Here is a 115343-nt window from a genome sequence, read left to right as displayed (position 1 = left end):
GCCGCCATCGAGGAGGGCTGGCTCGCGCTCAGCCTGGATGGGGGCGACACCTGGACGAACCTCACCGACGGCCCGGCGTTCGACTCGCACTCCGTCCTCTTCGCGCCGGGCCAGCCCCACGTCCTGCTCTCGACGAGCGGATACGGCTTCTTCCGGAGTGAGGATGGGGGCGCGCACTTCTCCGCCTCGAACGCGGGGTTCGACCGGAGCTATCTGTCGCCCCTCGTCCTGCATCCGGCCCGCCCCCGGACGCTCTATGTCTTCGGGGCCCGGAATGCCCCGCCGTCCTGGTTCCATCGGGGCGCCGGTGCGGACGGCGCCTTCTTCCGCAGCGATGACCTGGGCCAGCGCTGGCGCCGCGTAGGAGACACTCCCGTCATCCCCGGGGGCAGTTGGACGGCGTGTGGCGATCCGCAGAATCCGGAAACGTTTTGCGTTGGATTGACGGACGGCTCCGTCTGGCTGACACAGGATGGCGGCGAACACTTCGAGTGTGTGCTCAATGGGCTTGGGCTCGTCAGCGTGGTGTCAATCTGAGACATCCCAGGGGAGAGAGCCACGCCGCCCCGGCTCACGACATCTGAGCCTTGCGCCGCTGTCCTCCCCCCTTCCGGATTCAGGTCGCCCCCATGTCCTCCCGTCCTGAGAACCTCCTGCGCAGCACGTTTCTCGACAGTCTCCCGGGCCCCGAGTGTGAGCACATCTTCGCCCTCACCCAGGAGCTGTCCGCGCCGCTGGCCGCATGGTGCGCGAAGTACCCTTCCCTCCTTCGGTCCTTCCGCGTGCCTCAGGTCGGCTTGACCCTGGCCGCCTCCGCCCCCTTCCTGAGCGCCCGCGAGCTGCTGCCCACTGGGAGGCTGTTCCTGTGGCTCTTCGCCGTGGATGACCTCTGCGACGAGCGTCCCCACGCGGAAGAGGCCGCCTCCCCCCTCACGCTCTGCGCCCGGTTCGAACAGGCCATGTCCGTGCTCGAAACCCCGGGGGCCCCCTGTGCCAGCGAGGATCCGCTGCACCAGGCCATGCGGGACATCCGGGAAGGGCTGACCTCGCTTCCCCTCTTCTCCGCCCTGCGCACGTCCCTGCTCAATGCGCTCCGGGACTTTCTGCGGGGCATGCAGCTCGAGGTGGCGTGGAGCCACCTCTACCGCCAATCACCGCCAGGCCCCGCCCCCTCGCTCCAGGAGTATCTGGAGAAGGCGGCCTGCTTCACCACCGGCACGCTGCCCATCTACCTGGGCGTGTTGATGGCCACCCGCGATGAGGCAATCCTTCCGCGCCTGCCCCACTTCATGGGGCTGGGGCATGAGGCGGCCGTCAGCATCCGCCTGGCCAATGATCTCCGCACCTACGAGAAGGAGCTGGCCGAGGGCAAGCTCAACGCCCTCATCCTCCTCCAGCGCGAGAGGATGGAGCAGCACGGCCAGGTGTCCGCCGACGCCCTGGATCGGGGCCGCGCGGAGGTGAAGGCTCACCTCCTGGGCGCCCTGGAGCGGTGCAGCCAGCTCGGTGGCGAGGAGGCCACCGCCGGCTGCCAGGCCACCCAAACCATCGTGAATGCCGTGGCCTTCGCCTGTGGCTTCTACGCCCACCACGACTTCCACCATGCCCTCGTGCGCCAGGACGGCCATCGCCTGGGCGAAGCGAGGCCGCCCCGCGCGGCCGTCACTCCATCACTGTCCACTTGAGCTTGCTGGCCGCCGACTCCACCGTCTTCTCGATGAAGCGCACCCCGCGCACGCCGTCCGCGAGCCGGGGGTAGTCGGCGGCGAGCGGATCCGCCGCCCCCCCGGCGAGCCGGGCACGGATGTCCGCCGCGACGCCCAGGTACACGTTGGCGAACGCCTCGATGAACGCCTCGGGGTGGCCCGAGGGCACCCGGCACGCCCGGCGCGAGGCCTCGCTCAGCCAGGGCGAGCCCCGCGTGAGGATGCGCTTGGGCCCATCGAGCGGCGCATGCACCAGTTCGTTCGGGTTCTCCTGCCGCCAGTCGAGCGAGCCCGCCGAGCCGAACACGCGCAGCCGCAAGTCATTCTCCACCCCGGCGGCGATCTGCGAGGCCGTCAGCACGCCTCGCACCCCGCCCCGCCAGCGCAGGAGCAGGCTGGCGTCGTCATCGAGCCGCCGCCCCGGCACCAGGGCCCCGAGGTCCGCGCAGATCGCCTCCAGCTCCAGGCCCGTGACGGTGACGGCCAGGTTCTCCGCGTGCGAGCCGATGTCGCCGATGGCCCCGGCCGCCCCGCTCCGCTCCGGATCCGTGCGCCAGCCGGCCTGCTTGTTGCCCTGGCCCTCCACGTGCGTGGCGAGCCAGCCCTGGTTGTATTCGACGACCACCTTGCGCAGCTCGCCGAGCACGCCGCGCTTCACCAGCTCGCGCGCCTCGCGCACCATCGGATAGCCGGTGTAGTTGTAGGTGACGCCGAACACGACGCCGGACTGCTCCACCGTGCGCACCAGCTCGTCCGCCTGCGCGCGCGTGTGCACGAGCGGCTTGTCACACACCACGTGGATTCCCGCCGCGGCGAAGGCCTTCGCCACCGGGAAGTGCACGTGGTTGGGCGTGACGATGGAGACGAAGTCGATGCGCTCCTCCGCCGGGCGCGTCAGCTCGTCGGCCAGCAGGTCCTCCCACCGGCCGTGGTTGCGCTCCGGGGCCAGGCCCAAGTCCTTGCCCGAGGCCCGCGCCTTGTCCGGATTGGACGAGAGCGCGCCGGCCACCAGCTCCATCTGCCCGTCCAGGGCCATGGCCCGGCGGTGCACCGAGCCGATGAACGCGTCGCGCCCACCGCCCACCATCGCGTACCGCAGCTTGCGTTCGGGCTTCGCGCTCATCCGCCCGCCCGCGCTTGCTTGTCCTTGTCGAACACGGCGTCGAACGCGCCCGCCGCGGCGGGGAAGTCGAGCCGCTTGCAGAAGGCCGCGCTCTCGGTGGCCCCGTGCACCCGGTCCATCCGGCTGTCCTCCCACTCCACGCTCAGGGGCCCCGCGTACTGGATGTCATTGAGCGCGACGATGACGGACTCGAAGTCGATCATCCCCCGGCCCAGGCTGCGGAAGTCCCAGTTGCGGCGCGGATCTCCAAAGCTCGTGTGGCCGCCGAACACGCCCACCGTGCCATCGCCCCGGCCCCACCACACGTCCTTCATGTGGACGTTGAACACGCGGTCCGCGAACGTGCGGATGAACTTCACGTAGTCCACGCCCTGGTAGCCCAGGTGGCTCGGGTCGAAGTTGAAGCCGAAGCAGCGGTGCCCCTTCACCGCCTCGATGGCGCGCTGGGCCGAGGCGATGTCGAAGGCGATCTCCGTCGGGTGGACCTCCAGCGCGAAGCGCACGCCCTGCGCCTCGAACGTGTCCAGAATCGGCGTCCAGCGGCGGCCAAAGTCGGCGAAGCCCTTGTCCCAGAACGCCTGCGGGGTGGGCGGGAAGGCATAGGTGGCGTGCCACACCGACGAGCCGGTGAAGCCGGTGACGGTCTTCACCCCGAAGGCGGCGGCGGCCCGGGCCGTGTCCTTCATCTCCTGGGCCGCGCGCTGGCGCACGCCCTCTGGGTCTCCATCTCCCCACACGTGCGCGGGGACGATGGACTGGTGCCGCTCGTCGATGAGGTCGCACACGGCCTGCCCCACCAGGTGGTTGCCGATGGCGAAGCACTTCAGGCCGTGGGACTCCAGCAGGGCGTGCTTGTCCTTCGCGTACGTCTTGGAGGCGAGCGCCTCCTGGACGTTGAAGTGGTCGCCCCAGCAGGCCAGCTCCAGGCCGTCGTAGCCCATGCGCCGGGCCAGCGGTGCGAGTTCGGAGAGGGGCAGGTCGGCCCATTGGCCGGTGAACAGCGTGACAGGTCTCGTCATGGGGATGTCCTGAAGGGGCGACTGGGGCGGCTTAGAAGGGCGAGTCCGGGAAGTAGAAGTCCTTCGCGTTCTCCTTGGTGATGAGCACCGAGGGCACGATGGTGGTGGCCGGCAGCTTCCCGCCCTTGAGGCGCGCCTCGGCGGTCATCTTGATGGCGTCGTAGATGAACTTGGGCGAGTAGGAGACGTCCGCCTGGATGAGCGGGTTGCTGCCGTCGATGATGGTCTTCACCATGCCCTTGGCGCCCGCGCCGCCGAACACTTCCTTGATGTCGGTGCGCTTGGCCTGGGAGATGGCCTTGAGCACGCCCACCGCCATGTCGTCATCCGCGGCCCACACGGCGTCGATCTGCTTGAAGCGCGTCAGGTAGTCCTGCATCACCTTGAAGGCATCGTCCCGGTTCCAGTTGCCGTACTTCGCATCCAGGACCTTGATGTCCGGGTGGTTCTTCAGCACCGCGTTGAACGCGTCCATCCGCTCGTTGTCGATGGTGGTGGGGATGCCGCGCAGCACCACGATGCTGCCCTTGCCGTTGAGGCGCTTGGCCAGGTACTCCGCCGGCAGCTTGCCGAAGGCGGTGTTGTCGCCGGCCACGTAGGCATCCTGCGCGCTGGTGTCCGTCAGGCCGCGGTCCACCACGGTGACGTACACGCCCTTGCCCTTCACCTGCGCGACGGGCTTGGTGAGCGCCGCCGACTCGAACGGGAAGATGACCAGCGTGTCGATCTTGTTGACGGTCAGCAGGTCCTGAAGCTGGTTGGCCTGCTCGGGCGCGTTGGCCGCCGTGCGCACGGTGACCTTCAGGCCCGGGTTGGCCTTCTCCAGCTCCTTCTTGGCCTGGTTGGCCCACCACACGATGCCGCCGGTGAAGCCGTGCGTGGCGGCGGGGATGGCCACGCCGACGTGAACCTTCTTGTCCTGCGCGGCGGCGCCAGAGGACATGAGCAGCGCGGCCACGGCGGATGCACCCACTGCGAGTCTACGGAGGACGGATTTCATGCGTGCTGTCTCCTGCGGGTGAGGGAAAAGGGAAACGCTACTTGCGGCGGCGCTGCAGGAACGCCACGCCGATGATGACGAAGCCCTGCACCGCCGCGTTCAGGTACACACTGATGATGCTGGTGAGGTTGAGGATGTTGCTGATGACCGACAGCAGCACCGCGCCCACCACCGTGCCGGTGATGGTGCCTGAGCCGCCCTTGAGCGCGGTGCCGCCGACGATGACCGCCGCGATGGCCTCCAGCTCCCACAGGATGCCGGTGGTCGGCGAGGCCGAGCCCAGGCGCGGCACGTACAACACGGTGGCGATGCCCACGCACAGGCCCAGCAGCATGTACGTGAGCACCTTGATGCGGTCCACGTTCACCGCCGCATAGCGCGCCACCTGCTCGTTGGAGCCCAGCGCCTGCACATAGCGGCCATAGGCGGTACGGTTGAGCACCAGCCCGCCCACGAGCGCCACGGCGAGGAAAATCCAGACGGGAATCGGAATGCCCAGGAGGCTGGCGTAGTAGACGGGGCTGTAGGCGTCGGACAGGTCCGAGTCCAACGTGAGCGCCCCGCCGTCCGCGAAGTAGGTGAGGTACGCGCGGAAGATGCCCAGCGTGCCGAGCGTCACGATGAAGGGCTCGATGCCGCCCTTGGCGATGAGCAGCCCGTGCGCCAGGCCGAACAGCGCGCCGAGCAGCAGCGCGAAGCCGATGCCCACGGCAATCACCGTCACGGGCGAGCCCAGCTCGGGCCCCAGCCGGTTCATCACGAGAATCATCGCGCCGGCGATGAGCGCCGCCATCGAGCCCACGGAGAGGTCGATGCCCCCCGAGATGATGACGAAGCACATGCCCACCGCGATGATGCCGATGAAGGCCGTGCGTGTGAGCACGTTCATCACGTTGTCGATCGCGGCGAATTCGCTGTTGAGCGCCGTGCCGATGATGCACAGCAGGACGAGCCCGAGGATGGGCCCGAAGCTGTGCAGCAGCGAGCGCGCGCGGTGGCTGGCGCGGGTGCTGGTCTCCGGGCGCACGGCGGCGCCTCCGGGGGCCGGGGCGCCTGCCTCCGGCTTCAGGGCCTCAATGGGTTCCGGTGGCATGGGCGATGAGCTCCCCTTCGGTCAGTTGGTCCGCCTCGAGCGTGGCCTGCAGGTGGCCGCCGCGCATCACCGCCACGCGGTGGCACAGGCCAATCAGCTCCATCAGCTCGGAGGAAATCACGATGACGGCGCGCCCCTCGCGGGCCAGCGCCTCGATGAGAAAGTAGATGTCCCGCTTGGCGCCCACGTCCACGCCGCGCGTGGGCTCGTCCAGCACCACCACCCGGGGGTCCGGGTGCAGCACCCGGGCGAGCGCGAGCTTCTGCTGGTTGCCGCCGGACAGGGATGACGCCGGGGCGTCCAGCGTCCCGGTGCGGATGCCGAAGCGCTTCACGGCCTCTTCGAGCGCGCGCTGCTCCGCCTCGGGCTTCAGCCAGGGCTTCGCGTAGCGCGACAGCGTCATCAGCGTCAGGTTCTCGCGCAGGCCGAAGTTCACGTGCAGCCCTTTGCCCTTGCGGTCCTCGCTCAGGTACGTGAGCCCCTGGTCGGCGGCATCGCGCGGGTTGCGCCAGCGCACCGGGCGGCCCTCCAGCTCCACGCGCTCCACCGTGCGCGGCCTCAGGCCCAGCAGCCCCTCGAACAGCTCGGTGCGGCCCGCGCCCACCAGCCCCGCGAACCCCAGGATTTCGCCGGGGCGCACCTCGAAGCTCACCCCCTGCGCCCAGCCCGGCACGGTGAGCCCCTGCACCCGCAGCAGCGGCGGCACACCGGCCGGCACGGGCGTCTTGGGCGGATACAGGTCCGCGGTCTCCCGGCCCACCATGAGGTTGGCCATCTGGTGGCGCGTCACCGCGCGCGTCTCCGAGCGGGTGACGAAGCGGCCATCGCGCATCACCACCACCTCGTCGGTGATGCGCTCCACCTCATCCAGCTTGTGCGAGATGTAGAGCATCGTGACGCCATCGGCCTTGAGCTGGGCGATGAGCGCGAACAGGCGCTCGGTTTCTCCCGGCGTCAGCGTGGCCGTGGGCTCGTCCATGATGAGCAGCCGCGCCTTGCGCGCCAGCGCCTTGGCGATCTCCACGAGCTGCTTCTCGGCCACGATGAGCTGGCGCACCGGCGTCTCCGGGCCCGCCCGCAGCCCCACCTGCTGGAGCACCTGGGCCGCCTCCGCGTTCATCGCCGCGTCGTCCAGCAAGAAGCCCCGCTTCTTCTCGTGTCCCAGGAAGATGTTCTGGGCGATCGTCAGGTCCTCGGCGAGGTTGAACTCCTGGTGGATGAGGACGATGCCCTCCCGCTCCGCCTCCCGCGAGCCCTTGAAGCGCACCGCGCGGCCGTTGACGAACACCTCGCCGCCCGTGGCCTGCTCGTAGCCGGAGAGGATCTTCATCAGCGTGGACTTGCCCGCGCCGTTCTCCCCCAGCAGCCCTGTCACCTGGCCGGGTTGCAGCGCGAAGCTCACCCCGTGCAGCACCCGCACCGGGCCGAACGCCTTCACCACGTCCCGGAACTCGATGGCCACGCTCATCGTGCCGCTCCGTTCATGCGCAGGGTCTCCTGCATGGCCAGCACCGAGGCGCCGATGAGCCCGGCCTGCTCCCCGAGCGGCGTTACCTGGATCTCCAGCTGGCGCGTGGAGAGCGCCAGCGAGCGCTGGTAGATGCTCTGCCGCAGCGAGGCGAGGAACAGCGGGCCGATGCGCATCATCGAGCCGCCGAAGAACACGTGCGACGGGTTGAAGAAGTTCACCACCGAGGCGAGCATCTGCCCAATCAAGCTGCCCGCGCGCTGCACGATGGCGTTGGCCGCCGTGTCGCCCGCGCGCACCGCCCGCGCCACGTCCTCGGGGAGGATGGTGCCCGTGGCGGCCAGCGTCTCCGCGAGCAGCACGCTCTGGCCTGCCTCCACCGCCTCGCGGGCCATGCGGGCAATTGCGGGGCCCGCCGCCATCACCTCCACGCAGCCCAGGTTGCCGCAGTGGCAGCGCGGCCCCGCCGGGTCCACGCAGATGTGGCCCACGTCCCCCGCCGAGCCCGTGGCGCCCCGGTACACCTGCCCCTGGCAGACGATGCCGCAGCCAATGCCCGTGCCGACCTTGATGACCAGGAAGTTCTGCAGCGTGCGCTGCATCCGCCACAGCTCGCCGAGCGCCATGATGTTGACGTCGTTGTCCACGAACACGGGCGCCTCGAAGTCCGCCTTCATGTCCTCGCGGATGGAGTAGCTGTCCCACTCGGGCATCAGCGGCGGGTTGACGAGCTGGCCGCTCTCGAAGTTGACCGGGCCCGGCACGCCCATGCCGATGCCGATGACGTCCCGGGGCGTGAGGCCCGCCTCCGTCAGCAACTGGCGCATCAGGGCGCGCACGCGCGACAGGACGGACTCGGGCCCCTTGCGCACGTCCGCGGACTCCACGTGCCGCGCCAGCACCTGCAGGTCCGGCGTCAGCACGCCCACGCGCAGGCCGGTGGCGCCCAGGTCCGCCCCCAGCAGCACGCCCAGCCCCCGGTGCAGCCGCAGCGTCCCCGCCCTCCGGCCGCCCGAGGAGGCCTGGAGCCCCGCCTCTTCCAGCAGCTCCCGCTCCAGCAGTCCCGCCACGGCCGCGTTCGCGCGCGTCTTGGAGAAAGCCGACCGCTGGGCGAGCGCATCCCGCGACAGCCCCGTCGACCAGAACACCGTGTCCAGCAGCGCGAACTCTCCCGAGGAGAGGTCCTTCCAGCGGCTCAAAGTCGATCTCCGCCACCGCTCCAACGGCGGCCAGGGAAGCTTGAAGCCGAAACTAATCAGGCGGACTTTCGACCGGAAAGCACAATCTTTGGACTATTTTAGACCAAAGTGACCACTGTTCTCCAGGAAACACGAACGGGCCAGGAGGGGGCACCTGTCCCCGCTCCTGGCCCGCGCGCTTTCTCTGCCCAGAGGGCACTCACCGCCTCGCCGCGGACGAGCTCCCGTCTCGGCGTTCTCCTGGCGTGGGGGGACCCGTCGAGCCCCCCTGCACTGGACTTCGGGTGAGGCATTTAGCACCCGCCGTGCCAGCTTCCCGGAGGGCCCCGATGTGGCCGGAATCAGCGGGTTAGGCGCCCGCCCGGGGCGGGCACTGACAATTCTCGCGCGGGGAGGTGACCAAACGCGCTGCGATCCTCCCCGGAGGGCCGTGCTAAATCCCTCCCATGGCCTCCAGCGACGCCCTGAGCGAAGCCGATCTCCAACGCCTGGCCCGGGCGGAAGCGCCCGACCTGGCCGGATCCGTCCTCGCCTTCCTCGCACAGCCCGAGCCGGTCCCCTCCACGCCCCCGCCCCAGGGTGCGCTCGACTTCCAGGGCCTGAAGCACCTGCTGGCCCAGGCCCAGGCCCACCCCAGCGCCGAGGCCCGCAGCACCGGCGCACGCGAGGCCTGGCAGCGCTTCCTCGCCCAGCAGGATGTGCCCCTGCCCCCGCGCTTCGCCCTGGCGGAGCTGCTCGTGGGCCTCTACACGCGTAACTCGGACGCCAGCCGCGCGGTGCTCCTGGAGCTGGCCCGCACGGCGGACCTGCGCTTCGGCCTGTGGGGCGGCCTCAAGCGCATCTACAAGCTCGCCGAGCAGCGCCACGACGCGGAGCTGTTCGGCGTGCTCGCCTGGCGCTTCGACGTGGAGCGCCACGCCTCGCGCTCGCGCGAAGTCTCCCTGGGCACCCTCACCTACCTGCGCCGCCGCGCCTGGCGCTACCTGCGGCAGCTGGGCGCCGCCGTGCCGGAGCTCTTCCCCCAGTTCGCCGCCGAGGTGCTGCGCCACTACACCCCGGAGACCCCCTGGCAGGGCACGTGGGTGGCCATGCACCTGTGGGCCCACGGCTCCGGCAAGTACAACGGCGAGGGCTTCTCCATCGGCCCACCGTCCGACATGGTGAAGCACCGCGCCTTCCCGGACGCGTGGAAGCGCTCGCCGGATGCGCTCATGCGCCTGCTGGACACGTGCCTGTCGGACCCGGCCGCGCGCTTCGCCATCCAGGGCCTGCGCCAGGACTTCCCCGAGGTGCTGCGGGGCCAGGTGACGCCCACGTGGCTGGAGCGGCTCGCGCGAAGGCCCCTGGGCAGCGCCCACGAGTTCCTCGTGGAGACCCTCCAGGCCTCCCCCGAGTACCACCAGGGCAAGCTGCGCGCGCTCGGGCTCCACGAGGCGGTGCTCGCGCTCTTGGAGTCCCCCAGCGCCAAGGCCCGCACCTACGCCATCGAGTACGCCCGGGCCCACGCGCAGGACCTGACCTCCGAGCGGCTGGAGGGGCTCGTGGCCCGCGGGCCGCCGGACACCGTGGCCTTCGCCCTGGCCGTGCTGGAGAAGCGCGCCCCGCGCGAGCTGGGGCTTGACCTGCTCGGGAGGCTGCTCGGCTACAGCGCCACGCACACCTTCGCCGCCCGCACGCTGGAGCAGGCCTTCGACCGGGCCGAGCTGTCCCACCGCTTCCTCATCGACCTGTTCCTGGGGGGCCCCGAGCCGTTCAAGTGGGTGAAGGGCTACGTGGGCGCCCGGTACGCGCCGCAGGAGCTGCCCGCATCCTTATATAGGGACCTGCTCACGGATCCCCGGATGGAGCACCTGCGGCACGGGCACCGGAGCCCGGTGGAGCAGTTCGCCCTCAAGGCGCTGGGCACCTACAAGCCCGAGGCCATCGGCCCGGCCTGGATGCTGGCGCATGCCCTGCACCCGCGCATCGGCCAGGCGGTGACGCGGTGGCTCACCCTCGCCGAGGCCCTGCCCGGGCTGGACGTGGAGCAGGTGAAGGGCATGGTGTTCCACGGCAAGTCCCGCGAGCTGGCGCTGGCCCTGCTGGGCAACCGAAACCTGTTCAGCCCCCGGCAGCTCACCGTGCCCTGGCTGCTGGCGCTGGCGCGGCGCGCGGACCCGTCGCTGCACGCCTTCGCCCACCGCTACCTGCTGGAGTCCCTGGCGCCCGCCGACTTCAGCGAGACCGGGGATACGGCGGCCGGCCTGGAGCGCCTCTTCGAGCTGGCCCTGGGCGCCAAGCAGCCCGCGCCCGTGCGCCAGTTCGCCCAGACGTACCTGCGCTGCCACCACCCCGTGCTCGGCCCCGAGCAGCCGGAGTCCGCCTCCTACGGGCTCAAGCCCCGCGCCCCGCGCAAGGCGTACACCGCCGCGCGGCTGTGGCCCGCCCTGACGGATTCGCGCGACGACGTGCGCCGCTTCGCCCTGGCGGTGGCGCGGGTGGAGCTGCGCGCGTGGGGGGTTCTCCCCCGGGTGTACGAGCTGGCCGAGGCGGAGGCCAAGGACGTCCGCACGCTGGCCTACGAGGCGCTGCTCCACGCGGGCGAGGCCGGCGCCGACGAGCGCGTCACGCTCAAGCCCGAGGAGCTGGACGCGGTGAAGGTGTTCACCCTCACCGAGAGCACCCGGCAGAGCACGCGCGAGGTGGCCATGGAGCTCATCCGCCGGCACTACGCGCGCCTGGGCGGGGCCGAGCGCCTGGCGTGGCTGATGGAGAGCGCGGACCGCGAGGTGGGGCTGTTCGCCGCCAGGCTTCTCTGGGAGAAGCACCGCCCCTCGCACCTGCCGGAAGGCTGGAAGCCCGCGGGGGCCGCCGCCCCGCCCGTGGCCGCCGCGCCCGAGCGCTTCCCCCACGTGGAGGCCCTGCGCCAGTTCCTGCGCCGCATGCTCTTTGGCCTGCCTCCGGGCCGCTCCAAGGAGGGCCGCGAGGGGCTCGTGGCGCGCCGGCTGTCCGCGAGCACCGCCAAGCGCCGCCTCATCGAGCTGATGAGAGATTTGGGGCTGGAGGACGCGGCCTTCGCCCAGCTCGTGGCGCCCGTGCTGGGGGAGTTCACCGGCTCGCTGGCCAAGGGCGAGTGGCAGAGCTGCCTGGCGTCGCTGGTGCAGCTGCGCGCGGCCCACCCCGGCCTTTCCTTGGGGGCCACTCCCGGCTAGACAGCCGCCCGGCATGCGCGAGCGAATCCAGACCGTCCTCAAGCGAATCGCCTCCGAGCCCACGCTCGAGGCCCGCTGGCTCAACACCCTGTCCCTGCTGGAGTTCATCGGCGTGCGGAAGATCAGCCGCACCGTGGCGGACCGGCACCCCTCGCTGGAGGTGCTGGGCCACCTGGCGGACGAGACGCGGCACGCGCTGGCCTTCAAGCGCCTGGCGGCGGAGGTGGCCGGCGGCACCGAGCCCACGGAGTACCTCTGCGCGCAGGAGGCGGCGGCCTGGTTCCAGACGCTGGACCGCGAGCTGGCCGCGTGGACGCAGCGGACGCTGAACCGGGAGGACGTGCGCCTGAACTACCTGCTCACCACCACGCTGGTGGAGCAGCGGGCCATGCTCCTCTACCCGCTGTACAAGGCCGCCACGCGCCACCCGGCGGTGCGCACCGAGCTGGGCAAGGTCGTCACCGAGGAGCAGTCCCACCGGCTCGACATCGAGGAGACGTGCCTGCGGCTCCTGGCCGAGGCGGGCGTGAAGGACTTCTCGGCGCTCAAGCCCATCGAGGAGCGGCTCTTCGAGGGGCTCCTGGCCGCGCTGGAGCAGCACACCGCGCCCGCGCCCGCCCTCCAAGCGGGGTGACCGGAAAACCGCTAGAATGGGGGCACCGTGATAAAGACCCCTCCGTCCTCCCAGCCCCGTCCGTCCACGGCCTCACGGGGGCAGCCCAAGCCGCAGGTGCAGCGGGTCCGCACGAACCGCGCCCAGGCCAACAAGGGCGCCCAGAACGTCCAGGGGCACCACGAGGAGGACGAGCCGGACATGATGAAGGACCCGGGCTCGTCCCTGGGCCACCACGGTGACCGGCACAAGGACGCGAGCGAGGAGACGCTGCGGATGCTGGAGGAGTCCCGGCACCGGGACCGCCAGGAGTTCCAGCAGCGCTCCCAAGACGGGGATAAAGGCCCTCCGCCCCCGCCCGTGGCGCTGCCCAGCACCCACTCCACGGGCACCCACCTGTCCACCCCGCAGGCGGCGCAGACGGGCTCCCGCCGCGCCCTCTTCGGCGGCCCTGCGGACAAGCGCCCGGGCGAGCCGCCCCCCGCTCCCGGAGGCCCCTCCGCCACGGGCTCGCGCCCCGCGCTTCCGTCCTCGGCGCCCCTCACGGGCTCGCGCCTGGCGTTGAGCGCGCAGGCCGCCCCCCCGGGCGCCCGGCCGGAGCTGTCCCCCACGGGCTCGCGCCCGGCACTTCCCCCGAAGATGGACGCCCGGCACCTGCTGAGCACCGGCAAGCCCGTGGGCACGTACCTGAAGCCGCATCCCCCTGCCTCCGCCGCAAGCGCCGCCCCCGCGCTCCAGGGCGCCGTCCAGGAGGCCCAGGCGCTGCTGGCGCACGTGAAGGGCATCGAGCACATCGGCACGGGCGAGAACCAGACAGGCCAGACGGTGCTCGTCGTGGCGGCCGGGCGGGGCTTCACCTACGACGCGCTGCTGGCGGTGCCGGAGAAGGTCCAGGGCCTGCCGGTGGTGGTCTCCATCTCCTTCCCGAACCTGTCGCTGCGGCGCACCGCCGCGCCGGCGGCAGGCTTGCCCCCAGCGGGGCCCGTGAACAAGTTGGGCCGTTGACGGCACACCCGCCGTCCCCGGGGGATGGCCCATGAGCCCGAAGCATCAGGCCCTGATTCCACAGCTGGAGGAGCGCTTCCGCCGCATCACCCAGGTGCTCTACGACACGCGCCAGCCGGCGCGCGTGCTGGACGCGGAAGTGCTGCCCTACCTGGCCGAGGACGTCGTCTTCACGGACCCGTGGCAGCGCGGCGCGGGCATCGAGGACTACCGCCTGGGCGCGGTGGGCTTCCACCTGATGTTCTCGTTCGACTTCGACGTGTTCCAGCTCAACGTCCAGCTGGAGGAGGGCGGACAGAAGGGCCGCGCCATCGTGGACGGCATCATGAACCTGAAGCAGTTCCGCTGGCTGTACACGTACCCCTTGCGGACCATCCTCGTGTACGACTTCACGCTGGCGCCGCCGGGCAAGGACGGCACGGTGCACCCGCGCATCCACGCGCACGAGGAGATGTGGAGCTTCGGGGACATGATTGCCGCGGTGCCCGTGGCGGGGTGGTTCTATAAGAACGTCTTCCGCAAGGGATTCAGCCACGGCTTCCTGGCGGCCTCGGCGCTGAGCCGGAAGCTGGCCGAGGCGCGGCGTCACCCCAGCGTGACGTGATTCCGCCCTGCGGGGCCGGGGCGGCCGTGTTACGGCAAGGGCCAAAATGGAACATGCCGCGCCGAGGAACCCGCTGCCCCGGAGCACCTACCGGTGGGTGGTGGGAGGCCTCTTCTTCTTGCAGGGGCTGTGCTTCGCCACGTGGGCCTCGCGCATCCCGAGCATCCAGCAGCAGCTGAGCCTGTCGGAGGCGGACCTGGGCTTCGCGCTGCTGGCGCTGCCCGCGGGGCTGATGGTGTCGCTGCCGCTCTCGGGATGGCTGGTGGCACGGATGGGCAGTGCGCGGGTGGTGGTGGGCGCGCTGTTCCTGTACGGCCTGGTGCTCGCGAGCCTGGGCCAGGCGCGCTCGCTGGCGCAGCTGAGCGTGGGGCTGTTCGCGTTCGGGTTCGCGGGCAACCTGGTGAACATCTCGGTGAACACGCAGGGCGTGGGGGTGGAGGGGCTCTACCAGCGCTCCATCATGGCGTCCTTCCACGGCATGTGGAGCCTGGCGGGCTTCACCGCCGCGGCGGTGGGCACGGTGCTGATGGGAGCGGGGGTGGTGCCCGCGCTGCACTTCGTGGCGGTGATGCTGGGCGTGTGGGCCGTGACGGCGGTGAGCGCCCGGTTCACGCTGAAGGAGGACGCGGGCGCGAAGGCAGGGGGGCGGGTGTTCGCCGTGCCGGACAAGCCGCTGCTGGTGCTGGGGGTCATCGCCTTCTGCTGCATGATGTGTGAAGGGGCGATGTTCGACTGGAGCGGGGTGTACTTCCAGCAGGTGGTGAAGGCGGACAAGGCGTGGGTGGGCACGGGCTACGCCACGTTCATGGCCTCGATGGCGACGGGGCGGTTCATCGCGGACTGGCTCACGCGCAAGCTGGGGCTGCGGCGGGTGTTCCAGGTGAGCGGCGGGCTGATCTGCCTGGGGCTGATGCTGGCGGTGGGGCTGCCCTATCTGCCCACGGCATTGCTGGGCTTCCTGCTGGTGGGCTTCGGCGTCTCGTCGGTGGTGCCGCTGGTGTACGGGGCGGCGGGCAGATCGAAGACGATGCCCGCGGGGGTGGCGCTGGCGGCGGTCTCCACCATCGGCTTCCTGGGCTTCCTGGTGGGCCCGCCGGTGATTGGGCTGCTGGCGAGCCTCTCCAGCCTGCGGCTGTCCTTCACGCTCATCGCGGCCATGGGGCTGTGCGTGGCGATCCTCGCCACGGCGAAGAAGGAAGAAGCCACCTGAGCCCGGCGCCTCCGTGAACTTCTACTGGTTGAGGGCGGACCCTGCTTCACGCCACACCGGCTCCGTCAATGCCGCCCACAAGTGGGGACTCCCGGGAACACACTGCCCTTCCTGCGACACCACCTGGGCCAGTACCGGTCACGACTACCCCTCCGTCGATCTCTCGGCGCTGGATGAGCACGCCCTGTTCGAGCGTCCCCGGCTGGAAAAGAACTTCGCCGAGTTCACACGTCTCCGCGAACTCGTCCGCCCCCTGCTTCCACCGGGTGCTCCGCTCTATCCCGGCATGATGTTGGGTCCTCTGACGGGAACCGCTTCGGGAACTTTTGGCTCCTTCTTCTTCCAGAATCCCTGGACGCTCCTCGTCCGGCGCGAGGTGGCGGAGCAACTTCGAGCGGCAGGCCTCCAGGGATTGAATCCCTGCCGCCACGAGCTGCGCTTCCGGCAGAAGCCCCCCCCTGAGCTCCAGGAACTGCAGATTGAGCCCCGGGGGCGGCTTCACCCGGAATGCATCCCGCCGGAAGAACGGACGCCTTGCGATACCTGTGGCCGCCTCGGCTTCAGCCGCCCGGAGAACCCTCTGTTGGATAAAGGGTCACTCCCCACACAGGTGGACCTGTTCCGGCTGGCCAATTTCTCCACCATGCTCCTGGGCACGGAACGGTTCGTGGAAACCCTCCAGCGCCTCGGACTCGACGGCTTGATGTTCCAGAAGCTTCCGCTGCGGTGAGCGCCCAGGGCCAAGCGCCCGGACATGGAGATTGTCTACCCGCGTGCGGCCCGGGGGGCTCAACTCGGAGCCAGGACGGGGCACGGTGAGGGCTTACGTAAGCCCGCGCACCGTCACCCGGCCGGAGGGGCGGCGTTGAACACCGCCAGTTGCGCAGCGAATGCACGCGTGTAGGCCGGGCGCGCTTCGGCGCGGGCGACATAGGCGGCGAGGTTCGGATACGCCTCAAGAATGCCCGACCCCTGCAGCCTGCGCAGGACCGTCACCATGAGAATGTCGGCCGCGCTGAAGGCGCCGTCGAGCCAGTCGGCGCTGCCGAGGCGCGCGGAGAGATCATCCAACCGTTTCCGGATGATGTCGTCCAGCGCGAGCAGGCGATGCTCGTACCAGGGTTGATCGCGCTCGAGAATCATCACCAGACTGCGGTCGAAGACCGGCGGCTCGACCGTGTTGAGCGCCGCGAACATCCACGCGATCGCGCGAGCGCGGCCATTCGAGTCTTCCGGCAGCAGGCCGGCATGGCGCTCCGCGATGTGGAAGACAATCGCGCCGGACTCGAATAGGACGAGCTCGCCCTCCTCATAGGTCGGAATCTGACCGAACGGATGCAGCGCCTTGTGCGCGGGCTCCTTCATCGCCTCGAACGACAGCAGCCGGACGTCGTAGGGCTGGCCCACCTCTTCCAGCGCCCAGCGCACCCGCATGTCCCGCGCCAGCCCCCTGCCGCGATCGGGCGAGCGTTCAAAGGCGGTGATGGTGATGGTCATGTCCTGCTCCTCAGCATGGCTGTCCGGGGGCTTAGCCCTTGCGCAGCACGCGCTTGACGCCGAGCACCACGGCCAGCGTCACCGCGCCTGCCACGATTCCCACCACGGCATCGGCCACGGGCGGCGTGAGGGCATGCAGCAGCCACCCGATGCCGGGCACTCCTCCCGCGCGCTCCGCCAGCCCTTCGATGCCATGGTGCACCACGGCGATGCCGTGGGTGAGGATGCCGCCGCCCACCAGGAACATGGCGGCGGTACCCGCCACCGACAGGCCCTTCATGAGCCACGGGGCCCCTATCAGGATGCCCCGGCCCAGGCTCTGCTGGAAGCTCCCCGGCCGCCGGCTCAGGTACAGCCCCGCGTCGTCGAGCTTCACGATGCCGGCCACCAGCCCGTAGACGCCCACGGTCATCAGCAGGGCCACGCCCACCAGCACCAGCACCCGCGTCGTGAAGGGCTCGCTGGCCACGACGCCCAACGAGATCGCGATGATCTCCGCCGAGAGGATGAAGTCGGTGGTCACCGCGCCCTTGATCTTCTCCTTCTCCAGGGCAACGAGGTCCACCTGAGGGTCGGCCAGCGCCTGGGTGAGCTTGGCGTGATGGGCTTCGTCCTCCTCCGGGCTGTGCATGAACTTGTGCGCCAGCTTCTCGACGCCCTCGAAGCACAGGAACAGGCCGCCCACCATCAACAGCGGCGTCACCAACCAGGGCACGAAGGCGCTGATGGCCAGCGCGGCGGGGACCAGGATGGCCTTGTTGACCATCGAGCCCTTGGCCACGGCCCAGACCACGGGCAGCTCGCGGTCGGCCTTGACGCCTGTGACTTGCTGGGCGTTGAGCGCCAGGTCGTCGCCCAGCACGCCCGCGGTCTTCTTCGCGGCCAGCTTGGTCATCACCGACACGTCGTCGAGGATGGTGGCGATGTCGTCGAGCAGCGCGAGCAGACTGGAACCAGCCAAGATGAGGACTCCTTGCGGGGCACGGCGTCCGGGACGCCCAAGCGGGCGCATCCTACCCGAGGAGGCCCGCAGCGCCTCGCAGTTCCTGTGGCGAAACGGCCCGGCTCACCTGCGGGCGGCCGAGGACCTGTCCCGGACGGCCTTGAACTCCGAGCCCGGCTTCCACTGGGGCCAGCGGTCCGAGGACGCCAGCGAGCGGCCCATCTCGTAGAGCAGCTGCACATCCTGGGCGGCGCCCCGCAGGTCCCAGTCGGCGCGCCACGCATCGCAGGGCTGGTGGTAGCAGCGCGCGGTGTAGTCGGCGACCCAGCGGTCCCCGGCCTCCCGGCCTCCGTTCACGAGATCATGCCCGCCGCCCAGCCCCATGAGCAGCAGCACCGGCACACCGCGCTTGGCCAGGGAGAAGTGGTCGGCGCGGTAGAACAGGCCGCGCTCGGGCTTCGCATCGGGCGTGACGGTGCGATTCTGCCGCGCGGCGGCCTCGGCCAGCGCATCCTCGAGCTCATTCTGCCCGTTGCCCACGAGCACCACGTCGCGGGAGAGCCCCGCGGTCTGAAGGATGTCCATGGTCATGTTGGCCACCATGGTCTCCAGAGGCTGGAGGGGATGGGCGCCGTAGTACTCCGAGCCGAGCAGTCCCGGCTCCTCGGCGGTCCAGGCGGCGAAGACAATGGACCGCGCGGGCTTCGACCCCTGCTGGAAGGCGCGGGCAATCTCGATCATCCCGGCCAGACCGATGGCGTCATCCACGGCGCCCCGGCGGATCTTGTCCCCCGAAGCATCCGCGGGCCCCAGCCCATAGGCATCCCAGTGGGCGCCATACATGATGGACTCGTTGGGGCGCTGCGCGCCGGGCAAGCGGCCAATGACGTTGTGGCTGTCGGCGCGCGTGTGGGTGATGCGGTAGTCGGTGGAGAGGCTGACGCCCTTGAGGAGCACCGGCTCGAAGGTGGCCTTGCGCGCATCGGCCTTCAGCTTCGCGAGGGACACGCCGGAGCGGGCGAACAGCGCGGCGGCGGCATCGCGCTGAATCCAGCCCTGCATCAGGACCTTCTCCTTGTCGGGCTGGGCGCGGACGATGTCGAAGGTCTGGCCGTTGCCCGCGATGACGGTGGACCAGCCGTACCCGGCACCGGGCGTCTCGTGGATGATCAACGCGCCGAGGGCCCCGCGCCGGGCGGCCTCCTCGAACTTGTAGGTCCACCGGGCGTAGTAGGTGGCGGCCTGACCGCCGAACTTCCCGCGAACCTCTTCGCTCGGCTGGGCCTCGAAGTCGGGATCATTGATGAGGAAGACGGCGATCTTGCCCTTCAGGTCGACGCCCTTGAAGTCATCCCACCCGCGCTCGGCCGCCGAGATGCCGTAGCCAACGAACACCAGTGGGGCCTGGTCAATCTTCACGCGCTTCAGGGGGCGCTGGGTGTTGACCATCACCTCCTGGCCCTGGCGCCAGGAGGTGATCTGGCCGCCCACGGCCACCTTGAGGACAACGGGGTCCTTCACCTGGAAGCGGACCAGGGGCACCTTCTGCGTCCAGCCGCCGTTCTCGCCCCCGGGCTCCAGACCCACGGCCCTGAACTGGCTGATGAGGTAGTCGAGGGTCTTCTTCTCGCCCGGTCCGCCCGGCGCGCGGCCCGCGAACTCATCGGAAGCGAGCACCTTGACGATCTGCGACAGCCGCGCCGGGTCGATGGGACCCGAATCCTGCGCATGCCCCACGCCCGCGCCCAGCAGGACGGCGGCGGCCAGGGGAACCAGCCTCGAAGCGTTCCACGAAATCATGGTCCGCGACCCTAAAATGGCCTGCGCCGTCTGGAAAGGACGCATGCGAGGCGAGCCTCGAAGGATAGAGTCCGTCTGGCCTTGCCCTTGCCCTTGCATATCCGCAGCTCGCTCTTTCTCCTGCTCTCCGCGTGCGCGGCGACGGAGCCGCAACCCCGAAGCCAGGTGGCTGTTCCGTGGGTAGCCCCTCTGGCTGGCCCCAAGCCCGTTACGCTTCCAGCGCCTGTTGGCCTGACGCCTCCCATGCCCATCATGGTGGAGCCGACCCCGCCCAAGCAACCGGATCCGGAGACACAGCCAGGGCAGTCTGGATCCGATCGGGCTCCACCTGCTCCAATGACTTCGCACCCACGCCCTGAGTGCATCCCCCGGATTGTGCCGCACCTGGGCGGAGACGCCTTGCATAACAAGTGCGCAGACAGGGTCCCGAACAACGGCTTCCCAGGCTTTGATGCACTCGTCAACGGCAAGCACTTTGATGCGCTCCAGATCCGCGCGGGTGTGCTCTGGGAGATCAAAACCGACAACTTCGACACCTACTCCCGTGCCCTTCGAGACATTGTGATGGGAAAGCAGGTACCCGAGCTGCGGCGCGAGCGCGGCCTGGCAAGAGCGTGTGGATTCGACTTCCGGGTGGGCGTTCGCAGCGCAGCACACATGGCTGCACTCGAAGAATTGGAGCCAACGCTCGACGTTGTCGTCATGGACTGGTGTTGAGATGACAATCCCACAGGACTACCTTCTCCTGATCGCCTACACGGCTGCTCTGAAGGAGGACGACCACCGCCCACTCGCTGTAGCGCGTGCCATCGAGCATGCACTCCCCGGCATGCGCCTGGAATGGACGATTTCGGACGAGGGCCTCCTCCTCCCACTACCACAGCGTGACGCATGGATTGCCAAGGCAGCGGCCCAGGGAAGGTTCCCCATGCTCTGCAACGGCGACGAGAACTACCTCGTCACGGTTTCAGGCTCGGAGATACCCGCGAGGCTCGGCCCAGGTGGCAAGCCGCTCTGCGACATCCCTGCGAAACTGCCACTGGAGGCAGCCATCATCGCAGCGGCAGCAGATGTGTTGGAGGGCGTGGCAGAAAGCGCGCACTCCTATTGGGGGCATGCGACGCCGCACAGCGCGGCGGTGGAGATCGCACGGCAGACAAGCCACCCCGTGCGGAAACCGCGCGTTCCTCCAAGGGGACTGCCAGCGCTCAAGTTCCCGGAAGACATCCACTCGCCTGAGATTCCACACCGCCTGGGCTGGCTGAACTACTGGTCGGCCGAGACCGCACAGACCCTCGCGTTTCCGGATCCCTTGCGTGACACGGAATTGCTCATGCGGTCGCGGCGCACGGCGACAGGGGGCTGGGTGGTCCAACTCACGGAGGCGCCCCTGGACCTCGACGATCCCTCGCACCTCAGCGCGTTGAGACGAACCTATGAGCGCTTCCCAGCGATCGGCGGGCGCTCCCCCCCTTGATCACAGGAACTCTTCAGCTCAGCGACTCCCTGAAGACACCTGGATCTCCCCGGCGATGATCTTCGCCTTCAACTCCTCCACCTTCCGCAGCGCCTCCTCCTTGCCCGGGAAGTCGAGCCGCACGGGCGCCAGGCTCACCCCGCCCTCCTTCAGTCCCAGCGTCTGGCTGCCGCCCTGGAAGCGGCCCTGGAGCTGATCCCTCACCGCCTCGTACACGGCCAGGTCCACCCGCTTCAGCACCGTGGTCAGCATCGCCTTCGGCGCCAGGTGGAACTGATCCGAGTCCACGCCCAGCACGTACACCGGCTTCCCCGCGTCCCGGGCCTCCTTCACCGCCTGAATCGCCCCCAGCCCGTCCACCCCCGCCGCCGCGAAGATGACCTCCATGCCCTTCGCCACCAGGTCCTGCCCCACCTGCTTGCCCAGGGCGAAGTTCGTGAAGCTCCCCGTGTAGCTCGACACCACCGTGGCCTTCGGGTTCACCGCCGCCACGCCCGCCCGGAACCCCGCCTCGAACTGCTTCACGAGCGGAATCTCCATGCCCCCCACGAAGCCCACCTTCCCCTCCTTCGCGACGAGCCCCGCCAGCGCCCCCGCCAGGAAGCACCCCTCCTCGCTGCGGTACACCACCGTGCGCACGTTGGGCAGCGTGTACGCCTCGCCCTTCGCGTTGATCAACGGACTGTCCACGAGCAGAAAGTGCGTGCCGGGGCTCTTCGCGGCCACCGTCTCCACCGCCCCCTCCAGCATGAACCCCACCGCCATCGCCAGCGGCACGTCCTGCTCCACCAGCAGCCGCAGGTTGGGCTCGTAGTCCTCCGCCACCTGGCTCTGCACCACCACGGGCTTGATTCCCAGCGGGGTGATGGGCGGCTGGCGCTGGGCCAGCTCCGGCCCCAGCGACTCCTGGCGCTCCGCCGCCGAGGCCTCCTGATAGGAGGTGCCCACGGACTTCAGCCCTCCCGCCCACAGCTCCAACCCCCGCAGCGCCGAGTCATTGAACGATTGATCCCCGCGCCCGCCCAGCCCCAGCACGAGGCCGATCCGGGGCTTCTCCGCCGCTGCGGGGGCAGACGCCGTCGTGTCCCCGACAGGGGGCTGCTCCTTGGGGCTCTTGCACGCCTGGAGCATCACCAGGACAACACACACGGCAGGGAGGCTTCGCGAGACCATGGACATACCCAACGTCTAACACGCCTGCCTTTTGACGAATCCCCGGAAGCCCGCCGGCCGTAGAGTCCGTACCCATGCCTTCTCACCTCACCCCTCCAGAGCCCGTCCTCCTCACCGTCATCGGACGGGACCACCCCGGCATCGCCTCGCGGCTCACCGGCCAGCTCGCCGAGGCCGGGGCCGAGCTGCTCGACATCGAGCAAGTGGTGGTGCAAGACCGCCTCACCCTGTGCCTCCTGGTGCGCCTGCCCGACAAGGGGGATGTGCTCAAGGAGCTGCTCTTCGCCGCCCATGAGCTGGGCGTGGTGCTGGAGTTCCAGACGGTGCCGGTGCCCGGCAGCAAGCCGGTGCCCTCGTCGAACCGCCACGTCGTCACCGTGGTGGGCCGCAAGCTCGGCGCCCGCGAGGTGCACGCCGTCACCGAGTGTCTGGCCGGGCACCTGGCCAACATCGAGCGCATCCAGCGCCTGACGGAGACGGAGCTGGGCTCCGTGGAGTTCCACATCTCCCTGCCCGCGGGGAGGGATCCGGAGGAGCTCAAGCGCGCGCTGCTGGAGCTGTCCATGGCCTCCAACACCTTCGACGTGGCGCTCCAGCGCGAGAGCCTCTACCGGCGCAGCAAGCGGCTGGTGGTGATGGACATGGACTCCACGCTCATCCGCATCGAGGTCATTGACGAGCTGGCGCGAGTGCACGGCGTGGGCGAGCAGGTCTCCCGCATCACCGAGCGCGCCATGCAGGGCGAGATGGACTACGACGAGTCCCTGCGCCAGCGCGTGGCGCTGCTCAAGGGGCTGGACTCGCGGGTGCTCCGAGACCTCTCCTCCAACCTGCCGCTCACCGAAGGGGCCGAGACGCTCATCCCCGTGCTCAAGCGGCTCGGCTACCGCACGGCCATCATCAGCGGGGGCTTCTCCGTGGCGGCCGAGGCGCTCAAGGACCGGCTGGGCATCGACTACGCCCACTCCAACATGCTGGAGGAGGCGGACGGCAAGCTCACCGGCCGCACGCTGGGGCCCATCGTCAACGCCAAGCGCAAGGCGGAGCTGCTGGAGAGCATCGCCCAGGCGGAAGGCATCCTCCTCGACCAGGTCATCGCCGTGGGCGACGGGGCCAATGACTTGCTGATGCTGGAGAAGGCGGGGCTGGGCATCGCCTTCCGGGCCAAGCGCAAGCTGCGCCAGGCGGCCGACACCTCCATCTCCTCCGGCGGCCTGGACACCATCCTCTACCTGCTGGGGCTCACCGGCCGGGAGCTGCTGGAGGCCCGCCCGCAGCCCACCGGAGCGCTGGACCGGCGCTCCAGCGGCTAGCGCCCCGCGGCGAAGCGCAGCAGCCCCTCAAGGACCTCCGGCTCGGAGAGCACGTTGTTGTGGTGCTTTCCCTCGAGCAGCCGCACGGTGGCATGGGGAAACAGCCTCCCCAGGCGCTGCCCCATGTCCACGGGAACCACCTCGTCCCGCGTGCCATGGAGGATGAGCACCGGCACCGTCACCCCGGGGGCCTTCGCGGCGCTGTCGAACACATCCCTCATGAGCAGCCGCGCGGGCAGCCACGGAAAGAGCCGCGCCCCCACGTCCGCGAGCGAGGTGTAGGGGGTGATGAGCACCAGCCGCGTGCCGTACCCCCGCCGGGCCATCTCCACCGCCACGCCCGAGCCGAGCGACTGTCCCTGAAGCACCACGCGCTCCCAGGGCACGCCCAGCTCCCGGTGCAGGTGCGCCAGCGCCGCCTCGGCGGCGGCATAGAGCCCCGCCTCCGAAGGCCCCTGCGCCCTCGCGAGCCCATAGCCCGGGTACTCCACCGCGTAGAAGCCCAGCCCCGCCCCCTGGAACTCCTGCGCCAGCCAGCCCGCGTCCGCGAGCTGCTCCCCGTTGCCATGGAAGTGCACCACCGTGGGCGCGCCCGCTGGCGCGGGCACGTGCAGCGCATAGACCGGACCCGGGAGCCGCAGCAGGGTGGCCCCGGGCACCGCCGGCTCACGCACACCGGGCGGCGCGGGAAACACGAGGTGCCGCTGCAGGGAGAACACCAGCAGGCAGAGCAGCGCATACAGCACGGCCACCACACTCACCGCAGCCACCAGCATCCGTTTCATGCCTCGCATTGCTAGCCCGCCCAGGGCAGGCCCTCGGTCTTGTCCAGCAGGTTCTTCTCCTGGGTCCACCCCATCAGCCCCGTGGCGGACTTCACCAGGTACCAGACGGGGGAGCCCTGGGGACCCGGCGCCCCGGAGGCGAGCACGAGAATCTTCGAGCCTGCGGCCACGTTGGCCACCACCGCGCTGTCCGTGCGGCCCCGGACCAGGGCGAAGGACTGCTTCACCGTGCCCTCGGCGCCCACGTAGTACAGCTCCTGGGGCACGGGGCTGAGCTTCCAGGCCTTGCGGTCCAGGACGTACTTCTCCCGGCGGTTCCAGAACCCCATCCAGGTGTCGGACAGGATGATGCCGTTGCCGGACGTCTCGGTCAGCGCGTGGACCCCGCCCAGCTCCTTCAGGCTCTTGCCATCGAAGCCATAGAGCACGCAGTGGGCATCGCCGTCCGTGAGCCCCATGTTCACGGCGATCTCCTTCCACGTGTCCCCCCGGTCCAGGTCCACCACGGTCACCCCGTGGACCTCGGTGTCCTCCGCCTTCCCCTGGATGGCTTTTCCCGCCACCTTCAGGGTGAAGGTGCCCTCGCCCTCGTCCCACCGGAGGGAGATGGCCTCGGGCTTCCCATCCCCGTCCAGGTCGGCGGACGTGGAGGAGGTGGGCGCCGCGGCCTGGGCGAGCAGGGGACACAGCACCAGTCCCGCCAGGGCGGCCGGCCAGCAGGGGATGTTCAAGGGGCGAACCTCGCGAAGGGGCATCAGGGGACGGTAGCAGCTCCCCCGGCGGGCCCCAGGCCTCTTCCTCGCCCGGACAACCCGGAAAATCCGCCGTAACCGGGCAGTCAGGCGGAGGGCTGCCCGGGGAGCAGACAGAGCAGCGTGGGCCACCGGACACTGTTATCAACGGAAATCATGCCGGACACGCTCCCTCACGTCTCCTCCGCGCCCCTGGATGTCACCCTGCGCTCCCCCGCCTCCCGGAACGAAGCGGTGGGGGGAGGGCCCGCGCCGCTGTCCCAATCCCTCTCCACCACCCACCGCGCCACGGTGCTCCCCCGGGTCGAGTGGAAGGGAGAGCGTCCGCGCATGGTGCCCATCGAGCGCGAGCGCTTCGAGGAGCTGCAGGCGCTGGGGCGGGGCGGCATGGGCGAAGTTGTCCTGCTCCAGGACCATGACATCGAGCGGCAGGTGGCGCTCAAGCGCCTGTCGGAGTCCCCCGGCGCCGACCACGTGCTGCGCTTCGTGGAGGAGATCCGCACGGTGGGGCAGCTCGACCACCCGAACATCGTGCCCGTGCACGACGTGGGGGTGGATGCCCAGGGCCGGTACTACTTCGTGATGAAGCACCTGCAGGGCGAGACGCTCGAGTCCATCATCGCCCGGCTCCGGCAGGGGGACCCCGCCGCGCACGCGCGCTTCCCGGTGCCCGTCCGGGCGCAGATTTTCCTCGGGGTGCTCAACGCCATGGCGTACGCGCACCGCAAGGGCTTCATCCACCGGGACCTCAAGCCCGCCAACATCATGGTGGGCGCCTACGGCGAGGTGACGGTGATGGACTGGGGCCTGGCGCGGCGCGTTCACGGCCAGGACACCGTGGCGCACGTGGCCGAGCCGGAATCCCCCCGGGATGTGCGCAAGTCCTTCTTCATGAAGACGCAGGCGGGCACGCTGGTGGGCACCCCGCTCTACATGTCCCCCGAGCAGGCCCGGGGCCTGCACGAGTCCGTCGATGCCCGCAGCGACACCTACAGCCTGACGGTGCTGTTCGACGAGTTCCTCTTCCTGGGCCACTACCTGCAAGGGCGCGAGTCGCTGGCCGAGGTGCTCCAGGGCGTGCAGAGCGTCACCCCGCCCGTGATGCACATTCGCAGCGAGCACCAGCGCTCGGTGCCCTCGGAGTACGCGTGGTTCCTCCACAAGGGCTTCTCGAAGGACCCTTCGCAGCGCTACGCGTCCGCCAATGAGATGATGGCCGAGCTCCAGAGCCTCATGGACGGCCACATCCAGGTGCGCTGCGAGCGGACGCTGATCAAGCGTGGCCTCCACGAGACGCTGCGGCGCGTGGACCGCTACCCCGGGCGCATCTTCGCCGCGGGCGCCGCGGCAACGGCGCTGGTGGCCGCCTCGCTGGGCCACCTCATGTGGACACTCCTCGCCGGTTGATCCGGCGTACCCCGCGCGCGCTCCCCCCCCCCGAGTCAGCGCGCATGCGGGGCCGCGGATCCCCCGGCCCGGAAGCGGCTAGAGGCTGCCGATGAGCAGGGTGCCCAGGAGCCCGCCCAGCAGGTCTCCCAGGCAGTTCTCGCCCGGCTCCGAGCCCGGGGAACGGGGCTCTGACTTGGACACGAGGACAATCTCCTCCACGGGCACGGCCTGCGTGGAGGCCAGTGCCGGGAGGCCCGGGGTGTTGGCCATGACCGAGCTGGCCCCCAGGAACGCCAGCACCACCACCGCCTGCCGCACCCCCGCCCTGCCCGCCTTCTTCGTGTTCGTCGTCATGTGCTTCTCTCCTGTCTGCCCTTGAGGCGGTTGCACTATCCGCCTCAACCCCGGCCGGCGATATGACCCTCCCGTGTTGGGGGCCTGTCGCCTTTCACTCCTTTTGCGGGCTTTTCAGGAGTGTTCAGTTCGCCGTGAAGGCGGTGTCGTTGCGGTAGTGCAAGGTCTGCGACCAGTCGGCGGAGTACACCAGCGTGTCCACGCGGTAGGTGCCCGCGGGCAGCGAGGTGGGGATGACGAAGGACGTGGTGTAGGCGCGCGTCTGTCCCGCAGTGAAGGCCTGGGAGGCGTAAACCTTCTCGGTGACCAGCGCGCTCGTCGACGCGGAGCGGATTTCATACTTCACCACCAGCGTGGTGGCCGAAGGGGCCATCACGGAGGAGGCGACCTGGAAGGCCGCGCCGCGCGTCACCGTGGCGGCGCTCACCGTGGCCTTGGCCGCCGTGGGCGCGCCCGTGGAGGGGGGCGGATGGGTCAGCGCGGCGTGCTGGGTCTTGAAGACCGCGGCGGCGTTGGGGAACTCGGTCTGGAAGGAGTGGCCCCCGTTGTTGTCCACGTCCGACAGCTGGTGGTGGCCGTCCCCTGCCTGGTAGTCGAAGTAGGAGTGATAGCCCACGTTGTTGGCCGGATCGTAGATGAAGGCCAGCATCTGCTTCACGAAGAAAGTGTTGTCCCCGCCGCCCGTGGTGCGCGCGTCGTTCACGCCCCACTCGGGCACCGACAGCGGCTTGTTGTGGGACTGCGCGAAGGTGCGGAACTTGGAAAGCGCCGGGGCGAACTGCACGTTCCAGTTGTTCTGCCAGCGCTCCAGCTGGCAGCTGCCCGTGCAGCCGGAGGGCACCGGGTAGCGGCCATTCCAGCCCTGGTCGTACAGATCGAAGCCGATGTAATCGACGTAGGCATCTCCGGGGTAGGTGGCCGCCAGGTCCGCGGTGGAGATGTCGTAGTTGGGGTTCCAGTCGAACTTGAAGCCCGCGGAGGGCTGCGCGCCGCGCATGGCCGTCACGATGCGGCGGAAGCAGCCCGCGAAGCTCGCCTGCTTTCCGTTGCCGGAGTACCAGGGCATCCAGTTGCCGCTGAACTCCCAGCCCAGGCGGATGATGCTGTTCTGCAGGCCGTTGGCCACCATGTTGTTGGCGAGCGCCCGGAAGCGGAAGTCATAGATGCCCGCCGCGCAGTCGGCCAGCGAGCCCTGCCCGGAGGGGAACATGGCGACGGAGTAGTTGAGCCGGCGGCCGGGCTTGGCGCGGACCCAGTTGCCCCAGGACTGGAGCTGCCAGGTGGGGTTCTCGATGCTGGCCCAGCTGTCCTTGGCCTGGTGGCCCTGGCCCAGGGTGACGTTGTGGCCGAGCCACTCGGAGTAGGCGTTGATGAGATTGGGCTGCGAGTAGATCTCGCCCCGGTACACGCCCGTCACCGGCAGCGCCGATGCCGCCAGCGAGGACAGCATCGCCAGGCAGGAGACCACGCCTGCCACCGCACTTCTGAAACCCATCATCGTTACCTCGGATAAATTGTGATTTGCCGGTATTGCCGGTCTGTCCAACTTACCTCTGGACTGCGAGGAGGCGCCAGTGCTGTCTATCCATCGGGCAGCGGGACGAAGCGTGGCGGCATGGAAGGGTCCACTGAAACTCGTGGGCCCTTCGCGCCACTCCGTGAGACTTCCGGGGCTGTGTTTCCGCTCCGTTCCCTGTTGGAGCGACACCATGAAAACCATCCGCCTGTTCGCGTGTCTCGCGCTCACCGCCTGTGCCAGCTCGCCCCCTGCAGGGCAGACGTCCACCGTCGATGCGCGGGGGCCTGCCGTGAAGCTCTACGCAATGGACTGCGGCCACGTGGAATTCTCCGACGCCGGCTCGCTGGCGGACGATGGCTCGATGAACGGCGTCGCACGCGCGTTCGTCGTTCCGTGCTACCTGGTCCGCCATCCGAAGGGCGACCTGCTCTGGGATACCGGCGTCCCCGAGAGCATCGCGGACATCCCGGGCGGCCTGCGCCCGAAGGGAGCGCCCTTGCACATCGAGGTACCGAAGAAGCTCACCGCCCAGCTCGGCGCACTCGGGCTGGCACCGGCCGGCATTGGCTTCCTGTCGGTCTCTCACATGCATTTCGACCACGCGGGCAACGCCAACCTGTTCGCCGGCGCGACGTGGCTCGTGGATGCGGACGAACGCGCCGCGGCGTTCTCGGACGCGGCCCGCGCGCGCGGCGACTTCGCCGCCTACAGCGCACTCGAACACGCGAAGACCGTGCTGATCGAGGGCGACGGCACACACGACGTCTTCGGCGACGGCACCGTGACGATCCACCAAGCCCCCGGACATTCGCCCGGGCATACCGTGCTGCGGGTGAAGACGGCGAAGGCGGGCGCCGTCCTGCTGACCGGCGACCTGTGGCATCTGCGCGAGTCGCGCGAGCGGCACCTGGTGCCGTCGTTCAACACCAGCCGCGAACAGACGCTCGAGTCGATGCGCCGCGTGGAAGCGCTGGCGAAGGCATCCGGCGCCCGCGTGATCCGCCAGCACGTGCCCGAGGATTTCGCCGCGTTGCCAGCGTTTCCAGCGCCGCTGGAGTAGGGGCGGGTTGAGCGCGCTGGGCAAAAAACCTGGAATCCCAGTGGCCCGGCGAGCAGGGGAGGTGTTAGGTCCGTTCATCTCCAAGGAGCGACGATGACGAGCCCGAGACCCCCGATGACTCCCGCCGATGTGGGCCGTTTCTACGATCAGATGGGGCCGTTTCTCGCGGCCCTGCTGGGCGACAGCATCCACGTGGGCTACTGGTCCAGCGCCGATGATCCGAGCTCCGGCACCGAAGCCCAGGAGCGGCTCACGGAGATGATGATCCAGCGGGCGCGGGTAGGCCCGGGGCAGCGGTTGCTCGACATCGGGTGCGGTACCGGGTGGCCGGCCATCCGGCTGGCGCAGGCGACGGGCTGCTCGGTCACGGGGATCAGCGTCAGCGCCCAGCAGGTCGAGCAAGCGAACGCGCGGGCGCACAAGCACGGCGTCTCCGGCCAGGTGCAGTTCCAGTGCGCCGACGCGATGGAGCTTCCCTTCGCGGATGCTTCCTTCGATGCCGTGTGGGCGTTCGAGTCGTTGCTCCACATGCCGGATCGCGCGCAGGTGCTCCGCCATGCCTTCCGGGTGCTGCGGCCCGGTGGCGCCCTGGCGCTGACCGATGTGACCGAGCCGCACCCCTTGGCCGAAGATGAGCGGATGCTGGCCTACAGCGGGCTGATGATCGCCTCGCTGCTGCGGTTCCAGGACTACGCGCCGCTGGTCGAGTCCGTGGGGTTCACCGTCCAGGAGTCGCTCGACATCACCCCCAACACCCGCAAGTCGATGGTGGGAACCGACACGCTCATCGTCCAGCAGCAGGATCAGATCGGCGGGGCCTACGGGGCGCAGTTCCACGCGATGACGCTGGATCTCTGGCCGAAGATCGCCGCCATCTTCACGGACAAGCTGGGCTACCTGCTGCTCGCGGCCACCAAACCGGCGTAACGGGGGGCAGCCCGCGCAGACGAAGAAGGGAAGCGATGTTCGCTCGGGTTCCGCCGTCAGCCTTGTGACGCGCGGAGCCTGCCACCTACTCCGTGAACGGCGCACCGTTCAGCAGTGTTCGAGCATCCGGTATCGAGATCGGCGCCCGGTTCTGCTCGATGTGGGTGCAGATGTGGAAGAAGTGGGGGTACGGCTGCTTGCTGTCGAGCTCCTTCGTCAGCACGTCATTGAAGGCGCGCTTGAAGTTCAACCTCGGATAGCGCCGGACGACCTCGGCAACGTCGGCCGGATCCAGCTTCGCATCCTGCAGGCCCACCACATCGTAAACCACGCCAAGCTCCATCAAGCGGCTGCAGTCGTCGCGATAGAGATTGATGTCCCACGTGTGCAGCGCGATGTTATCCCAGACGCTTTGTGCCCGCTCGCGCGATACTCCCTTCTGGACCAGGAATGTCCGCGCCGCGCCTGCTCCTTCGATCTCGAAGCGATGGGGTCCCTTCGCGTGCCCGGTGAGGCCAAGGTCGTGCAGCACGGAGGAGAGAAACATGAGCTCACTGTCGACCTTGACGCCTTCCCGTTGCGCGAAAAGCTCGCTGAACCAATAGCAGCGCATGACGTGGTTGAAGAGGAAGTCGCTGGAGACCGAGCGTGCCAGCTCCTCGGCCTGACGGACGATGCTGCTATTGGGGACTTTGATGTCTGCAATCATGGGAAACCCCTTGGCGCCGGTTTGCCTTCGGCGCATGCCCGGACTCTCCCAGACGGGGATCTTGTCCGAAACGACATAGTTCCCTCGATTTCCGCCATTGGCCCCATCAGAGGCCGCCCGCTTCGCCTCAGCAGGGCCCCCCCTCCTGCCCGGGCGCTTGTCGAGGCGAGGCCCCTGCTCATCAGCGCATCAGCGCCGCCCTGCCGGCGCTCCGGCCTGTGGCCTCGTCACGTCCAGCGCAAAGCCCCTGATCACCGCGGCCGCGCGAGCAGGTTCGTCCCTCAACATTTCATGACCTGCGTCGAACCGCGCCTCTGTGCACGGAGCCCTCAGGTGCGCCTTGAGCTCCGCCACGTCGGCGGGGGTGGCGATGACATCATCGGCCGCGGAAAGGATGAGCACCGGAGCGGTAATCCTGGCAAGCCGGTCCCGAAGGTCGAAGGTCTGCATCTCGCCGCCTACGAAACGGTCCGCGACCTGCAGGTTCATCACCATGCGCGCCACCGTCTGCGGACCGGGAGCCGTGCGGCCATAGAGCGGGTAGCACCGCTCCATGTACTCGGGGAAATGCTCAGCGGGACGCCGGAAGAACCGGGACGCGGTCTCCGCCGCCGCCGCGCCGCCGAGGCGCTCGAACGCCGCCAGCGCACGCGCCAGGACGAAGCGAGGCGCGGTTCCCGCCAGGATCAACCCTCCTGGCTGGTCAGGATGCGCGGCGGCGTAGGCCTGGGCCACATACCCACCAAAGGAGTGGCCCAGGACGATGGGGCGGTGCAAGCCCAGAGCCGCAACGAACCCATGGATGTCTTCCGCCCACCCATCGAGCGTCAAGCCCCGCGGGTCTCCTGTCTCACTTCGCCCATTCGCACGATGGTCCAGATAGACGACGTGCAGGCGATCCGACACGGCTCGTCCCAGCTGCCGGTAGGGCGAATGGTCGATTCCCGGCCCCCCATGCAGAATGAGCAGCGTCGGCCTGCGCCGCAGCTCGGGCCCCTGCTCCTCCCATTCCGGCCCTTCTGTATCGAAGAACAAGCGCGTGCCGCGTACCTCAGCGTACATTTGTGTCTCCAAGAACATGGCCAGTGCAGCGGACCACGTGAGCGGGGTGAGGGGCTTACGGGTGATCCGCCAGCGCCTCGGCCTCCGGCGGATGCACCTCCACCTTCTCATCCGCGCCCCGCCACACGAACGGAAGGCCCGCCTGCCGGTAGTGCGTGGGCGGGATGTCCTTCGCCAGCTGCGCGTGCAGCTCCGGCAGCTGTGACCAGTGCACGCCATGACGCACGTGGTGCGCGGTGTGGTAGCCGAGGTTGCCCGTCACCAGGTTGTAGCCCGGGTGAAGGATGTTGTACGAGGCCTGCGTGTGCTCCGCCGTCTCCAGGCCCACGTGGTGGAAGTAGGTGGCCCAGACCGTCAGGTAGAGCGACAGGGCCATGGGCAGCAGAAAGACCCAGAGCGCGTTGTACGCGTCATGCCAGAACAGCAGGCCCAGCAGCGCCACCTGCAGCGCGCCCATCCCCAGGAAGATGCGCATCACCCGCGGGTGCTCCAGCCCCACGCGGAACGCCCGGGGATAGGCCACCAGCGCGGTGATGAACGAGAACTCCAGTTCCCCCATGGGCGTGCCATCCCGGCGCTTCCAGCGCGCCTCATCCTTCTCCTGCTCTAGGTAGTTGCGGTGATGGCCCAGCACGTGGTGCAGGAACCACGCATGGGAGGTGACCCCCGTCTGGAAGCCGAACACCACCTCGAGCAGGCGGTTGGGCAGGGCGTGGCGGAACATCGGCACGTGCTGGTGGTGGTGGTTCCACGCGCAGATCCACCCCTTCGGAATGGCCCACACGGCGAGCCACAGCACCGGCAACCACCAGCTGCGGGCCGTGAAGTACACCGTGAGGTCGAGCGCGAAGACGCACAGGAACAGCAGGACGGGGATGCGATCCCGGGGGTTGCGAAACAGGGTCATTCGGATTCCACAGCGAAGTGAGGACGGGAGGCCACTGTCGAGGAGCCAGTCGCCCCCCACGCCCCCAGCGTCGAAGTCATTGAGGAAGCGCTTGTCGAGCGTGTGCGGCTCGCTCTCCCCGTTCGTTCCGGCCAGGACCACGGAGAGGGGAGCATCCGTTCCCGCGCCAAGCTTCGAACTCGTGCGGATGATGACCTTGTACTCGACTGTCATGGCGTTCCTCGAAATGACGAGGGCGCACGGTAGGCTGACCGAAACGTTCACGGCAAGACATGGTACCTTGCAGGCGGATGCTCCCCGTGCTGCGCCGCTTGCTCTCCGCCCTGGGCCGTGAGTCTCGAGATGCCGAGCTCCCCCTGCTCGCACCCGAGGAGCTGGCCCCGCCTGTCCGCCAGTGCGCTGACCGAGCGGGGCATCGAGTCGCGCCTGCGGCACTGCGCTGGGCACGGAGCGGGTTCTCGGCGGCCGAGGAGGAGGACGTGCATCCGCGGCTCGCGGAGCTGCTGCGCGCCCACTCCGCCGAGTTCTCCGCGCTGGGCCTGGACATCCGCACGGTCAGCTCCCGGATCAACATCTAGGAGGCGCGGGCCTCCGCGCGGTTGAGCTTCAACCCCCCGCGGCCTGGAGGGGCCCGCCTCGCTCCTTCCTTGGAAGCGTCCGGCGCCTTTTTTGTTCAGGCGGCGGTGTCGCCGAACTTGCCGACTTTCTCTTCCACGGCCGCGCGCACCGCGCCGCTGGCCACACACTCGTGCGCGGCGGCGATGTCGTTGTGGTACCAGCGGTCGCCGTCCAGGCTGGCTGGGATGCGGCGGCGGATTTCGTCATACGCCGCCTGCGTGCCTGCGCCCAGCGTCAAGCCCGGCAGCAGGTGCTCGGTCATCGTCAGCGCCTGCGCCGCCAGCAGCATTTCGACGCCGACGATATAGCGGGTGTTGGCGACCACGGTGGCGGCCTTGCGTGCGCACCAGGTCGAATTGGAGATGTGATCCTCGCTGTTGCCCTTGGCCGGAATGCTGTCGACGCTGGCCGGCATGCACAGCGTGCGGTTCTCCATGACCAGCGCACTCATCGAGGAGCTGACCACCGTATAGCCGGTGTTCACCCCGGCGATTCCGGTCATCAGGTTGCGCGGCAGGCCCCACGACAGCGTGGGGTCGATCAGCCGCGCCTGGCGGCGCTCGCAGATCGAGCCGAGGTCGGCCACCGCGATCGCCAGCAAGTCCATCGCCTGCGCGAGGTACTGGCCATGGAAATTGCCACCCGAGATGATCTCGAAGCCGCCGCCGTCCTTGCCGAAAATGAGCGGGTTGTCGGTGGCCGAATTGATCTCGGTGTGCAGGATGCCGTCGATGTAGTCGAGCGCGTCGAACACCGGGCCGTGGACCTGCGGCGCGCAGCGCAGCGAGTAGACGTCCTGGATGCGCGGCGTGTACTCGATGCCGGTGCTGCGCAGCTCGCCGGGAAACTGGACGGCGCGCGCGGCGTGCGTGGCGCGGGTGGAACCCGCCATCAGCTTGCGCACGATGGCGGCGGTCTTGAGCTGGCCCTTGTGCGGACGCGCCTTGTGGATGCGCTCATCGAAAGCCAGCATCTCGGCGCGCATCGCCTCCAGCGTCAGGCCCAGCGAGATGCAGGCGTCGAGCAGCAGCTTGCGTGCGTCATCGGCCGCCAGCAAGGCGACCGCCAGCGAGACCGTGCAGCCGTTGATCAGGGCCGAGCCGTCCTTGGCCTTCAGCTCGAATTGCACCGGACCGATGCCCGCCTGCCGGATCGCCTCCGGCGCGGACATGCGCCGGCCCTTGTACATGACCTCGGCTTCCTCGAAGCCGGCGAGCGCGCCGGAGAGATAGGCCAGCGGCGCCAGGTCGCCCGAGGCGCCCACGGAGCCTTTCTGCGGCATGAGCGGATGGATGCCGGCGTTGATGAAGGCGAGCAGGCGTTCGAGCACTTCCACGCGCGGCGCGGAGTAATTGCTGGCGAACGCATTGGCGCGCAGCAGCATGGTGGCGCGCGAGACTTCTTCCGAAAACGGCTCGCCCATGCCGGCGGCATGGGCCCGGATCAGCTGCGCCTGGAACAGCTCGATGTGCGCCACTTTGACGCGCGTGTCCTTCAGCAGGCCGACGCCGGTATTGAAGCTGTACATCATCGGCGCGCCGTCGTGCATCCAGGTCGACTCGATGTAGTCGCGGCTTTCCTTGAGCGCGTCGCGCGAGGACTGGGCCAGGCCGACCTGGATGGCGCAATCGCGGTCGCGCGCGCAGGCCAGTACCTGTCCGGCCGTCAGGTTGAAGCCGTCAATGATGAGCGTCTGCTGGGTCATGATGGGGTCCCGTGACTTGGCGCCGGTGGCGAACCAGGCGTCACGGGACCACGCCCGGGAGCGCGGCGGCCTGACGGATCCACGAGGCGAATTGCACCTCGTCGAATTTCCCCTCGTGGATGTCGTAGTAGCGGACGTCCTTCACCTTGGACACGCCGGGGGGAAGCGGCTTCAGCGAGGTGCCCCGGAAGAAGGTCACCTTGACGTACTTGTCGAAGCAGTGAAACGAGGTGAAGTAGCCCACCTCGCCGGCGCCAAAGAACGGCGTGTTCCACTTCACCGCCTTCCGCACTCCCGGGACGGTGCGGACGATGATCTCGTCGATCCGGCGGCCGATGTCGCGCTTCCACTCGGGCATCGCTTCGATGAAGGCCTGCACCGGCGCGTCGCCCTCGCCCTTCGGAATCTGAGGGTTGCCGCCTGACAGGAGCTTCGGCTTCGCGGCGCGCGGAGCGCCGCTGCGGGCGGTTTGAGACCGTCCCGGCTTCATCGCGGTCTTCCGTGGCTTCGAGGGTGGCTTCGCAGGCATCGTCCTTCACTCCGTCACGCGGCGGCTGACACCACCGGCTTGAGTACATAGCGGCCGTACGCCACGAAGGCGGCCAGAACCCCCATCACGAGCGCCCAGAGCATCGGGTTCTCGGGCGTCATCTTCGTCGAATGACTCGCGTACAGCGCAGCGAGCGCAAACGTCTCGATCGTGAGCACTGCGGCCGCGTGCGCGGTGAGACTGGGCATCCACTTCAACGCCGCCGGAACGATCAGCAGCACGCCACCGGCCATCTCGAGGACGCCGAGCGCCCGCCATCCCCCGTGGGGAATCTCGCTGAACTGGCTCGCGAGCTGCTGAAACGAGAACGCCTTGTACGACCCGCCTGCGAGGAACAGCAGCGCGAGGACAGCCTGAAGACCCCAGAAAACGATGTTCATAGGTGGTGGCTCGGTGATTAGGCCTTGAGGGCCGGGTTGTCGCTGACGGGAGGAGACAGCTCGGCGCCGCCCGGCGCCTTCTTGAGCGTCTTGTCGAGCTTTCCGTGCATCATCTTCCAGCCGAACTCGGCGCCATGGAACGCCTGGTCCTCCTTGAAGCCTGAGTGCGCGAAGAGCACGCGCGTCCCATCGCCATCGGCCTCGAGGCGGTAGGTGACGCGCGTATCCAGCCAGCCCTCGCCAACGACCCACGTGAACTCGAGCTCGGACGGAGGAACGCACCGGAGCACCTCGCAGTGCACGACGAGTCCGTCGAACTGGGCCCGAGGGTCCGGAGGCACGCGGAACGTGAAGCGATGCCCGACGCGCGGCTCGAAGTCGTTCGGGTACATCCAGTCGGCGAGCGCCTCGCGGGTCGCGAGCGCGCGCCACACGGCGGCGGGCGGTTGGGTGAACTTCAGCTCCCGTCGAATCGTCTTCGTTGTCATGGTTCGTTGCCCTTCTCGAGGTGCCGCCGCAGGCGGGTGAAGTTGTCGTCCCAGAACCGCTCGTAGTGAGCGAGCCAGTCGCGCACCGGCCCCAGTTGCTCCGGCACGAGGCGGTACCGCCGCTCTCTGCCGTGCCGTTGCTCGGTGACGAGGCCCGCCTCAAGGAGCACGCGCAGGTGCTGAGACACCGCCGGGCGGCTCATCTCGAAGTTCTCGGCGATCGCATTCACCGGGCGGTCACCGTCGGCCAGCAGGTCGAGCATGCGGCGCCGCGCCGGATGGCTGATCGCTCCGAACACCCCGGGCTCCGTGTGCATCATCGTCCGCCGATAATGCGTAAGGAGATGCTTACCTGTCAAGCGGCTGGAAGAAACCGGTGCTGCGCGCTGGCTTGTCCGTTCACCCTCTGCACCGGCTTGGCGCACAGTTCGGCGGCACCTGCCCTCACCCTCTGGACATCCAGGAGCAGTGCCCCAACCAGTCCGTCGTGCTCAGGCGAACACGTCCAGTGCAAAGCTCCTGCGCAGCAGCCCGGCCCCATCCAGCCGCCGCGAGACAGATTCAAGCATCACCCAGGCTTGTACTCCCCAGCCTTCCATTGGCGCAGTGTCATGTCCGCAGTCAGCCCCACCAAGCTCCTCGGCACCTTTGCAAGTTCGGCAAGAACCTGCTCGCCCTCTCGTGGCGCAAACTCAAGCACATCCGTAGCAGCCCAGCAGCGAGTGCCTGGCTCAGGATCATTCAGCAGCGTCAATAACTCCCGGTGTGCTTCGATTCCGCGTGCTCGGAGTTCCTTGTTGATTGCCACAATCACGTCGAAGTCTCGATTCGCAGCCTTGTGATTGCCCGCCTCGATTGCGCGCCCGTGCCTTGCAGATAGCTCCCGGTACTTCTCCACGAGTTGGTCCGCGGTGAGCCCCTGCACCTGCGCTGCCTTCATGGAATGACTCCGAATTGCTGCAGGGCCTTCAGCCCAAACTCTCTTTGCTCCGCATATGATTTCGTGCGCAGCCATTCACGCACGACCATGCCGCCCGTGAACTTCTGCTTCGAGGAGTAATACGCACTGATCTTCACGTGGACGCCGGCCTCAACCACCATCACGTTTTCGGTGTTGTGCAGGGCCTCAGGACCGAACCGTTCGACGTTACTCCGCGTCTGCTCGACAATGTGGTGCCAGTTCTTGCCCTCACCCGCAGAACCCATCGCGCTCTTGAATTCCCTCATGGATTTGAAGGCCCTGAGGCCGGCCTTGGATGCCCCACCAGCACCGCCTGTATCCCGCGCCGTCATGGCGACTGCATTGGGGGCAAGCGCGATGGTGACTCCCTCGGCACTGAGGGCGGCTGATTCCACCTGAGCCAGAGCAGGGGCCGCGAAACGGATGCCCAGTTGTGTCTCGGCCACCACTGCAGCCTGCCCGGCCCCCGGCAACTGGGGCAGCGCCGCCGCCATCCCCGCCACCGTGTTCCCCATCGCTACCGTCGCCAGCATGACGAAGGCTCGTGCCGCCTTCGCCCCCATCACACCCCCGAACTTCTCTCCGGAGACATGGATGCCGTCGAAGGTGGTGGCCCGATCCACCTCCTTCATCAACACCAGCCACCCATCGATCAGCCGCCACACCGTGTCCCAGCCCAGGTACGCCATGGCCCCCAGCGTCAGCAGCGCCGCCACCCCCTTGGTCACCGGCTCAGGCAACGCCAGCAAGACGGCATACATGGTCAGGCCACCGACGACTGTGGCGACCACCGCCTGGGGGCTCACCAGTTGGCGGAGTTCTTCCTTCATGGCTCCCAGCACCTTGCCATGGGCGATCGCCATGGCCAGGGCGTACTTGCCATCCCCATCGAGAAAGGGCCTGTCCACCAGCAGGCGCAGGCAATCCCCAGGTCCCCAGGTCCGCTCGCACCACAGCAGGTAACGGCGCTTCAGTTCCTCATCGGCTGGCAACAGGCGAAGGTTCTCATGGCTCCCCAGCTCCGAGGCCATGAGACGCTGGCTCCTGCCCTCGTACCGGAACCAGCCACTTCGCTCAGGGACTCCGAACCGCTGCCGAGCGTGCTCCAGGGGCCGAGCTGCTGGAGGAACGGAGGGGATGTGTTCCGCTACGGCTTGCTTGAACTCCTTGTCGCTCACCTCCACCGGCTCCCCATCGCGGCGCAGGATGTGGACGATGGGCTCGCCCTGCCCTGTCTCCAAGCGGACGAACTTCGCCGTGCTGCCACTACACCCCACGACGAACGCGACCAGCGGCAGAATCGTCCATCGTCGCATGTGGCGCCTCCTGGCCCCCACCCTCTGGAGCACGAGCCGAGACTACAGGGACGCTAGGTGATGCGCCTCCCGCGATGACCACCCGCCAGTCGCGCATAAGAAAGCGAAGACACCTTGAAACCTCGTGAGGTTCGACCGAGGCGGAGGTATCAGGGGCGCCACGCGACGGAAGAGTTCCAGTCCGGGACGGGTGAACCGCCTCCCACGGCCCCCCAGCCCAAACCGCCCCATCCTGTCTCATGCCGTACTGGGGCGTTGGCGTGAGCGCCGGTGTGGCGGCACACCCCAGGAAAACTTCCATCACGACGAGCGGGCGGCAGTGCATCCGTAAGGAGCTCCTCCCAGCGGCGCCTCTTCTTGGCCCCCCGTTGCCTGAGCAGAATGTGCTAGACCCACAGCTCCATGGCTCGCCACCGACGCCATGGGCCACCCGGGGTGCTGCGTCCTGAGTGCCCCATGCCGGATCCGGAAGGTCTCAGAGAGACATGGCCCAGCTCGCCATCGGCAATATCGAGAAGGTACGGGCACTGGCGGCCAACGGCCGGGTGCTCCTCGTCGGGGGCGCGCGCGCGGCTTCCGCCAGCAAGCTCACCGCGTACGACACCACCGCCAACAAGGTGCTGTGGAGCGTGGAGCTGCCCTCGGCGGTGCTCGCCCTGGCGCTGGCCGGTGAGCGCTGGGCCGCCGCCGGCGCGGATGGCACCGTGCGCGTGGGCGCCCTGGGCGACGGCACCCTCGAGCGGGAGCTGCCCTCGGCTCACCCCGGCGGCTGCACGGCGCTCGCCTTCGGCCTCGACGGCCAGCGGCTCTACACCGTGGGCATGGATGGCGCCCTGCGCGCCTGGGCCCTGAGCTCCGGAGAGGCGCTCCAGTCGTGGCAGGCCTCCGCCCAGCCCCTGCGCGCCGTCGCCGTGGCTCCGGGCAACGCCACCGTCGCCTGCGCGGGCGATGACGCCGTCGTCCGCGCCTTCACCCTCGCCTCCCGCGCCCAGCGCGACATGCCCGGCCATGACGGCCCCGTGCGCGCCCTGGCCTTCACCCCGCGCGATGGGCGGCTCGTGTCCGCCGGGGACGATGGCCGCATCCGCATCTGGTACCTCGCAGGCGCCGTGGAGTTCGAGACGCGCGGGGACAAGGACTCCGGCCACGCCGGGCCCGTGCTCGCCCTCCTCTTCCCGCCCACGCCCACGGCCGAGCCCGGCCAGGAGGCCAAGGACCGCTTCTGGACCGCCGGGGCCGATGGCCAGGTGAAGGTGTGGCGCCTGGACGAGCGCCGCAAACCCCGCACGCTCGACTTCGGGAGCAAGCCGCTGCAGGTGCTCGCCTTCGCGCCTCCTGCCAACCCCCGCCAGGCCAAAACGGCCCTCGGCCACGTCTTCACCGGCGGGGACTCGCGCCACGTGGCCCGCGTCACCCTCGCTCCCGATGGCACGCCCTCGGACGAGCAGCAGGAGTACCTCCACGGCTTCGAGGTGCTCACCGAGGCCCTGAACGAGGGCCGTCCCCGCCGGGAGGCCGCCGTCCGCGAGGCCGCCGCGCTGGAGGAGCCCGAGGCGCTGAGCTTCGCGCTCCAGGTGCTCACCTCGGACCGGGACGCCCCGGTGCGCGCCCTGGCCGCCTCCGAGCTCGCCGCGAAGGGCCGGACCGGCGCCCGTCCCAAGCTGCGCGAACGGCTCGATGACGAGGCGCCCTCCGTGCGCGCCGCCGCGCTGGAGGCCCTCGCCACGCTGGAGGAGTCCCCCCTGGCCGCCCCGCGCGCGGCGCTCGGCTCGCGCCATGCGGACACGCGCGTGGCGGGCCTGTGGCGGCTCTCCGCCCTGGCGGGCACCTCGCCCCTGGTGCCCGGCCTCATCGCCGGGAAGCTGGCGGACGCGGATGCCTCCGTGGGGCTCGCCGCGCTGGATGCGCTCACCGTGGCCTCCCCCGAGGGCAGCCCCGAGCCCCTGCGGATGGCCTTCGAGCGCGGCCCCCCGGCGCTCCGGACGGAGGTGCTCCTGCGCGCCGCCTGGACCGGGCAGCTCGGCTCCGCCGCGCTCCAACCCCTGGTGGCCCGCGCCCTGGACGACATGGATCCGGACGTGCGCCACAACGCTTTCCTGCTGCGGGTGATGGAGCGCCGCGCCCTGGCCCACACGCTGGAGAAGCTGGATCCGGACTTCGTCCGCGCGGGGCTCGACCTGGGCCGCCGGCTGGCCCGCCTGCCCAAGACGCCCTCGCCCCAGCCTCCGGACCCCAAGCCCGTCTCCAACGCCGAGGCCCAGGCGGCCCGGGCGCAGCTTTCCGGGGTGGGCAAGGCCGGTGCCGCCCTCACCGAGGCGGACCTGGAGCCGCTGCTGGCCGCCATGGCCTGCCGCACCCCGGACACCGCCGCGCGCGGCGCGCAGGCGCTCGCCTACCTCGGTGACACGCGCGCCCTGGGGGCCCTGCTCCAGCTCTCCCGCGAGCCCCATGCCTCCATCCGCCGGTTCGCCGCCTTCGCGCTCCAGGTGCTGAAGGACCCCCGGGCCCGCGAGCGGCTCGTGTGGATGCTCGACGACGAGGACGCGGACGTGCGCGCCACCGCCTTCGAGTCCGTGGTGTCACTGGACGTGGAGACGCCCCTGGCCAGCACGCAGGCCGCGCTGCGCTCCTCCTTCGAGGACGTGCGCGTGCGGGGCCTCGCGCGGCTGGTGGAGCTGGGCACCGCCACGCGCGCCGGGGAGGCCGAGACGCTGCTGGGCAACGCGCTGGAGGACGAGTCCAGCAAGGTGCGGGACGAGGCCTTCCGCACCCTCTGGGCCTGGAACGAGCAGGACCCGCAGAAGGCCCTCGACCGGGCCCTGGCCGGGCGCTTCCCGGACCTGCGCCGGCGCGCCGTGGAGGTGCTCTCGCAACAGAGCGAGCAGGCCTGGGCGCTCGACCGGCTGAAGCAGGCCGTGAAGGACCGGGACGAGGGCGTGGCCACCGCCGCCTACGAGGCGTGGGTGAAGCGCGTGGGCAAGCCGCAGCCCGAGCCCCACCTCGCCGCGCTCGACACCGCCCACATCTCCCTCCGCGCCCTCGCGGCGAAGGAGGCCGGGGAGGCCCCCGCCGCGCCCCTGCGCTCCCCGCTGCTCAAGCTCATCCAGGACGAGGCGCCCGCCGTTCACCTCCAGGCCCTGGAGACGCTGAACACGCTCGTGAAGGAGGAGAACGGGCCGCTGCTCGCGGGGCTCCTCTCGGCGTCGCTGCCCTTGCAGGTCCGCGCCGCGGAGCTGCTCGCCGAGCGGCGCGCCGAGGACATCATCGAGCCCATGCGCTCGCTCATCACCAGCAAGGATCTGGAGCAACGCTACCCGCCGCAGTTCCTCTTCCCGCTGCGCGCCCGCGCCGCGAGCGCCCTGGCCACGCTGGGCTCGCGCCGGCTCCTCTCCTTCTATACGACGCTGCTCCAGCACGAGCAGAACGAGGTGAAGGAGCAAGGCGCCCGGGGCCTCGCCACCGCCAGCCGCCGGGGCGACGAGGGGGCGCTGCTGGATGCGCTGGGCCACGCGATGGTGGCGGTGCGCTCCTGGGCCGCCGATGGCCTCGCGCGCCTCGGGGACGTGCGCGCCCTGCCCGTGCTCACCGGTACGCTGCGCCATGAGCACCTGCCCGTGCGGCTGGGGGCGCTGCTCTCCTTCGCCGCGCTGGGCGCCTCGGGCGAGGGCGGCATGCTCCACGGCCTGGAGGACACCCACCGGGACGTGCAGGAGCGGGTGTTCGCCATCATCCTCGCCCGGGACTTGCGCGCCTCGCGCCGGGGCGAGCCGCCGGACCTGCTCACCAGCGCCCTGTCCAGCACGCGGGCCGAGGTGCGCTATGCCGCCGCGCGCGCCCTGGAGCTGCGCGCCGAGCCCGAGGCGTTCCTCGCCCACCTCGTGGAGGCCCTGATGCCGCCCCGGCCGGAGAAGGCCGGGGACATGAAGGAGTGGCCCGCCGAGGAGGAGCGCGCCCGGCGCATGGTGAAGCTCGCCGAGGCGCTCGCCAGCGACGTCTCCGAGCAGCGCTACGCGGCCGCCCAGGTGCTCAACCTCCGCCACAAGCCCGTGGAGTACTTCCGCGAGGCCCAGAAGGTGGCGCAGCTGCACTCGCTGGACGCGCCCTGGAAGCCGGAGACGGCGCCCCGCCCCGGGCCCGCCACGGACAAGCCCGCGAAGCACTGGCTGCGCCGCATCTTCTCCACCGGCACGGACGCCGGCAAGGAGCCCTCGGCGCTCGCCTCCGCGGAGCGTCAGCACCTGCGGCGCCTGGCCTTCGGGGCCTACGTGGGCCTGCTGCGCCAGGTGTCCTCCGAGGGCGACGAGGGCCACCGCGTGCGGCGGGACGCCGTGGACCGCGTGGTGAAGCTCACCCAGGAGGGCGTCGCGGGCCAGCCCGCCGCCGTGGCCGCGCTCCTGCGTGCCCTGGAGGACCCGCACCAGCTCGTGCGCAAGGCGGCGCTCGCGGGGCTCCAGGAGCTGTACCCCGCGGGCTCCGAGGAGCCGCTGGCGCTCGCCCTGGCCTCGCTCTCCCAGGACGTGGCCCGGGCCGCGCTGGATGCCCTGGCCACGCGCGGGGAGACGGCCCGGCCGCGCATCACCGCCGCGCTCAACTCGCCGCTGCCCGAGGTGCGCCGGTACGCCTTCGAGCTGCTGGAGCGGCTGAGCCCCGCAGGCAGCCTGGAGCCCCTGCTGGCCGCGCTCTCCAGTGAGCACGCGGATCTGCGCGTGGGCGTCATCGAGCGGCTGGCTGGGGCGAACGATGCCCGCGTCACCGAGGCGCTGGGCCGGGCCATGGCCAGCGAGCACGAGGACCTGCGCATGCGGGCCGCCGAGCTGCTCGCGTGGCGCAAGGATGACCGGGCCGTGGAGGTGCTGAGCGCCTTCCTGCGCTCGGAGAACACGGCCGCCGCCGCGCGGGCCCTGACGGCGCTCACGCGGCTCTCCACCCCCGCCGCCGTGGCCGCCCTCGCCAGCCGGCTTCGCGCCGCGCCAGGCCTGGACGAGCGGGCCGCGCTCGTGAAGGCCCTGGGGCGTACGCTCCTGCCGGAGGCGGTGGAGGTGCTGGCCCAGCAGGTGCTGGACGACGAGGCCCCCAGCGTGCGGCTGGCCTGCCTCACCGCCGCCATGGAGGTGGCGGACCGGAACGTGAAGCCCAACGCCCAGGGCACGCGCGACATGAACCTGCGGGACATGGCGCTGGCGGTGCGCTTTCTGCGCGCCGCGGCCCGCTCCGCGGACGTGGCCGTGCGCCAGGCGGTTCCCCGGGAGCTGGTGCCGGGGGCCGACGTGGGCCAGGACGCCCTGCTCCTGAGCCTCTTCCCGGACCGGGACGTGACGGTGCGCCGCGAGGCGGTGGCGCACTACTCCTCGCGCGTCGTGCACCAGGGCGCGAAGGTGGAGCCCATCGAGGAGGTGCTGCGCGCCGGCGCCCGCGAGCTGATGCTGCCCGCGGCCGAGGCCGTCGCCTCCAAGGGCCTGCCCAGCGCGCTGCGCCCGTTGCTGCTGTACGCGCGGGCCGGCGAGCCGGGGGATCGCGAGCGCGCCCTGCTGGCGCTCGGCAGCCTGGGGGATGCGCGCGCCCTGGCCGAGCTGGAGACGGTGGCCGGCGGCGGCACCCCGGAGGCCCCCGCCGAGCCCCCCATGCTGGTGGCCGCCGTGGAGGGCCTGGGCCGGCTCGCCGCGAAGCTGCCCGAAGGGGAGGACCGCAAGCGCATCGAGGAGAAGGTGGAAGCCGCCGCGCTGGAGGCGGGCAGCCTCGAGCAGCAGCAGGCGGGTGTACGCGGCCTGCGCTTCATCGGTGGCGAGCGCTCGCGGGCGAAGCTGGAGGCCCTGCTCACCGATGACACCACGGGGCTGATGGTGCGCCTCACCGCCGCCACCGAGCTGGGCAAGCTGGGGGCGCCCGAGGCCGAGTCCACCCTGGCCCAGGTGCTCGACGACCCTGAAGCCCCGCTGCGGCAGGAAGCCCGCAAGGCGCTCGATGCCCTCTTCCCGAAGGACCGGGTGCGGGTGGAGTTCCTCGCGGTGACGAGCCGCTTTCCGGACATCTCCCAGCCCGCCGCCACATACCTGGCGGACGAGGCGGAGCCCGCCCAGCTCGTGCCCCACCTGGCCACGCTGAAGAACGAGGCGCTGCGGCAGCGCATCCGCCGGGGCATCGCCCGGCGCGGTGGCCTGCCCGTGCCGGAGCTGGCCGCGCTGCTCGCCCACGACGAGCCCCATGCCCGCGAGGAGGCCGCCCAGGTCATCGGCACGTGGACCGGCGAGCCCCGCGCCCCGCTGTCCCCCGCCCACGCGGCCACCCTGCACGGCGCGCTGGCCTCGGCCGAGCGGCGCACCGCCGCCGAGTGGGCCGCGGCCCCCAGTACGAAACGCCCCCCGCTCGCCAGCGCGTGGCAGCGGCTGCTCTGGGCGAGCGCCCGGCTGGGCACCGCGCCGCTGGCCACCGGGGCCCACGCCATCCTCCGGGGAGGCGAGGCCGTCGCCCCGGCAGCGGTCCGCCAGGAGGCCGCACGCGCCCTGGCCCTGCTGGGCACGGCGGAGGGAAACACCGCGCCGGTGCTGGCCTCCGCGAAGGAGCGCGCCTCGGCCGCCGAGGCCCTGCGCACCGCGCTGACGGATGCCGACGCACGGGTGCGCTCCGCCGCCGCGGCCTCCCTGGCCCGGCTCGCCCCGGAGCGCACGGACTGGGCGCTGGCGGTGAAGCCGTTTGATCCGGTGGCCGTCGGGCCCCTGGCCGCGGGGCTGCGCGCGCCCGAGCCCCTGGCGACCTCCGAAGGACGGCGGGCCGCCCTGCCCGCGCTGCTGGCCGCTCACCAGTGGGAGCCGCTGCGCGCGCTCGCCACCGGAGGGACGCCTCAAGTGAAGCAAGAGGCCCTGGCCGCGCTCGGCCGCATGGGCGATGAAGCCGCGGCGGAGCTGCTCAAGGGCCTCGCCTTCGACAAGGCGCAGCCGGAAGCCCTCCGCAAGGCGGCCTGGCGCGCCCACCAACGCGCCCGCCGGGCCCTGGCCCGTACCCGTAAGGAAGGAGCCCCCTCATGACGCCCGCCACCTCCCGCCACCCCGTCGAGCTGCGCTACGCCACCACGAGTGACGTGGACACCCGCCCGGAGGCCTCGCGCGTGCTGCTGGCCCTGGAGGGCTCGCGCGGCACCGTGGGCGTGCGCGGCAAGGTCCGCGAGCCCGCCCTCTTCCGGGACGCGCTGGCCGCCACGCTGGGCATCCTCGCCAGCGACCTGCGCTACCAGGGACGGGACCGCACGGCCTACCTGGCCTACCTGATGAAGCAGGGCAAGCGCGCCACCGCGCAGATCTGGGAGGCGCAGAAGGCCTTCCTGGACGCCTCGCTCCAGACCGAGGAGCAGAAGGACACGGTGTTGGATCCCGTCCTCACGGTGGATCCGGATCAGGTGTCCCTGGAAGTCTTCTCCCGCGACGAGAGCGCCTACGCGCGCCTGGCCTTCGACAGCGCCCTGTTCGAGGGCCGCGAGGCCGCGCACGGCTCCACCTTCCTGGACGTGCCCAAGGACCTGATGGCCAAGGTGGACCGGCTGCGCACCTACGTGCCGCTCTCCCTGGAGGCGCACGTGGCGCTGCCGGCCCAGGAGGCCCGGGCGCCCCGGAACGTGGAAGTGCCCCACGCGTGGCTGCGCGGCTTCCTCCAGGTGCAGTCGGCCGCCACGCTCCCGGCGAGCACCTGCACGCTGGCGCCCATCGACCTGTACAACCTGCTGTTCGCCCTGCGCACCCGGAAGGCCAAGACGGCCCCGCGCGCGCTGCGCTTCGAGCTCATCCCCGGCGCCGTGCCCCGGCTCATCATCGAGCCGTGGGAGCTGGTGCTGGAGTGCCACGCCTCGGTGTACACGGGCACGGTGCCCGCGGTGGTGCGCACCTTCGGCCGGCAGCGGCTGGCGGCCCTCGCCCGGCTGCTGCCCCACGCCCAGAACATCCGGGTGCGGCTCCTGGGCCCGGGGCTGCCGGTGTTCTGGGCGGTGGACCTCGGGCAGGCCACGCTGACGCTGGCCCTCACCGGGTGGACGGAGAGCGGCTGGTCCAGCGCCGCCGCCTTCGACGTGCTGATGCCGCGCGCGGTGCCGGACGGCCTGCCCGAGCGGCTGCGCCAGCGGCTGCGCACCGAGGGCCCCCTGTCCTTCGAGACGCTCGCGGCACAGGCCGGGGCCCCGAAGGACGCGGTGCGCGCGGCGTTGCAGCTCGAATGCCTCCGGGGGCGCCTCCTCTATGACATCGCCCAGGAGACGTACCGGCCGCGCGAGCTGATGCCCACGCCGGTGGACGAGGCCACCCTGCGCTACGGCAACGAGCGCGAGGCCCGGGCGCACCGGCTGCTCGGCGACGGCGGGCCGGGCGCGGGCGAGGTGAAGGTGACGAAGGTCCACGAGGTGGTGGGCGAGGGCACCCGCATCCAGGGCGAGGTGGTGGACCGGGAAGCCGTCCGCAGCTTCTTCCCCTCCTTCACCCTGGACCTGGAGGGGCGCGTGAAGGAGGCCAGCTGCGGCTGCCCCCACTTCCGGCGCTCGGGGCTGCGCGAGGGCCCGTGCGAGCACATGCTGGCGCTGCGGCTGGCCCAGACGCGGCAGCGCGCGGAGCAGGAAGCGCTGCGTCAGACGCCCGAGGGCCGCCAGCGCATCACCGCGGAGACGCGCGCCTACGTGCGGCGCGAGCCCTCCGGCCAGGAGCAGGTGTACCGCGTCTCACTGGATGGGAAAGTGGTGGCGGTGGAGTGGGGCCCCCGCCAGGGCGCCTCGCGCCAGCAGAAGCTCTGGTTCGACACGGACGCGGAGGCCCGCACCGCGTATTTCTCGCGCCTGGAGTCCCTGGCCGCCGAGGGATATATCGATGCGGCCGCTTCAATGATGTAGAACACGGAAACGGAAGCACACGGACGCTGCGGGAGCGCGGCAGGAAGGCAGGTGCGGCGGAATCATTCAGACGCGAGCAGCCGAGAGAGGTCCCAAGCCATCAGCCTCAGCGCCTCGAGCGCGGGAGCGGCGTTGCGCCGCTCTGGTTGAAAAGCAGGACACTCTCCGCAAGGTAGCCTGTTCTTGGCTCTCTTCCCTCCGGTACTGCCCTCCCGGGCCGGGGAGCTGAGCCAACGACGCGACCGCCGTTCCCCCGGCCCGGGAGGGCAGTACCGGAGGGGAGAGCCGGTGAGGCTACCGTGCCCCAGGTGAGAAGGTGGTGCCTTTGGGCCTCCCTCGACCGCTCGCGCTTCCGCCGCCCTGCCCCATGCGCCCTCGACGCCAGGAGCCGTCATGACCGCCAAGCTGGAGCCGCACGTCCCCGCCGCGCCGCCGGTCCCCGGCGAAGCGCCCGCGCCCACCCGTCCGGACCCGGCAAAGCAGGAGGCGCGCCGCGCCCACCACGAGGCCCTGCGCCTGCGGTGGAAGGCCATCGAGGAGGCAGGCGGCACGGACGCCTGGGTGCGCCAGCAGCTCGTGGCCAAGGGGGTGGCGGCGGACGAGGTGGACTTCGAGTCGCTCACCGACAAGCAGAAGGCGGCCTGGAAGGAGAAGAAGAAGGCGGAGGCCACCGAGCGGCGCGCGCAGAAGCGCCTGGCGTGGGAGGCCTGGAAGGCCACGCACATCCACCACCTGGGCGTGGGGGTGCACTGGGACGAGTCGGACGCGCCGGACACGTTCGACGTGGAGAACCGCGAGGAGCGGGCGAAGGCCAACGGCCTGCCGGAGACGCTGGACTCCGCCGAGGCGCTGGCCAAGGCGCTGGGCATCTCCCTGTCGCGGCTGCGCTGGTTCTCCTTCCACCGCGAGGTGGACACCGGCACGCACTACCAGACGTGGGAGATTCCCAAGCGGGACGGGGGCAAGCGCACGCTCACCTCCCCCAAGCGCGAGCTGAAGGCGGTGCAGCGCTGGGTGCTGGCGAACGTGGTGGAGCGGCTGCCGGTACACGGGGCGGCGCACGGCTTCGTCGCGGGGCGCTCCATCCTCACCAACGCGCTGGCGCACCGGGGCGCGGACGTGGTGGTGAAGGTGGACATGAAGGACTTCTTCCCCTCGGTGACGTGGCGCCGGGTGAAGGGGCTGCTGCGCAAGGGCGGCCTGACGGAGAACCTGGCCACGCTGCTGTCGCTGCTCGCCACCGAGGCCCCGCGCGAGGTGGTGCGCTTCCGGGGCCAGACGCTCTACGTGGCCCAGGGCCCCCGGGCGCTGCCCCAGGGCGCGCCCACCTCGCCGGCGCTGACGAACGCGCTGTGCCTGCGGCTGGACAAGCGCGTCTCGGCGCTCTCGAAGCGGCTGGGCTTCACGTACACGCGCTACGCGGATGACCTGACGTTCTCCTGGCGGCGGGCGAAGGCGCCCGGACAGGCCGACGCGCCGGTGGCGCTGCTCCTCGCGCGGGTGAAGGGCGTGCTGGAGGCCGAAGGCTTCACCCTGCATCCGGACAAGACGCGCGTGCAGCGCAAGGGCAGCCGGCAGCGCGTCACCGGCCTGGTGGTGAACGAGGCCCCCGAGGGCGCGCCCGGCGCCCGGGTGCCCCGGGACGTGGTGCGGAAGCTGCGCGCGGCGATCCACAACCGGGAGCAGGGCAAGCCCGGCCCCGAGGGCGAGACGCTGGAGCAGCTCAAGGGGCTGGCGGCCTTCGTCCACATGACGGACGCGGAGAAGGGCCGGGCCTTCCTGCGGCGGCTGGAGGCCCTTGAGCAGCGTCAGGCCCGCTGAAGCGAGGCGCCCTCACTCCTCCGGCGAGTTGCACGAGGCCCCGGCGCGAACCTTCACGCCCCAGAGCTCCGTGCCCTGGGCGGGCTCGGTGGCGGTGAAGAAGACCTCCCAGCCCAGGCGCACGAAGCCCTCCGGGTTGGACGCCTCGCCGCCCGGGGCGATGTCCCCCAGGGCGAAGGTGCCCCCCTCCAGGCCATTGCTCACCCAGGGCTCCCGGCCGCGCCCGGCGGTGGCCGCCGAGAAGAAGAGCAGCCCGGCGGTGGCCGTCAGATTCTCGGGGGTGGAGCCCTCCGCGCCCGGCGCCAGGTCCTTCAGCAGGGTGGTGCCCTTGGCCAGGCCATCGCTCACCCACAGCTCCCGCCCGTGCTCCGCGTTGGCCGCGGCGAAGTAGAGCCTCCCATTCATCGCCTGGATGAAGCTGGGCGCCGAGCTGTCCACGCCCGGCCAGATGTCCTTCACCCGGACGGTGCCCGGGGAGGTGCCATCGCTCACCCACAGCTCCTCGCCCTCGGGCTCTCCCCAGAACTGGGGCTCGCCGCCCCCGGCGCTGAAGTAGAGCTTGCCCCCCAGCGCCGTGAGGTCATGCGGGTAGAGGCCCGGGAAGAAGCGCAGCGGCTCGGCATAGGCGCCATCGGTCCACCACAGGCTCGCCTCGCCCTCGTCATTGTCGTGCAGGAAGAACAGCCGCGAGTCCGCCGCGGTGAAGGCGGACAGGAAGTTGTCCTCGGGGCCGGAGAAGACGGAGGTGGTGGCGGACACGCCCAGGCTGCGCCAGATGAACACCTCGGCCTCGACGTTGGCCACGAAGAAGAGCGAGTCGCCCATCCGGGTGAGCCGGCGGGGGCTGGAGCTGCCCGGCACCCCAGGGGAATAGACGTCATCCCCGGGATAGAGGTCACTCACCAGGAAGGTGCCCGCCTCCGTGCCATCGCTGCGCCACAGCTCGATGCCGTGCTGTCCATCGTTCGCGGCGAAGTAGAGCACCGGGCCGAAGGCGAGCAGCTGGTCGGGAGACGCGCCATAGGTGCCCGGCCAGATGTCCTTCACCATCCGGGTGCCCCCGGAGGTGCCGTCGCTGACCCACAGCTCCCGCCCATGCACCCCGTCGTCCGCGGTGAAGAACAGCTGGTTGCCCACGACGGTGAGGCGGCGGGGATTGGAGGTGGCGGTGCCGGGCCGCAGGTCCTTCACCAGCAAGGCGGCGGGGCCGCTGGCGTTGCCGAAGCCCTGGCTCCTCCACAGCTCCCGCCCATGCACCCCGTCGTCCGCGGTGAAGAAGAGGCTGCCGTTGCCAGCCACCAGCTCACGAGGCAACGAACCCTTGGCCCCCGGGAGCAGGTCCACCAGCAGCGCGGGGGTGCTAACGCAGGGTTTCCCCCCAGTGGGGGGCAAGACGGCCTCCCGCTCTGGGAACTCCTCCTTCCCAAGCGCCTCGGCTTGGCTCGACAGACAGGATGCGGCGCAGAGCAACAGCAACAGGGGAAAGCGTGGCATCACCATGGGCATGCTCTCCTTGGCTAGGGAGGAAGCCCTAATGGAGGTGTCACCGGGGGGCACCGTGCGGGAGCAGCCCTGAGGGGGCGATGCCCGGAAACTGGCCGCCATGAAACAGAGCCCCCGGGCCCCGCCGAGCCAGATGTAAAGTCTTCGTCCATGCGCTTGGCCGCCTCTCCCTCCCCGCGTGTCCGTCCGTGAACCCGCGGCAGAGCCTCCGCGCCTTGACGCAATGGGTGGTGCTGGGAACGCTCGTGGGGGCGGTGTGCGGGGTGGCCTCCGCGCTCTTCCTCTTCCTGCTGGAGGAGGCCACCGCCTGGCGTGAGCACCACGCCTGGGTTGTCTACGCGCTACCGGGCGCGGGGCTCGCGGTGGGAGCGCTCTACGCGCGGTGGGGCGCCTCCATCCGGGGGGGAAACAATCTCATCCTGGACACCGTGCACGAGGGGGACCGGCAGGTGCCGCTGCGCATGGCGCCGCTGGTGCTGCTCGGCACGGTCCTCACGCACCTGTTTGGCGGCAGCGCGGGGCGGGAGGGCACCGCGGTGCAGATGGGCGGCAGCCTGGCGGACGCCATCGCGCACCGCTTCCGCGTGTCCCCGGACACCCGGCGCGAGCTGCTCGCCGCGGGCATCGCGGGAGGCTTTGGCTCGGTGTTCGGCACCCCCATCGCGGGCGCGGTGTTCGGCCTGGAGGTGCTCGTGGTGGGCCGCCTGGGCTACGAGGCCCTGCTGCCAGCCCTCGTCGCCTCGGTGGTGGGAGACCTGACCACGCGGGGGCTGGGCATCGTGCACACCGCTTACCCGGCGCCGGGCGCCCTGCCGCTGACAGGCGGGGTGTTGGCCAAGTGGCTGGTGTTCGCGGTGGCGGTGGCGGCGGTGGCCATCGTCTTCATGGAGGGAACGCACCGGCTGAAGAAGGCACTGGAGGGACGCATCCCCGCCCTGCCCTGGCGCATGGCGGCCGGCGGGCTCGCAGTGGTGGGGCTGTGGCAACTGGCGGGGACGGACATGTACCTGGGGCTGGGGGTGCCCACGCTGGTGCGCGCCTTCGTGGACCCCTCGCTTCCGGTGTCCGCGTTCGCGTGGAAGCTCGTCTTCACGGCGGTGACGCTGGGGGCGGGCTTCCTGGGCGGCGAGGTGACACCGCTGTTCTTCATCGGCGCGGCGCTCGGCAACGTGCTGGCGCGGCTGCTGGGCCTGCCACTGGATGTGGGGGCGGCGGTGGGCATGGCGGCCCTCTTCGCCGCCGCGGCCAACACGCCCCTGGCGCTGACCATCATGGCGGTGGAACTCGTAGGCGCCAGCGTGCTGCCCCACGTGGCCATCGTGGCCACGGTGGCGTACCTGCTCACGGGCCACCGGGGCATCTACCCCGCGCAGCGCATCGCCCGGCTCAAGTACGGAGGCCCGCTGCTCGTGCGGCCCACCGCCCTCCGGGAGCTGCCGGACCAGAAGCCCCGCCCCGGCCCGTGAGCAGCTATTGCCTCCCAGCCGCCTCCACCGCCAGGACGATGCGAGCGCAGGCCTCCGCGTCCGAGAGGGCATCGTGGTGCTTGAGCGGGATTCTCAGCTGCCGGCAGACATCCGGCAGGGTGGCTCGCTGAAGGCCCCAGGTGGCCTTGGCCAGACGCACGCTGCACTTGAACTCCTGGGGCGGCAAGGCAAGCCCCGCGGCCGTGCAGCAGGCCTTGAGCACGGAGCGATCGAAGGGTGCGTTGTGAGCGGCCAGGAACTCCGCACCGTCCAGCAAGGGCGTGAGCCCGGTCCACACCTTGCCGAAGGTGGGGGAGCGGGCCACCATGTCCCAAGAGATGCCATGCATGGCCGTGAACTGGAAGGTCCGGCGCGGGGGCTGAATGAGCCGGTGCTCCCGGGCGGTGATCTGCCCATCCTCCACACGGACCAGCGCCACGGAACACGCGCTGTCCCGGTAGCAGTCCGCGGTCTCGAAATCGATGGCGACAAAGACATGCTTGGAAGACAGCGTGTTCCGCACCCTGTTGGCGACCATCGGCCCTCCGCGAGTTCCCGTGTCCCTTGGACTGTGTGAAGACACTACCCACGAGCCCTTGCGAAAGAGATCCCCCTTTCGGGGGGAGTCCTGAGCTGCGGAAAAGTCCTACTCAGGGGGTGGACTGCACCGCCACGGGTCCTGCCCCCACTTCCTTTCGGAGGCGCAAGCCCGGCGCAGCCACCGCGAACCCCTCGGGCAGCATCTTCAGGATGCGCTCGCGCCGGTACTTCATGAGCGCCAGCCGCTGCTCCAGCCCCCTCGCCTCCTTCGCCTGGAGCGGTTGCACGGCCAGCGCCGCGAGCCGCTCCTCCAGCACCGCCACCTCGCGATCGATGAGCACAGGCTGAATGAACCGGCGCTGCTTGCGCTTGCGCGTCCGCGCGTTGTTTTCGATCCACACCGGCAGCGCGGCCACCTCGTCGAGTTGCACGGGCCCGCCCGGCGCCTGCCGGCGCCAGGAGACGCGCAACAGCATGGAGTCCCGGGTGTCCCCCGCCTTGCCGGAGCTGCGCGGGGTATGGGCATAGAACCGGCCCTGGTTCGCCACCAGGTTGCCCAGGGAGTAGGCGATGAGCCCCCGCCGGCCGCCCTTCGTGGTGTACGCCTCCAGCGGCTGCAACACGTGCGGATGGTGGCCAATCACCGCCCCGGCGCCCGCGTCGATGAGCGCATGCGCCAGCGCCTCATCCTCGGGAAGGGGCTTCACCGTGTACTCCGCGCCCCAGTGCACCAGCACGATGAGCACATCGCACTGCGTGGCCGCCGTGCGCACCCGCGCCAGGAGCTGCTCGATCCCCGGAGGGCGCCCGGTCCTGGGGTAAGGCACGAGCGCGACATGGGGCTGCGTGGCCGCCACGGGGTTGTTGAAGCCATTGAGCAGGCGGGAGAAGGACAGAAACCCCAGCCGCACGCCCTGCGCCTCCATCACCACGGGCGCCCAGGCCTCCGCCCGCGAGGCGCCCGTGCCCACGTGCCGGACCCCCGCGGCCTCCAGGTGCTGGAGCGTCTCCACCATTCCCGTCAGGTGTTGATCCCGGGCGTGGTTGTTGCCCGTGGAGACGAGCCTCACCCCGGCCGCCGCGAGCGACTGGGCCAAGGCCGGCGGCGCATTGAAGAGCAGCTCCTTCGTCACCGCCTTCGGGTTGGCGGTGATGGGGGTCTCCAGATTCACCACCGCCACGTCCGCAGTGCGCAGCACGTCGGCGATGGGCCCGAAGAGCTGATCCCACCCCTCATGGTTGAGCGAAGGCGTGGGCGAGCCCTTCACCGGGGGCCCGGCTTTGCGGAAATGCTCCGCCGCCGTGCGCCGAACATCCCCATGGGAAATCACATCCCCACCGAAGACGAGCTCGACCCGCGCGGGAGGCGGAGGCGGCGCGGCGAACAGCAGGGGGGCCACCAGGAGAACGGACAGGAACACGCCGCGCAGCGTAGCAGTCCTCCCCATCCAGGGGGATGGTCCCCGCCCCGGGCCCTCAGCCCCCGAGCAGCTGAACCTCATAGAGGATGGGCGTGTACCAGTTGTTGGGATTGTTCCACAGCACCGCCTTGACGAGCACGATGCGGACATACCGGGCGGTGAAGTTCACGGCATCGGTCGTGAAGCCATACGTCTTGTTCGCGGTCCGGTCGAGGGACACCCAGCTCGCGCCGTCGGTGCTGTACTCGATGCGGTACTGGTAATAGGCCTCCGAGCCGTTGTGGAGGAACCACGAGATATCCACCTCGCGGATGTTCTTGGCCGAGCCGAGATCCACCTGCCACCAGGACGGCCAGGTGACGCCGGTGGCCTTCCACTCGGCCTGATAGTTGCCGTCGTTGGCCCGGCCCGCGGCGAAGCCGGACGCCGCGGAGCTGGCCGTCGCGGGCTTGCCCAGCGCATGGTTGACGAGCGCCGGATACGACACCGTCCCCGTGGTGGCGTCGAGGTTCCAGGTGCTGTGCCACTCCAGGGAGGCGGTCCCGCTGGAGCCATTCAAGGTGAGGGGCAACCAGATGTAACGGGAGTCCCCGAGCAAGCTCGGATTCCAGCGGTTGCCCATGTAGACGTACGCCGTGCCCGACGTGCCCTGCACGGGCAGGATGAAGTTGGACTGCGAGTAGAACGTCGAGGTGTTGCCGAGGTTCTGCGGGGCCGACCATGGCCCGCTCATGGACGTGGCCGTCATGTACTTGGCCTGATTCGGGTACCAGCCGGAGGCGCCCGAGGTGATCAGAAAGTACCGTCCACCTTGCTTGGCGACCGCGGGGGCCTCGCGGTGCCCATTCTCGGCCACCCAGCCGAGGAACGTGGACACGTTGAGGTAATCCGCCGTGAGCTTGAAGGACGCGAGGGAGCCGTTGGTACCGGTACCGGAGTTCGAGGCGGACAGGAGATAGGCGCTGCCGTCATCGTCCTTGAAGACGGTCATGTCCCGGGACTCGTAGCCGAGCGGCCGGAAGCTGCCGTGGTACGTGTAGCTGCCGCACACCGAGCTGCTGGAGGCCACGGCGACGCGGGCCAGCGAGTAGTCAGCGGCGTTCTCGTAGTGCATCCACATGACGTACTTGCCGGTCGCCGCGTTGTAGATGACCTTGGGCCGTTCGATCTTGCTGCTGGCCAGCTCGGCATGGGACGAGGGCTTCAGCGGATAGCCGACCCACTTCCAGTTCTTCAGATCCGGCGAGGAGTAACAGACGACGTTCCGGAAGGTCGCCGAGTTGTGAAGCTTGTCCTCGCCAATCCAGTAGAAGGTGGAGCCCACCTTGATGACGGCCCCACCGTGGGCCTGGAGGGTGCCCCCGGTCGTGTCGTACCAGACCGGCCCGTTGGTGATGGCCACGCTCGCGGCCTCCACGTGAGCGTTCTGAACGGACGCCGTGGCGGCCCAGGACAACAGACACATCGCAAACAGCATCATTCGCTTCATCAAGTCCATGCGAAACCCTCCCAGATTCGGGCAGACTGGCACGTGAGGGCATCCATTGAAACCTTCGAACGGCTCCCATTTCCTGTCAGGCGGGTACCTCATTGCCTGCCCCGCACCGCGTGCGCCGTTCATGGACGCGAGCCTCATTCCGGCCACGTTCCGGACGGCTTCTGGCTGCCTGGCCCCCATCATCCCGGATACCTGGGCCCTCGATTGGGCAGGAGGCACCGAGACCGAGTGGCTTCCGGTCACCGCACGCTTCGGGATTCCCCCGGACCGGCTGGACGCACTCATCCAGTGGGTGAGCCACCGGTTCGATAAGGATTTTCTCTGGCCGAATGTCTTCCTGACGCTGGAAGCAGCCCAGGAGTTCTGTGCCACCTTCATCCCGTCTGGCGGGGATGCCTTCATTCTTGGACTGGGACTTGCCAGCGCGGATGCCGATGACTTCTTGAATCAGACGGCGCCCAGTCCAGGACAGACGGCCATCGGACTCCATCAAATCCTTGCGCGGCGCCTCCTGCCATCCGAAGGCGGCGTGCCGCTGGGCTCGGAAGTCCTCGGGGTGGAGTTGGGCGGTAGCCTGCACTCATCCCTGTGCAACAGCCTCGAACGTGCTTTCGCTCAGCAGTTGAGCGCCCGGCCCAACGGGTACGGCCTCCTCGATGACCATGCCCTGGCCCAACGCTGCGCCGTGTACGCCGGCGGCGAGGACGCCCAGGCCGAGCCCATTCCCTGGCAGGCATGGGTCCTCACGGAGTTCCCACGGGCTGTCGGACGCCCGCCGTAGGCTTCCGCCATGGCCTCGATGCAGCATGAAGGGCTCTTGCTGCTGTTCCGTCATCGCCCCACGCTGGCGCCGGAGTTGCTGCGCGATGCGCTAGGCCTCGGCTTGCCGGCCTGGTCCGAGGCACGCGTCGAGTCCGCGGAGCTGACCGAGGTCGTTCCCACGGAGTACCGCGCGGATCTCGTGGTTCTCCTGCTGGAGGGCAAGCCCGTCTTCGCCATCGTCGTGGAAGTGCAATTGTCCCGCGACGAGGACAAGCGCAAGACCTGGCCCCTCTACCTCACCAGCCTTCGCTCACGGGTAAGCTGTCCTACCGCACTCCTGGTCATAGCGCCGGAGGCCTCCGTGGCCCGCTGGTGCGCACAGCCCATCGAACTGGGCCATCCGGGCTTCGTGCTCCGCCCCTTGGTCGCAGGGCCCGACGCCATCCCCGTGCTCACCGACGAGCAGGCAGCCCGCCGGGATCCGGAGTTGGCGGTATTGTCCGCCATGGCCCATGGGCACGCGGAGGTAGGCCCGGCCATCGCCCAGACCGTCCTGGCCGCCGTGGTGGGGCTTGATGCCGAGCGCGTCCGCCTCTACGTTGACCTGACCCTGTCCTCCCTCAACGAGGCGGCCCGTCACGCCTTGGAGGCTCTCATGCAGAGTGGCCACTACGAGTACCAGAGCGAGTTCGCACGCAAGTACCTCTCCCAGGGGCGAGAGGAAGGGCGCGAGGAGGGACTTCAGGAGGGGCTTCAGGAGGGGGAGCGGGCTGCCCTGTTCGAAGTCCTGGATGCCAGGGGCTTTGCCGTGGACGCGGAGGCCCGGCAGCACATCCTGGCATGCACGGACCCGGCACAGCTCAAGCACTGGCTGCGCAAGGCCGTCACGGTGTCCTCCGTTCAGGCCCTTTTCGAGCCTGTCCCGCCGCCCAAGCCTCCGGTGCGCAAGGCGGGCAAGGCTGGAAAGCGCAAGAAGGTCCCCAAGACTCGCCCCTCGCGGTAAGTCAGGGCCCCACGGGAACGGACGTCACCAGGCGCAGTCCAGGGACCCGTCCCGGGGAGGCACGGCTTGTGCCCGTCCCATCTCCAAGTTCACCCGTTTGGTTTCTGCCCCAAGCCCAAACGGTGCCATCGCTCTGTACCGCCAGCGAGTGCCGCTCGCCTGCGGCAATCGCTATCGCACCACTGAGCCCGGATACCGGCACAGGGGAAGCGCGATCATAGAATGTCCCATCTCCGAGAGCACCGCTGCCATTGAATCCCCAGGCCCAGACGGTGCCATCGCTGCGAAGGGCCAAGGAGTGGTCCCGGTTTCCGTCAAGCGCAATGATGTTGTTGAGGCTCGATGCAGACGCAGGCACGAGGCGTTCCTCTGTTGTCCCGTCTCCAAGCTTGCCAAACTCATTCGAGCCCCAACTCCAAAGACGGCCACCGTCACGAGCTGCCAGTGAGTGGCTCCCACCTGACGCAATCGCAGAGGCCTGGGTGAATCCGGGCAAAGACACGGGTAAAGACCGCCCGCGGATCGTTCCATCGCCCAGCTGGCCATCGGTGTTCGCTCCCCAGCCCCAGACGGAGCCATCATTCCGAAGTGCCAGTGAATGGAAGAAGCCCGCGGTCAAGGCCGTCACGCCGCTGATACCGGACAACGGAACAGGAGAATGACGCGGCAAGTGCGTCCCATCCCCTAATTGTCCCCCTGCGTTTTCCCCCCAAGCCCATACGAAACCGTCGCCGCTGAGTGCCAACGAATGGGCTCCCCCGGCGGAAACAGCAATGATTCGAGTCAACCCGGGGACTTGAACAGGCGCGAGGCGATTGACTGCCGTTCCATCGCCGAGCAGCCCCGCGCCGTTCTTCCCCCAAGCCCAAACAGTGCCATCACTCCGGACAGCCAACGAATGGTATATGCCTGCGGAGATCGCGATGACACTGTGCAGTCCTGTCACCTGTACCGGAACCAAGCGATGGGTGACGGTTCCATCTCCGAGCTGCCCACCCCCATTCTCTCCCCAAGCCCAGACGGTGCCATCGTCGCGAAGGGCCAACGAATGGGCATACCCGGCATCGAGGGCTGGCGCAGGGCAGGGGTTCGCGGACACGGTGAAGGCATGGGTGGCGGTCAACTCCCCAGCATCGCGGACCGTAGCCGTGACCGTGACGGCAGTGCCCGCGGGCATGCACGCGGGCGCAGTCCACATCACCTCGCTGGTGGTCTCAGCGCTCGACGGCTCCCCCAGGGCACCAGCGCTGGCCGTCCACGAGAACTCTAGCACCGGGGTCTCTTCGTCCCGCGCCACCACCTGAAACCGGACCACGTCCTGCGCCATCACGCTGCTGGCCGACTGGGAGTGATCGATGATGGCGGGCGGCGTCGTATCCGGGGAGGGCTCCGGCCCCGTGGGGCCCACGCCACACTGGTCCGGGTTGCGCTGGCAGAAGGCCGCCCGTTCCGCGTCGAAGTCCGTGCACCCCACCCCACCGCCCAGCACCACCGTGGCCAGCAGCGCCCAGCGTCCGGGCTTCCACCGGGGCTTCATGGCCACCTCCCATGAATCATCGCGGAGGTCCCATCCGTGCTCACCCCGAGCGACACGGGCCGCTCCGGCCCTCCCAGGAAGTACATTCCGGCCGCGGTGGCCACCCCTGCGGCCCCCACGCCCAGCAGGCTGAAGCCCACCGTCTGCCACGTACGGCCTCGCGAGACGCTCCGGTCCACATCCTCCCGCGTCGCGAGCGAGGGGTCATCGTCCCGCAGCCGTCCCCGCTCCCCGCGAGAGATGGCCCAGGAGACGCCTCCCGCCACCAGGAGGCCTCCTCCCACGGCGGCCGGCACCAGCGCATACTTCCTCAGGTCTCTTCCCGGGGCCCGCTGGCTCACGCCCTCGGCGCCTGGCACGGGCGCGGCGGGCGCCGGCACCGGCGAGGCCAGGGAGGGCGGACGCGCCAGCGGCTCCGCCTGCTGCTGCGCCAGGAGGGGGGCCATCTCTCGCTTCACCTGCTGACGCACGGACTCGAAGAGCTTGCCGATCTTCGGAGCGACCGGCACGGGCAGCTGAGCCTCGGGCTTCAGCAGCAGCGCGGCCTTGAACGCGGCGGTCCCCGGCTCCACCCGGCCCATCTCCGTCAGGAGGATGCCCTCGTAGAGGGAGAGGGTGACTTCGTCTTCCGTGCTGCGGGCCTTCTGTTGCTGGGCCAGCTGGATCTGGTTCAGCGCACGCTCGTATTCCAGGTTCTCATACAGGCGGCGAATCGAGATGAGGTAGCGCTGAACCTCGGGATTGGCCGCGGCATGACTGGCGGCAGACACCCCCACCAGCACGGCCAACGTCAGCGCGAACCTGATCGAACGGCTGCCGGACAGACCTGTCTGAGGCATAGGGCCCTTGGGAAGGAAAAGGCCCCATTTTTACCACGGAAGCCCTCCCGGCAGCCCCTTCTCAGTGTCGCGGGGCCCCGTGCCGCTGGAGCGTCGCGGCCAGGGCATTCACGAGCCGCTCGGCCTCCGGGCTCTCGGCGCTCCGGGGAACCGGGTACCGCTCGCGGCCGGCCTGGAGCGTGCGCGGCTCCTCCCCCTCGTTCTTCCCTGGCAGTTCTGGCGGGGGCTGCACGCCCGCGGCCTTCAGCGCCCGGCGCACCCCGGGGGCCAGCTCCGCGAAGAGCGCGCGGGAGTCCCCATCGAACGCCGAGGGACGCGCCTCCATCCACTCCGGGTTGAAGTGGAACCATTGGAAATAGGGCCCCGTGTGCTGGTAGCCCACCTGCTTGATGAAATCCACGAGGTGCCCCCCCGGGCTCGGAGGCACCGTGATGAAGCCATCGTTGTACTTCACCCGCCCCATCAGCGGCGGCGCCAGCGCCTGCACCTGGGTGTAATCCGCGTTCCGCGTGGTGTGCTCCGCCCTCTCCACGAGCGCCCGGATGGACTCCGTTCCCGGAATGATGGGGCTGTAGAGCGTGGCGGCCTTCGCCAGCGAGGCCGCGCTCCACGCTTGTGTCACCAGGTCCAGATCATTGGCGAAGCGCACCATCGTGAGGCCCGGCTTGCCGTCCGCGTACGCGGCGAAGGCACCATTGCCCGCGCTGGGGCCCGCGAAAGACAGACAGGTGAGCTGGGCATTGCCCTGGGAATCCCAGTGCCCCCTCGTGTCCGCCAGCCACAGCGCCACCGTCGAGGCCAGCGTGCCGCCCAGGCCGAACCCGGTGACATTCACCTTCACCTTCGCGCCCGTGAGCGTCTTCAGGAAGTGGGCCAGGGAGGTGCCCGCCCCCGGCCGTGGGCCCGACGGCGTTATCTCCTGAAGCACCGAGAGGCCGCTGGCGATGCCCAGGGAAATCTTGGCGTCCGCCGCCTCGGTCCCCGTCCCCCAGGGCACCTGCAACGCGACGAGCGACTCCTCCGCCATCCACTCGAACACCGAGGCGGTGCCCGCCCCCGAAATCGAGACGACATACTGCGCGGGGTCCAGCGTGGACTGCGCGACATACATCGTGTGGACCGGGAACGCGCTCGCAGGGTCCACGTGGACACTCGGCCCCCACACGACGCTCCACCCGCCAATGAAGGGCTGGGCCTTCGCGAGCGCCTTGTGGAGCGCCTCCTGGGTCCGCGCCTCGATGTCCTGGCCCGCGCCGGTGTCCTGGCGCAGCCCCTCGGACAGATTCGCGAACACCGCGAGAGCGAAGACATCCTCCTGCAGCTTGCTGATATCGGGCTGAAACATGATGCTTTCCTCGGCTGGTGAACAACCGGGAGGGAAAGCATCGGGGGTCTGTTTTCAAAGTCCGGTCCGACTTCCGGACAGGACGGCGTTCAGTGTTGGCCGCTACTTCGTGCCGAAGAGCCGGTCACCCGCGTCGCCCAGGCCCGGCAGGATGTAGCCGTGCTCGTTGAGCCGCTCGTCGATGGCCGCCGTGTACACGTGCACGTCCGGGTGGTGCTCGCGCAGGTTCGCCAGCCCTTCCGGGCAGGCCAGCAGGCACACGAAGCGCAAGCTCCCGGGCTTGCTCGCCTTGATGCGGCTGAGCGCGGCGATGGCCGAGTTGCCCGTGGCCAGCATCGGATCACACACGATGACGTCGCGGTCCGTGAGCTGTCCCGGAACCTTGTAGTAGTACTCCACCGCCATCAGCGTCTCGGGGTCGCGGTACATGCCGATGTGCCCGATGCGCGCGGACGGGACAAGCTGCAGCATGCCGTCCAGGATGCCCTGGCCCGCCCGGAGGATGGCCACCAGCACCAGCTTCTTGCCCTCCAGCACCGGCGCCTGCATCGTCGCCAGCGGCGTCTGGATGGTCTCCTCGCGCAGCTTCAGGTCCCGCATGGCCTCGTACGCCAGGAGCTGGGAGATTTCCTGCAACAGGGCGCGGAAGCTCGCCGTGCTCGTCTCCACGCGCCGCATCAGCGTGAGCTTGTGCTTCACCAGCGGGTGATCCACCACGGTACAGTTCGGGAAGTCCTGACTCACGTGCCCTCTCCCTTCGGCTAACGAGACCCAGGCGCCTTCATAGCGCCCCGGGCATGACTTAGAAGACCGTTCCGTCGCTTTCGATGCGAATGGGCGGCGTGCCCCCCGCGCGCTTCTCCGCGGCGATGCGCCGGCCCGCGCTCCACGTGCCGCCCTGGAGCACCTTGGCCAGCGGCAGCTGCGCGGGCGTGCGCCCCAGCGTCTCGCGCACCCGGTTTCCCACCTCGTCCAGCAGCGCCACGGTGAGCGCCCGCCACTCGACGATGGGCTCGGAGCCCGGCAGGGAGGCCACCTCCAAGAGCCGCCCGTCCCGGGGCACCAGGAGCCCCAGGTCCACCAGCAGCCCGCCGTTGCGGTACTCGGGCAGCCCGGTCAGCTCATCCAGGTGCGTCACCTCGAGGCCGCCCTCGGCCAACGGCTCCAGCAGCGAGTACGTCAGCCACTGGGACAACTTGTGGAAAGGCACCAGCCCGTCCGCGCTCTCCGGCGGCCCCAGGCTGGAGTGCGGCCACACATCGCCCAGGTTCACCCCGTCCAGGGTGATGCGGCCCGGCCAGATGGGGCCCAGCCGCTCCAGCACCAGGCCCAGCACCGCGGAGGCCCGCACCGTGCCCCCGCGGGGCGCGAGCGCGTCATACAGCGCCCCAGGCCGGGGCAGCACCCGCCCCAGGCCGTGCAGCAGCGACAGCCGCCCGTCCAGCCCCTCCAGGGGGTTGGTCTCGGTGACTTGAAACCCGCGCGCCAGCGCCTCGCGCGTGAGGCCGGTGAGCCCCGCGGCGTCCGCGCGCAGCGGCTGGTGCGGATCCGACGAGAACGCGCCCGCGAGGAACATCCGGAAGCTGGCCACCGCCAGCCCCTCCGAGCGCGCGTACTGCCCGCCCCCCGCCTCGTGGTACTTCCAGCGCGGCCCGCTGCCGGCATCCAGCAACACGCTGGTGATGACCAGGTCCAGCTTCGCCCGCGCCCGCTCCTCGCGGGGCAGCGAGGCCAGGCGCGCATCCAGCTCCGCGTTGCGCGCCACGCTGCCCACGTCGAAGTGGCCCCAGCGGCTGTGCACGGGGATGTCCAGCGTGGGGTACGCCTCGCGCGTCACCTTCAGCACGTAGTCGGCCACCGCGGGCAGCTGCTCCATGCGCACGCGGAAGTGGGGCAGCCGGTCCGCGCGGCCCAGCTCCAGCAGCCGGTGGCAGCGCTCGCGCACGGCGCGCGGGCTCCTCAAATACGCGACGGACGGAGAGACCTCAGGCATCCAGGTCCCGTCCCTTCACCTGCTGCAGCTCCTGGGTGTTGGCCACCTTGCCCGGCGTGTAGTACCCGGCGGCCTTCTTGGCCTCCATCTCCACCTGGGCGTCCGCGGGGACGAGCCCATCGGGGATGGCCACGCGCTCGAGGATCTCGATGCCCGAGCGGGTGATGGCGTTGTACTTCATATCGCTCATGGACACGAAGCGGTGGATGCGGGTGATGCCCAGCCAGTGCAGCGCATCCGGCATCAGCTCCTGGAAGCGCATGTCCTGCACGCCCGCCACGCACTCGGTGCGGTGGAAGTAGGTGGCCGCCGAGTCCCCGCCCTCCTGGCGCTTGCGCGCGTTGTACACGAGGAACTTCGTCACCTCGCCCAGCGCGCGGCCCTCCTTGCGCGAGTAGACGATGACGCCCGCGCCGCCTGCCTGCGCCGTGCGCACGCACTCTTCAACGCCATGCGCCAGGTACGGCCGGCACGTGCAGATGTCGCTGCCGAACACGTCCGAGCCGTTGCACTCGTCGTGCACGCGCACCGCCAGGGGCACGTTGGGATCCGAGATCGTCTCCATCTTCCCGAAGAAGTAGATGGTGAGCCCGCCGATGGGCGGCAGGAACACGTGCAGGTCCGGCCGGGTGATGAGCTCCGGGAACATGCCGCCGGTGTGCTCGAAGAGGCCGCGGCGCAGCGCGCTCTCCGTCAGCCCGAAGCGCTTGGCGATGCCGGGCAGGTGCCACACGGGCTCCACCGCCGCCTTCGTCACCTTCAGGTCCCCGTTGGCCGTCAGGTGGTGCCCATCCGGCACCAGCCGCCCGGCGGTGATGGCATCGCGCAGCTCCGGCATGTTCATGTGCGCGCGGGTGATGGCGATGGTGGGCCGGATGTCCACGCCCTGCTCCATGTAGGCGCGGAACACCTGCGGGGCCACGGCGCCCCAGGGGTCCATGGAGACGATGCGCTCCGGGTCCTTCCAGGAGGGGAAGGGGCCAATCTCTTCCGCCGGCGCGGTGTTCGTCAGGTCCGCGCGGTGGTCCTGCGGCAGGCTGCCCGCGGCGACGGCCAGCGCGCGGTAGATGGCGTAGGAGCCTGCGTGGGTGCCGATGACGTTGCGGTGCGCGTGATCGGTGAGGGTGGCCACCACGGGCCCTCGCCGCAGGGGCTCCGCATCCCCCCAGTGCAGCCGGACGGCCTGCGAGTCGCTGTCCGGGTGGGAGGTGAGGCGGATGTGATTGACCGGCTTCTTATCGGGCATCGACGACGCCCTCCTTCAGGTACGCCGCGAGGGCGCGAGGGAACTGCAAGAGAACCGCGGGAAGGCTTCAGCTCATCCACGAGCCATCGGTGCGCGCCGTCCACTTGCGCGTCACCTTCTTCGTCTGGCTCCAGAACTCGACGCCGCCCGGGCCGGTGATGTCGCCATGGCCGAAGCGGGACTCGTTGATGCCGCCGAACGAGAACGGCTCTCGGGGCACGGGCACTCCCACGTTGACGCCCACCATGCCCGCCCGGGCGTGCTCCACCACGTGCTGGGCCACCGCCCCGTTGGTGGTGAAGATGGAGGCGGCGTTGCCGTAGGGCGAGGCGGCCTCCAGCTCCAGCGCCGCCGACAGCGTGGGCACCCGGACAATCGAGATGAGCGGGCCGAACAGCTCGCGCTGGGCCGCCTCCATGTCCGGGCGGACGTGGTCCAAGAGGGTGGGGCCCAGCCAGTGGCCCCCCGCCCAGGCGGCGCCCTGGGGCTTCTTGCCGCGCCCGTCCACGAGCACGCGCGCGCCCTCGGACTCGGCGCGGGCGATGGCCGCCTCCAGCCGCTCCTGGCTCGCCCGGTCGATGAGCGCGCCCATGCCGGGCCCGATTTCCAGGGCCGCCGCGCGGCGGGCCACCTCGTCGATCAGCGGCTGCACCTCACCCACCGCCACGAGCACGCTGGCGGCCATGCAGCGCTGGCCCGCGCACCCGGTGAACGAGTCCACCACCGCCTGCGGGGTGAGCGCCGGATCCGCGTCCGGCACGACGATGAGGTGGTTCTTCGCGCCGCCCAGGGCGAGCACGCGCTTGCCGTGCGCGGCCCCTTCCGCGTACACGCGCCGGGCCACCGCGGACGAGCCGACGAAGCCCACGGCCTTCACGTCCGGGTGCTCCAGCAGCCCCTGCACCGCCTCCTTGCCGCCGTGCACGAGCGAGAAGACGCCCGGGGGCATCCCCGCCTCCAGCATCAGCTCGCCCAGGGCGCACGCGGTGAGCGGCACCTTCTCGGAGGGCTTGAGGATGAAGGCATTGCCCACCGCGAGCGCGGTGGGGATCATCCACATGGGCACCATGGCCGGGAAGTTGAAGGGGGTGATGCCGGCGACGACGCCCAGGGGCTCGCGGCGGAACTCGCACGTCACCCCGCGGCTCACTTCCATGGCGCCGCCCGTGTCCAGGTTCTGGAGCGAGAGGGCGAAGTCACACACCTCCAGCCCCTTGAGGATCCCCGCGCGGGCCTCGCCCACCGTCTTGCCGGCCTCGCTGGCGGCGAGGTGCGCCAGCCGCTCCAGGTTCTTCTCCAGCAGCGCGCGGAAGCGCGACAGGTGCACGGTGCGCTCGCGCAGGCCCATGGCCTGCCAGCCCACGGAGGCCTTCTTCGCGGCCTCGACCACGGGGGACACGCCGCTCAGGGGCGTCAGGGGCACCCGGCCAATCACCCCGCCCGTGTAGGGGCTGCGCACCTCGAGCAGCTCGGCGCCCACGGGGGACACCCACTCTCCTCCCACGAGGTTGCGGCAGACAATGGGACTTGCGGGAAGCTGCACAAAGGACACGGGGACCTCCCGGGGGCGCCCTGGGAAACAGGGAAAGACCCGATCCTAGCAGGGGCGGCTGGAGAAACCGCAACTCCCCCCAGCGTTCCGCCCCCTCGGGGGCTGTCTGCCAACCAACCCAGCAGCCTCCGGGTGTTCAGCAAACAGCGGGCGGCTCACCCTCGCTGGGGCTCCTTCCAGGCAATCCGATACGTCGTGCCCTCCGCGTCGCTCTCCAGGATGTCCACGGTCAGCCCCGTCACCCGGCCCAGGAGCATCCCCGCGAAGATGAGCCCTTGCACGAAGTAGCGCACGTGGCTCGTGTCATTCACCCAGACTTCCGCCACGGTGGGGGACACGGCCTTGGTGCGGGTGACGGTGTAGTTGTTGCCCGAGCGAAGGCTCTTCTGCAGCCGCCCCAGCCGCTGGTGCGGCCTCAGCGCCGCCAGCAACGTGAGCATGGCGGAGCCCATGGGCGTCTGCTGATAGCCTCGCACCATCAGCTCGCCCAGCATCCACCAGGAATCCTTCTCGGGCAGGGCCGGGAACAGCTCGGCGGCCGTCAGCTCCAGGCATTTGAGCCACGTTTCGAAGGGGTAGGCGGGCAGCAGCTTCTGGTCCAGATCGATCCCCGCCTGCCGGAGCTTGTTCTTCAACCGCGGTGTGACTTGTCCGGAGAGCCCTCGCAGGAAGAACCCTTCGACCGCGTAATCAAAGACGAGCCTCTCCGCCATGGGGCCAGCGTCAGCGTCTGGGCACCGCCAGTCAAGCGAGGGCTGTTCATTTGCGTGAGGCTTCCACCTGGGCTCTCCTGGCCGCTCCACGAAGTCCTTGCAGGGCGGGCACCATGGGGTTCATTTTCTTGGCGGCAGGTGTGGGCATGGGGGTGATTTGTCTGGTCACCCTCGTACGCACCCGGCGGTTCCTCGCCCTGGCCCACGAGACACACGCCCAGGTGGTGGGCAACCACTCGCGCCTTCATAACCGCAAGCCCACCTACTACCCGGTGCTGCGCTACCAGACGCAGGAGGGCACGCAGCACGAGGTGGTCTCCCCCGTGGGCTCCAACCCGCCCCGCTACCGGGAAGGAGCGCAGGTGACGCTGCTCTACAACCCGGCGAATCCGCAGCAGGTGCGCATCAACAACTTCCTCAACCTGTGGCTGATGCCGCTGCTGTTTGGCGTGCTGGGTGCTGCCTTCCTGCTCGTGGGAGGCCTGGCCCTGATGGCCAGCTCCCTGCGCCGCTGAGCCTCACGTCAGGCTTCAGCCCTGGAGCCTCAGAAGGTAGGCCTCCAGGTACACCGAGGGCGTGTCCAGGTCCCCCTCCGGGGTCCGGACGTAACCGCGCTGCTGGTACATGCGGGCCACGCCGGCGACGCCCCGGCGCACGTGCAGGGCCACGGCCGCCACGCCCCACGTGCGCGCGAGCGCCTCGGCCGCATCCAGCAACGGCTTGCCCAAACCCTGGCCATGGTAGCGGACCGCCGTGGCGAGGTGCCGGAGGTCCGCCGCGTGGGGCACCCAGGCCTCGGAGCCCGGCGCCCCCGGCGGGAAGAGGGCCACCGTGCCCACCACCTCCCCGTTCACCTCGGCCACCAGCACCGTGGCCGCCTCGCGCTTGGACGCCACGTCGCGCAGGGCGCGCTTGCGCTCGTCGGTGTAGACCACCTCGGGCAGCTTCTTCGCGTACTGCGTCACATACGCATCGACGAGCAGCTCGCCGATCGCGGCATCATCCTCGGGCCGGGCCTCCCGGATGTGAACCGGGCCCACGCTCTCGCTCTGGCTCATGGCCCGGCCTCTATCACGGCCGGACCGTGGGGGGGCTCACCGCCGGCGAGGCGCCCGCACCCGCGCGGGCACCCGGCGCCGCTCCATGAACAGCCACGCCATCAGCAGCAGCGCGCCCCCGGCGGCTCCCGTGCTTCCCCCGGTGCTGCACCCGGCCTGCGCCTCCGCCGCGGACTCCAGCGGGCCCGTGGGCCCGGTCGAGGCGGGCGGCTCCGGCAGGGACGCTTCCTCCGGGACCGGCACCGTCCCCGGGGCAGGGGCGGGCGCCTCGGTGCTGGGCGGCGTCCCGGGGGCGGGGGTGGACGGCTCCTCCGGAAGCGCGGGTGCTCCCGTGAGCTCCAGGTAGCGCGAGATGAGCTTCTTCCGGGCGCGCTCGAACGCCTCGCCCTCGTCCGGCACCTTCGAGGCAGAGGGGATGAGCTGACGGGCCACCTTGTTCGCGAAGGCCGGGTCTCCCGCGTCGCTCACGGCCTTGAGCCACTCGTAGTCCTGCACGCCCATGCGGATGAGCTTCAGCCGGATGGAGGCCACCGGCACATCCGTGGCGCCGCCGATGGCCGCGGGCGTGCCGGGGTAGAATAGCGTCCCGTCGCCGTTGCCGTTGAAGCGGAACTGATCCGTCCACGCCGTCGCCAGCATGCCCACCGTCTGGTAGTACAGCTCGCCCGTGGCGCCCTCCAGGAAGGACACCCACTCCATCGCGCGCGCCTTCGCCGCCGAGCGGTCCACCATATAAGAGGGCCACCCGGCCCCCGGCTGGTTCTCGGGCGCGTTCGTCCCGTACGCGCAGCCGTGGCTCATGCAGCTCTGGTACATCCACAGCTCCCGGCCCGGCCGCGAGAGGAAGTCCTCGTAGGTGGCCCGCTGGCTGCCCAGGAACGGCGGCGCCGCCCCATCCAGGTGGTTCACCACGGGCGCCGCCACGTCCATGAGCTCCTCCAGCCCGTGGCGGGCCAGTTCCCGCGAGTTCGTCGTCACCAGCGTGCGCAGCTCCGGCGCCACCTGCCGGGCCAGCTCCGCGTTCTGGCGCAGCGCCTCGAAGGAGATGCCATACGGGGGCTCGTCGCCCACGAAGTCATACGCCCGCGGCAGCCAGCCGCGCGCCTGCGCCCCGGCCGTGAAGTCCGCGAGCCCCTCCGCCGTGTGCTCGCCCACGTACTGGAAGCTCGTCAGCCGCGCGCCGGGCAGCCGCGTCTGCACGGTGCCGTCCAGGAACGGGCCCCACACCGCCTCGAAGGCGCTAAAGGGCTGGGGCGCGCGCGGGAAGCCGCTGGAGAGCGACACCCGGTGCTCCAGCGCCATGCGGTGGTAGCGCGCCAGCAGCTCCTCCTGCTTCGCCACCGGACAGTCCGGGCTGCCCGTGTGCGCGTTGCACACGTGCGGCGGCCACACCAGGAAGGCCGTGGCCAGCGACGGGGTGCTGGGCAGCGTCGCGTCCACCACCGTCAGCCGCACGCCCACCCGCGCGGGCGCGCCTTGCGAGGACGTCACCTCCACCGTGCCCCGGTACTGGCCGGGCGGCGCATCCACCGGCACGTGCACATCCACCCAGATGGCGCGCGTCTCGCGGGCGGGCACGTCGAACGGGAAGGCGCGGCGGCCCTCGCCGGCAATCTCATCCACGTCCGGCACCAGCCCATCCGGCCACGGGCCCACGGGCGTGCCCGGCACCGAGGGCCGCACCGTCGTCAGGTACGCCACGCGGTACAGCGTCACGTCCGCCGCCGGAATGCTCGTGGGGCCCACGAGCGCATTCATCCTCGCGCGCACCCCATTGAGTCCCGTGTTGCCGCCGTGCAGCGCCACCTGGAAGGAGACGAACTCGTTGCGGGCCGCCGTGAGGTGCAGCTCGGGCTGGACGCGCGGCGCCAGGTTCGGCCGGACCTTCACCATCGCGCTCTCGCCCCAAACGGACGGAGGGGCCGCGGCGGCAGGCAGCGCCAGCAGCAAGGGCAGGAAGATCACCAGACGCTTGAGGTGCATGACGGGCTGAACGAATGGCTTTGCCCGGTAGCTTCCCGCCCGCTCCCTCCCAGCAGGCAAGCGCCCGGCCGCCCGATGGCTGCACGCGAGCCCCTGCGTGCCGTCCGGGCGTCAGCGCAGGAGCTTCAGCGTCGACAGGGAGCGCTCCACCCGCGAGGAGCGGGGCCCGTAGTCCGATTCGGGCGCGCTGAAGGTGACGAGCACGAAGCGGTCCGGACGCGGCAGGACATAGACGAGCGTACGCACATTTCCCTTCAGGAACTCGTAGCGCGCCACCGCCCCGGCGGGGAGCGTTCCCCGGGCCTGCTGCACGGCCTTGCCGGGCAGGGACACCCCGGCGAGGCGGAACACCTCCTCGGGAGGCGTCTCCAGCGGGAGCTCCGGGCCCGGAACCGAGCGCAGCTCCAGACCGCCCTCGAAGTGGGCCACGGCCGGGGGCCCGGCCTCCTCCGAGGCGAAGCTCACCCCGGAAGGGGGCTCGTACTGGAGCCCCAGGGCGTCGGATGTGACGGGGCGGGAGCAGCCCAGGGCGAGCAACAGCGGCAACAGCCATGGCGTCGGGGGTCTCACCGGCCCAGCCTGACAGGTTCCCGAGGGATGGGAAGGCCACCCGAGCGTGCTTCCCTCGGCACGCCGCTCGGATACGCTGGGGGGCGATGAGCCTCCTCCGTCCCCGCGTTGCCCTGTTCCTGGCGTTGTCCCTGGCCCCGGACGTGCTGGCCCAGCCGGCCTCCTCTCCTCAGAACCTGGCCCCGCCCCGGCTGCTGGCGGCCCCCCGGGAGAGCCGGCTTCCCCTGCCGAAGACGCCCGGGAAGGACACCCCGCCGGTTCCGTTCGAGGATGTCCTCACCAAGCTGCGCAAGTCGGGCAAGGTCGCCACGGCCCAGCGCCTGCTCAACGCGGCCAACGCGGCGAAGGCCGAGCAGCAGAAGCGGGGCAAGGGCCAGGTCGTGGCCGGCCGCGCTGTCATCACCAGAGGTCCTGGCAAGCTGGAGCAGCTGCTCGTGCCGGGGACGCTCGTGGAGGACGGCTGGTTCGTCGCGCTGATGGAGGACCCGAAGCAGCTCGTTCCGCTTCGCCTGCATGGGTACGAGCCCGTGGGCGTTTCCCCGCTGGAGTTTCCCCAGAAGGACGTCATCCACCTGGGGGACATCGCCCTGAACCCGCTGCCCCCGGAGAAGACCGGCACGGTGAAGGGCCGGGTCCTGGCCTCGGAGCCGAAGACGCCCCTCCAGGCCTACGCCTTCATCGTCCCCGGGAATGTCGCCGCCTCCTCCGGCAAGGGGGAGCCCGCCCGGCCAGGGGCGAAGGTGGAGGTGAAGCTCCAGCCGGATGGCAGCTTCCAGTTGGGAGGTCTCACGCCGCGCCCGGCGCGCTACGAGCTGTGGTTCAAGGCAGCAGGGCACGAGCCACAGAGCCAGACCCTCAACCTGGCGGCGGGCACGACCCAGGATCTGGGAGAGATCCGGCTGTCGAAGCCGAGCAAGCTGCGCGTGCGCTACGTCCTGTCGAACACGCCGCCCCCCTTCCAGAACGCGCAGGTGCGCGAGGCGCAGATCTCGGAGAACCAGTCGTTCAAGGCCGACCCGGCGATGAAGGGCGACACGTTCTTCCTCCAGCCCCGTCCGGGAGGGGACCGGCTGAAGTTCGCCACCCAGCCCACGCGGCTCGCCTCGCTCGGCCAGGGCAAGCTGGAGGACTACGCCTCCGTGGACCCCGCCAGCGTGAAGTTCGCCGTGCCCTATGAGGTGCCCTTCGAGCCAGGCCGCGTCTACCTCGTGGACCACCGCGCCGCCGAGCGGTGGGTGCTCTTCCAGGTCGAGGGCAGCGCGCCGGCCAAGAAGTAACCGTCAGAATTCCGAGAAGAGGTCCACGACGGCCTGCGCGAGCAATTCCTGCTCGGCAGGCTCCAAGCTGCTGGCGTATTCGAGCACATCCCGCACGCCAGGTGAGGAGGGCTCGCGAAAGAGATCCACCAGCTTCGCCTGGATGAGGCGCCCCTCGTGATCAGCCTGCGCCAGCGACGATAAAACGGTCTTCGTGCCCATGAGCATGACATAGGCGAAGAGATCGAAGCAGTCCTTCGTCTCTTTGGGCCTCTGCTTCAGCTTGGCCTCGACCTTCATCGCGAGAAACCCAGCGGCATCCGGAACCGAGAGCCTCAAGGGGACCTTTCCCACCGAGAACTCGATGCGACGCTTGAACTTCAACGCCAATGGGGCATTGGGCAGAACGGTCATCGGAACAGGGAGTGCCTCACGCTCGACTCCGGGCATGGAAAACAAATCGAGATCCATCTGAGCGCCTCCCGGCAGGGGCCTTGACCAGCGGAAATCCCGGACGCGCTGGTACCCCCGATCCCGAAGCACTTCTGGTAATCGATCCGCCGCGAACTCATCTCCTTCCAGTTCGAACAGCAGGTCCGGCTCGAAGGAAAAGCCCCGGTCCACCTCGATGCCCGTGCTCGTCTTGAGAGTGATCGTCCCCGTGCCCCCCTGAAGACGGGACTCCAACGCAAGCACCTGCCCACCGATCAGCACCACTCGCGAAGCCAGATCTCCCAGATCCAACAAGAGTTCCGCCAACTCCCTGAGCACTGCTTCGAATTGCTCAAGCTCTGTCATGGATTGACCCGGTCCAGAGCGGCAGGTCCTTGGCGAAGCGCTCCACCAAGGCTTCGGACTGCTCTTTTCCACGGCCCCCACTGTGGTGGAAGTCCACGGCTAACTGCGGCAGGGCCACACCGGGCCCGTGAGGAAGGGCCCGCGCGGCGTGATACACCCCGCCGGCCTCCGTCTCTGCGGCAACCTCGGGCCTCAGGATCCAGAAATTATGAGGGGTCATTCGCCGGAGCCCAAAGGCCTGGAAGACAGGTTCTATCGACCCCGTCAGATAGAGCCCATGGGGCAACCCCGAGACGATCCGCTCCTCTGGCAGCAGGCCACTGGCCAGGGTGAAGACGCAATGAATCCCTTGCTCTTCCAGCGCCTTGTAACCGCTCCGAAGAGCGTCAGGCATTGTGGAGGCCGCGTGGAAGCCCTCGGCGGTCACGGACGTCTTCTCCCCGCTCTCCAGCCAGGCCCGCAGGAGCCCTACCGCATCCCGGAGCCGGAAGCCTGTGTTCCGGGAGGCGCGGGTGAGATACCCATCCTGTTCAAGTTGCGTGAGCACTCCGTGAGTGTACGCATAGCTCGTCTGAGCCCGCGCCGAGAGTTCCCGTGCAGTCAGGATCTGCTCTGGCGACGCCAGGAGGATTCTGACTAAGCGACCCCCTTTCCCATGAAAGATGGGTGCACGAGAGCGCCGCTGAACGGGCACGTCACCATGTACCCGAATGAATTTCCCCTCGGAGTGCAGCAACAAAGTGCCTCGCAGATCCACCAAGGCCACATCCTCCCGCTCACACGTGGTGATGACACCCGCACTGGCCGCGTCCGTGACGAGCATCGGCACGCGAGGAATGGGCAGAGCGCGTCCAGCGGATCCACGCCGCCTCAACTCCTCGTCCAGTTCCAACAGCCGTCTGCGCAGTTGCGGCACGAGCGCAGGTAACAGCTGGGGCCGGTAGACCATGAGGACGGGAACACTCCCGGATGGCAAGAGAACCCGGGCCAAGTCGTAGACTGCCTGCCCCCCGGGGCCCCGCTGGGGAACAAGCCATGAGTCTTGGCGGACCACCTCCACGCCTCGGGGCATGGGAGGAGGGTGTTTCCAAAATCTCTCTCTAAGTGTGGGACCGGTAGAGTTCACAATTATGTCGATATACCCCTTTTAGAGCGATAATTGTCGACAGAATAGTCGCACATGTTGCGATTATCGACACAATTGTGTAAATGAGTGTCTGCCCGCTCTCAGTGTCCCGTGGAGGGAGTCGGAGCCTCCGGGCGAGGCAGCTGCTCGGGCATCTCCGCCATCGCGTAGGCCAGCCACGTCACCGCGGCCGTGCTCTGCGCCAGCGCCACCGGGTCCAGCGTGTCCGCGTGCGTGTGGTGCACGTCGAAGTAGCGCGAAGCGTCCTGCCTCAGCCCGAAGAAGGGCACCCGCGCTGGCAGCAGGGGAATCAGGTCCGCGCCCCCCGCCTCGCCCTCCATGAGCGCGCCCGCCCCCACCGTCCGCAGCGGGCTCAACCAGGGCCGCACCTTCTCCGCCGCCCCCGCTCCCGCCCGGAGCACCACCCCCACCGGCCGCCCGCCCCCCGCATCCATCTCCAGCGCCGCCACGTGGCGCGGCAGCTCCGCCGCGTGCGCCTCGGCGTAGGCCCTCGCGCCCCGCAGGCCGTTCTCCTCGTTCATGAAGAGCACCACCCGCACCGTGCGCCGGGGCGCGGGCCGCTGCTTCGCCAGCAGCCGCGCGGCCTCCATCACCATCACCACGCCCGCGCCATCATCGTGCGCGCCCGTCCCCACATCCCACGAGTCCAGGTGCGCGCCCAGCAGCACCACCTCCTGCGGCTTCTCGCGGCCCTTCACCTCGGCCACCACATTGAAGGAGTCCGCGTCCGGCAGCTCCTGGCACCCGAGCATCAGCTTCACCCGCACCGGCCCTCCCGCCGCCACGAGCCGGCTGAGCAGCTCCGCGTCCTCCACCGTGACGGAGGCGGCGGCGATGCGCGGATCTCCCTCCTCGAAGCGCGTGGCGCCCGTGTGCGGCGTGGCCAGGGACGCGGTGGCCAGGGAGCGCACCAGCGCCGCCACCGCGCCCGCCTTCGCCGCCGCCGCCGGGCCCCGGGAGCGCAGCGACGCGAAGCGCCCATAGTCCTCGGGCTTCTGCATGGTGTGGTTGAAGAGGACGATGCGGCCCTTCACGCGCGCGCCCAGCGCGCCCAGTTCCTCCAGGGAGCGCACCTCCACCACCTCGCCGGTGACACCCTCGGGGGGCGTCGCGCCGCTTCCCCCCAGCGCCATCACGCTCAGCGGCCGGCCCCGGAAGCGCTCCGAGCCGAGAAGCTCCGCCCGCTCCTCCCCCCGCACCCAGTGCGGCACCTTGACGGGCTCCAGCCACGCCTTCACCCCGTCCGCCTTGAAGGAGCGAAGCGCCCACTGCACCGCGGCCGCCGCCCCCTCCGAGCCCGACAGCCGGGCCCCCACCCCATCCGTGAGCTCCGCGAGGCGCGTCCAGGCATGGCCCTCGGTGAGCGCCGCGCCCACGAGCCGCTCCGCCACGGGCAGCGCGGGCGCCGCCTGGGGCGCCGGGGCCGGAGCCGCCGCCGTGAGGAGCTGAATCATCAGATGGGATGGAACCAGGAAGGTGGACACGAGCACGGAAGCCCTCCGGAAGAAGTCGCCGCACTCTCAGCCCTCGGCCCTCCCCCCGCAAGCGATTCCCGCGCCCCTTACTGCCGGAGCCGGAACACGAACGCGGCGGTCTGCTCGGGGGTGAGCAGTCCCGTGCCGAAGTCCGTGGGCCCCGCGAGGATGCCCGAGACGATGCTCTCCCCATCCAGGCTCGCCGCCAGCTTGTTCATCTGGACGATGCCGTCCGCGGCGAAGGCCGTCACCCAGCGCTGGTTGCCCTGGGCCCGGTCCACCTTCGTCAGGAACAGGTACCGCGAGGAGGCGGGCGGCAACGGGCCCACGCCCAGCGCATTGCCCGGCTCGGCGAACCCCATCACCATCGCATCATCCCGGGGGTCGATCATCACATCCAGCGCCGCGGAGCCCAGCGGCTTGGCCCACAGCTCGCCCCCGTCGCGGTGGTACGCGAGCAGCAGCCCCTGCTCCGCTTGGGAGTCGAACGTGTCCCGGCCGAAGGAGAAGCGCCCGGTGAACCCCCCGGTGACGAGCAGCCGGGTGCCCTGGACCGCGATGCCCCGGAACTCCGCGCGGCCCACCAGCTCGCGCAGCGGTTCGGACCAGACATGCTCCCCGGTGGCCGTGTACCGGGCAATCACGGGCCCGCGCTGCCCCTCGGGCACGGTGAAGACCTGGCCGCCGAACTGGCCCGTCCCGGTGAAGTAGCCCGACACATAGACATGGCCGTGGTTGTCCGGCGTCACATCCCCGAAGTGGCTGGGCTGCGCATTCATGAAGATGCGGTCCCACAGCCACCGGCCATCCGGGGCGTATTTGACGAGGAAGGCCGACGCCGTAGGCGCGCGCCTGGGGCTGCCCGAGCCCAGGTCCACGCTGCCCGAGAACGAGCCCGCGAGCAGGGTGTTGCCCTCCGCGTCCACGGTGACGCTGCTGCCGGGGGACAGCGTCCCCTTGAGCGGCCGGGCCCACGCGTAGTCCCCGTCCGGACCGTAGTGGGCCAGGAAGGCGCCCGCGGGCATGCCCCCGCCGCCCACGTCCGTGCCCAGCGTGCCCTCGCCCAGCACGGTGATTCCGCCCTCGGCATCCACGGCGGCATCCAGGAACCGGGTGCTCAGCCGGAGAACGTCCGGAGGCGGCGAGGTGTGGCCGAAGCTGCGCGAGCCCAGGTGGGTGCCATCCGGCGCGTACCGGGCCAGGAACGCGCGCGTGCCCTGGGGCCCCAGCGGCGGGGGGAAGGCACTGCCCCCCACGTCCGCGGAGGCGCCCGTGTAGTGGCCCACCATGACGATGTTGCCGGCCCGGTCGATGGCCACCGCGTGCGAGGCCTCGTTCTCGGAGCCATGGCTCTGACGGGCCCAGCGCGCGATCGGACCGGGAAGCAGCGAGGCCTGCTCCACCTGGGCCAGCGGCGCGCCCTCCTCGGCAGGGGGGACCTCGCCACAGGCCCAAAAACCCCACACAGCGCCCAGCACGCACAGACCCTTGCGTCCCCACACCCGCATCGCCATGTCATCCCCCCCCCGCCGGTGCCAGAGGCTCGGCCCGAAGTACACTGCGAAAATCAAATTATTCGAGCAGAGCTGCTTTTACTGTTACCCCCGGGCGTGAGGGGCCTGTTCATCCGGGAACCCCGCCTCAGTCCTCCTCGAGGGTGTGCGTCACGCCCGGGGCCCAGGCCTCGCCGCCCTCCTGCTCGAAGAAGAGCTTGGCGCGCGGTCGAGGATGGTTTCCCACCTCGTTCATCGTCGCCGCGTCGAACAGCCGCCCATTCACCATCGTGTAGCGGACCGAGTCGGTGTGGCTCAGGTTCTCCAGCGGGTTGCGGTCCAGGACGATCAGGTCGGCGAGCTTGCCCACCTCCAGCGAGCCCAGCTCCTTGTCCAGGCCCAGGTAGGCCGCGCCCGCCAACGTCCCGGCGCGCAGGGCCTGCAAGGGGCTCATGCCGCCCTGGCCGAACATCGACAGCTCCCAGTGCGCGGCGAGCCCCTCGCGCTGGCCGTGCGCGCCGAGCTGCACGCTCACGCCCGCGCCGTTCAGCTCCTTGGCCACCGTGGCCACGCGCACGTGGTTGAACTCCTCGTCCGGCACGCGCAGGCGGCGGCGGCTCGCCGCGTCCACCACGCGCCGGGGCACGAAGGCCATCAACCGCGGGTTCTCCCAGACGTTCGTCTTCTGGTACCAGTACTCCTCGCCCATGAGCCCGCCGTACGCCACGCCCAGCGTCGGGGTGTAGCCCACCTTGCTCGGGCCCCAGAGCTGGAGCACGTCCGCGTAGATGCGGCCCACGGGCAGCGAGTGCTCCACGCCTGTGTGCCCATCCACCACCATGGTCATGTTGTGGTGGAAGAGCGATCCGCCCTCGGGCACCACCAGCATGCCCAGCTCGCGCGCCGCCTGGAGCACCTTCTGCCGCTGGTCCCGGCGCGGCTGGTTGTAGCTCTTCACGCTGAAGGCCCCCAGCGCCTTCATGCGCCGCAGGTGCGAGCGCGCATCGTCCAGCGTCTCGATGGGGGCGCGGTACCCGGGGCCCTGCGCGCCATACAGGATGGTGCCCGTGGAGAAGATGCGCGGGGAGCGCGTGCGCCCGGAGCGGCCCAGCTCGCTGGCGGCGAAAATCTCCGCCGAGTTGTTGGACGGATCATGCAGGGTCGTCACGCCGAAGGCCAGCGAGGCGAGCTGCACCCAGCTCTGCTCGGGGAGGATGCCCTCGGAGCCCATGGGCCCGTGCCAGTGCACGTCCACCAGGCCCGGCATCACCGTCTTGCCCTTCACATCCACCACCTTCGCGCCGGCGGGCACCTGCACCTGGCCGGACTTGCCCACCGCGGTGATGCGGTTGCCGCTCACCACCACCACGCCATCCTCGATGACCTCGTCCCCACGCATGGAGACGATGCGCCCGCCCACGAGCGCCACCGTGCCGGAGGGCAAGTCCGCCTTCTCCAGGAAGCCGATGTCCACGCCCTTCTGCGGCGGCTCGGGCAGCTTCTCCGGCGCCCCCTGCACGAAGGCGAACGCCTCCTTCAGCTCGCGCGAGAACAGCTCGGGCCCGAGCGACCAGTGCAGCCGCTTCGAGTCCCCCGACCAGTGCAGGAAATTGCCCGCGTCGCGGGACACGCGCGTCACCGGCAGCGCCTTGCTGTCCTTGCTGGCCACCACCGTCTTGCCCCCCCGGCTCAGCGGGGCGACGTAGGCGTTGAACACTTCCTGGAAGGCCACCCAGCGCTCGTCCGGGGAGACGCGGTAGGAGACCACCTCCGAGCTGGTCAGGTGCGTGCGCGGCGCGGTGCCATCCAGGCCGATGCTGCGCAGCTCCCGCTTGTCCTCCTTGTCCCCGCCCTCCACCGCCAAGAAGTAGACCCGGTCCGAGGCCGCGCCGAAGTGCGGCTGCTCCCCGTCCTTCGAGAGCTTGCGCGGCGTGCCGCCGTCCTTACCCACCACGTAGAGCCCCGTGTCCCGGCTGTAGAGCCCCGGCAGCAGGTACCCGCCGCTGGTGGCCCGGTAGACGATGGAGCGGCCATCCGGCGAGAACGCCGGCTCCAGGTAGAAGCCCGGCTGCGCGCTCACCACCTTGCCCTCGCCGCCGCTGGCGGACACCACGCGCACGGTGCCCAGCGCGCCGTCATCCCACGTGGTGTAGACGATGGACTTGCCGTCCCGGGAGAAGGACGGGTGCATCTCGAAGTGCTCCGTCTGCTTCGTCAACCGGCGCGGCTGGCCGTTGGGAAGCTCCCGCATATAAAGGTGGCCGAGCGCCTGGTACACCACGCGGTTCCCCTGGGGGGACACCTGCACCCAGCGCAGCATCTTCACCGGGAAGCGATCGGGGGCCACCGCCTGTGCCTGCGGCGAGTGGACGCGCGCGAACAGCGTGCGCGTGCCCTTCACGTGGAAGGGAATGGGCGTCACGCGCTTGCTGGCCACCTCGATGCGGTGGAGCTTGCCCTGCGCCCAGAAGACAAGGGACTTGCTGTCGGGCGTCCAGGCCATGGCCGGGTACACGCCGTGGATGGCCCACGTCTCCTGCATGTCGCGGTCGAGCCCATCGAACAGCGGGCGCTCGGCCCCCGAGACGAGGTCGGCGGCGTACAGCACGCTCTTGTTGCGCACCCGCCGCACGAAGGCGAGCGACTTGCCATCCGGCGAGGGCGTGGGCCGCACCGAGCCGCCGGGGCCGGTGATGAAGGGCTCCAGCTCCTTCGTGTCCAGGTTGAGCCGCTGGATGACGTAGATCTGGCTGTTGGGGTCCTTGTTGTACTCGAACACCCGGCCCGGCGTGGTGTCCTGGCTGAAGTAGAGGTAGCGGCCGTCCGGGGAGAACGCGGGCTCGCCCGCATCCTTCTGATCATTGGGCCGCTCGGTGAGCTGGATGCCCTCGCCGCCGGCGCGGTGGTAGAGCCACATCTCGCCCGCGCCCAGCGAGCGGCGCGAGGAGAAGTGCTTGCGCCCCACGAGGTACTGGCTGTCGGGGGACCAGGTGGGGCTGTTGAGCAGGCGGAAGGACTCCTGCGTCACCGGGCGCGCGTCCGAGCCATCGCGCTTCATCACCCAGAGGTTGTCGCCGCCGCCCCGGTCGCTCGTGAAGGCGATGGAGGCGCCATCCGGGCTGTAGCGGGGCTGCATGTCCCAGGCGGCGCCCGTGGAGAGCGGCTTCGCCTCGCCGCCGGTCATGGGCAGCGTGTAGAGGTCCCCCAGCAGGTCGAAGACGAGCTCGTCCCCCTTGGGGCTCACGTCCACGCTCATCCACGTGCCCTCGGTGACGTCCAGGGGCACCTCGGTGGCGGGGAAGCCCGGCGCGTTGACGTTCCAGGTGGGAGGGGCCGCCGGAGCCGCGGGCGGCGGGGATGCGGGCGGCGGCGTCTGGGCCCACGCGGAGGAGAGCGCTCCGGTGGCGAGGAACACGCGGCACAGCGACACGGCGAGTCGTTTCACGAGGCGTCCTGGGGAAAGTCCGGGCGGGGGATACTCAAGGATACCGCCCGGACTTTCGAGACAAATTGAACGCCCCTGGCAGGCAGGGAGGCGGCTCAGTCCTTGCGCAGCAGGTAGAGCGCCCCGGCCTTGTCGTCGCTGATCAACAAGCCGCCATCGGGCAGGACGGCCACGTCCACGGGCCGGCCCCAGACCGTCTTGTTGGCCCCTGCCCAGCCCTTGACGAGCGCCCGCTCCTCGGTGGGCTGGCGCGTTGCGGCATCCCACCCGAAGTGAGCCACCTTGTAGCCCACCCCGCCGGTGTGGTTCCACGAGCCGTGGTAGGCCACCACGAGGCCCGGGTTGTAGGGCGCGGGGAAGGCGGTGCCCTGGAGGAAGGCCAGCCCCAGCGGCGCCGAGTGCGCCTGGATGCCCTGGTCCACGGGGTCCATCTGGGCGCAGTCCACGCTCCCGGTGCGGTTCAGGTTGTAGTCCCGGTCGTAGGGCATCCGCTTCATGCCGCTCGACGTGTCCGGGTTGGGGTTGCAGAAGGGCCAGCCATAGCGGCCCCCCTCACGCGCCCGGGTAAGGGACTCCGGCGGGTGGTTGTCCACGTACTCGGTGAGGACCTGGCCGTACTTTCCGGTGCCGTCATCGTGCGGATAGGGGATGTTGTCGCGCGCGTTCACCGTCACCCAGAGCGTGTCCGTGCCGGGCTCGAAAGCCAGCCCCTCCGCGTTGCGCAGGCCGCTGGCGAACAGCTGCCCCCCCGTCCCATCCGGCGCATAGCGGTACACGGTGGCGCGCTGGGGCGTGCTCTGCGTGTCGGAGAGGCACACGTTGCACGTGGAGGCGATGGAGACGTAGAGCTGCCCCTCCGAGTCCACGGCGATGTTCTTCAGCTCGTGCCCGTACTTGCCCTGCAGCTCGCCCGAGCTGCTGTCCGGCAGCCCATCCACGAGCACCGAGGCCGCCGCGCGCGCCGTTTCTCCGGGCGTCCAGACCGAGCGCGTCACCCGGTTCGTCTCGGACACGTACACCCAGGTGGTGCCCTCGCGGGTGTGGAAGACGATGTCATGGGGCCGCCGCAGCCCGGTGGTCCAGTCGAACACCTCGGGCGTCTGCCCGGCGCGGGGGCGCAGGAGCTTCACCACGCCCTGCGGGTCAGGCTGGGAGACGAACACGTCGCCGTTGGGGGCCAGCGCGATGAAGCGCGCATCGGGCACCCGGGCGAAGACGGAGATGGAGAAGCCCGGCGGCACGGTGAGGGTGCGCGGCGTGTTGAACGGATAGGTGTTCAAGCCCTCGGGAACGGTGACGGGCACGTCCACGCTGGCCTCTTGCGGGGGGACCGGCGGAACGCCCCCATCCTCGGGAGGCAGGCCCGCGTCCGGGGTCTCCGGAGGTGGCCCCCCGGTCCCACCGTCCTGGGAGGGCTCTGGAGAGCTTCGGCAAGCCGAGGACATCCACAACAGCACGGACAGAGACACAAGCCAGTGGCGCATGCCCGGCACGCTAGCGAGCCATTTCATGCGCCTTCAACCTTTGGGGAGCCCCCTCCGTTACCCACCCCACGAAATGCGCGAAGGCTCGAAACGCCTCCGGGCGGGGCGCCGGCCCCCACGGCGGACCGGCGCCTCACGGCAGGTGCCCTCAGGGATTGTAAGAGTCCACCGCGCGGCGGCCCACGGCGGGATCATCGGTGAAGAACCCGTCGATGCCCGCATCGAGGTACGCGTGGAGCTCGGCGATCAACCCCTCCTCGCTGCGCGCGCTGTCGGGCCCGGCCACCTTGAGCGGGGCGGGCATGAAGGCGTTCTCCGGGCGGAAGGTGTACGGGTGCACCGTCAGGTTCACCGCGTGGGCGTTGCGCACCAGGTTGCTCGGCGGCAGGAACTTCCCCTCGGCATCCACGTTGATGATGCTGCGCTTGTAGGGCCCGACGCCGTTGGCGTAGGTGGCGATCTCCTTCATGCCCGCCTCGGTCATCAGGTCCGCATAGGTGCGCGTATCGCCCTTCACGGCGAAGTCGTACGGCCTGCGGGCCTCCTCCTCCATCAACTGCACCAGCTTCCAGTTGGGCTGCGAGGTGCCCAGCTGCTGGCGGAGATCCTTCAGGTTCTGGGTCTCGAAGGACTGGATGTACACGGTGGCCTGGCTCGCGGTGTAGCTGTCCGCCCTGAGCGTGGCGACGAGCGGCGCCTCCAGCGCCAGCCCGATGGACTGGAAGTACGTGGGGTGCTTCGTCTCCGGGTAGATGGGAACCGTGCGGCCGATTTCGGCCGACAGCTGCTTGGCCAGCGCGATGACCTCGGCGAGCGTGGGAATCTCGAACTGGTCGTCGTACTGGGTGTTGCCGGGGCGCGTGGCGGGGATGCGCTCGCGGGCGCGCAGCTCCTTGAGCTCCGCCAGCGTGAAGTCCTCGGTGAACCAGCCGGTGAGCGGCACCCCGTCAATGGTCTTCGTCACCTTGCGGTCGGCGAACTTGGCCACCTGAGACACGTTCGTGGTGCCCGAAATCTCATTCTCGTGCCGTGCCACCAGCACGCCATCCTTCGTGGACACGAGGTCCGGCTCGATGATGTCCGCGCCGTCCTCGACGGCCTTGCGGTAGGCCGCCAGGGTGTGCTCGGGCCTCAGCGCGCTGGCGCCCCGGTGCCCCACCACGAGGGCCTTCTGCTCGACCGGGGGCGGGGGCGGAGGATCCTGGTCATCGTCATCACAACCGGCAAGCGTCAGGGCGCAGCCCGCCACGAACGGCAGGGCCAGGGACAGGCGAAGGAAGCGGCGGAACGAGAAGGGGGAGTAGGGGTGCAGGGGCAGTCTCCTTGTCTGTAACGCGTGCGTCACAGGGGCGGCGACCGTACCACCGGCACATGACACGCTGGTGAACCTCACGGCAACACGGCATCACACCGCGTCGCGGCATTCCCTTCCCCGGCCTCCGCCACGCCCGGAGCGACAGCCTGTGTTGTGGAAGGCATCAGCCCACACCCGGGGTCCTTTTTTCGCGGCAGGGCCCTATCCCACCCGTTACCCTCCGCACGTCTTTTCGCCGCGTTGCACCTACCTTGTTTTGCCCTTTGGAATTTTTCATGCCGACTACCCCTGCCTATGCCGCCCCGAGCGCCAAAGCGCCGCTCGCCCCTTTCTCCGTGGAACGCCGCGAGCCCGGCCCCCACGATGTGTTGATCGACATCCACTACTGCGGTGTCTGCCATTCGGACATCCACCAGGCCCGTGACGAGTGGGGCGGCGCCATCTTCCCGATGGTGCCCGGCCACGAGATTGCCGGCCGCGTGGCCCAGGTGGGCGGCTCGGTCACCCGCTACAAGGTGGGGGACGCGGTGGGCGTGGGCTGCTTCGTGGACTCCTGCCGCGAGTGTGAGTGGTGCCGCAAGGGCGAGGAGCAGTACTGCGACCGCGGCATGAACGGCACGTACAACGGCCGCGAGCGCAATGGCCAGCCGACCTACGGCGGCTACTCCACGCGCATCACGGTGGACGAGAACTACGTGCTGCGCATCCCCGAGTCGCTGCCGCTGGACAAGGCGGCCCCGCTGCTGTGCGCCGGCATCACCACCTACTCGCCGCTGAAGAGCTACGGCCTCAAGGCCGGGGACACGCTGGCGGTGGTGGGCCTGGGCGGCCTGGGCCACATGGGCGTGAAGCTGGGCAAGGCGCTGGGCGCGGAAGTCACCGTGCTCAGCACCTCGCCGTCCAAGGAGAAGGACGCGAAGGCCCTGGGCGCCGCCCACTTCGCCGCCACCTCCAACAAGGACACCTTCCAGAAGCTCGCCCGGAAGTTCGACTTCATCCTCGACACGGTCTCGGCCGAGCACGACTACAACGCCTACCTCAACCTGCTGAAGACCGACGGCACGATGATCCTCGTGGGCGCGCCGGAGACGCCGTCGAAGCTGGGCGCCTTCTCGCTCATCGGCCGGCGGCTGAAGCTCGGTGGCTCGATGATCGGCGGCATCCGCGAGACGCAGGAGATGCTCGACTTCTGCGCCAAGCACAACGTGACGTCCGACATCGAGGTCATTCCGATCCAGAAGATCAACGAGGCCTACGAGCGCATGCTCAAGGGCGATGTGCGCTACCGCTTCGTCATCGACATCAACAGCCTGAAGAAGTGATGTGCCCGCGGAGCGCTTCCGGGACGCACCGTGCCCGGAAGCCGCTCCCAGGCCGCAGGCAGGCAAGCCGGGGCATGCGCCCGCTCCCGCCTTGAAGCCTTACAGGACATACAGCTCTCACGGCCTTTCCTAGTTACAGGGCTCCCGCCTCCTTTACAGACTGAGCGGGGCCGCTCGCAACGCGCGAATCCGACGGCGGGGAGGCTGCACCGGTGCGTGCTGAACGTTGCCACGCTCCACTCTCGCCTCGCGGGGAAGCGGCACTGCCCACGCGCCAACCCTCGCCCCGCGCGGCACAGTGAATGCTTGGGTTCTGCGTGCGCGTGCCCACTCGGGCGCGGCGCAGGGGCGTTCATGGGGCTGAGAGAGCTGAAGGAAGTGGCGCATGAGCAATTCGTCCGGGGGAAGTTCGCCCAGTGCGCGCAGACTTACGGGCAGGTGCTCCGGCTCTCGCCGAAGGATCCCAACATGCGCGTACGGCACGCGGAGGCCTGTCGGCGCGCGGGAGACAGGCTGCAAGCCATTGCCTCGTACCGGGCCGCGGCGGAGCTGCTGCTGGAGCTGGGCTGTGAGTCCCGGGCCCGGGGTGCGCTGAAGGCCGCGCTCGAGCTGGACCCGAAGGATCCGCTGCTCCTGGCGGACATCGCCGCCCTGGCGCCACAAGGGGTCATGTCGGATCTCGAGCGCGCATCCCTGGACTTCTGCGAGGCCGATGGACCGCCCGCGCTGCCGCCCCTGGAGGCCACCGTCGGGTTCGCGACGCCCTCTCACCGGAACACCCGCACGCCGCACGCCGCCTCGGCGGAGAGACGCCCCGCGCTGCCGCCCCTTCACCGGGCGCTGCCCATGGCTCCGCTCACGCCCCCGCCGCCGGTGCTGCTCGCCATGCCCGAGCCCCTCCCCTCAGGGCCCCTCGCGCAGTGCCGCTTCTCGACCGAGGACGTCACGCCCACGGTGACGTCTTCACCTTTGGAGCTTCCCGTTCTGACACCCATTGAGCTGCCGCAGCCGGAGCCCACGCCCCCGGAGGCCCTGCGGCCTCCTGGCATCCAGCCCCTGGTGTCCGTGCCCTCGCCGGGGCCCGCCCCGCGCGCCCGCGCGCCGAGACCCGCCATGGAGGTCCGGCGGCTGTCCCCCACGACGCTGGCCTTCCGCCTGTCGCCGCAGGACAGCTGGGTGCTCGTCCGGGCGCGGACGCCCCTGGACATGCACATGGTGGCGGATCTGGAAACGTTCCGGCCCGACTCCCACGAGTTCACGCTCGACATCACCGTGGACTCGCAGGACGAGGACGCCTCGCACGCGGCGCCCTGAAGCGTCCCTACCGAGGGGCCCGGGAGTACCGGGCACCCGGCTCAGAGGGAGACGGACTTCTTCGGCTCGGCGTCGTCAGGCATCGAGGCATTGACCGGCGCCTCGCAGTGGTCCCCCTTGCGGTTGGGGTGACAGTGCCGGACACCGTAAACATGGTGGCAACCACACGGGTCCACGCGCTTCTTGGCGCACACGGAGGGGTTGAACACCTGGCCCGCCGTCGGAACCGGAGGAGCCGCCTGCAACGCCATCGCCAGCAACACACCGCCCATGAATCCCATCGCCCTACCCCCTTGTTGCCCTGAAACATGAATGGGAATGCAGATCGGCTCGTGCAAGTCCCCGCACCTTTCCCATGGGGACGGATGTACACAGGCGGAACTTCGCCTGGGTGAACCCTTCTCCCGCCCCGCAGGGAGGGCAGGCGAGCAAGCACGCCTGTCAGCTCCTTCTGAACGTTTCCGTCGCTGGCGCGGGTTGAATGAGGTCCGGGAGGGACACACGCGATGAGCTGGATTCAACGTTTGGAGAAGGTCTCGGAGGGGCACTACGTGCTGCCCAAGACGAAGACCATGCGGGTCGACGCCGATCTGTTCCTGTCCGACAAGCTCCTCCATGGCGAGGGGCCGGACAGCCCGGGCCTGGAGGAGGCCGTCTTCTCCCAGGTCGTCAACGCCGCTTCCTTTCCGGGCGTCACCCGCGTGGCCGTCACCCCGGACTGCCATGTGGGCTACGGGGTGCCCATCGGCACCGTGGTGGAGACCGACGGCATCCTGCTGCCCACCGCGGCCGGCTACGACATCGGCTGCGGCATGGTGCAGCTCAAGACGACGCTGACGGCCGAGGACGTGGCGGACCCGCGCAAGCGCCGGCAGTGGATCGACCAGGTGATTCACCGCATCGCCGTGGGCGTGGGCGCCAGCCGCGCGCAGAAACAGCGCAAGGTGGACGCGCGCACCTTCGCGGAGGTGGTGCGCCATGGCGCCAAGGCCCTGGGGCGCACGAACTCCACCACGGAGCGGGACTTCATCCCCGTGGAGGATGACCGGGTGGACATCCCCGAGCGCGCCGCGGGCAAGCGCGACCAGCTGGGCAGCCTGGGCGGCGGCAACCACTTCACCGAGATGCAGGTGGATGAAGAGGGCCGGGTGTGGGTGATGCTGCACACGGGCAGCCGGGGCTTCGGGTGGAACATCGCCAAGCACTTCTTCGTGGAAGGGGCGCGCGAGCGGGGGCTGGGCTCGCGCAGCGAGGACTTCATCTGGCTGGACGCGGAGACGCGGCTGGGGCGCGAGTACTGGAACCTGCACAACATGGCGGCCAACTTCGCCGTGGCCAACCGGCTCATCATCGGCGAGGCGGTGTGCGCGGCGCTCGAGGACGTGTTCGGCGGCACCGCGGACATCTATTACGAGATTTCCCACAACCTCATCCAGAAGGAGGCCGGGAAGTTCGTAGCCCGCAAGGGCGCCACGCGCGCCTTCCCCAAGGGGCACCCCTCGCTGCGCAAAACCTCCTGGGAGCACACCGGCCACCCCATCCTCATCCCGGGCTCCATGGAGACGGGCAGCGCCATCCTCTTCGCCGAGGAGGGGGCCGCCAAGTCCATCTACTCGGTGAACCACGGCTCGGGCCGCCGGCTGTCCCGGGGCGAGGCCCGGCGGGTGCTGCGCCAGGACGAGACCGACCAGCGCATGGCCGAAGCGGGGATTCTGCTCAACACCCGGAACACCCCGCTGGATGAGTCGGGCCCCTGCTACAAGAACCTGGATGACGTGCTGGAGACGGTGGAGATGGCGGGGCTGGCGCGGGTGGCCCACCGCCTGACGCCGGTGGCCTGCATCAAGGGCGCGGACTGACCCGGGGCAACGCCCAGCAGGCAGCCAGGCCCCGCGGGGGGCTCGTGGCCCCGGCCGGGGGCGGCTAGAGTGGGGCCACGTCAGGAGCCGTCGATGAGGCCGCCCTCCAATACCTTTCTTCGTCCCATCACCACGCGTGAGGCCGAGCTCACGCGCGCCGAGGCCGAGCTGTCGGCGCTCGAGACGCGCACGGCGGATCAAGTGGCCCGTGCCTCCACCGAGGCCACCACGCTGGCCCAGCGGTTGAGCCAGGTCCGCACCGAGCTGGCCCAGGCGCAGTCCGACACGGGGGATGTGTCCCTGCCGGAGATTGGCGCCCGGCTCCAGGCCGCCGCCATCCCGGAGCTGGCCGTGGAGGTGGCGCGGGACCGGGCCCTCAACGCCCGCAAGGAGGCCCTGGAGGTCCGCACCAAGGCCAATGAAGAGGTGCAGATTGCCCTGCATGCCTTCATCCAGCAGACCCAGGCGTTGACGCGGGAGCTGGCCGAGGCGGAATCCCGCCTCAAGAGCGCCACCGAAGCGGCCCGCCTGCGCCGCCAGCAGGAAGCGGCCCGGGCCCGGCAGCCGCCCCCGCCCCCACCGGGCGCCCGGCCTCCGCTGGCTCCCCGGGCCCCTTCCTCGGCCTCCCTGAGCGCCATGCCTCCGCCCCCGCCCGTGGCCAAGCGGGCGCGCGCGCGGGTGCGGCTCCAGGCGCAGATTCACCTGAAGAGCGACTCCAACTTCTTCACGGGCTTCACCTCGGACGTGCTCGCCGGGGGGCTCTTCGTCGCCACGGTGGAGACGGTGCCCCGCGGCACCCCGGTGGACCTGGACTTCACCCTGCCCGGGGGGAGGCCCCACAAGGTCAGCGGCGTGGTGCGCTGGCTGCGCGAGCCGAATGACCACATGCCGGACCTGATGCCGGGCATGGGGGTGCAGTTCCAGGACGTGCCGCCCGAGGTGGCCAGCGCCATCTCCAGCTTCATGGCCCAGCGCGAGCCGCTCTTCTTTCCCGACTGAAACCCGGCTTTCGCTCAAAACCTGACATCACCGGTTGCCTGCCTGCTTGGCAGTGCCCAGGGTGGAGCCATCATTCGGCTCAACCTGGGGCGCGGGCTCCGGCCAGGGGGATGCAGGGCATGAGAAGCGATGGCGAAACACCTCCCACGCTGGGCATCGGCACGGCGGCGCGGGGCGAGAGCTGCTGGCGTCCCCGGTGGGACTGGCGCAGGGCCTCGCCGGACACTGGGGCGGAGACGAACACCGCCGCCGAGAGCCCCGTGGAACAGGCCGTGGAGAAGGTGAACCTGGAGAACAAGTTCTCCCTCTTCTCCGAGCACTGGAAGCCCAAGGTGGTGGGGGAGCTGAACGGCCAGCAGGTGAAGCTCGCCAAGCTGAGCGGCTCGTTCGTGTGGCACCACCACGAGGCCGAGGACGAGCTGTTCCTGGTGGTGAAGGGCCACCTGCGCATCGAGCTAAGAGACCGGACGGTGGCGCTGGGGCCCGGCGAGTTCCTCATCATCCCCCGGGGCGTGGAGCACCGGCCCGTGGCGGAGGGCGAGGTGGAGGTGTTGCTCTTCGAGCCGTCCTCCACGCTGAACACCGGCAACGTGCGCGACGAGCGCACGGCGAGCACGCTCGAACACCTCTGAGCCTCCCCGCCTGGCGGGGGAACGGCCAGGCGCTGGGGCCCTGTGGTTCCATGTGGGCTCCCCACGGCGCAGCTTTGCTCAGGACCGGGGTCCACCGAAGGACCCTCTCTGCCCTGGAGCCGCGTCATGGCGCTGCGCGTTCACCACCTCAATTGCACGACGATGTGTCCACCGGGTGGCCGGTTGATGGACGGGCGCATGGACGTCTCGGGCCCGGCGGCGCTGGTGTGCCACTGCCTGCTGGTGGAGACGGACCGGAGCCTGGTGCTGGTGGACACAGGCTTTGGGCTCAATGACGTGCTGAGACCCCGGCCCCGGCTGAGCCCGCTGTTCCTGAAGGGACTGTGCCGGCCCCAGCTCTCCGAGGGGATGACGGCCATCCGGCAGATCGAACGGCTGGGTTTCAAGCCCACGGACGTGACGGACATCCTGCTGACGCACCTGGACTTCGACCATGCGGGCGGGCTGGATGACTTCCCCTGGGCGCGGGTGCACCTGCTGGACGCGGAGTACCTGGGGGCGGTGGCGCAGAAGACGCCGCTGGATCAACGGCGCTTTCGGCCCAGCCAGTGGATGAACGTGAACTGGGTCACCTACCCGAAGCCCGAGGCGGGGGAGCGCTGGTTCGGCTTCGAGTGCGTGCGCGACCTCGCAGGCCTGCCGCCGGAATTGCTCCTCGTGCCGTTGCAGGGCCACACGGTGGGACACTCGGGCATCGCGCTGCAGGTGGGCGGCCGGTGGCTGCTGCACGCGGGGGATGCGTACTTCCACCACCGGGAGATGGACGTGGACAAGCGGCGGTGCCCGCCGGGCCTGCGCTTCTACCAGACGTTGATGGAGAAGAACCGGCGCCAGCGCCTGTACAACCAGGAGCGTCTGCGCGAGTTGGTGAAGGGCCACGGCTCCGAGGTGACGGTCTTCAGCGCCCACGACGCGGTGGAGTTCGAGCGGCTGGAGTCGCTGGAGAAAGTACCGCTCGACTCGCCCTTCCTCACCTTCCCGCTGGAGAGCGAGCGCCCCCCCACGCTGCACGCGTGAAAGCAGACGTTTGGGCACGGGGCTGGTAAAATGTCCCCGTGATTACATCGGTCCACTTCAAGTACTTCCGGGCACTGCGGGACGTGAGCATGACGCTCACCCCGCTTACCGTGCTGGTCGGCCCCAATTCTTCCGGCAAGACTTCTGTACTGGATGGGCTCCACCCCAAAATCGCCCAATCCGTATCTAACAATTGGAAACAAGACCCTCACCGTGACTTCCTAATTCAATGGAAATACGAGAACTACGGCCTTGATGGAAGCTCTGACTCTGTATTTGGCTCGGCGCACCACCAAGTACAATTACTGAAGCTCGATCTAGAAGCACTCCGCAGCGAGAATACGCTGGCTTACGCCCAGTTCTTGAATCCTACGGGAGACAACCTTGCGAATGTCTTCTCGACTCTGAGCCGAAAACAACAAGCCTCTGTAGCCAATGAACTGTGCCGCCTTGTGCCCATGTTCAGCGATGTTGATTTGGCACCAACACATTCAGGAAAACATCGACTTCGGTTCCAAGACCGCTGGAATAACGATCTCTGGTTTGCACCATCTCAAGTCTCAGATGGTACGATGCTTGTGCTTGCCTTCATCCTGCTCCAGTACCAACCCAAGCAGGCTGACCTCATCACCATCGAAGAGCCCGAGCGGGCTTTACATCCCTATCTCCTTGATGAACTCATCCAACTGCTTCGCAAGATGACTACAGGGGAGATTGGCAAGAAGCCCGTTCAATTCGTTCTTGCCACCCATTCCGCTGAACTCTTGGAATATGTGCGCCCCGAAGAAGTCCGCTTCCTCACCCGCTCGCCCGAAGACGGATCCGTGCAGGTGAACGAGGCGCCCACAGGTTCAACCAACTGGCAGCGGGTCTACAAAGAATACCGCGAATCGCTCGGCAGTATCTGGCTCTCTGGCAACGTCGGTGGAGTCCCGGGGCGATAAGCATGTTTCGCGTCGTCATCTACGCCGAAGGAGCCGGCGAATTGGCAGGTTCCAAGAACCTCCAGCGCGCTCCAGGTGCAATGCTTACCGAGGAAGAGCTGGGCTCTGCCCACTTGCTGGTACGCCGATGCCTGGAAAAGGTCCGCCACCTCGAAGCATCCCTCATCCATTTCGAAGAACCCCTGCGAACGGATCGGGGCAAACTCGCGCGTGGCAGTAACCTTCATAGTCCCAGTACCTTGCGCCGTCTCTTGTCCTGGGCCGATCCTGCTCGGCAGCCTGACCTCACTGTGGTCTTCGTCGACGCAGATGGGGATGATCAGCGGCAAGTTCAGCTCGACTCCGCGCTTCAAGGTCTCCCCGTTGAAGCCATCGTGAGTGTCGCCATCCAAGAGTTCGAGGCCTGGCTCTTGGCCGACCCGAATGCGCTCAAGAACGCTCTCCGGCAGCCACTGGCTCCTCCCAAACCGCCCGAGAAGCTTCCCAAGCGTCAATCCAAAGAGCTTCTGCAGCAATGGTGCGAGGAGCACGCCCGCAGCCGTGACGCCGCCGAAATCCGGCGCAATCTGGCACGGCAAAGCGACCTCGACACCCTCGCGCGTACATGCTCCGCCTTCGCCTTGTTCCTCCACAAACTCGGCACTCGCCCAACCTGATCCACTAAAAACCTCTGCGCAACGGGAACTGAACGAACGCTTGCTCCCGGCTGGACGCAGGGGTACCCCGGATGAAGGGAAGAATGGCGGTTCCCGGACTATAGGGTTTGGTCCCACTGCACGGGTGCCAATGATGGTAGCGTGACCATCCAGGAGGTCACGCCCCTTTGATCCAACCGTTGAGATTGGCCCTTGCGCTCGCGCTCCTGGGGGGGACTGCGGCACGGGCCGAGGCAGCGCCAGCTCGCACGAAGCGAGAACGGCCCGTCACCGTCACCGGCAACCCCGCCGAGCCGCTGCCCGTCATCCGCGTGGCTCACGACACGCCGACGCTGATTCTCTTCCCCGCGCACATTCAGCGAAAGACCCTGACCTTCGACGAGTCCCGGATCCGCGTGCTGGACGCGGGGGAGCGCTCGGTGATCGTTCAAGCCGTGATGGACCTTCAGGAAGGCGAGCGCCACGAGATTGGCGTCTTCTTCGCAGACGGGAGGATGCCATCGCGGGCGGCCTTCGTACTCGTCACCGACCCCGCCGAGGTGGACACCCGGATCGACGTGCAACGCCCCGAGCCGGCCGCTGCGCCTTGCCCAAGCGAAGCTCCGCCCCGCGTGCCGCAGCCGGAGGACTTCGTGCGGCTCGGCTACGTGGACAAAGAGGGCATTTCGGTGACAAGCATCAAACTGGTTGATGATAAAGCTCAGGGCCTTTCGGCATCGGATGGGTACGCCTATCGTGGCAAGGGATGGGCCGTGGTAGCTGTGGTGATCAACAATGGCTCCACCCTCCCTTGGACACCGCGAGAGGCCACGTTGACGGGAGCGCGAGGGTTGTCGCTTCAGGCGCGGCTGGTGGTGGACGATGAGGGCGAGTTCGGGCTGGGCTTCAGGATACGGGTACTCGCGGCCGTGGACACACTGGCGTTGAGCGCGGGCGCGGTCTTCACGTTGGAACTGCGGGGGGAGGATGGCCGTACCCTCAAAATTCCGGGCGTGCGTTTTCCCAAAGCTGGGATGGAGGGAATGCAATGACTGGAACGCTCATCCGGCTGCCGTCCGGCGCGGTGGTGGATGGTTGGCACGTCGTGAGGGAACTCGGCAACGGTGGGTTTGCCGTGGTCTATCTGGTGGAAAAGGACGGACGGCCCCATGCCCTCAAGGTGGCGCGCCATCGCGAAGCCAGCGGGGATGACAAGCAGACGCATGCCCGCATGGTGCGCGAGGTGACAACGCTCCTCATGCTGGACCATCCCAACATCATCCGGCACCGGGGGTATGGGTATGCCGAAGCGGGCAACATGTACCTGGCATTGGAGTACGTGGAGGGCTGGACGCTCGCGGAGTGGAAGGAACGCAAGCACCCCACGATTCACGAAATCCTGAAGGTCTTCGTCAAGCTCGCTTCCGCGCTGTCGTACATGCATGCCCGGGGCGTGCTTCACCGGGACTTGAAGCTGGTCAACGTTCTGCTCCGGAAGAGCGATGGAGAGCCCATCATCATCGACTTTGGCTGTGCGACCTACACGCTGGCCGAGGACCTGACCGAGGAGGGGCTGCCCCCGGGAACAGAGCGCTTTCGGGCTCCCGAGCAATTCAAGTTCCTGCGTGAGCACAAGAACGAGCACCGGGCGCGCTATGCCTTCAAGGTGGCGGATGAAATCTTCGCGTTGGGCGTCATGCTGTACGAACTGCTGACGGACCCGCGGCCCACGGAATACAGCCCGCGCCTGGCGTTGAACAACCCCTTGGTAAAGCCTCCCTCCGCATGCCAGGTGAACCCCCGGGTTCCTGGGCTGCTCAGCGATCTGGTCGAGCACATGCTTTCCCGGGACCCGGACAAGCGTCCCGTGGACACCGAGGCCCTCCGCCGCGAGTTGGAGGAACACCTCGACAGCTCCGGGGCCGAGTACATGCTGCCCGCGCATGCGCCGTCGAAGCAGAGGCAGCCCGAGCCCTCCGGGGCTCGGAAGCCCATGGAGGCGCCGCCGGGCACCCCTGCGCCGCACAAGGTGTCCGCCAGAGCGCTCGCCGCAGGCGCCGCCGTGTGCGTGGCCCTGGCCGCGGCGGTGGCGTTCTGGTCCACCCCTGGCAATGCTCCCGCCCCACCCCCTGGCCGTTCCGCACCGTCCAGAACACTCCCCCCTGATATGTCACCGTCCCCCCTCAGCCCCGCGCCGGCTGCCGCCATCGTCCCAGCGGTGGATGTGGGCCAGAAGGAAGGTTCACCCGTGAAGATGCCGTCTCCTGAAGTCCCACCTCAAGCAAGCCCCCCGCGCATGCAGAAGAAGGCCAGTGCCACCGACTGCGCGGCGATGGCACTCGTCGCGGCCCTGGCAGCGGGTTGCCCCGGCGCTCAGATCCGGCCCGAATCCTTCACCTGTCCAGCCGGCGCGGAGCGGGCCATGAAGGACCATCTCCATTGGGAGGAAGGAGACAAATTCTGGCTCCTGCTCGACGAGAGGCACATAAAAACTGGTTCAATCTGGTTCACGGCGGGAGCAGAAGTAGTGGGCATCGTTCGCAAGGACAACCACGACAGGCGGCAGCTCGACCTGGCCCCTCCTGGAACCCGGTTTTACGGGAAGGCTTATTACCTCTCCGACAAGATGGGCCGCACGGACGCACCCTCACTGGTCGTGAGGTATGACCGTGTGAAGCTGCCAGGGCAGGACGAGCAACCCATCTGCTTTGTCGTGGAGGGCACCGCCTTTGAGTTCAAGGATGGCCGTGTCCGGACACTCAACTACCTGCCGGGCTATGTCGTGGACCGCTGGCCCTGAAAGCCCGTGCCAAGAGACGTGACAGAACGGCGCGCCCTTGCCCGATTTACGCGTGACGGTATCAGACCTGGGGGGTAGTTCCCTTTTGCCCAATCCTGTGGGTAAGGTTGGGCCATGTCACGGCGGCAGTGTGCTGCGTGCGTGGAGGGATGAACATGTCAGCAACCGGTTTCGGGATTCCGCGAGGTGCGATTCTCTTCGAGGCAGACGGCGTTCAGTACGAATTCCTCGAAGACTTGGGGGAAGTCCAGAGTGAGGTCAGGCTCTTTGTGGGACGGCGTCGCATCGCTGGGCGGCCCAAGAACAAGGTGCTGATCAAGGCGGTGGGCCTTTCGGGCGCACCTCAAATGTCGAGGGTGATGCGCGCGCGGGCGAAGCTGGATGGGCAGGTACGCCTCGCCAAGTACCTCGACCACCCAGGAATCCACCGGGTTCACGGTCTGAAGAAAGTCGAAGGAACTTGGTACGTGATCGCCGAGTTCCCGTCCGGGAACAGCTTGAGCACGCTGCTCAACCTCGTGTCGGAGTGCAGGCATTGGTACACGCCGCTCTTCGCGATGTACATCGGTGCCCGGGTGGCGGACGTGTTGGCGTACGCGCACGCGGCCAAGGACGAGCAGGGGCGCCCCTTGAATATCGTTCACCGGGCCATTGATGCGGATCATGTCTTCCTGGATTGGGACGGCGCCGTGCGCATCTCTGACTTCGGCCTCGCCCTTTCCACCTTACCGGGCCGTGTGCCTTCCACGGTGCGCCGCCTGTACGGGGATGGCTTCTACGCCTCGCCGGAAGTGCTGCTGGGCAAGCGTGCCGGCGCGCATATGGATCTCTTCTCCCTGGGCGTGCTCATGCTCGAACTGGCAACGGGAAAGAATCTTCTCTATGCCCCCGATGAGGTGACCGAAGAGGTGAAGGCGTCCCTCTCTCCGCCGCAGCTTCGCCGCGTCAAGCGCGCCATCGAACGGGCGCAGCTTTCAGGGTGCAGCCCTCTTCTGGAGGATGCGATCTGGCGCGTGGCCACCTACACGGAAGCAGACGTGGAACGGTTGACGGCAAGTCTCTCCGAAGGCCTGCGCATGACCCTCCGCAAGCTTCTTCATCCCGTGCAGGGAGAGCGCTACCCGACAGCGGCGGAGCTGGTGGAGGACTTGCGCCGCTGGCTCGGAGGACTGACGTTCAGCCCTGCCGATGCAATCGCGGAACTGAACAGCGTCATGGATGAAGCTGCGAAACATCTCGCCGGGAAGGAATTGGAGACGCTGCCGTCTTCGAGGCGTCCGTTGGACGCGCTCACCACGGCCTAACACCACTCGGTCCGCACTTGGCTACGACCACTTGGCGAGCTTTGCCAGTTCGCCTTCTGCGATCTCTCGATACTCCGGTACAACCTCGACGGCTAGCACGTCCCGCATTTGTCTGCGGGCCCCTTCGAGATCCCCAGCAGCCTGGCGTGCGTACATCCGGAAGAGCGCATCGCTGAGCCGATCCGAGCCCTCGCTGATCCGCTCCCGAATCTTCCGGAGCAAGGCGGTTGCACTCTCCACGTTGGCGAGGGCCGCTGTCGCTTCGGTGCCGCTGATGGCCACTGTTGGAGCCGATCGCAGCAGAAGATCGCGTACGTCATCTGTGAGGGCTAAGGCTTGCCCCTGCTGAACGCGGGTGTCCAGCACCCGGATTTCGTGCCACTCGCCTTCCTCATGCTCCATGCGCTTTACTACTCCTGTTTCGACGAACACTGGAAGACGAGCCAGTGGCCCACCGACATTGAAGGGCAACCTTGCATTGGAGGCCCACGGTGAGCCGCTCCCGGAAAGCGTGGTGGGACGAGATCGCGCAAGACAGGGACGCTCTCGTGCTCCTGCTGAACTACGCCGAAGCGCCATTTGAGGTCACCGTGCTGGCGCACAAGGACTTCGAGCGGAAATGCCTGCGCGAAGCGCGGACGCCTGCCGAACGGCTGCACATTCAACGGCTCTCGGCCAAGGACATCCTTGTGGAAGCCTACGCCGGTGCCCAGCCCTGGAAGGATTTTGGCCCGCCCTTGCTGCGCCTGAAACGGCTCGGGTTCCCAGATACCCGGACTCACGTCTTGGCCGCCTGTCTCTATGTCCAGGCGCTGACCTTGTTCCCGGAGCGCGTGCGAGACGCTTTCGCGCTCCTCGAGGACGCGGAGCGCCGAGTCCGTCGGATGCCCAAAACGAGCCGTGGCCGTGAGCAGTTACTCGACGGAATCACGGACGCGCGCCGCGTGGCGGAGATGCAAGGGATCCGCCCACCGCAGGCTGGGCGCGGCTAGAAACAACAGTCCCCTACTCGCGGTCGAGGGCGTCGAGCACCGTCCGGGCTTCCGCGTCCTCGCGCTGGTGCTCTTCCACGCGCGGCACCTCTTCCCAGCGGATCCACCCGGCCTTGGCCGCGTGCCGGGCCGCCGTCACCGTGTCGTCCACCACCACCATCTGGCTGCCCGCCCGGCGCACTTGCTCCGCGATGCGCGCCAGCTCCACCGCCCGCTTCTCCTTCGATGGCACGTTGCGGATGTACACGCACTTCACCCGCCCCGGGTACTCGCGGACGATGGTCCGGTAGTGCTCCGCGTCCTCCTGGCCGCTGTCCCCAATCAGGATGAAGGGCAGGTGCTCCAGCGTGCCCATTACCGCGCGAATCTTGTCCAGCTTGTGCTCATGCCCACCCCCGGGCGCGAACCCGTGGCGCGACAGCCCCCAGTCCCGCAGCAGCAACGGGCCCGCCGGAATCCGGTGCAGCGACAGGAACTCGTCCAGGTGCTCGTACAGGTTCCACGGGCTGCTGGAGACATAGAAGATGGGGTTCGTCTCCTGTCCCTTACTGCCATCGTGCAGCGCCTTGTAGAAGGCATCCACGCCCTCGAAGGGCAGGCGCGTGCGGTGCTCCGTCAGGAACAGCGTCCATGCCCGCTTCACCGGGTTCGTCACGCCCGTGACGATGACCGTGTCGTCGATGTCGCTGATGACGCCCAGCTCCGCCTCGGCCCCCGCCACCAGCACCGGCGCGGACACCGTGGGCACCCCTTCCGGCTCCGGCGCGAGCAGCTCCAGCTTCACGAAGTTCCACCCCGGCAGCACCCCCGCCGGGGGCTCCACCCACAGCGTGAGGAAGCCCTCCTCGTCCGTGGTGCCCTCCCAGCGCTTCTCCTCCCAGTGCACCGCCACCCGCGCCCCACCCAGCTCCCGCGTCGCATACCGCTGGTACGAGGCGATGGCGCTGCCCACCAGCGTGCGCCGCAGGTGCGCGGGCCGCACGTCCCGGTCCTCCAGCACCCGCGCCTGGATGAGCACCCGCTCCGGAGAGCCATACCCGCGGTAGGGCAGAATGCGCGGGGGCCGCGCCCACTTCAGCTGGCGCCGGACCCGGCGGCTCCATGCGTCCCACGTGGCGTCGGCTCGAACGGCGAACTCGAAGAAGGAGGACTTGAAGGCAGGCATGGTCGAGGGGCCTCTAGTGTACCTTGGCCTTTCCCGCAGCCTCCCATTGTCTTCGGCCAGGTGTCACACCCCGGTTTTCCCCGCTTCATGGGAAAAATGGGGTTCCCTCCCGCCCCCGTCGCGGGTACCGTCCCAGGAGACGTTACCTAGCGAACGTCGGCACCCTCCACGAACCCCCTGGAGGGCCTTCGAGGGCTCGCGAGAGAACGTCAGGCACCGGGTCTGCTTCCACCGGGGGGGGACATAGGAATGATTTACCGCCAGGAATCCGATCGCCTCCCCTTAGAGCACCATGTGCCCACCGAGCAGGTCGCGGCGAGCCGCAGCGCCGTCCCCACCGCGCCCCGCCCGCTGAACGAGCAGCTCCGGCTGGAGCGCCTCCGCAGCTACGGCATCCTCGACACGCCTCCCGAGCCCCCGTTCGATGATCTCGCCCGCCTGGCGGCCCTGCTGTGTCACGCGCCCACCGCCTTCATCTCGCTGACGGACGAGACGCGCCAGTGGTTCAAGGCCTGCATGGGAACGAGCGGCGACGCCCAGGAACTCCCCCGGGACGACTCCTTCTGCACCTACGCCATCCTGCAGACCCAGCCCTTCGTGATTCCGGACGCCTCGCTCGACGCACGCTTCCGGGACAACCCCAACGTCACGGGCGGGCGGCGCATCCGCTTCTACGCCGCGGCGCCGCTGCTCACCGAGGACGGGCTCGCGCTCGGCACCCTGTGCGTGCTCGGCCGCGAGCCCCAGCAGCTCTCCGCGCAGCAGGGCCAAGCCCTGGAAGCCCTGGCCCGGCAGGTGGTCAGCCAGCTGGAGCTGCGGCGCTTGAACCTCCACCAGCAGCGGCTCATCCAGGAGCTGCGCACCACCAACGAGCGGCTGGAGCGGATCCAGCACGCCACCAACGACATCATCTGGGACTGGGATGTGGTGGCGGGCCGGGTGATGTGGAACTCCCGCATCACCGAGGTGCTCGGCTACCCCCTGGAGCAGGTGGGGGAGCAGTCCAACTGGTGGTACCGCCACATCCACCCGGATGACCAGGAGCGCCTGGCCCAGAGCTTCCAGCGGGCCCTGGCCGAGGGCGCCTCGAAGTGGACGGCGGAGTACAGCCTGCGCCGCGCCAACGGCACCTGGGCCCGCGTGCTGGACCGCAGCACCATCCAGCGCGACGCGGCCGGCAAGCCCGTGCGCATCTACGGGGCGGTGGTGGACCTGAGCGAGCGCGAGGAGATGCGCACCCGGCTGGCGCTGACCGACCGCATGGCCTCGGTGGGCACGCTCGCGGCGGGCGTGGCGCACGAAATCAACAACCCCCTGGCCTACGTCATCGCCAACCTGGACTTCACCCTCCAGGAGGTGAACACCGCGGGCACCCCCGGCGCCCCCCCCGTGGCCGAGCTGTGCGAGGCGCTCCAGGAGGCCCGGGAGGGTGCCGAGCGCATGCGCCTCATCGTCCGGGACCTGAAGATGTTCAGCCGGCCCGATGACGAGCGCCTGGAGCGGGTGGAGCTCTGCCACGCCATCGACTCGGCGGCGACGATGGCCTGGAACGAAATCCGCCACCGGGCGCGGCTGGTGAAGGACTACCAGCCCGTGCCCCCGCTGTACGCGAACGAGGCCCGGCTGGGCCAGGTGTTCCTCAACCTGCTGGTGAACGCCGCGCACGCCATCCCCGAGGGGGCCGCGGACCGCAATGAAATCCACGTCTCCACGCGGCTGGACGCCGCGGGCCGCATCGTCGCCGAGGTGCGCGACACGGGCAGCGGGATTCCCGTGGAGATCCGCTCACGCATCCTCGAGCCGTTCTTCACCACCAAGCCCACGGGCGTGGGCACGGGCCTGGGGCTGTCCATCTGCCACGGCATCGTCAGCAGCCTGCACGGCGAGCTTCAGTTCGAGAGCGAGGTGGGCCGGGGCTCGGTGTTCCGCGTGGTGCTCCCCGTCCCGGCGCCGGTGGAGACAGAGGACACCCCCCTGGAGCCCACGCCCCAGGCCCCCCGCCGCAGCCACATCCTGGTGGTGGACGACGAGCCCCTGGTACTCAGCGCCCTCAAGCGCACGCTCCTCGAGGAGCACGACGTCACCGTCTTCTCCCGGGCCCGGGCGGCGCTGGAGTGGCTGGAGCAGGGCCTTCCGTGGGACCTCATCCTCTGTGACTTGATGATGCCGGAGATGACGGGGATGGACTTCCACGAGGAGCTGAGCCGGCGGATGCCGGAGCGGGCCGGCCAGGTCGTCTTCGTCACCGGGGGAGCGTTCACCGCCAAGGCCCGGGACTTCCTCGGACGGGTGCCGAACCCGCGCACCGAGAAGCCCTTCGAGGCGCGGGCGCTGCGCGAGCTGGTGAACGCCCGGCTCAGTCTTTCTGGCCCAGGGTCCGGTCCAGGTTGTAGGCGGCACTGATGAGCGACAGGTGGGTGAGCGCCTGGGGAAAGTTGCCCAGCGCCTCGCCCGACAGCCCCGTCTGCTCCGCGTACAACCCCAGGTGGTTGGCGTAGCCCAGCATCCGCTCGAACGTCAGCCGAGCCTCCTCCAGGTAATCGGACCGGGCCACGCTCGCCCGCGTCATCGCCTCCACCAGCCAGAAGCTGCACAGGTTGAAGGTGCCCTCGCTGCCGGAAATCCCATCCAGCGTCGCATCCACGTCGTAGCGGAACACCAGCCCGTCGGACACCAGGCCTCCGCCGGCGGGGGTGCGGCGCATGGCCTCCAGCGTGGAGAGCATGCGCGGATCCACCGGCGACAGGAAGAAGACCAGCGGCATCAGCAGGTTGGCCGCATCCAGCGCCTCGTGGCCATACGCCTGGATGAAGGCCCTGCGGTCCTTGCACCAGCCCTTCTCCATGATTTCCTCGAAGATGGCGTCGCGCACCTCGAGCCAGCGGTTGCGATCCGCCGGGAAGCTGCGCTTGTCCGCCAGCCGGATGGCCCGGTCCACCGCCACCCAGCACATCAGCTTCGAGTACACGAAGTGGCGGCGCCCGCCGCGCACCTCCCAGATGCCCTCGTCCTCCTGCTGCCAGTGCTCGCACACCCAGTCCACCATGCGCCGCAGGTGCTGCCAGAAGTCATAGCTGATAGGCGCCCCGTGCTTGTTGTACAGGTACACCGAGTCCATCAGCTCGCCGTAGATGTCGAGCTGGAGCTGGGAGGCCGCGGCGTTGCCGATGCGCACCGGCCGCGCGCCCCCGTAGCCGGAGAAGTGCTCCAGATCCACCTCATCGGGCACGTCGCTGCCATCAATGGCATACATGAGGTTCAGCGGCGCGCCCCCGTTCCCGTCGTGCTCGGCGCAGCGCTCTTCGATCCACCGCATGAAGGCGCCCGCCTCTTCCTTGAAGCCCACGCGCAGGAAGGCATAGACGGTGAAGGCCGCATCCCTCAGCCACACGTAGCGGTAGTCCCAGTTGCGCTCTCCGCCGGGAGACTCGGGCAGGCTGCACGTGGGGGCCGCCACGATGGCCCCCGTGGGCTCGAAGGTGAGCAGCTTGAGGGCCAGCGCCGAGCGCTCCACCACCTCGCGCCACCGCCCCTTGTACGTACACTTGGACAGCCACTGGCGCCACCAGAGCACCGTCTTGCGGAAGAGCGCCTCGGAGGAGTGCTCGCCGTGCGCCCGGCGCGAGCAATCCTTGGCCGCCCCCTCGTGCAGGCTGAACACCGCCGACTGGTCCTCGCGCAGCTCGAAGCGCGCCGTCACGCCCCGCTCGCCCACCTCCAGCGCCACCTTGGTGGCCAGCGTGAGGCTCAGCGGCTCGGTGATGAAGTTCACCCCACCGGGCACCTCCCGCGTGGTGTGGGGGCTCCGGCCGTAGTTGAACGCCGGGAAGCACTCCATCCGGAACTGCATGCGGCCGCGCACCACGCGCACCCGGCGCACCAGCTCGCGCGCGTGCTCGTTGCCCCGGTCCACCACCGGCATGAAGTCGATGAGCTCCCCCACCCCTTCCGGCGAGTAGAAGCGCGTCACCAGCACGTTCGTCTCCGGCCAGTAGAACTGCTTGCACGTCACCCCTTCCATGTCCGGGGCGATGCGAAAGTGGCCGCCCCGCTCCGGATCCAGGATGGCCGCGAAGACGCTCGGGCTGTCGAAGTTGGGAAAGCACAGCCAGTCCAGCGTCCCATCCGAGCCCACCAGCGCCACCGTGCGCAGGTCGCCGATGACGCCGTGGTCCTCGATGCGCACCGCTTCCCCGTTGAACATCCGCCCACAGGGGCCCTTGCCGGAAGAGTGCTTTTCCGAAGTCGAAGTCAATGCCGGGCTCCTCTGCCTCAGGCGAAGCGGATGATGTGCTTGATGCCGCCGGACTTGCCGGTCACCACCTTCTGGAAGTCCTCGGGCGGATGGCGCTCGGTGATGAGGGCCTCCAGTTGGCCGGGCCAGCGCTGCTGGAAGCGCTCCAGGTCCTCCAGGGCGGCCTGGAAGTCCGCTTCCGAGGCGTTCACGGTGCCCAGGACCAGCTGGTTCTTCAACACCAGCTGCTTGAGCAGCGCCGCGCCGTCCAGCTCCAGCGGCTCCTTGCCCCCAGGGACTCCGGTGAAGACGAACACGCCGTTGGGCCCAAGCACCTTCAGCAGCTCGAAGCCCGCCTTGACGGCCCCCGAGGCCTCGTACACCACGTCCACGGGGCCCGTGCGCCGGGCCAGCTCCTCCGGCGTCACCTCCTTCGAGGAAACATACGGAGCCCCCACCGCCTCGGACAACGCCGCCTTGGAGTTGGGCTTGGGCGAGCGCGAATACATCGTGGTGGCGTGGCCCGCGCGCATCAAGGCCATGGCCCCCAGGAGCCCCACCGGCCCGGCGCCCAGCACCACCGCGTGCCCCGGCTGCTTCTTCCACGGCAACCGGCGCTTCAACACCTCCAGCTCCCGCAGCGCCTTCTCCGCGATGGTGAGGGGCTCGGTGAGCACTGCCACCCCGCGCAGCGCGGCGGGCACCGGGTGCAGGTACGCCGCCTCCTCCACGAAGAACTCCGCGCAGAAGCCATGGGCCTTCTGGATGCCACGCTCCCGGTAGTCCCCCGTCACGCAGAAATCCGGGTTCCCGCTGCGGCACGCGGGGCAGGCCTCATGAGGGCAGGGGCGCCGCACGCGCGGGACGACCAAATCTCCCGGCTTCAGGCCCTTCACCTGTGCGCCCACCTCCACCACCTCCCCCAGCGCCTCGTGGCCCAGGATGAGGAAGTCCTCCCCCTCCGGGGGGGCACCGTGCTGGAACTCGGCGATCTCCTGGTCCGTGCCGCACACGCCCACCTCCAGCGTGCGCACCCGTACCCCCGTGGCGGAGCTCAACCGGGGCTCCGCCACGTCGATGACGCGCACCTCACGGGACTTCGGAAAAACGGCAACGGCCTTCATGCGGTGCACCCTCCAGGAGAAACGGCGCTCTCTCCAAGGCTGCGTCCGCGGCGGGTAGGAGGGAAGCCTGGGGGCCATAGATGCCCTACCCCCCTGCCGGGCGCAGGGCTCCTGGAGGACCGGGGACCGGGGGTAAACAGTCGAGCGGCCCGAGGTGCCGGAAGGTCAACGTTGCCGGCCCCCATGGATTCCAGGTGCTAGAGCGGGTGGGCGGGGTTTATGACAGGGGCCGTGACCAACCCCGCCTCTCAGGGAATTCCCTCGGACGAAGCTCCCGCCTACCGCTCCCGGTCGCTGCGCATCAGCACCGTGGGCTTCCTGCTGCTCGCCGCGCCCTTCCTCGTCTTCGGGGGGATGATGCTCCTGCTCAAGACGCGCGTGGAGCTGCACTGCGATCCGGGCGGGTGCCAGCTCTTCCACGTCAGTTGGGTGACGTCCCAGCGCGTGGAACTCTTCCCGCTGGGGGAGCTTCAGGGGGCCCTGGTCGACCGCAACCGCAGCAGCCGGGCGGGCGCGGAGCCCCTCTACCGGCCGGTGCTGGAGACGGCCCGGGGCAAGTTCCCGCTCAGCTACCGCTGGCTGAACGACGAGGCCGAGGCGGCGCGCACGGTGAGCATCGTCCAGCGCTACCTGGCCAACCCCATGGCCACCAACGGCCGGACGCTGGTGCTCTTCCATGACCACCGGCGCATCCCGCTGCTCGTGGGCAGCGCCTTCAGCGCGGTGGGGCTCGCGCTGGTCGGGCTGAGCCTGTGGATGGCGCTCAAGTTGCGGAGGGCGTCCGCCAGTCCCAGAGGATGACGGCCCACTCCTCCAGCGCATCCCGGTAGGTGTGCACCGTCTGGAACCCCACGCGCTCGTGCGCGCGCAGGGAGCGGCGGTTGCGCGTGGCCACCTCCGTGAGGAACAGGTCGAAGCGCGGCCGGTAGAGCTCCCGGTGGTGGTGGTAGAGCTGGTCGAACAGGCCCTGGCCCCGGTGGGCCTTGCCCACGCAGATCTGCCCCATCACATAGAAGCGCTCCTGCGCGAGCGGCCGGCCCTGGTACTCCAGCGTCTCGAAGAGCTGGAACATGGGCATCAGCTCGGGGCACAGGGCCTGGCACTCCCGGAGCATCGTGAGCGCATACGCCACGGGCGTCTGCCCCTGGCGCACGACGATGCTGGGCGCCAGCGCATGCATCTGCTGGAGCGTGTCCAGGCTGTGCCGCACCGTCACGAACCCTTGGGAGCCCTCCTCCTCGGGTGGGATGTCGCCCCGCAGGTTCTCCCGCTGCAGTGCCAGGATGTGTTCGAGGTCGGCGGTGTCCCGCACCCTGTCCGCCCAGTAGCGCGCGCTCATACCTGGGAAGAGTCATCCTCGGAGGGGGGGGACTGCTTCGCCGACGGCGTCCACCCGATGAAGAGGTTGGTATCGTCGAAGAAATCCGGATCGGGATTTTGCATGCGCAGCATCCGCTGCTTCTCGTACTTCAGCCGGCGCTCCTGCTGCTCGGTCCAATCCTCCAGGGTATAGGTGGGGTAGGCCTGCGTCTTCATCAGGATGTTCTCTTCCACGAGCACGCCGGTTCCAAACGCCAGCGAGCCGGTGCCCACCGCCTTGCAGGTGTAGCCCATGGCCTTCGTGAAGGTGCTGGGCCCCACCTTCACTTGCGTGGAGACACGCTGGACGAACGAGAAGGGCACCTTCTTGGTGACCGCGCACAGGAGCAACCCTCCAAACGCCGCCATCGCGAAGCCCACCCCGTTTCTGAGGACCTCGGCCTCCTTGGGGTGCTGATCCACGTTGTTGAATTCGTGCGCCAGGGTCGAGATGAACCGGCCGGGTAGGTCGCCGTCCTTGTCCACCTTGGACATCGTGTACTTGAACACGCTGTGAAACAGGACCCCTGAGTTGTAATAGAGGTAGCCCGTGGGCATCGTGGGGGCGTGGGCCTGGCGGGCCGCGATGAGGTGCGCCACCCAGATGTCATACCAGTTCAACTGGGGCGCCAGACCGAGACGTTTCTTGTTCTCGATCATCTGGTTCTGGAGCTTGGGCAGCCACGACCGGAACGAGAACATCACCGGCGACAGCGGGGGCGCGTAGAGCTGGACGTCGTGCTGGGCGTTCGCCTGGGCCGACGGGATGCTCGGCTTCAACTTCATGTATTCGTCGTGCGCCCGGTCCTCGATCCGGGGCGCATCGAACAAGCGCCGCTGCTGCTGGGCCACCTTCTGGGGCAACTCGGTGACGCGGTTGATGAAGTACTTGAAACACTCGAAGGCCCCCTGGGGGGGACCTCCACCGTTGTCGTTCGGGTCGCGCATGTCCGGGAGGCTCTCCAGCCGGGAAGATGCCGGAGTCTACCGCCTGCCCCCCACCCGGGGGGAGTCCCCCTCTGGTCAGCCCTTTCGGAAGAACCCGGTGGGTGTTTCGGCCTCCCGCCTGAATGTGACGTACCCGATGGTGGCCGGAGTGCCGCGTTGACGGCCCCCCCGGAGGAAGGCTCCTGTGGCGTGAGCCCATGCGCCCACTGCCCGTCCCGACGACGTCCCCCGCTGATTCCGCCGCGCTTGACCAGGTCCGCCGTCTGGCCCGGCAGTTGGACACCTCCCTGCGGCTGCCCGGAGGGGTGCGCATCGGGTGGGACGCCGTGCTGGGCCTGATTCCCGCCGTGGGCGATTGGGCCGGTGCCCTGCTCTCCAGCTACATCATCCTTCAGGCGGTGCGCCTGGGCGCCTCGCGCGGGGTGCTGCTGCGCATGGTGGGCAACGTGGCGGTGGAGGCGCTCGTGGGCGTGGTGCCCTTCGTGGGAGATCTCTTCGATGTGGCCTGGCGGGCCAACGTGCGCAACGTGACCCTGCTCGAAAAACACCTGGCCGCACCCACGGCCACCCGCCGTGCCAGCCAAGCCTGGGTGTTCGTGGCCGTGCTGCTGCTGGTGGCGCTGCTGGCCCTGGCCGCGACGCTCACCGTGCTGGTCTGGCGCGCCCTTGGCCTTCACCTCTTCTGAGGCATCCCGTTCTCACGGGATGCCCGCCATTCCATGCAAGGGCGCGTCATTTCCGAGGGCGATGAAGGGCGCCCAGGAGTGAGGGTGCGGATGGGTAAGCCGCAGCTCTCGCATGGCCTCACGCAGTGCGGTAACGCGTCCCTTCCCCGCCAGCAGATGACGGTAATAGCGTTCCATGAGCAGACGCGTGGAATCGTCGTTCACCTTCCAGAGGCTCACCACCACGGTTTCAGCGCCCGCGGCCACCAAGGCACGGCGCAAGCCGTAGACGCCCTGGCCCAGATGGACCTCACCTCGTCCGGTGTCACAGCCCGACAGGACGACCAGTTGCGTGCCCCAGAGGTCCAGCCCCGCCAGCTCCAGCGCGGTCACCAGGCTCGCCTCAAGCCCCAGAGAGCCAGGACCAGAGCGCGCGACGTGAGCGCCCGCCAGCACAAGCCCCGAGTTGAGCAATGGCTCCTTTTGAGGAGGAGGGGGGCTGCCCAATGCGTCAACCAGGGCAAGCCCTCGAAAGTTCGCAGGCGCAGGGGCATCTCCCAGGAAGAAGCCGTGCGTGGCCAGATGAAGAATGCCTGGCGTTGGCAGGTACAGCAGGCGTTGCTTGGTGGCCTTGGCTCCAAGGAACAACTTGGCCTGGGGAAGCAGCCTCTGGATGCTCTCCGCCTCCAAGCGCGCGCCCGGCAACGGCACCCAGCTGTTCCGGGAGAGTTCCTGGGGTGGAGCCGCGAAAAACCGCTCCAAGGTGTTTGAGTATGGTGTCGAGCCCTGCAGCATGGCTTCAGCAGAAGCAGTGAAGTCAGGATCCGCGAGCACAAAGACGTGCGAAGGGGGAGGCGTACTGTCCTGTGCACGCGACAGCAACTCCCGGCCAGAGGTGAGATGGCTGAACTCAAAGGCATCCAGCAGAAAGCCCTGGCCATCATGAAGGGCGGAAAAAGGAACGAGGCCCAACTGGCCGTCCGGTGACAGAAAAAGGCGGCAGGCCTGCCCAAGCAGCGGCACCAAGGGCTGGAAAGCACGCCGGTAAAGCTCCTCCGCGATGGGTTGGAAGGAGGCTTCTTTCTCGGCCAAAGCGTCGCGCAAGCGCGAAGCGGCACGATCGATGGGGGCCGTGGGCCCCAGATCCACGGTGCGGATGGAGGCATCCGGCGAGAGCACCAATGCCATGTAGCGCATGGGGCCGGGCGCCTTCGCTGGCGGTGTCCCAGGCTTGGGGAGGAGAGGGGTGTCCTGGTAGGTGATGAACTCGACCAATGCACTCTCCTTGGACAGCGAGGCGGCGACTCGGCCGACGATCTCCGCAGGGGGCGGCAATGCCGAGAGAGCGCGCAGGGGTGCGGAGCGCTTGGCCAACTCTGCTTCGAGCGAGTCACCCTCTTCCTCCAAAGACCTGAGACGTTGTTGGTAGATCTCGGCGCGCAGAGGACCTGGGCCCTCGAAGGAGAGAATGGCCAACTGGGTGCGCAAGCCCCTCAGCCGCTCGAGGGTGTCGAGATCCTCTGGGCCCAGCCTGCGATAGAGGGTGCGGGAGATGTTGGCGGTTTCGGCGACGGACCGGCCTTTGAGCAAAAGCACCGCGCTCAAGGCCAGGTGCCGCACGCCTTCATCCTCCGGATGGGCGCTCAGCAGGGAGTAAAGCCGCTGCTCATCAGCACGCAAGTATTGAAGGAAACTGGAGAGACGGCTCTCGGAGAAGTCGAGCGCCTCTTGACGAAGGCGCAGTTCAGAAGAGGAGAAGGCTTGAGTAAAGAGCGGCAAGGCCTCGGCAAGGTGGCCTTGAGCCGAATAGATTTGACCGAGGTCGTTGATCAATGAAGCGAAGAGGGGGTGACTCTCGCCAAGGGATTTTTTGACAATAGCAAGCGCGCTTCGGTAGAGAGATTCGGCTTGACGATACAAGCCCTGGACCTTGTAAAGATCCGCAAGGCTATCGAGCGAGGCAGCAATATCGGGATGATCAGGCCCCAGGGCATCCTTTCGAATTCCCAGTGCGCGTTGGTGGAGAACTCTGGCCCGCTTGTACAAGCCTTTGTCTGCGTACAGGTTCGCGAGACCGCTCAGCGCGGAGGCGACATTTGGATGATTGGGTCCCAAAGCCGCTTCCCTGATCGAGAGTGCACGCAGGTAAAGCGGCTTGGCCCTGTCATACATGTGCTGGTCGGCATAGAGGTTGGCGAGACTGTTGAGTGAGGTGGCAACAGAAATGTGGCGTTTACCCAAGGCCGCCTCAACGAGAGCGATCGAGCGAAGGTAGAGTGCCTCGGCCCGGCTGTACAATCCCTGTTCAACATAGAGGTTGGCGAGACTGTTGAGCGAATCAGCGAGGTCGGGATGCCTAGGACTCAAGGCCATCTCTATGATGACAATTGCGCGCTGATACAAGGGCTCGGCCTGGCCGTGCATCCCACGAAGCATGTAGAGCGTGGCCAGGTTACCAAGCAGCCTGGCGATGCCGGGGTGGCTTTCTCCCAACAACTTTTTTCTGATATCGAGCGCACGCTGATACAGCGGCTCGGCACGGCCGTACAATCCTTGCTCTTGATAGAGCCCAGCGAGATTGTTGAGCGAAGAGGCGACATCGGGGTGGTTAGGACCCAGCACCGCCTCCCGGCTCTCCAGCGCCTTCCGATGGAGAGGTTCTGCTTTGCCGTACAATCCTTGTTGATGGTAGAGGTTGGCGAGATTGTTGATCGCAGAGGCGACATCGGGGTGACTCGGTCCCAAAGCCTCCTCCAGGATCTTCAGTGCGCGCTGATACAATGTCTCGGCTTGGCCATACAGCCCCTGGTCAGCATAGAGGTTGGCGAGGTTGCTAAGTGAATAAGCGACGTCGGGGTGGACTGGGCCCAAGGCACGCTCCCGGATTGCAAGGGCCCGCTGGTAGAGCGGTTCGACACGGCCGTACAAGCCTTGCACCAAATAGAGGCTGGCGAGATCCTCCAGAGCATCAGCGACGCCAGGGTCGTCAGGGCCCAGGGATTTTTCCCGGATCGCCAGGGCCCGCTGGTAGAGAGGCTCGGCACGGCTGTACAAGCCTTGAGCCTCATAAATGGTCGCAAGCCCTCTGAGCGAGGATGCAACACTGAGGTGATTCTTGCCCAAGGCCTTTTCTTGAATCGCCAGGGCACGCATGTAGCTCGGCTCGGCGCGGGAGAGGTCTCCCTTCCGCCAATGGATTGACCCCGCCAGGTACAGGCAGTCGGCTACTTCTGGGTGCGCGTCCCCGAGTACTGCTTCACGGAGCACAAGTGCGCGTTCTGCCTGCACGAGGGCTTCGGGATACTGGCCCGCGTCCTTGAGCCTCGACGCCTCAGCGACAGCCTCCCGCGCCTCTCCCAACCGCACATCGGGTTGCTTTTCGCTGGCCCAGCCCTCCACCGCACAACAAAGGGCCAACGTCATCAACCAGCCCAAGGCATGACGCATCGCTTCTCCTGGTCAAACCGGAACACTCCTGCCTTGAACAGGGAGGCGGCTGGCAGGAAGTTTATGCAGAGTATTAAATCGTTTTACAGGCCGGACTTCGCGGCTCATCAGGGTCCCAACTGCCCCCGGGCGGGCCGGGGCTCGACAAAAACCGCCCACCTCCGCCCCCGTTGGTTAGTCTGCCTCGCCTACCGGCAGATCGAGGATGAACCCATGGAGTTGCGGAACAGTCAGCAGGGGCAGCACGGAATCCCGCTCGCACGCGAGGGAAAAAACGTCATGCAGCCGGCCCCCTCCAGTTCTCAGCTCGCCCAGGCAGACCTCCACCGCCGCACCGAGGCGCTGCTCGCTCAGATGACGGTCGAAGAGAAGGCGGGCCAGCTCGCGCAGTACTCCGTGGGAACCCCCACCGGGCCGGGCACCGGCCGCAATGACTACGAGACGCTCGTGCGCATGGGCGCCGCCGGCTCGCTGCTCAACGTGGTGGGCGCCTCCGAGACCAATCGCTACCAGCGCATCGCCGTCGAGCAGAGCCGCCTCAAGATTCCCCTGCTGTTTGGCTACGACGTCATCCACGGCTACCGCACCATCCTGCCCATCCCCCTGGGCATGGCCGCGAGCTTCAACCCCGCCCTGGTGGAGCAGGCCGTCCGGCTGTCCGCCACGGAGGCCGCCGCCGAGGGGATCCGCTGGGCCTTCTCGCCCATGGTGGACATCGCGCGGGACGCCCGCTGGGGCCGCGTCGCCGAGAGCTCGGGAGAGGACCCGCACCTGGGGGCCGCCCTGGCGCGCGCGTATGTGCGGGGATACCAGGGCACCTCGCTCTCCGAGCCCACCTCGGTGGCGGCCAGCGTGAAGCACTTCGCCGGTTATGGCGCGGCGGAAGGCGGCCGGGACTACAACACCGTCGACATGTCCGACGTGAGCCTGCGGCAGATCTACCTGCCCCCCTTCCAGGCCGCCGTCGAGGAGGGGGCGGCGACCCTGATGAGCGCCTTCCATGCGCACAACGGGGTGCCCGCCACGGCCAATGGCTACCTCATGACCCGCGTCCTGCGGGAGGAGTGGGGCTTCAACGGCTTCGTCGTCAGCGACTGGGGGGCGGTGGGCGAGCTGCAGAAGCATGGCGTCGCCCTGGACGGCGCCACCGCCGCGCTCAAGGCCCTGAGCGCGGGCGTCGAGATGGACATGGAATCGCACCTCTACGGGCCCGAGGTTCCCCGGCTGGTGCGCGAGGGCAAGCTCAGCGAGGCGGTGCTGAACGAGGCCGTGCGCCGCGTGCTGCGCGTCAAGTTCGCGCTGGGCCTGTTCGAGAACCCATTCGTGGACGAGAAGGCCGCGGCCTATTCGGCCACCCCGCAGAAGCGCGAGCTGGCCCGGCGCATGGCGGAGGAGTCCTTCGTCCTGCTCAAGAACGAGGGCGGGGTGCTGCCCCTGCCCCCCTCGGGCCGGAAGGTCGCCCTGGTGGGCCCGCTGGCGGACGCGGCGTCCGGCATGCTGGGCATCTGGAGCGCCAAGGGCGAGCCCCAGGACGTGGTGACCTTGCGGGCCGCGCTGGAGCGCCTGCTGAAGGACAAGGGCGGCCTGCGCTACGCCCCGGGGACCGGCGTCCTCTCCAGCGACACCGCGGGCTTCCAGGAAGCGGTGGCGGCGGCGGCGGCATCCGACGTGGTGATCGCCGCGGTGGGCGAGGACGAGACCATGAGCGGCGAGGCCGGGTGCCGCACGCGCCTCGAGTTGCCTGGCAACCAGCGACAGTTGCTCGAGGCGCTGGCCGCCACCGGCAAGCCGGTGATTCTGGTTGTTTTCAGCGGCCGTCCGTTAGCGCTCACAGAGGTGGAAGGTTTCGCGGCGGCCATCGTGCAGGCGTGGCAGCCCGGCATCGAGGCAGGCCCCGCGCTGACGAACCTGCTGTGGGGCGAGGTGAACTTCAGTGGCCGCCTGCCGGTGACCTTTCCCCGAAGCGTCGGCCAGGTCCCGCTCTACTACAACCACTTCACCACCGGCCGCCCGGTAGGAACGACAGACCTGACACGCCCTCCGGCCAACCCGGCGGAGAAGTACGTCTCGCGCTACATCGACGAGTGCAACATCCCGCTCTACCCCTTTGGCCACGGCCTTTCGTACACCACGTTCAGCTTCTCCGAACCCACGTTGAGCGCTTCGGCCCTCAAGGCCCACGAGGTCCAGAAGCAGGGTAAGGACGTGCTGCGCGTGAAGACCCATGTGCGCAACACGGGCAAGGTCCAGGGCACGGTGGTGGCGCAGCTCTACCTGCGCATTCACGGCGCGAGCACCGCGCAACCCGTGCGTCAGCTCGCGGGCTTCCAGCGCATCGCACTGGCCCCGGGCGAGTCCCGGGACGTGGAGTTCCCTCTGGGCTTCCAGGAGCTGTCCTTCATCGACACGCACTCGGCGCGCGGCGTGGAGCCCCACACGCGCTATGACGTCTGGGTGGGCGACAACTCGGAAGCCACCCAGCACGCCTCCTTCACGATGGAGTGACAGATTTCCAGCGCTGGCTTTCCCAGGTGACAGCGGAAGAAGCTCACCCCATGGCAGGCACTGACTCGCATATGCGGACCCTCACGGTTTCAGCAAGAATCGCTGCTTCACTCCTCAGTGCCTTGCTCGTTTCATGTGGAGCTTCCCGCTACACCGCTCCAGCCCATCCCGAGGAACTCTCCCATTTCGTGCTCTTCATCCGGGACCAGCCTGATGGCACGGTGACCCATTCGTGGCGACGAGCGGACGAAGTTGAGCTTCCGCAGTATTCACGCAGGGCAGCCCAGCACATCGTGCTCACCATGGGGCGCAAGCGCGACTGCGACGAGGAAAACCGCGAGTGCATCCGTGAGTGCATGAGCCGCCCACTTCCACAAGGGTTTGGTCATGTCACTTCAGGGAGAAAAGGGCGTGGTGGCAAGGAAGAGTACTGCAACAACAAATGTATGCAGCCGTACCTCGACTGCACGAAGCTACAAGAGCTAGAACCCCATGAATTCACTGCCGCAGACAAAGCAGTGGATTGGCTGAAGCGCCATCACAAGCCAGTTCTGGTGGGAAGCGTGGTCATCATCGCAGGCGTGGCTTTCGTCGTGCTCTCCGCAGGCACGGGGCTCATCATTCTCGCCCCTGCCGTACTCCTGGCTTCGCCCACAGCCGGGCCTCCGCCTTACATGGTCGAGGTATCGCCATGAAGCTGGGAGACCTCTCGCTGGAAACGCAGGAACTGCTTGGGAAGCTCCGGGAAGCCGCTCACTCGGATGAAGAAAGAGCGCGGTTTCTGGTGGCCATGGATGCGCTCAAGTTCATTGCTGCGACTGGCCAATCACAGGATTTCGAAGACTATCGCAATAGCCTTGATACCCATGCTCCTCCTCTGGTGATTGCTGCCTTCGATACACGCAAGGAGGCCGAGGCTTGGTTGAATGGCCATCCCAAGCCACCGCACCTTGCTTATGTCTTGATTGCTGGCGCGTATCACGTGGTCATGCACGTCCCCGAACTCAATCACCGCAGGCTGATTTCCCATCCTGTTCTTGAGTTCTATCTCGCAGAGATGATCCGGGAAGGGATTCCCGCTCCCATGGCCACCTTCCACACGCAAGAAGAGGCGAGGACGTGGCTTGAGCATCAGCCTGAGCCGCCTCTCCAGGTCTTCATCCACATCGAGGGGGAGCCTCACCTCGTGGCGTACCACCACAGGATTGGCCTCCGCGCGATGTATCCTCTCTCCATGGCCGCACCGCTGAAACAAGCAGACGAGTGAGCACACTGGCCTCTCATCTGATAGACTGGGTTTCCTCACGAGCACTGGCCGGGGGCTCGCACATCCCAGGGTATCCCTGTCATGAGCCTCCAGCGCCTCGCGTCCCCCCTGCTGCTGCTGTGCGTCCTTCCAGCGGCCGCCCTGGCGGAACCGCCGTCCCAGAACAGCACCGCGGATGCGCCGCTGTGTTTTCGCGGAAAGCCCTTGCCGGAGTGCCAGGGCTTTCTCCTGACGGAGTTCGCGGTCGCCATCGCGCAGCCGTCGGACTATCGCCGGCCTCCCTTCAACGCCATCTGGGAGTTGGGCTACATGCACAACCTCGAGGAGGCGTCGCTGGCGTTCGGGGGCACCCTGTTCTTCGTCTATGACGACGAGGAGCGCATCCTGTTCGGCATCAAACCCCGGCTGCGGCGCTGGTTGACGCCGTGGCTGAGCGCCGAGGTGGCCCCGGGGATTGTCATCGGCGGAGGGAACGGCGGCACCTTCGCCCCCTCCTACCCCGCCTTCAGTGGCCACGCGGCCCTCAACTTTGGAGACGTGGTCTCCGTGAGCGCCCAGTTGGAGATGCTCCCGCTCACCAGTACGTCGAACGTCAATCCCCGGGGGCGGGAAGTCACAGGCTACCTCTCGCTGCGTTTCGGCTCCTACGCGGGCATGGCCGCAGGTCCCCTGGCGGGTGCTTTCTTGGTGTGGGCGAACGGGGTCAGCGACTGAGCCGGCTGGGCATTGCCCTTTCCGACGAGACGAGTGTCCGCTTCCGGGAGCTCACGGCCCTGCGACAACATGTCCCATCCCCCCGGTGCGCGCCTGGGCCCTAGCAGGCCGCTGAAAAAGTAAGAGAGGAGGGGCTTACGTCCCGCTGGGTGGTCATTTCCATGGCGGGGCCTGCTCCCTCCCTCGAGTAAGCAGATGCGAAGGCTGTCGCCGCACTGCTCGGCGACAGTTCTGTGGCTCTCGGCTCATGCGGCCATCGGCATGAGCTTCGCCATTCGCACCAGGTTGTAAGCGGCAGCCACAAAGTGCATCTGTAATCCCACACGGCGCTGACCTCGGTAGCGCGCCTTGCGCATGCCCCCCACTGTCTTGGCCCAGCCGAATATCTCTTCCACCCGTTTACGAATGCGTTGGCTCACCTCATAGCCAGGCTGACGCACCGTCCTCTCGTCGATATTGCTACCCCGGTGAGCGGTGATGTTCTGGGCCACATGCGGTGTCACCCCTTCTGCACATAGCGCTTGGACGAAGTCGGCCGTGTCGTAGCCCTTGTCTGCTCCCAGCGTCGAGATGGGCAGGCCCGCTGCCTTCTGCCGCCGCACCATTCTCAGCGCCTGTTCTCGCTCCGCGTAACCATCGGCTTGCGACAGACTCACATCGGCAATGAGCCCGTGCCGGTTCTCCATCAGCACATGCCCCGCGTAGGACAGCCTCGCCTCTTTGCCCTTGCCCTTCTTGGCCAGCCTCGCCTCCGGGTCCGTCTTTGACTCGTGCGTGGCGTTGCTTCGCTTCTCGCCGTGGAAGTTGACCGTGGGATTGCCAGGATCATCCGGCGGTGACTCCTCGCCCGCTCCTTCCTTCTTCTTGAAGGACTTAAGGCTGGCCCATGCTTCTATCAGCGTCCCGTCCACCGTGAAGTGCTCCGCGGACATCAGCTTTTCGCGGCGCGCCTGCTCCACCACCCCTTCGAAGAACCGCCGTGCCACATCCGCCTTCAACAGCCGCTCCTTGTTCTTGGCGAAGGTAGAGGCATCGAA

At 68.9% G+C, this 115343-nt stretch carries 97 protein-coding genes and 1 pseudogene (1 of these 98 running past the window's edge); 43 read left to right on the top strand and 55 right to left on the bottom strand.

What is annotated here, in order from left to right; all coding sequences use genetic code 11:
* Together KY661_RS28255 and KY661_RS28250 are read left to right on the top strand one after the other, a co-directional pair.
* On the top strand, positions 1-537 hold the 3' portion of the coding sequence (locus KY661_RS28255; protein WP_225413170.1) for a WD40/YVTN/BNR-like repeat-containing protein. It extends 534 nt beyond the left edge of the window; 537 of the gene's 1071 nt are visible here — the last part of the coding sequence; its start codon lies off the left edge, out of view; its stop codon occupies positions 535-537.
* A 92-nt stretch (positions 538-629) separates the two neighbouring features.
* On the top strand, positions 630-1685 hold the full coding sequence (locus KY661_RS28250) for a terpene synthase family protein (RefSeq protein ID WP_225413169.1): 1056 nt from the start codon (positions 630-632) through the stop codon (positions 1683-1685).
* On the opposite strand, the gene KY661_RS28245 is transcribed toward KY661_RS28250, so the two are convergent.
* From KY661_RS28245 to KY661_RS28220, 6 genes are read right to left on the bottom strand one after another with little or no spacing between them, the layout of a single operon-like run.
* Positions 1663-2829 carry a Gfo/Idh/MocA family protein gene (locus KY661_RS28245; RefSeq protein WP_225413168.1) on the bottom strand — a complete coding sequence of 389 codons (1167 nt, stop codon included), beginning with the start codon at positions 2827-2829 and terminating at the stop codon, positions 1663-1665. The genes KY661_RS28250 and KY661_RS28245 overlap by 23 nt on opposite strands.
* Positions 2826-3848: a sugar phosphate isomerase/epimerase family protein gene (locus tag KY661_RS28240; RefSeq protein ID WP_075005812.1), complete on the bottom strand. Its 1023-nt coding sequence runs from the start codon at positions 3846-3848 to the stop codon at positions 2826-2828. The genes KY661_RS28245 and KY661_RS28240 overlap by 4 nt, the downstream gene beginning before the upstream one ends.
* 31 nt (positions 3849-3879) lie before the next feature.
* On the bottom strand, positions 3880-4848 hold the full coding sequence (locus tag KY661_RS28235) for a substrate-binding domain-containing protein (protein ID WP_225413167.1): 969 nt from the start codon (positions 4846-4848) through the stop codon (positions 3880-3882).
* A gap of 37 nt (positions 4849-4885) precedes the next feature.
* Positions 4886-5941: an ABC transporter permease gene (locus KY661_RS28230; protein ID WP_225413166.1), complete on the bottom strand. Its 1056-nt coding sequence runs from the start codon at positions 5939-5941 to the stop codon at positions 4886-4888.
* A complete protein-coding gene (locus KY661_RS28225) occupies positions 5922-7409 on the bottom strand; it encodes a sugar ABC transporter ATP-binding protein (protein ID WP_225413165.1) in 1488 nt (495 codons plus the stop codon). Before KY661_RS28225 ends, KY661_RS28230 begins: the two co-directional genes overlap by 20 nt.
* Positions 7406-8608: an ROK family protein gene (locus KY661_RS28220; RefSeq protein ID WP_225413164.1), complete on the bottom strand. Its 1203-nt coding sequence runs from the start codon at positions 8606-8608 to the stop codon at positions 7406-7408. The genes KY661_RS28225 and KY661_RS28220 overlap by 4 nt, the downstream gene beginning before the upstream one ends.
* 446 nt (positions 8609-9054) lie before the next feature.
* Here KY661_RS28220 and KY661_RS28215 point away from each other — a divergent pair, with 446 nt between their 5' ends.
* From KY661_RS28215 to sitI6, 6 genes are read left to right on the top strand one after another with little or no spacing between them, the layout of a single operon-like run.
* Positions 9055-11799, top strand: a complete 2745-nt coding sequence (locus KY661_RS28215) for a hypothetical protein (RefSeq protein ID WP_225413163.1) — start codon at positions 9055-9057, stop codon at positions 11797-11799.
* A gap of 13 nt (positions 11800-11812) precedes the next feature.
* Entirely contained in the window at positions 11813-12433 is a 621-nt protein-coding gene (locus tag KY661_RS28210) for a hypothetical protein (RefSeq protein ID WP_225413162.1), read from the top strand.
* Between the two features lie 27 nt (positions 12434-12460).
* On the top strand, positions 12461-13417 hold the full coding sequence (locus tag KY661_RS28205) for a hypothetical protein (protein WP_225413161.1): 957 nt from the start codon (positions 12461-12463) through the stop codon (positions 13415-13417).
* A gap of 31 nt (positions 13418-13448) precedes the next feature.
* Entirely contained in the window at positions 13449-14021 is a 573-nt protein-coding gene (locus KY661_RS28200) for a hypothetical protein (protein WP_225413160.1), read from the top strand.
* A 46-nt stretch (positions 14022-14067) separates the two neighbouring features.
* Positions 14068-15231: an MFS transporter gene (locus KY661_RS28195; protein ID WP_225413159.1), complete on the top strand. Its 1164-nt coding sequence runs from the start codon at positions 14068-14070 to the stop codon at positions 15229-15231.
* 13 nt (positions 15232-15244) lie between these two features.
* Positions 15245-15961 carry a SitI6 family double-CXXCG motif immunity protein gene (gene sitI6 / locus KY661_RS28190; protein WP_225413158.1) on the top strand — a complete coding sequence of 239 codons (717 nt, stop codon included), beginning with the start codon at positions 15245-15247 and terminating at the stop codon, positions 15959-15961.
* Between the two features lie 113 nt (positions 15962-16074).
* Here sitI6 and KY661_RS28185 read toward each other — a convergent pair whose 3' ends face one another.
* The 3 genes from KY661_RS28185 to KY661_RS28175 form a co-directional block, all read right to left on the bottom strand.
* Positions 16075-16728, bottom strand: a complete 654-nt coding sequence (locus KY661_RS28185) for a glutathione S-transferase family protein (RefSeq protein WP_225413157.1) — start codon at positions 16726-16728, stop codon at positions 16075-16077.
* Between the two features lie 31 nt (positions 16729-16759).
* Positions 16760-17689: a DUF808 domain-containing protein gene (locus KY661_RS28180; RefSeq protein ID WP_225413156.1), complete on the bottom strand. Its 930-nt coding sequence runs from the start codon at positions 17687-17689 to the stop codon at positions 16760-16762.
* A 105-nt stretch (positions 17690-17794) separates the two neighbouring features.
* Positions 17795-19471: a M28 family metallopeptidase gene (locus tag KY661_RS28175; protein ID WP_225413155.1), complete on the bottom strand. Its 1677-nt coding sequence runs from the start codon at positions 19469-19471 to the stop codon at positions 17795-17797.
* 243 nt (positions 19472-19714) lie between these two features.
* On the opposite strand from KY661_RS28175, the gene KY661_RS28170 reads away from it, so the two are divergent.
* Positions 19715-20188 (top strand): DUF6310 domain-containing protein, encoded by a 474-nt coding sequence (locus KY661_RS28170; protein WP_317987309.1) that lies wholly within the window; start codon positions 19715-19717, stop codon positions 20186-20188.
* A gap of 1 nt (position 20189) precedes the next feature.
* Complete coding sequence (locus KY661_RS28165; RefSeq protein WP_225413154.1) at positions 20190-20948, top strand: DUF5953 family protein; 759 nt, start codon at positions 20190-20192, stop codon at positions 20946-20948.
* 18 nt (positions 20949-20966) lie between these two features.
* Here KY661_RS28165 and KY661_RS28160 read toward each other — a convergent pair whose 3' ends face one another.
* Positions 20967-22121: a BMP family lipoprotein gene (locus KY661_RS28160; protein ID WP_225413153.1), complete on the bottom strand. Its 1155-nt coding sequence runs from the start codon at positions 22119-22121 to the stop codon at positions 20967-20969.
* A gap of 74 nt (positions 22122-22195) precedes the next feature.
* On the opposite strand from KY661_RS28160, the gene serB reads away from it, so the two are divergent.
* Entirely contained in the window at positions 22196-23434 is a 1239-nt protein-coding gene (gene serB, locus KY661_RS28155; protein WP_225413152.1) for a phosphoserine phosphatase SerB, read from the top strand.
* On the opposite strand, the gene KY661_RS28150 is transcribed toward serB, so the two are convergent.
* Both KY661_RS28150 and KY661_RS28145 read right to left on the bottom strand, forming a co-directional pair.
* A complete protein-coding gene (locus tag KY661_RS28150) occupies positions 23431-24219 on the bottom strand; it encodes an alpha/beta hydrolase (RefSeq protein WP_225413151.1) in 789 nt (262 codons plus the stop codon). The genes serB and KY661_RS28150 overlap by 4 nt on opposite strands.
* An 11-nt stretch (positions 24220-24230) precedes the next feature.
* Positions 24231-24950, bottom strand: coding sequence for a hypothetical protein (locus KY661_RS28145; protein ID WP_225413150.1), 720 nt, complete (start codon positions 24948-24950; stop codon positions 24231-24233).
* Positions 24951-25127: 177 nt separating this feature from the next.
* Between KY661_RS28145 and KY661_RS28140 the strand changes: the two genes are divergently transcribed.
* The gene (locus tag KY661_RS28140; protein ID WP_225413149.1) at positions 25128-26378 is read left to right on the top strand and encodes a serine/threonine-protein kinase; all 1251 of its coding nucleotides are present in this window, start codon (positions 25128-25130) and stop codon (positions 26376-26378) included.
* A gap of 78 nt (positions 26379-26456) precedes the next feature.
* Here KY661_RS28140 and KY661_RS28135 read toward each other — a convergent pair whose 3' ends face one another.
* Entirely contained in the window at positions 26457-26714 is a 258-nt protein-coding gene (locus tag KY661_RS28135) for a hypothetical protein (RefSeq protein ID WP_225413148.1), read from the bottom strand.
* Between the two features lie 124 nt (positions 26715-26838).
* The gene (locus tag KY661_RS28130; protein WP_225413147.1) at positions 26839-28209 is read right to left on the bottom strand and encodes a glycoside hydrolase family 26 protein; all 1371 of its coding nucleotides are present in this window, start codon (positions 28207-28209) and stop codon (positions 26839-26841) included.
* Positions 28210-28423: 214 nt separating this feature from the next.
* Between KY661_RS28130 and KY661_RS28125 the strand changes: the two genes are divergently transcribed.
* On the top strand, positions 28424-29293 hold the full coding sequence (locus KY661_RS28125; RefSeq protein ID WP_225413146.1) for an N-acyl homoserine lactonase family protein: 870 nt from the start codon (positions 28424-28426) through the stop codon (positions 29291-29293).
* 93 nt (positions 29294-29386) lie between these two features.
* Positions 29387-30220, top strand: a complete 834-nt coding sequence (locus KY661_RS28120; protein ID WP_225413145.1) for an SAM-dependent methyltransferase — start codon at positions 29387-29389, stop codon at positions 30218-30220.
* Positions 30221-30305: 85 nt separating this feature from the next.
* On the opposite strand, the gene KY661_RS28115 is transcribed toward KY661_RS28120, so the two are convergent.
* From KY661_RS28115 to KY661_RS28105, 3 genes are all read right to left on the bottom strand, one after another.
* Positions 30306-30929 (bottom strand): HD domain-containing protein, encoded by a 624-nt coding sequence (locus KY661_RS28115; RefSeq protein WP_225413144.1) that lies wholly within the window; start codon positions 30927-30929, stop codon positions 30306-30308.
* A gap of 189 nt (positions 30930-31118) precedes the next feature.
* A complete protein-coding gene (locus KY661_RS28110) occupies positions 31119-31991 on the bottom strand; it encodes an alpha/beta fold hydrolase (RefSeq protein ID WP_225413143.1) in 873 nt (290 codons plus the stop codon).
* Positions 31992-32046: 55 nt separating this feature from the next.
* Positions 32047-33111, bottom strand: coding sequence for a fatty acid desaturase (locus KY661_RS28105; protein WP_225413142.1), 1065 nt, complete (start codon positions 33109-33111; stop codon positions 32047-32049).
* An 86-nt stretch (positions 33112-33197) separates the two neighbouring features.
* On the opposite strand from KY661_RS28105, the gene KY661_RS28100 reads away from it, so the two are divergent.
* Complete coding sequence (locus KY661_RS28100; protein ID WP_225413141.1) at positions 33198-33476, top strand: hypothetical protein; 279 nt, start codon at positions 33198-33200, stop codon at positions 33474-33476.
* A 95-nt stretch (positions 33477-33571) separates the two neighbouring features.
* Here the strand turns inward: KY661_RS28100 and KY661_RS28095 are convergent, their stop codons facing one another.
* The 7 genes and pseudogenes from KY661_RS28095 to sitA5 form a co-directional block, all read right to left on the bottom strand.
* Positions 33572-35221, bottom strand: a complete 1650-nt coding sequence (locus tag KY661_RS28095; protein ID WP_225413140.1) for an HAL/PAL/TAL family ammonia-lyase — start codon at positions 35219-35221, stop codon at positions 33572-33574.
* A gap of 40 nt (positions 35222-35261) precedes the next feature.
* Complete coding sequence (locus KY661_RS28090) at positions 35262-35711, bottom strand: DUF1801 domain-containing protein (RefSeq protein WP_225413139.1); 450 nt, start codon at positions 35709-35711, stop codon at positions 35262-35264.
* 53 nt (positions 35712-35764) lie between these two features.
* A complete protein-coding gene (locus KY661_RS28085) occupies positions 35765-36151 on the bottom strand; it encodes a DoxX family protein (RefSeq protein WP_225413138.1) in 387 nt (128 codons plus the stop codon).
* A gap of 17 nt (positions 36152-36168) precedes the next feature.
* A complete protein-coding gene (locus tag KY661_RS28080; protein ID WP_225413137.1) occupies positions 36169-36639 on the bottom strand; it encodes an SRPBCC family protein in 471 nt (156 codons plus the stop codon).
* Positions 36636-36938 (bottom strand): ArsR/SmtB family transcription factor, encoded by a 303-nt coding sequence (locus KY661_RS28075; protein ID WP_225413136.1) that lies wholly within the window; start codon positions 36936-36938, stop codon positions 36636-36638. Before KY661_RS28075 ends, KY661_RS28080 begins: the two co-directional genes overlap by 4 nt.
* A 269-nt stretch (positions 36939-37207) precedes the next feature.
* Complete coding sequence (locus tag KY661_RS28070; RefSeq protein ID WP_225413135.1) at positions 37208-37579, bottom strand: DUF2019 domain-containing protein; 372 nt, start codon at positions 37577-37579, stop codon at positions 37208-37210.
* A 308-nt stretch (positions 37580-37887) separates the two neighbouring features.
* A pseudogene (sitA5, locus tag KY661_RS28065) lies at positions 37888-38916 on the bottom strand (SitA5 family polymorphic toxin); the annotation flags it as partial.
* Between the two features lie 485 nt (positions 38917-39401).
* Between sitA5 and KY661_RS28060 the strand changes: the two are divergent.
* From KY661_RS28060 to KY661_RS28050, 3 genes are all read left to right on the top strand, one after another.
* Positions 39402-45938, top strand: coding sequence for a HEAT repeat domain-containing protein (locus KY661_RS28060; protein WP_225413133.1), 6537 nt, complete (start codon positions 39402-39404; stop codon positions 45936-45938).
* Positions 45935-47776, top strand: coding sequence for an SWIM zinc finger family protein (locus KY661_RS28055; RefSeq protein WP_225413132.1), 1842 nt, complete (start codon positions 45935-45937; stop codon positions 47774-47776). The genes KY661_RS28060 and KY661_RS28055 overlap by 4 nt, the downstream gene beginning before the upstream one ends.
* Before the next feature lie 393 nt (positions 47777-48169).
* Positions 48170-49597, top strand: a complete 1428-nt coding sequence (locus tag KY661_RS28050) for a reverse transcriptase family protein (RefSeq protein WP_225413131.1) — start codon at positions 48170-48172, stop codon at positions 49595-49597.
* A gap of 12 nt (positions 49598-49609) precedes the next feature.
* Here KY661_RS28050 and KY661_RS28045 read toward each other — a convergent pair whose 3' ends face one another.
* Positions 49610-51097, bottom strand: a complete 1488-nt coding sequence (locus KY661_RS28045; protein WP_263437429.1) for an ELWxxDGT repeat protein — start codon at positions 51095-51097, stop codon at positions 49610-49612.
* A 191-nt stretch (positions 51098-51288) separates the two neighbouring features.
* On the opposite strand from KY661_RS28045, the gene KY661_RS28040 reads away from it, so the two are divergent.
* Entirely contained in the window at positions 51289-52566 is a 1278-nt protein-coding gene (locus KY661_RS28040; RefSeq protein WP_225413130.1) for a chloride channel protein, read from the top strand.
* Between the two features lie 4 nt (positions 52567-52570).
* On the opposite strand, the gene KY661_RS28035 is transcribed toward KY661_RS28040, so the two are convergent.
* From KY661_RS28035 to KY661_RS28025, 3 genes are all read right to left on the bottom strand, one after another.
* The gene (locus tag KY661_RS28035) at positions 52571-53104 is read right to left on the bottom strand and encodes a 3'-5' exonuclease (RefSeq protein ID WP_225413129.1); all 534 of its coding nucleotides are present in this window, start codon (positions 53102-53104) and stop codon (positions 52571-52573) included.
* Positions 53105-53216: 112 nt separating this feature from the next.
* Complete coding sequence (locus KY661_RS28030; RefSeq protein WP_225413128.1) at positions 53217-54554, bottom strand: CapA family protein; 1338 nt, start codon at positions 54552-54554, stop codon at positions 53217-53219.
* A 28-nt stretch (positions 54555-54582) separates the two neighbouring features.
* The gene (locus tag KY661_RS28025) at positions 54583-56025 is read right to left on the bottom strand and encodes a family 43 glycosylhydrolase (RefSeq protein WP_225413127.1); all 1443 of its coding nucleotides are present in this window, start codon (positions 56023-56025) and stop codon (positions 54583-54585) included.
* A gap of 121 nt (positions 56026-56146) precedes the next feature.
* Between KY661_RS28025 and KY661_RS28020 the strand changes: the two genes are divergently transcribed.
* Positions 56147-56806, top strand: a complete 660-nt coding sequence (locus KY661_RS28020) for a hypothetical protein (protein ID WP_225413126.1) — start codon at positions 56147-56149, stop codon at positions 56804-56806.
* A gap of 9 nt (positions 56807-56815) precedes the next feature.
* A complete protein-coding gene (locus KY661_RS28015) occupies positions 56816-57790 on the top strand; it encodes an RpnC/YadD family protein (RefSeq protein WP_225413125.1) in 975 nt (324 codons plus the stop codon).
* Position 57791: 1 nt separating this feature from the next.
* Here the strand turns inward: KY661_RS28015 and KY661_RS37780 are convergent, their stop codons facing one another.
* Complete coding sequence (locus tag KY661_RS37780) at positions 57792-58967, bottom strand: RCC1 domain-containing protein (RefSeq protein ID WP_225413189.1); 1176 nt, start codon at positions 58965-58967, stop codon at positions 57792-57794.
* Between KY661_RS37780 and KY661_RS28005 the strand changes: the two genes are divergently transcribed.
* Complete coding sequence (locus KY661_RS28005; protein WP_225413192.1) at positions 58939-59094, top strand: hypothetical protein; 156 nt, start codon at positions 58939-58941, stop codon at positions 59092-59094. The genes KY661_RS37780 and KY661_RS28005 overlap by 29 nt on opposite strands.
* Before the next feature lie 229 nt (positions 59095-59323).
* On the opposite strand, the gene KY661_RS28000 is transcribed toward KY661_RS28005, so the two are convergent.
* From KY661_RS28000 to KY661_RS27970, 7 genes are all read right to left on the bottom strand, one after another.
* A complete protein-coding gene (locus KY661_RS28000; RefSeq protein ID WP_225413124.1) occupies positions 59324-60166 on the bottom strand; it encodes a hypothetical protein in 843 nt (280 codons plus the stop codon).
* Between the two features lie 61 nt (positions 60167-60227).
* Positions 60228-61511: a lipase family protein gene (locus KY661_RS27995; RefSeq protein WP_225413123.1), complete on the bottom strand. Its 1284-nt coding sequence runs from the start codon at positions 61509-61511 to the stop codon at positions 60228-60230.
* A 102-nt stretch (positions 61512-61613) separates the two neighbouring features.
* Positions 61614-62255, bottom strand: coding sequence for a uracil phosphoribosyltransferase (gene upp / locus KY661_RS27990; protein ID WP_093522841.1), 642 nt, complete (start codon positions 62253-62255; stop codon positions 61614-61616).
* Between the two features lie 58 nt (positions 62256-62313).
* Positions 62314-63504: a URC4/urg3 family protein gene (locus KY661_RS27985; protein WP_225413122.1), complete on the bottom strand. Its 1191-nt coding sequence runs from the start codon at positions 63502-63504 to the stop codon at positions 62314-62316.
* The gene (locus tag KY661_RS27980; protein WP_225413121.1) at positions 63497-64750 is read right to left on the bottom strand and encodes a GTP cyclohydrolase II; all 1254 of its coding nucleotides are present in this window, start codon (positions 64748-64750) and stop codon (positions 63497-63499) included. Before KY661_RS27980 ends, KY661_RS27985 begins: the two co-directional genes overlap by 8 nt.
* A 67-nt stretch (positions 64751-64817) precedes the next feature.
* Positions 64818-66302, bottom strand: a complete 1485-nt coding sequence (gene mmsA, locus KY661_RS27975) for a CoA-acylating methylmalonate-semialdehyde dehydrogenase (RefSeq protein ID WP_225413120.1) — start codon at positions 66300-66302, stop codon at positions 64818-64820.
* 155 nt (positions 66303-66457) lie between these two features.
* A complete protein-coding gene (locus KY661_RS27970; protein ID WP_075005854.1) occupies positions 66458-67015 on the bottom strand; it encodes a DUF2378 family protein in 558 nt (185 codons plus the stop codon).
* Positions 67016-67128: 113 nt separating this feature from the next.
* Here KY661_RS27970 and KY661_RS27965 point away from each other — a divergent pair, with 113 nt between their 5' ends.
* The gene (locus tag KY661_RS27965) at positions 67129-67530 is read left to right on the top strand and encodes a DUF3592 domain-containing protein (protein WP_075005855.1); all 402 of its coding nucleotides are present in this window, start codon (positions 67129-67131) and stop codon (positions 67528-67530) included.
* Between the two features lie 15 nt (positions 67531-67545).
* On the opposite strand, the gene KY661_RS27960 is transcribed toward KY661_RS27965, so the two are convergent.
* From KY661_RS27960 to KY661_RS27950, 3 genes are all read right to left on the bottom strand, one after another.
* On the bottom strand, positions 67546-68073 hold the full coding sequence (locus KY661_RS27960; RefSeq protein WP_225413119.1) for a GNAT family N-acetyltransferase: 528 nt from the start codon (positions 68071-68073) through the stop codon (positions 67546-67548).
* Between the two features lie 36 nt (positions 68074-68109).
* A complete protein-coding gene (locus tag KY661_RS27955) occupies positions 68110-70056 on the bottom strand; it encodes a DUF4091 domain-containing protein (protein ID WP_225413118.1) in 1947 nt (648 codons plus the stop codon).
* 111 nt (positions 70057-70167) lie between these two features.
* Positions 70168-70626 (bottom strand): hypothetical protein, encoded by a 459-nt coding sequence (locus KY661_RS27950; RefSeq protein ID WP_075005858.1) that lies wholly within the window; start codon positions 70624-70626, stop codon positions 70168-70170.
* Between the two features lie 86 nt (positions 70627-70712).
* Between KY661_RS27950 and KY661_RS27945 the strand changes: the two genes are divergently transcribed.
* On the top strand, positions 70713-71903 hold the full coding sequence (locus tag KY661_RS27945) for a hypothetical protein (protein ID WP_225413117.1): 1191 nt from the start codon (positions 70713-70715) through the stop codon (positions 71901-71903).
* Between the two features lie 3 nt (positions 71904-71906).
* Here KY661_RS27945 and KY661_RS27940 read toward each other — a convergent pair whose 3' ends face one another.
* The 7 genes from KY661_RS27940 to KY661_RS27910 all read right to left on the bottom strand — a co-directional run bounded on the left by KY661_RS27940 (position 71907) and on the right by KY661_RS27910 (position 83069).
* Positions 71907-72680 (bottom strand): hypothetical protein, encoded by a 774-nt coding sequence (locus tag KY661_RS27940; protein WP_225413116.1) that lies wholly within the window; start codon positions 72678-72680, stop codon positions 71907-71909.
* Entirely contained in the window at positions 72667-73629 is a 963-nt protein-coding gene (locus KY661_RS27935) for a hypothetical protein (protein ID WP_225413115.1), read from the bottom strand. The genes KY661_RS27940 and KY661_RS27935 overlap by 14 nt, the downstream gene beginning before the upstream one ends.
* A 278-nt stretch (positions 73630-73907) precedes the next feature.
* Complete coding sequence (locus tag KY661_RS27930) at positions 73908-75317, bottom strand: M20/M25/M40 family metallo-hydrolase (RefSeq protein WP_225413114.1); 1410 nt, start codon at positions 75315-75317, stop codon at positions 73908-73910.
* A 71-nt stretch (positions 75318-75388) separates the two neighbouring features.
* On the bottom strand, positions 75389-76816 hold the full coding sequence (locus KY661_RS27925; RefSeq protein ID WP_225413113.1) for a hypothetical protein: 1428 nt from the start codon (positions 76814-76816) through the stop codon (positions 75389-75391).
* Positions 76817-76943: 127 nt separating this feature from the next.
* Positions 76944-80240: an amidohydrolase family protein gene (locus KY661_RS27920; protein WP_225413112.1), complete on the bottom strand. Its 3297-nt coding sequence runs from the start codon at positions 80238-80240 to the stop codon at positions 76944-76946.
* 95 nt (positions 80241-80335) lie between these two features.
* Complete coding sequence (locus KY661_RS27915; RefSeq protein ID WP_225413111.1) at positions 80336-81751, bottom strand: PQQ-dependent sugar dehydrogenase; 1416 nt, start codon at positions 81749-81751, stop codon at positions 80336-80338.
* Between the two features lie 121 nt (positions 81752-81872).
* The gene (locus KY661_RS27910) at positions 81873-83069 is read right to left on the bottom strand and encodes a glycerophosphodiester phosphodiesterase (protein ID WP_225413110.1); all 1197 of its coding nucleotides are present in this window, start codon (positions 83067-83069) and stop codon (positions 81873-81875) included.
* A 245-nt stretch (positions 83070-83314) separates the two neighbouring features.
* On the opposite strand from KY661_RS27910, the gene KY661_RS27905 reads away from it, so the two are divergent.
* Positions 83315-84361 carry an NAD(P)-dependent alcohol dehydrogenase gene (locus KY661_RS27905; RefSeq protein ID WP_075005865.1) on the top strand — a complete coding sequence of 349 codons (1047 nt, stop codon included), beginning with the start codon at positions 83315-83317 and terminating at the stop codon, positions 84359-84361.
* 354 nt (positions 84362-84715) lie between these two features.
* Positions 84716-85675 (top strand): hypothetical protein, encoded by a 960-nt coding sequence (locus tag KY661_RS27900; protein WP_225413109.1) that lies wholly within the window; start codon positions 84716-84718, stop codon positions 85673-85675.
* Between the two features lie 41 nt (positions 85676-85716).
* On the opposite strand, the gene KY661_RS27895 is transcribed toward KY661_RS27900, so the two are convergent.
* On the bottom strand, positions 85717-85956 hold the full coding sequence (locus tag KY661_RS27895; protein ID WP_075005867.1) for a hypothetical protein: 240 nt from the start codon (positions 85954-85956) through the stop codon (positions 85717-85719).
* A gap of 225 nt (positions 85957-86181) precedes the next feature.
* Here KY661_RS27895 and KY661_RS27890 point away from each other — a divergent pair, with 225 nt between their 5' ends.
* From KY661_RS27890 to KY661_RS27850, 9 genes are all read left to right on the top strand, one after another.
* Positions 86182-87534: an RtcB family protein gene (locus KY661_RS27890; protein WP_225413108.1), complete on the top strand. Its 1353-nt coding sequence runs from the start codon at positions 86182-86184 to the stop codon at positions 87532-87534.
* A 93-nt stretch (positions 87535-87627) separates the two neighbouring features.
* Positions 87628-88533: a TIGR02266 family protein gene (locus KY661_RS27885; protein WP_225413107.1), complete on the top strand. Its 906-nt coding sequence runs from the start codon at positions 87628-87630 to the stop codon at positions 88531-88533.
* 119 nt (positions 88534-88652) lie between these two features.
* A complete protein-coding gene (locus tag KY661_RS27880; protein WP_225413106.1) occupies positions 88653-89165 on the top strand; it encodes a cupin domain-containing protein in 513 nt (170 codons plus the stop codon).
* Between the two features lie 126 nt (positions 89166-89291).
* On the top strand, positions 89292-90203 hold the full coding sequence (locus tag KY661_RS27875; RefSeq protein ID WP_075005870.1) for an MBL fold metallo-hydrolase: 912 nt from the start codon (positions 89292-89294) through the stop codon (positions 90201-90203).
* A 38-nt stretch (positions 90204-90241) separates the two neighbouring features.
* Positions 90242-91147, top strand: coding sequence for an AAA family ATPase (locus tag KY661_RS37625; RefSeq protein ID WP_225413105.1), 906 nt, complete (start codon positions 90242-90244; stop codon positions 91145-91147).
* A 2-nt stretch (positions 91148-91149) separates the two neighbouring features.
* Positions 91150-91803: a DUF4276 family protein gene (locus KY661_RS27865; protein WP_225413104.1), complete on the top strand. Its 654-nt coding sequence runs from the start codon at positions 91150-91152 to the stop codon at positions 91801-91803.
* Positions 91804-91970: 167 nt separating this feature from the next.
* Positions 91971-92834, top strand: coding sequence for a DUF2381 family protein (locus KY661_RS27860; RefSeq protein WP_225413103.1), 864 nt, complete (start codon positions 91971-91973; stop codon positions 92832-92834).
* Positions 92831-94582, top strand: a complete 1752-nt coding sequence (locus KY661_RS27855; RefSeq protein ID WP_225413102.1) for a serine/threonine protein kinase — start codon at positions 92831-92833, stop codon at positions 94580-94582. The genes KY661_RS27860 and KY661_RS27855 overlap by 4 nt, the downstream gene beginning before the upstream one ends.
* 155 nt (positions 94583-94737) lie before the next feature.
* Positions 94738-95886, top strand: a complete 1149-nt coding sequence (locus KY661_RS27850; RefSeq protein WP_225413101.1) for a serine/threonine protein kinase — start codon at positions 94738-94740, stop codon at positions 95884-95886.
* 21 nt (positions 95887-95907) lie between these two features.
* Here KY661_RS27850 and KY661_RS27845 read toward each other — a convergent pair whose 3' ends face one another.
* The gene (locus KY661_RS27845) at positions 95908-96288 is read right to left on the bottom strand and encodes a DUSAM domain-containing protein (RefSeq protein WP_225413100.1); all 381 of its coding nucleotides are present in this window, start codon (positions 96286-96288) and stop codon (positions 95908-95910) included.
* Positions 96289-96377: 89 nt separating this feature from the next.
* Between KY661_RS27845 and KY661_RS27840 the strand changes: the two genes are divergently transcribed.
* The gene (locus KY661_RS27840; protein WP_225413099.1) at positions 96378-96878 is read left to right on the top strand and encodes a hypothetical protein; all 501 of its coding nucleotides are present in this window, start codon (positions 96378-96380) and stop codon (positions 96876-96878) included.
* A gap of 13 nt (positions 96879-96891) precedes the next feature.
* Here the strand turns inward: KY661_RS27840 and KY661_RS27835 are convergent, their stop codons facing one another.
* The gene (locus KY661_RS27835; RefSeq protein ID WP_225413098.1) at positions 96892-98043 is read right to left on the bottom strand and encodes an App1 family protein; all 1152 of its coding nucleotides are present in this window, start codon (positions 98041-98043) and stop codon (positions 96892-96894) included.
* Between the two features lie 294 nt (positions 98044-98337).
* Between KY661_RS27835 and KY661_RS27830 the strand changes: the two genes are divergently transcribed.
* A complete protein-coding gene (locus KY661_RS27830; RefSeq protein ID WP_225413097.1) occupies positions 98338-100446 on the top strand; it encodes an ATP-binding protein in 2109 nt (702 codons plus the stop codon).
* Here KY661_RS27830 and KY661_RS27825 read toward each other — a convergent pair.
* Together KY661_RS27825 and KY661_RS27820 are read right to left on the bottom strand one after the other, a co-directional pair.
* A complete protein-coding gene (locus KY661_RS27825) occupies positions 100400-102247 on the bottom strand; it encodes a glycoside hydrolase family 15 protein (RefSeq protein ID WP_225413188.1) in 1848 nt (615 codons plus the stop codon). The genes KY661_RS27830 and KY661_RS27825 overlap by 47 nt on opposite strands.
* Positions 102248-102315: 68 nt before the next feature.
* On the bottom strand, positions 102316-103401 hold the full coding sequence (locus tag KY661_RS27820) for a glucose 1-dehydrogenase (RefSeq protein ID WP_225413096.1): 1086 nt from the start codon (positions 103399-103401) through the stop codon (positions 102316-102318).
* 231 nt (positions 103402-103632) lie between these two features.
* Between KY661_RS27820 and KY661_RS27815 the strand changes: the two genes are divergently transcribed.
* Positions 103633-104202 (top strand): hypothetical protein, encoded by a 570-nt coding sequence (locus KY661_RS27815; protein WP_225413095.1) that lies wholly within the window; start codon positions 103633-103635, stop codon positions 104200-104202.
* Here KY661_RS27815 and KY661_RS27810 read toward each other — a convergent pair.
* Entirely contained in the window at positions 104165-104740 is a 576-nt protein-coding gene (locus KY661_RS27810) for a GNAT family N-acetyltransferase (RefSeq protein WP_225413094.1), read from the bottom strand. The two genes, KY661_RS27815 and KY661_RS27810, sit on opposite strands and share 38 nt — an antisense overlap.
* Positions 104737-105708: a hypothetical protein gene (locus KY661_RS27805; RefSeq protein ID WP_225413093.1), complete on the bottom strand. Its 972-nt coding sequence runs from the start codon at positions 105706-105708 to the stop codon at positions 104737-104739. The genes KY661_RS27810 and KY661_RS27805 overlap by 4 nt, the downstream gene beginning before the upstream one ends.
* A 197-nt stretch (positions 105709-105905) precedes the next feature.
* On the opposite strand from KY661_RS27805, the gene KY661_RS27800 reads away from it, so the two are divergent.
* A complete protein-coding gene (locus KY661_RS27800) occupies positions 105906-106394 on the top strand; it encodes a DUF4112 domain-containing protein (protein ID WP_225413092.1) in 489 nt (162 codons plus the stop codon).
* 12 nt (positions 106395-106406) lie between these two features.
* On the opposite strand, the gene KY661_RS27795 is transcribed toward KY661_RS27800, so the two are convergent.
* Entirely contained in the window at positions 106407-109820 is a 3414-nt protein-coding gene (locus KY661_RS27795; protein WP_225413091.1) for a CHAT domain-containing tetratricopeptide repeat protein, read from the bottom strand.
* A 279-nt stretch (positions 109821-110099) separates the two neighbouring features.
* On the opposite strand from KY661_RS27795, the gene bglX reads away from it, so the two are divergent.
* The 4 genes from bglX to KY661_RS27775 all read left to right on the top strand — a co-directional run bounded on the left by bglX (position 110100) and on the right by KY661_RS27775 (position 114306).
* Positions 110100-112325, top strand: coding sequence for a beta-glucosidase BglX (gene bglX, locus KY661_RS27790; protein WP_225413090.1), 2226 nt, complete (start codon positions 110100-110102; stop codon positions 112323-112325).
* A gap of 188 nt (positions 112326-112513) precedes the next feature.
* Positions 112514-113020 (top strand): hypothetical protein, encoded by a 507-nt coding sequence (locus tag KY661_RS27785; RefSeq protein WP_225413089.1) that lies wholly within the window; start codon positions 112514-112516, stop codon positions 113018-113020.
* Entirely contained in the window at positions 113017-113592 is a 576-nt protein-coding gene (locus KY661_RS27780) for a head protein (RefSeq protein ID WP_225413088.1), read from the top strand. The genes KY661_RS27785 and KY661_RS27780 overlap by 4 nt, the downstream gene beginning before the upstream one ends.
* Before the next feature lie 81 nt (positions 113593-113673).
* Positions 113674-114306 carry a hypothetical protein gene (locus KY661_RS27775; protein WP_225413087.1) on the top strand — a complete coding sequence of 211 codons (633 nt, stop codon included), beginning with the start codon at positions 113674-113676 and terminating at the stop codon, positions 114304-114306.
* A gap of 245 nt (positions 114307-114551) precedes the next feature.
* On the opposite strand, the gene KY661_RS27770 is transcribed toward KY661_RS27775, so the two are convergent.
* A partial coding sequence (locus tag KY661_RS27770; protein WP_225413086.1) for an IS5 family transposase occupies positions 114552-115343 on the bottom strand: 792 nt, incomplete at its 5' end.

Origin of the sequence: Allostigmatella hybrida, from assembly GCF_020103775.1 — a bacterium.
In the GTDB taxonomy this organism is placed as follows: domain Bacteria; phylum Myxococcota; class Myxococcia; order Myxococcales; family Myxococcaceae; genus Hyalangium; species Hyalangium aurantiaca.
This window is presented reverse-complemented; position numbering and strand designations above follow the sequence as displayed.

Excerpts from the sequence above, each read along its gene's own strand:
- KY661_RS28250 (WP_225413169.1), top strand. The coding sequence starts at position 630 with ATGTCCTCCCGTCCTGAGAACCTCCTGCGCAGCACGTTTCTCGACAGT.
- KY661_RS28245 (WP_225413168.1), bottom strand. The coding sequence starts at position 2,829 with ATGAGCGCGAAGCCCGAACGCAAGCTGCGGTACGCGATGGTGGGCGGT.
- KY661_RS28240 (WP_075005812.1), bottom strand. The coding sequence starts at position 3,848 with ATGACGAGACCTGTCACGCTGTTCACCGGCCAATGGGCCGACCTGCCC.
- KY661_RS28235 (WP_225413167.1), bottom strand. The coding sequence starts at position 4,848 with ATGAAATCCGTCCTCCGTAGACTCGCAGTGGGTGCATCCGCCGTGGCC.
- KY661_RS28230 (WP_225413166.1), bottom strand. The coding sequence starts at position 5,941 with ATGCCACCGGAACCCATTGAGGCCCTGAAGCCGGAGGCAGGCGCCCCG.
- KY661_RS28225 (WP_225413165.1), bottom strand. The coding sequence starts at position 7,409 with ATGAGCGTGGCCATCGAGTTCCGGGACGTGGTGAAGGCGTTCGGCCCG.
- KY661_RS28215 (WP_225413163.1), top strand. The coding sequence starts at position 9,055 with ATGGCCTCCAGCGACGCCCTGAGCGAAGCCGATCTCCAACGCCTGGCC.
- KY661_RS28210 (WP_225413162.1), top strand. The coding sequence starts at position 11,813 with ATGCGCGAGCGAATCCAGACCGTCCTCAAGCGAATCGCCTCCGAGCCC.
- KY661_RS28200 (WP_225413160.1), top strand. The coding sequence starts at position 13,449 with ATGAGCCCGAAGCATCAGGCCCTGATTCCACAGCTGGAGGAGCGCTTC.
- KY661_RS28195 (WP_225413159.1), top strand. The coding sequence starts at position 14,068 with ATGGAACATGCCGCGCCGAGGAACCCGCTGCCCCGGAGCACCTACCGG.
- KY661_RS28185 (WP_225413157.1), bottom strand. The coding sequence starts at position 16,728 with ATGACCATCACCATCACCGCCTTTGAACGCTCGCCCGATCGCGGCAGG.
- KY661_RS28175 (WP_225413155.1), bottom strand. The coding sequence starts at position 19,471 with ATGATTTCGTGGAACGCTTCGAGGCTGGTTCCCCTGGCCGCCGCCGTC.
- KY661_RS28170 (WP_317987309.1), top strand. The coding sequence starts at position 19,715 with ATGCCCATCATGGTGGAGCCGACCCCGCCCAAGCAACCGGATCCGGAG.
- KY661_RS28165 (WP_225413154.1), top strand. The coding sequence starts at position 20,190 with ATGACAATCCCACAGGACTACCTTCTCCTGATCGCCTACACGGCTGCT.
- KY661_RS28160 (WP_225413153.1), bottom strand. The coding sequence starts at position 22,121 with ATGGTCTCGCGAAGCCTCCCTGCCGTGTGTGTTGTCCTGGTGATGCTC.
- serB (WP_225413152.1), top strand. The coding sequence starts at position 22,196 with ATGCCTTCTCACCTCACCCCTCCAGAGCCCGTCCTCCTCACCGTCATC.
- KY661_RS28150 (WP_225413151.1), bottom strand. The coding sequence starts at position 24,219 with ATGAAACGGATGCTGGTGGCTGCGGTGAGTGTGGTGGCCGTGCTGTAT.
- KY661_RS28140 (WP_225413149.1), top strand. The coding sequence starts at position 25,128 with ATGCCGGACACGCTCCCTCACGTCTCCTCCGCGCCCCTGGATGTCACC.
- KY661_RS28135 (WP_225413148.1), bottom strand. The coding sequence starts at position 26,714 with ATGACGACGAACACGAAGAAGGCGGGCAGGGCGGGGGTGCGGCAGGCG.
- KY661_RS28130 (WP_225413147.1), bottom strand. The coding sequence starts at position 28,209 with ATGGGTTTCAGAAGTGCGGTGGCAGGCGTGGTCTCCTGCCTGGCGATG.
- KY661_RS28125 (WP_225413146.1), top strand. The coding sequence starts at position 28,424 with ATGAAAACCATCCGCCTGTTCGCGTGTCTCGCGCTCACCGCCTGTGCC.
- KY661_RS28120 (WP_225413145.1), top strand. The coding sequence starts at position 29,387 with ATGACGAGCCCGAGACCCCCGATGACTCCCGCCGATGTGGGCCGTTTC.
- KY661_RS28115 (WP_225413144.1), bottom strand. The coding sequence starts at position 30,929 with ATGATTGCAGACATCAAAGTCCCCAATAGCAGCATCGTCCGTCAGGCC.
- KY661_RS28110 (WP_225413143.1), bottom strand. The coding sequence starts at position 31,991 with ATGTACGCTGAGGTACGCGGCACGCGCTTGTTCTTCGATACAGAAGGG.
- KY661_RS28105 (WP_225413142.1), bottom strand. The coding sequence starts at position 33,111 with ATGACAGTCGAGTACAAGGTCATCATCCGCACGAGTTCGAAGCTTGGC.
- KY661_RS28095 (WP_225413140.1), bottom strand. The coding sequence starts at position 35,221 with ATGACCCAGCAGACGCTCATCATTGACGGCTTCAACCTGACGGCCGGA.
- KY661_RS28090 (WP_225413139.1), bottom strand. The coding sequence starts at position 35,711 with ATGAAGCCGGGACGGTCTCAAACCGCCCGCAGCGGCGCTCCGCGCGCC.
- KY661_RS28085 (WP_225413138.1), bottom strand. The coding sequence starts at position 36,151 with ATGAACATCGTTTTCTGGGGTCTTCAGGCTGTCCTCGCGCTGCTGTTC.
- KY661_RS28080 (WP_225413137.1), bottom strand. The coding sequence starts at position 36,639 with ATGACAACGAAGACGATTCGACGGGAGCTGAAGTTCACCCAACCGCCC.
- KY661_RS28070 (WP_225413135.1), bottom strand. The coding sequence starts at position 37,579 with ATGAAGGCAGCGCAGGTGCAGGGGCTCACCGCGGACCAACTCGTGGAG.
- KY661_RS28060 (WP_225413133.1), top strand. The coding sequence starts at position 39,402 with ATGGCCCAGCTCGCCATCGGCAATATCGAGAAGGTACGGGCACTGGCG.
- KY661_RS28055 (WP_225413132.1), top strand. The coding sequence starts at position 45,935 with ATGACGCCCGCCACCTCCCGCCACCCCGTCGAGCTGCGCTACGCCACC.
- KY661_RS28050 (WP_225413131.1), top strand. The coding sequence starts at position 48,170 with ATGACCGCCAAGCTGGAGCCGCACGTCCCCGCCGCGCCGCCGGTCCCC.
- KY661_RS28045 (WP_263437429.1), bottom strand. The coding sequence starts at position 51,097 with ATGGTGATGCCACGCTTTCCCCTGTTGCTGTTGCTCTGCGCCGCATCC.
- KY661_RS28035 (WP_225413129.1), bottom strand. The coding sequence starts at position 53,104 with ATGGTCGCCAACAGGGTGCGGAACACGCTGTCTTCCAAGCATGTCTTT.
- KY661_RS28030 (WP_225413128.1), bottom strand. The coding sequence starts at position 54,554 with ATGGGGAGGACTGCTACGCTGCGCGGCGTGTTCCTGTCCGTTCTCCTG.
- KY661_RS28025 (WP_225413127.1), bottom strand. The coding sequence starts at position 56,025 with ATGGACTTGATGAAGCGAATGATGCTGTTTGCGATGTGTCTGTTGTCC.
- KY661_RS28020 (WP_225413126.1), top strand. The coding sequence starts at position 56,147 with ATGGACGCGAGCCTCATTCCGGCCACGTTCCGGACGGCTTCTGGCTGC.
- KY661_RS28015 (WP_225413125.1), top strand. The coding sequence starts at position 56,816 with ATGGCCTCGATGCAGCATGAAGGGCTCTTGCTGCTGTTCCGTCATCGC.
- KY661_RS37780 (WP_225413189.1), bottom strand. The coding sequence starts at position 58,967 with ATGCCCGCGGGCACTGCCGTCACGGTCACGGCTACGGTCCGCGATGCT.
- KY661_RS28000 (WP_225413124.1), bottom strand. The coding sequence starts at position 60,166 with ATGCCTCAGACAGGTCTGTCCGGCAGCCGTTCGATCAGGTTCGCGCTG.
- KY661_RS27995 (WP_225413123.1), bottom strand. The coding sequence starts at position 61,511 with ATGTTTCAGCCCGATATCAGCAAGCTGCAGGAGGATGTCTTCGCTCTC.
- KY661_RS27985 (WP_225413122.1), bottom strand. The coding sequence starts at position 63,504 with ATGCCTGAGGTCTCTCCGTCCGTCGCGTATTTGAGGAGCCCGCGCGCC.
- KY661_RS27980 (WP_225413121.1), bottom strand. The coding sequence starts at position 64,750 with ATGCCCGATAAGAAGCCGGTCAATCACATCCGCCTCACCTCCCACCCG.
- KY661_RS27970 (WP_075005854.1), bottom strand. The coding sequence starts at position 67,015 with ATGGCGGAGAGGCTCGTCTTTGATTACGCGGTCGAAGGGTTCTTCCTG.
- KY661_RS27965 (WP_075005855.1), top strand. The coding sequence starts at position 67,129 with ATGGGGTTCATTTTCTTGGCGGCAGGTGTGGGCATGGGGGTGATTTGT.
- KY661_RS27960 (WP_225413119.1), bottom strand. The coding sequence starts at position 68,073 with ATGAGCCAGAGCGAGAGCGTGGGCCCGGTTCACATCCGGGAGGCCCGG.
- KY661_RS27955 (WP_225413118.1), bottom strand. The coding sequence starts at position 70,056 with ATGCACCTCAAGCGTCTGGTGATCTTCCTGCCCTTGCTGCTGGCGCTG.
- KY661_RS27945 (WP_225413117.1), top strand. The coding sequence starts at position 70,713 with ATGAGCCTCCTCCGTCCCCGCGTTGCCCTGTTCCTGGCGTTGTCCCTG.
- KY661_RS27940 (WP_225413116.1), bottom strand. The coding sequence starts at position 72,680 with ATGACAGAGCTTGAGCAATTCGAAGCAGTGCTCAGGGAGTTGGCGGAA.
- KY661_RS27935 (WP_225413115.1), bottom strand. The coding sequence starts at position 73,629 with ATGGTCTACCGGCCCCAGCTGTTACCTGCGCTCGTGCCGCAACTGCGC.
- KY661_RS27925 (WP_225413113.1), bottom strand. The coding sequence starts at position 76,816 with ATGGCGATGCGGGTGTGGGGACGCAAGGGTCTGTGCGTGCTGGGCGCT.
- KY661_RS27915 (WP_225413111.1), bottom strand. The coding sequence starts at position 81,751 with ATGAAATGGCTCGCTAGCGTGCCGGGCATGCGCCACTGGCTTGTGTCT.
- KY661_RS27905 (WP_075005865.1), top strand. The coding sequence starts at position 83,315 with ATGCCGACTACCCCTGCCTATGCCGCCCCGAGCGCCAAAGCGCCGCTC.
- KY661_RS27900 (WP_225413109.1), top strand. The coding sequence starts at position 84,716 with ATGGGGCTGAGAGAGCTGAAGGAAGTGGCGCATGAGCAATTCGTCCGG.
- KY661_RS27895 (WP_075005867.1), bottom strand. The coding sequence starts at position 85,956 with ATGGGATTCATGGGCGGTGTGTTGCTGGCGATGGCGTTGCAGGCGGCT.
- KY661_RS27890 (WP_225413108.1), top strand. The coding sequence starts at position 86,182 with ATGAGCTGGATTCAACGTTTGGAGAAGGTCTCGGAGGGGCACTACGTG.
- KY661_RS27885 (WP_225413107.1), top strand. The coding sequence starts at position 87,628 with ATGAGGCCGCCCTCCAATACCTTTCTTCGTCCCATCACCACGCGTGAG.
- KY661_RS27880 (WP_225413106.1), top strand. The coding sequence starts at position 88,653 with ATGAGAAGCGATGGCGAAACACCTCCCACGCTGGGCATCGGCACGGCG.
- KY661_RS27875 (WP_075005870.1), top strand. The coding sequence starts at position 89,292 with ATGGCGCTGCGCGTTCACCACCTCAATTGCACGACGATGTGTCCACCG.
- KY661_RS27865 (WP_225413104.1), top strand. The coding sequence starts at position 91,150 with ATGTTTCGCGTCGTCATCTACGCCGAAGGAGCCGGCGAATTGGCAGGT.
- KY661_RS27855 (WP_225413102.1), top strand. The coding sequence starts at position 92,831 with ATGACTGGAACGCTCATCCGGCTGCCGTCCGGCGCGGTGGTGGATGGT.
- KY661_RS27850 (WP_225413101.1), top strand. The coding sequence starts at position 94,738 with ATGTCAGCAACCGGTTTCGGGATTCCGCGAGGTGCGATTCTCTTCGAG.
- KY661_RS27845 (WP_225413100.1), bottom strand. The coding sequence starts at position 96,288 with ATGGAGCATGAGGAAGGCGAGTGGCACGAAATCCGGGTGCTGGACACC.
- KY661_RS27835 (WP_225413098.1), bottom strand. The coding sequence starts at position 98,043 with ATGCCTGCCTTCAAGTCCTCCTTCTTCGAGTTCGCCGTTCGAGCCGAC.
- KY661_RS27825 (WP_225413188.1), bottom strand. The coding sequence starts at position 102,247 with ATGTTCAACGGGGAAGCGGTGCGCATCGAGGACCACGGCGTCATCGGC.
- KY661_RS27820 (WP_225413096.1), bottom strand. The coding sequence starts at position 103,401 with ATGAAGGCCGTTGCCGTTTTTCCGAAGTCCCGTGAGGTGCGCGTCATC.
- KY661_RS27810 (WP_225413094.1), bottom strand. The coding sequence starts at position 104,740 with ATGAGCGCGCGCTACTGGGCGGACAGGGTGCGGGACACCGCCGACCTC.
- KY661_RS27805 (WP_225413093.1), bottom strand. The coding sequence starts at position 105,708 with ATGCGCGACCCGAACGACAACGGTGGAGGTCCCCCCCAGGGGGCCTTC.
- KY661_RS27800 (WP_225413092.1), top strand. The coding sequence starts at position 105,906 with ATGCGCCCACTGCCCGTCCCGACGACGTCCCCCGCTGATTCCGCCGCG.
- KY661_RS27795 (WP_225413091.1), bottom strand. The coding sequence starts at position 109,820 with ATGCGTCATGCCTTGGGCTGGTTGATGACGTTGGCCCTTTGTTGTGCG.
- bglX (WP_225413090.1), top strand. The coding sequence starts at position 110,100 with ATGCAGCCGGCCCCCTCCAGTTCTCAGCTCGCCCAGGCAGACCTCCAC.
- KY661_RS27780 (WP_225413088.1), top strand. The coding sequence starts at position 113,017 with ATGAAGCTGGGAGACCTCTCGCTGGAAACGCAGGAACTGCTTGGGAAG.
- KY661_RS27775 (WP_225413087.1), top strand. The coding sequence starts at position 113,674 with ATGAGCCTCCAGCGCCTCGCGTCCCCCCTGCTGCTGCTGTGCGTCCTT.